The 85,911-nt window shown below is 56.8% G+C and carries 80 protein-coding genes, 6 tRNA genes and 1 pseudogene; 63 read left to right on the forward strand and 24 right to left on the reverse strand.

Annotation, left to right across the window (positions count from 1 at the left end; translation table 11 throughout):
• Window positions 1–42 precede the first annotated feature (42 nt).
• Window positions 43–119, forward strand: a tRNA-Asp gene (locus CWM58_RS25945).
• Window positions 120–171: 52 nt separating this feature from the next.
• Window positions 172–247: transfer RNA gene (locus tag CWM58_RS25950), tRNA-Trp, on the forward strand.
• A gap of 102 nt (window positions 248–349) precedes the next feature.
• Here CWM58_RS25950 and hdfR read toward each other — a convergent pair.
• Entirely contained in the window at window positions 350–1,171 is an 822-nt protein-coding gene (gene hdfR / locus CWM58_RS25955) for an HTH-type transcriptional regulator HdfR (protein WP_061156219.1), read from the reverse strand.
• Between the two features lie 118 nt (window positions 1,172–1,289).
• Here hdfR and CWM58_RS25960 point away from each other — a divergent pair, with 118 nt between their 5' ends.
• Window positions 1,290–1,628: a DUF413 domain-containing protein gene (locus CWM58_RS25960; protein ID WP_004886877.1), complete on the forward strand. Its 339-nt coding sequence runs from the start codon at window positions 1,290–1,292 to the stop codon at window positions 1,626–1,628.
• Window positions 1,629–1,650: 22 nt separating this feature from the next.
• Here the strand turns inward: CWM58_RS25960 and CWM58_RS25965 are convergent, their stop codons facing one another.
• Window positions 1,651–3,171 (reverse strand): YifB family Mg chelatase-like AAA ATPase, encoded by a 1,521-nt coding sequence (locus CWM58_RS25965; RefSeq protein WP_100682123.1) that lies wholly within the window; start codon window positions 3,169–3,171, stop codon window positions 1,651–1,653.
• A gap of 354 nt (window positions 3,172–3,525) precedes the next feature.
• On the opposite strand from CWM58_RS25965, the gene ilvL reads away from it, so the two are divergent.
• The 7 genes from ilvL (at window position 3,526) to ilvA (ending at window position 10,072) form a co-directional block, all read left to right on the forward strand.
• Complete coding sequence (gene ilvL / locus CWM58_RS25970; protein ID WP_001311244.1) at window positions 3,526–3,624, forward strand: ilv operon leader peptide; 99 nt, start codon at window positions 3,526–3,528, stop codon at window positions 3,622–3,624.
• An 87-nt stretch (window positions 3,625–3,711) separates the two neighbouring features.
• The gene (gene ilvX / locus CWM58_RS29595) at window positions 3,712–3,762 is read left to right on the forward strand and encodes a peptide IlvX (RefSeq protein ID WP_175426296.1); all 51 of its coding nucleotides are present in this window, start codon (window positions 3,712–3,714) and stop codon (window positions 3,760–3,762) included.
• A gap of 2 nt (window positions 3,763–3,764) precedes the next feature.
• Complete coding sequence (gene ilvG / locus CWM58_RS25975; RefSeq protein ID WP_100682124.1) at window positions 3,765–5,411, forward strand: acetolactate synthase 2 catalytic subunit; 1,647 nt, start codon at window positions 3,765–3,767, stop codon at window positions 5,409–5,411.
• Window positions 5,408–5,665 (forward strand): acetolactate synthase 2 small subunit, encoded by a 258-nt coding sequence (gene ilvM, locus CWM58_RS25980; RefSeq protein WP_032736936.1) that lies wholly within the window; start codon window positions 5,408–5,410, stop codon window positions 5,663–5,665. Before ilvG ends, ilvM begins: the two co-directional genes overlap by 4 nt.
• 19 nt (window positions 5,666–5,684) lie before the next feature.
• Window positions 5,685–6,614 (forward strand): branched-chain amino acid transaminase, encoded by a 930-nt coding sequence (locus CWM58_RS25985; protein WP_008807980.1) that lies wholly within the window; start codon window positions 5,685–5,687, stop codon window positions 6,612–6,614.
• A gap of 60 nt (window positions 6,615–6,674) precedes the next feature.
• Window positions 6,675–8,525 carry a dihydroxy-acid dehydratase gene (ilvD, locus tag CWM58_RS25990; RefSeq protein WP_100682125.1) on the forward strand — a complete coding sequence of 617 codons (1,851 nt, stop codon included), beginning with the start codon at window positions 6,675–6,677 and terminating at the stop codon, window positions 8,523–8,525.
• Window positions 8,526–8,527: 2 nt separating this feature from the next.
• On the forward strand, window positions 8,528–10,072 hold the full coding sequence (gene ilvA / locus CWM58_RS25995) for a threonine ammonia-lyase, biosynthetic (RefSeq protein ID WP_061156215.1): 1,545 nt from the start codon (window positions 8,528–8,530) through the stop codon (window positions 10,070–10,072).
• Here the strand turns inward: ilvA and ilvY are convergent.
• Window positions 10,069–10,959 (reverse strand): HTH-type transcriptional activator IlvY, encoded by an 891-nt coding sequence (ilvY, locus tag CWM58_RS26000; RefSeq protein WP_012543253.1) that lies wholly within the window; start codon window positions 10,957–10,959, stop codon window positions 10,069–10,071. The two genes, ilvA and ilvY, sit on opposite strands and share 4 nt — an antisense overlap.
• Before the next feature lie 154 nt (window positions 10,960–11,113).
• On the opposite strand from ilvY, the gene ilvC reads away from it, so the two are divergent.
• A complete protein-coding gene (gene ilvC, locus CWM58_RS26005; RefSeq protein WP_061156214.1) occupies window positions 11,114–12,589 on the forward strand; it encodes a ketol-acid reductoisomerase in 1,476 nt (491 codons plus the stop codon).
• 202 nt (window positions 12,590–12,791) lie between these two features.
• Here the strand turns inward: ilvC and ppiC (CWM58_RS26010) are convergent, their stop codons facing one another.
• The gene (ppiC, locus tag CWM58_RS26010; RefSeq protein WP_002883180.1) at window positions 12,792–13,073 is read right to left on the reverse strand and encodes a peptidylprolyl isomerase PpiC; all 282 of its coding nucleotides are present in this window, start codon (window positions 13,071–13,073) and stop codon (window positions 12,792–12,794) included.
• Window positions 13,074–13,124: 51 nt separating this feature from the next.
• A complete protein-coding gene (ppiC, locus tag CWM58_RS26015) occupies window positions 13,125–13,406 on the reverse strand; it encodes a peptidylprolyl isomerase PpiC (protein WP_061156213.1) in 282 nt (93 codons plus the stop codon).
• 112 nt (window positions 13,407–13,518) lie between these two features.
• Here ppiC (CWM58_RS26015) and rep point away from each other — a divergent pair, with 112 nt between their 5' ends.
• A complete protein-coding gene (gene rep, locus CWM58_RS26020; protein ID WP_012543251.1) occupies window positions 13,519–15,540 on the forward strand; it encodes a DNA helicase Rep in 2,022 nt (673 codons plus the stop codon).
• 4 nt (window positions 15,541–15,544) lie between these two features.
• On the opposite strand, the gene CWM58_RS26025 is transcribed toward rep, so the two are convergent.
• The 5 genes from CWM58_RS26025 to rhlB form a co-directional block, all read right to left on the reverse strand.
• Window positions 15,545–16,267 carry a DUF554 domain-containing protein gene (locus tag CWM58_RS26025; RefSeq protein ID WP_100682149.1) on the reverse strand — a complete coding sequence of 241 codons (723 nt, stop codon included), beginning with the start codon at window positions 16,265–16,267 and terminating at the stop codon, window positions 15,545–15,547.
• Between the two features lie 61 nt (window positions 16,268–16,328).
• Window positions 16,329–17,327 (reverse strand): amidohydrolase family protein, encoded by a 999-nt coding sequence (locus tag CWM58_RS26030; RefSeq protein ID WP_100682126.1) that lies wholly within the window; start codon window positions 17,325–17,327, stop codon window positions 16,329–16,331.
• Window positions 17,328–17,457: 130 nt separating this feature from the next.
• A complete protein-coding gene (locus CWM58_RS26035; RefSeq protein ID WP_100682127.1) occupies window positions 17,458–18,384 on the reverse strand; it encodes a LysR family transcriptional regulator in 927 nt (308 codons plus the stop codon).
• Between the two features lie 19 nt (window positions 18,385–18,403).
• Entirely contained in the window at window positions 18,404–19,912 is a 1,509-nt protein-coding gene (gene gppA, locus CWM58_RS26040) for a guanosine-5'-triphosphate,3'-diphosphate diphosphatase (protein ID WP_162678192.1), read from the reverse strand.
• Between the two features lie 118 nt (window positions 19,913–20,030).
• Window positions 20,031–21,296: an ATP-dependent RNA helicase RhlB gene (rhlB, locus tag CWM58_RS26050; protein WP_074387418.1), complete on the reverse strand. Its 1,266-nt coding sequence runs from the start codon at window positions 21,294–21,296 to the stop codon at window positions 20,031–20,033.
• Between the two features lie 341 nt (window positions 21,297–21,637).
• Here rhlB and trxA point away from each other — a divergent pair, with 341 nt between their 5' ends.
• The 20 genes from trxA to CWM58_RS26150 all read left to right on the forward strand — a co-directional run bounded on the left by trxA (window position 21,638) and on the right by CWM58_RS26150 (window position 38,710).
• Entirely contained in the window at window positions 21,638–21,967 is a 330-nt protein-coding gene (trxA, locus tag CWM58_RS26055; protein ID WP_002883224.1) for a thioredoxin TrxA, read from the forward strand.
• Between the two features lie 144 nt (window positions 21,968–22,111).
• Window positions 22,112–22,213 carry a rho operon leader peptide gene (locus CWM58_RS29600; protein WP_049245627.1) on the forward strand — a complete coding sequence of 34 codons (102 nt, stop codon included), beginning with the start codon at window positions 22,112–22,114 and terminating at the stop codon, window positions 22,211–22,213.
• 86 nt (window positions 22,214–22,299) lie between these two features.
• Window positions 22,300–23,559 carry a transcription termination factor Rho gene (gene rho / locus CWM58_RS26065; RefSeq protein ID WP_002883293.1) on the forward strand — a complete coding sequence of 420 codons (1,260 nt, stop codon included), beginning with the start codon at window positions 22,300–22,302 and terminating at the stop codon, window positions 23,557–23,559.
• A 240-nt stretch (window positions 23,560–23,799) separates the two neighbouring features.
• Window positions 23,800–24,903 (forward strand): UDP-N-acetylglucosamine--undecaprenyl-phosphate N-acetylglucosaminephosphotransferase, encoded by a 1,104-nt coding sequence (gene wecA / locus CWM58_RS26070; RefSeq protein ID WP_061156207.1) that lies wholly within the window; start codon window positions 23,800–23,802, stop codon window positions 24,901–24,903.
• 13 nt (window positions 24,904–24,916) lie between these two features.
• On the forward strand, window positions 24,917–25,963 hold the full coding sequence (wzzE, locus tag CWM58_RS26075; RefSeq protein WP_061156206.1) for an ECA polysaccharide chain length modulation protein: 1,047 nt from the start codon (window positions 24,917–24,919) through the stop codon (window positions 25,961–25,963).
• 56 nt (window positions 25,964–26,019) lie between these two features.
• Complete coding sequence (gene wecB, locus CWM58_RS26080) at window positions 26,020–27,150, forward strand: non-hydrolyzing UDP-N-acetylglucosamine 2-epimerase (protein WP_008807966.1); 1,131 nt, start codon at window positions 26,020–26,022, stop codon at window positions 27,148–27,150.
• Window positions 27,147–28,409, forward strand: coding sequence for a UDP-N-acetyl-D-mannosamine dehydrogenase (wecC, locus tag CWM58_RS26085; protein WP_074387417.1), 1,263 nt, complete (start codon window positions 27,147–27,149; stop codon window positions 28,407–28,409). Before wecB ends, wecC begins: the two co-directional genes overlap by 4 nt.
• Window positions 28,406–29,473: a dTDP-glucose 4,6-dehydratase gene (gene rffG / locus CWM58_RS26090; protein WP_100682128.1), complete on the forward strand. Its 1,068-nt coding sequence runs from the start codon at window positions 28,406–28,408 to the stop codon at window positions 29,471–29,473. The genes wecC and rffG overlap by 4 nt, the downstream gene beginning before the upstream one ends.
• An 18-nt stretch (window positions 29,474–29,491) precedes the next feature.
• The gene (gene rfbA, locus CWM58_RS26095; RefSeq protein WP_100682129.1) at window positions 29,492–30,373 is read left to right on the forward strand and encodes a glucose-1-phosphate thymidylyltransferase RfbA; all 882 of its coding nucleotides are present in this window, start codon (window positions 29,492–29,494) and stop codon (window positions 30,371–30,373) included.
• Complete coding sequence (rffC, locus tag CWM58_RS26100; RefSeq protein ID WP_100682130.1) at window positions 30,351–31,025, forward strand: dTDP-4-amino-4,6-dideoxy-D-galactose acyltransferase; 675 nt, start codon at window positions 30,351–30,353, stop codon at window positions 31,023–31,025. The genes rfbA and rffC overlap by 23 nt, the downstream gene beginning before the upstream one ends.
• Window positions 31,026–31,029: 4 nt before the next feature.
• Window positions 31,030–32,160 (forward strand): dTDP-4-amino-4,6-dideoxygalactose transaminase, encoded by a 1,131-nt coding sequence (gene rffA / locus CWM58_RS26105; protein WP_100682131.1) that lies wholly within the window; start codon window positions 31,030–31,032, stop codon window positions 32,158–32,160.
• 1 nt (window position 32,161) lies between these two features.
• Window positions 32,162–33,412 (forward strand): lipid III flippase WzxE, encoded by a 1,251-nt coding sequence (gene wzxE, locus CWM58_RS26110; protein WP_100682132.1) that lies wholly within the window; start codon window positions 32,162–32,164, stop codon window positions 33,410–33,412.
• The gene (locus CWM58_RS26115; protein ID WP_100682133.1) at window positions 33,409–34,485 is read left to right on the forward strand and encodes a TDP-N-acetylfucosamine:lipid II N-acetylfucosaminyltransferase; all 1,077 of its coding nucleotides are present in this window, start codon (window positions 33,409–33,411) and stop codon (window positions 34,483–34,485) included. Before wzxE ends, CWM58_RS26115 begins: the two co-directional genes overlap by 4 nt.
• Window positions 34,482–35,828 carry an ECA oligosaccharide polymerase gene (wzyE, locus tag CWM58_RS26120; RefSeq protein WP_061156199.1) on the forward strand — a complete coding sequence of 449 codons (1,347 nt, stop codon included), beginning with the start codon at window positions 34,482–34,484 and terminating at the stop codon, window positions 35,826–35,828. The genes CWM58_RS26115 and wzyE overlap by 4 nt, the downstream gene beginning before the upstream one ends.
• Window positions 35,829–35,839: 11 nt before the next feature.
• The gene (gene wecG, locus CWM58_RS26125; RefSeq protein WP_061156198.1) at window positions 35,840–36,580 is read left to right on the forward strand and encodes a lipopolysaccharide N-acetylmannosaminouronosyltransferase; all 741 of its coding nucleotides are present in this window, start codon (window positions 35,840–35,842) and stop codon (window positions 36,578–36,580) included.
• 205 nt (window positions 36,581–36,785) lie between these two features.
• Window positions 36,786–38,171: a bifunctional threonine/serine APC transporter ThrP gene (gene thrP, locus CWM58_RS26130; protein WP_061156197.1), complete on the forward strand. Its 1,386-nt coding sequence runs from the start codon at window positions 36,786–36,788 to the stop codon at window positions 38,169–38,171.
• Window positions 38,172–38,273: 102 nt separating this feature from the next.
• Window positions 38,274–38,350, forward strand: a tRNA-Arg gene (locus CWM58_RS26135).
• A 55-nt stretch (window positions 38,351–38,405) separates the two neighbouring features.
• Window positions 38,406–38,481 (forward strand) — tRNA-His (locus CWM58_RS26140).
• A 23-nt stretch (window positions 38,482–38,504) separates the two neighbouring features.
• Window positions 38,505–38,591 (forward strand) — tRNA-Leu (locus tag CWM58_RS26145).
• Window positions 38,592–38,633: 42 nt separating this feature from the next.
• Window positions 38,634–38,710, forward strand: a tRNA-Pro gene (locus tag CWM58_RS26150).
• A gap of 462 nt (window positions 38,711–39,172) precedes the next feature.
• Here the strand turns inward: CWM58_RS26150 and hemY are convergent.
• The 4 genes from hemY to hemC are packed head-to-tail and all read right to left on the reverse strand — an operon-like array spanning window position 39,173 to window position 43,254.
• Window positions 39,173–40,369, reverse strand: a complete 1,197-nt coding sequence (hemY, locus tag CWM58_RS26155; protein WP_061156196.1) for a protoheme IX biogenesis protein HemY — start codon at window positions 40,367–40,369, stop codon at window positions 39,173–39,175.
• A gap of 3 nt (window positions 40,370–40,372) precedes the next feature.
• Window positions 40,373–41,554: a uroporphyrinogen-III C-methyltransferase gene (hemX, locus tag CWM58_RS26160; RefSeq protein ID WP_100682134.1), complete on the reverse strand. Its 1,182-nt coding sequence runs from the start codon at window positions 41,552–41,554 to the stop codon at window positions 40,373–40,375.
• Window positions 41,555–41,575: 21 nt separating this feature from the next.
• Window positions 41,576–42,316, reverse strand: a complete 741-nt coding sequence (gene hemD / locus CWM58_RS26165) for a uroporphyrinogen-III synthase (protein WP_100682135.1) — start codon at window positions 42,314–42,316, stop codon at window positions 41,576–41,578.
• Window positions 42,313–43,254 (reverse strand): hydroxymethylbilane synthase, encoded by a 942-nt coding sequence (hemC, locus tag CWM58_RS26170; protein WP_061156193.1) that lies wholly within the window; start codon window positions 43,252–43,254, stop codon window positions 42,313–42,315. The genes hemD and hemC overlap by 4 nt, the downstream gene beginning before the upstream one ends.
• A 357-nt stretch (window positions 43,255–43,611) precedes the next feature.
• Between hemC and cyaA the strand changes: the two genes are divergently transcribed.
• Window positions 43,612–46,164 (forward strand): class I adenylate cyclase, encoded by a 2,553-nt coding sequence (cyaA, locus tag CWM58_RS26175; RefSeq protein ID WP_002883383.1) that lies wholly within the window; start codon window positions 43,612–43,614, stop codon window positions 46,162–46,164.
• A 133-nt stretch (window positions 46,165–46,297) separates the two neighbouring features.
• Here cyaA and cyaY read toward each other — a convergent pair whose 3' ends face one another.
• Window positions 46,298–46,618 (reverse strand): iron donor protein CyaY, encoded by a 321-nt coding sequence (cyaY, locus tag CWM58_RS26180; protein WP_061156192.1) that lies wholly within the window; start codon window positions 46,616–46,618, stop codon window positions 46,298–46,300.
• A gap of 262 nt (window positions 46,619–46,880) precedes the next feature.
• Between cyaY and lptM the strand changes: the two genes are divergently transcribed.
• The 8 genes from lptM to corA all read left to right on the forward strand — a co-directional run bounded on the left by lptM (window position 46,881) and on the right by corA (window position 53,795).
• Window positions 46,881–47,084, forward strand: a complete 204-nt coding sequence (gene lptM / locus CWM58_RS26185) for an LPS translocon maturation chaperone LptM (protein WP_002883392.1) — start codon at window positions 46,881–46,883, stop codon at window positions 47,082–47,084.
• Between the two features lie 35 nt (window positions 47,085–47,119).
• On the forward strand, window positions 47,120–47,944 hold the full coding sequence (dapF, locus tag CWM58_RS26190; RefSeq protein WP_002883394.1) for a diaminopimelate epimerase: 825 nt from the start codon (window positions 47,120–47,122) through the stop codon (window positions 47,942–47,944).
• Window positions 47,941–48,648: a DUF484 domain-containing protein gene (locus tag CWM58_RS26195; protein ID WP_061156191.1), complete on the forward strand. Its 708-nt coding sequence runs from the start codon at window positions 47,941–47,943 to the stop codon at window positions 48,646–48,648. The genes dapF and CWM58_RS26195 overlap by 4 nt, the downstream gene beginning before the upstream one ends.
• Entirely contained in the window at window positions 48,645–49,547 is a 903-nt protein-coding gene (gene xerC / locus CWM58_RS26200; RefSeq protein ID WP_012543237.1) for a tyrosine recombinase XerC, read from the forward strand. Before CWM58_RS26195 ends, xerC begins: the two co-directional genes overlap by 4 nt.
• Window positions 49,547–50,263 (forward strand): 5-amino-6-(5-phospho-D-ribitylamino)uracil phosphatase YigB, encoded by a 717-nt coding sequence (gene yigB / locus CWM58_RS26205; protein ID WP_100682136.1) that lies wholly within the window; start codon window positions 49,547–49,549, stop codon window positions 50,261–50,263. Before xerC ends, yigB begins: the two co-directional genes overlap by 1 nt.
• Before the next feature lie 63 nt (window positions 50,264–50,326).
• Window positions 50,327–52,489, forward strand: coding sequence for a DNA helicase II (gene uvrD, locus CWM58_RS26210; protein WP_087805325.1), 2,163 nt, complete (start codon window positions 50,327–50,329; stop codon window positions 52,487–52,489).
• 148 nt (window positions 52,490–52,637) lie between these two features.
• The gene (ysgD, locus tag CWM58_RS29605; protein ID WP_349815745.1) at window positions 52,638–52,694 is read left to right on the forward strand and encodes a YsgD/CorL family protein; all 57 of its coding nucleotides are present in this window, start codon (window positions 52,638–52,640) and stop codon (window positions 52,692–52,694) included.
• A 150-nt stretch (window positions 52,695–52,844) separates the two neighbouring features.
• A complete protein-coding gene (corA, locus tag CWM58_RS26215) occupies window positions 52,845–53,795 on the forward strand; it encodes a magnesium/cobalt transporter CorA (RefSeq protein WP_012543234.1) in 951 nt (316 codons plus the stop codon).
• Between the two features lie 43 nt (window positions 53,796–53,838).
• Here corA and rarD read toward each other — a convergent pair whose 3' ends face one another.
• Window positions 53,839–54,732, reverse strand: a complete 894-nt coding sequence (rarD, locus tag CWM58_RS26220) for an EamA family transporter RarD (RefSeq protein WP_100682137.1) — start codon at window positions 54,730–54,732, stop codon at window positions 53,839–53,841.
• Between the two features lie 48 nt (window positions 54,733–54,780).
• The gene (gene yigI, locus CWM58_RS26225; RefSeq protein ID WP_061156187.1) at window positions 54,781–55,245 is read right to left on the reverse strand and encodes an acyl-CoA thioesterase YigI; all 465 of its coding nucleotides are present in this window, start codon (window positions 55,243–55,245) and stop codon (window positions 54,781–54,783) included.
• A gap of 152 nt (window positions 55,246–55,397) precedes the next feature.
• On the opposite strand from yigI, the gene pldA reads away from it, so the two are divergent.
• The 3 genes from pldA (at window position 55,398) to rhtC (ending at window position 58,834) form a co-directional block, all read left to right on the forward strand.
• Window positions 55,398–56,258, forward strand: coding sequence for a phospholipase A (pldA, locus tag CWM58_RS26230; protein WP_061156186.1), 861 nt, complete (start codon window positions 55,398–55,400; stop codon window positions 56,256–56,258).
• A 67-nt stretch (window positions 56,259–56,325) separates the two neighbouring features.
• Complete coding sequence (gene recQ, locus CWM58_RS26235; RefSeq protein WP_100682138.1) at window positions 56,326–58,152, forward strand: ATP-dependent DNA helicase RecQ; 1,827 nt, start codon at window positions 56,326–56,328, stop codon at window positions 58,150–58,152.
• 61 nt (window positions 58,153–58,213) lie between these two features.
• A complete protein-coding gene (gene rhtC / locus CWM58_RS26240) occupies window positions 58,214–58,834 on the forward strand; it encodes a threonine export protein RhtC (protein WP_008807945.1) in 621 nt (206 codons plus the stop codon).
• Between the two features lie 45 nt (window positions 58,835–58,879).
• Here the strand turns inward: rhtC and CWM58_RS29610 are convergent.
• A pseudogene (locus tag CWM58_RS29610) lies at window positions 58,880–58,954 on the reverse strand (hypothetical protein); the annotation flags it as partial.
• Between the two features lie 33 nt (window positions 58,955–58,987).
• On the reverse strand, window positions 58,988–59,608 hold the full coding sequence (gene rhtB, locus CWM58_RS26245) for a homoserine/homoserine lactone efflux protein (protein ID WP_100682139.1): 621 nt from the start codon (window positions 59,606–59,608) through the stop codon (window positions 58,988–58,990).
• Between the two features lie 109 nt (window positions 59,609–59,717).
• Here rhtB and pldB point away from each other — a divergent pair, with 109 nt between their 5' ends.
• The 3 genes from pldB (at window position 59,718) to CWM58_RS26260 (ending at window position 62,543) form a co-directional block, all read left to right on the forward strand.
• The gene (pldB, locus tag CWM58_RS26250) at window positions 59,718–60,710 is read left to right on the forward strand and encodes a lysophospholipase L2 (protein ID WP_100682140.1); all 993 of its coding nucleotides are present in this window, start codon (window positions 59,718–59,720) and stop codon (window positions 60,708–60,710) included.
• 44 nt (window positions 60,711–60,754) lie between these two features.
• Window positions 60,755–61,555: a sugar/pyridoxal phosphate phosphatase YigL gene (yigL, locus tag CWM58_RS26255; protein WP_017899394.1), complete on the forward strand. Its 801-nt coding sequence runs from the start codon at window positions 60,755–60,757 to the stop codon at window positions 61,553–61,555.
• A gap of 88 nt (window positions 61,556–61,643) precedes the next feature.
• A complete protein-coding gene (locus tag CWM58_RS26260) occupies window positions 61,644–62,543 on the forward strand; it encodes a carboxylate/amino acid/amine transporter (RefSeq protein WP_100682141.1) in 900 nt (299 codons plus the stop codon).
• On the opposite strand, the gene metR is transcribed toward CWM58_RS26260, so the two are convergent.
• Window positions 62,431–63,384 (reverse strand): HTH-type transcriptional regulator MetR, encoded by a 954-nt coding sequence (gene metR, locus CWM58_RS26265; protein ID WP_071839141.1) that lies wholly within the window; start codon window positions 63,382–63,384, stop codon window positions 62,431–62,433. The genes CWM58_RS26260 and metR overlap by 113 nt on opposite strands.
• Before the next feature lie 236 nt (window positions 63,385–63,620).
• On the opposite strand from metR, the gene metE reads away from it, so the two are divergent.
• Window positions 63,621–65,885 carry a 5-methyltetrahydropteroyltriglutamate--homocysteine S-methyltransferase gene (gene metE / locus CWM58_RS26270; protein WP_100682142.1) on the forward strand — a complete coding sequence of 755 codons (2,265 nt, stop codon included), beginning with the start codon at window positions 63,621–63,623 and terminating at the stop codon, window positions 65,883–65,885.
• Between the two features lie 52 nt (window positions 65,886–65,937).
• Here the strand turns inward: metE and CWM58_RS26275 are convergent, their stop codons facing one another.
• Window positions 65,938–66,753: a dienelactone hydrolase family protein gene (locus CWM58_RS26275; RefSeq protein ID WP_100682143.1), complete on the reverse strand. Its 816-nt coding sequence runs from the start codon at window positions 66,751–66,753 to the stop codon at window positions 65,938–65,940.
• Between the two features lie 272 nt (window positions 66,754–67,025).
• Between CWM58_RS26275 and udp the strand changes: the two genes are divergently transcribed.
• The 9 genes from udp to tatD all read left to right on the forward strand — a co-directional run bounded on the left by udp (window position 67,026) and on the right by tatD (window position 74,992).
• Window positions 67,026–67,787, forward strand: coding sequence for a uridine phosphorylase (gene udp / locus CWM58_RS26280; protein WP_002883419.1), 762 nt, complete (start codon window positions 67,026–67,028; stop codon window positions 67,785–67,787).
• 135 nt (window positions 67,788–67,922) lie between these two features.
• Window positions 67,923–69,371: a DNA recombination protein RmuC gene (gene rmuC / locus CWM58_RS26285; RefSeq protein WP_061156176.1), complete on the forward strand. Its 1,449-nt coding sequence runs from the start codon at window positions 67,923–67,925 to the stop codon at window positions 69,369–69,371.
• A gap of 70 nt (window positions 69,372–69,441) precedes the next feature.
• A complete protein-coding gene (ubiE, locus tag CWM58_RS26290; protein ID WP_008807935.1) occupies window positions 69,442–70,197 on the forward strand; it encodes a bifunctional demethylmenaquinone methyltransferase/2-methoxy-6-polyprenyl-1,4-benzoquinol methylase UbiE in 756 nt (251 codons plus the stop codon).
• Between the two features lie 13 nt (window positions 70,198–70,210).
• The gene (gene ubiJ / locus CWM58_RS26295) at window positions 70,211–70,816 is read left to right on the forward strand and encodes a ubiquinone biosynthesis protein UbiJ (protein WP_061156175.1); all 606 of its coding nucleotides are present in this window, start codon (window positions 70,211–70,213) and stop codon (window positions 70,814–70,816) included.
• Window positions 70,813–72,453, forward strand: a complete 1,641-nt coding sequence (ubiB, locus tag CWM58_RS26300) for a ubiquinone biosynthesis regulatory protein kinase UbiB (protein ID WP_061156174.1) — start codon at window positions 70,813–70,815, stop codon at window positions 72,451–72,453. Before ubiJ ends, ubiB begins: the two co-directional genes overlap by 4 nt.
• A 129-nt stretch (window positions 72,454–72,582) precedes the next feature.
• Window positions 72,583–72,834 carry a Sec-independent protein translocase subunit TatA gene (gene tatA, locus CWM58_RS26305; RefSeq protein ID WP_002883425.1) on the forward strand — a complete coding sequence of 84 codons (252 nt, stop codon included), beginning with the start codon at window positions 72,583–72,585 and terminating at the stop codon, window positions 72,832–72,834.
• A gap of 3 nt (window positions 72,835–72,837) precedes the next feature.
• Window positions 72,838–73,374 carry a Sec-independent protein translocase protein TatB gene (gene tatB, locus CWM58_RS26310; protein WP_100682144.1) on the forward strand — a complete coding sequence of 179 codons (537 nt, stop codon included), beginning with the start codon at window positions 72,838–72,840 and terminating at the stop codon, window positions 73,372–73,374.
• A 2-nt stretch (window positions 73,375–73,376) separates the two neighbouring features.
• Window positions 73,377–74,156 (forward strand): Sec-independent protein translocase subunit TatC, encoded by a 780-nt coding sequence (tatC, locus tag CWM58_RS26315; RefSeq protein WP_100682145.1) that lies wholly within the window; start codon window positions 73,377–73,379, stop codon window positions 74,154–74,156.
• Window positions 74,157–74,188: 32 nt separating this feature from the next.
• Entirely contained in the window at window positions 74,189–74,992 is an 804-nt protein-coding gene (gene tatD, locus CWM58_RS26320; protein WP_165785853.1) for a 3'-5' ssDNA/RNA exonuclease TatD, read from the forward strand.
• On the opposite strand, the gene rfaH is transcribed toward tatD, so the two are convergent.
• Window positions 74,989–75,477, reverse strand: coding sequence for a transcription/translation regulatory transformer protein RfaH (gene rfaH / locus CWM58_RS26325; protein ID WP_008807930.1), 489 nt, complete (start codon window positions 75,475–75,477; stop codon window positions 74,989–74,991). The two genes, tatD and rfaH, sit on opposite strands and share 4 nt — an antisense overlap.
• A 178-nt stretch (window positions 75,478–75,655) precedes the next feature.
• On the opposite strand from rfaH, the gene ubiD reads away from it, so the two are divergent.
• Together ubiD and fre are read left to right on the forward strand one after the other, a co-directional pair.
• Window positions 75,656–77,125: a 4-hydroxy-3-polyprenylbenzoate decarboxylase gene (ubiD, locus tag CWM58_RS26330; protein ID WP_074387399.1), complete on the forward strand. Its 1,470-nt coding sequence runs from the start codon at window positions 75,656–75,658 to the stop codon at window positions 77,123–77,125.
• 55 nt (window positions 77,126–77,180) lie between these two features.
• Window positions 77,181–77,882, forward strand: coding sequence for an NAD(P)H-flavin reductase (fre, locus tag CWM58_RS26335; RefSeq protein ID WP_061156168.1), 702 nt, complete (start codon window positions 77,181–77,183; stop codon window positions 77,880–77,882).
• A 106-nt stretch (window positions 77,883–77,988) separates the two neighbouring features.
• On the opposite strand, the gene fadA is transcribed toward fre, so the two are convergent.
• Window positions 77,989–79,152 carry an acetyl-CoA C-acyltransferase FadA gene (gene fadA / locus CWM58_RS26340; RefSeq protein ID WP_100682147.1) on the reverse strand — a complete coding sequence of 388 codons (1,164 nt, stop codon included), beginning with the start codon at window positions 79,150–79,152 and terminating at the stop codon, window positions 77,989–77,991.
• A gap of 9 nt (window positions 79,153–79,161) precedes the next feature.
• A complete protein-coding gene (gene fadB / locus CWM58_RS26345) occupies window positions 79,162–81,351 on the reverse strand; it encodes a fatty acid oxidation complex subunit alpha FadB (protein WP_100682148.1) in 2,190 nt (729 codons plus the stop codon).
• A gap of 191 nt (window positions 81,352–81,542) precedes the next feature.
• On the opposite strand from fadB, the gene pepQ reads away from it, so the two are divergent.
• Genes pepQ through hemG form a run of 4 tightly spaced genes read left to right on the forward strand, consistent with a single transcriptional unit; the run spans window position 81,543 to window position 85,524 of the window.
• The gene (gene pepQ / locus CWM58_RS26355; RefSeq protein ID WP_016160083.1) at window positions 81,543–82,874 is read left to right on the forward strand and encodes a Xaa-Pro dipeptidase; all 1,332 of its coding nucleotides are present in this window, start codon (window positions 81,543–81,545) and stop codon (window positions 82,872–82,874) included.
• Window positions 82,874–83,488, forward strand: a complete 615-nt coding sequence (locus CWM58_RS26360) for an IMPACT family protein (protein ID WP_061156165.1) — start codon at window positions 82,874–82,876, stop codon at window positions 83,486–83,488. The genes pepQ and CWM58_RS26360 overlap by 1 nt, the downstream gene beginning before the upstream one ends.
• Window positions 83,489–83,527: 39 nt before the next feature.
• Complete coding sequence (gene trkH, locus CWM58_RS26365) at window positions 83,528–84,979, forward strand: Trk system potassium transporter TrkH (RefSeq protein WP_061156164.1); 1,452 nt, start codon at window positions 83,528–83,530, stop codon at window positions 84,977–84,979.
• A gap of 11 nt (window positions 84,980–84,990) precedes the next feature.
• The gene (hemG, locus tag CWM58_RS26370; protein WP_061156163.1) at window positions 84,991–85,524 is read left to right on the forward strand and encodes a menaquinone-dependent protoporphyrinogen IX dehydrogenase; all 534 of its coding nucleotides are present in this window, start codon (window positions 84,991–84,993) and stop codon (window positions 85,522–85,524) included.
• Window positions 85,525–85,911: the final 387 nt, after the last annotated feature.

The raw sequence follows: 85,911 nt of genomic DNA on the forward strand, positions 1-85,911 counted from the left end.
GCCGGGGTGACAACCGGTGGTAATAAAGCGAAGAAATTCGGTGGAGCGGTAGTTCAGTCGGTTAGAATACCTGCCTGTCACGCAGGGGGTCGCGGGTTCGAGTCCCGTCCGTTCCGCCACTTATTAAAATTAAGCCTGCTATATTAGCGGGCTTAATAGCGAGAAAGATTTAGGGGCGTAGCTCAGTTGGTAGAGCACCGGTCTCCAAAACCGGGTGTCGCGAGTTCGAGTCTCTCCGCCCCTGCCATATATAATCCTTTGCTTCGGCAAAGGATTTTTTTTGTTTGTCATTTCGTCCATTCCTCTGCCTTCACCCCGTTTTGGTCACTCCATCCATGGAGTCAGATCTTTATTCCAGTATGCTGCTTTTCAGGATCTCGCGAATATGCGCTTGTTTATCGCTATTTTGTAGCCAAATGGCATACAGAGGACGTGAGAGTGTCGCGCTATCGGTCACCGTATGTAGACCGCTTTTCTGCTGCGCCCAACTGACGGGTAACCAGGTACAGCCATTCAAGGTACTGAGTTGCTGATAGGCCAGTTCCGCGGAGCTCGTTGTCAACAGTGGCACATCATCGCTACCAATCAGCCCCACTTCGTTTTGCTGAAAATCCGGCCCCCATTCCAGACGCAGGTAGTTCAAATCATTCTTATTTTTCCCTGGGGCGGCACAATAGAGCGCCAGGGTGAAATTACCCAGCAACTGACAGCTTAATTCATCCATCTTCGGTGATTCAGTTGTGATCAGGAGATCGAGCTGGCGTTCATGCAACTGTTTAACTAATGACTGACGTTGGGCGATCCGCGCCTCGAATTGCAGGTTATAGGGATCTTTGTAGAGAGTCCCCAGCCAGCCGTTCAGCAGACATTCCCAAAGCGACGCGCTGGCACCGATGGAGAATTCGTTATGTCGCGAAGAGTGAGCGACCTCCTTGCGCGCGGCCTGCCAGGTGTTCATCAACGTTTCGGCGTAGGGCAGGAGCTTTTCTCCGGCGGTCGTCAGACGAATGTTATTACGATGGCGGGTGAACAGGTTCACGCCAAGTTGATTCTCCAGCTGACGAATACGAAAGCTGACCGCTGACTGCGTCAGGTAAAGTGCCTCTGCTGCCCGCCCAAAGTGACGAGTTCTGCTCACTTCCAGGAAAGTCTTGAGCAATTCCGTATCCACACCGTTCTCCACAAAATTATTTGTCGTCATGATTTAAATGTTTTGTTTGACGCTCTGTCAAGCGTAACTAATACTCCGCGCCATAAATAGCTCGGCCAAAGAATCAGGAGCGTGTAGGATGGCGGAAAGCTTTACGACGACTAATCGTTTTTTCGACAATAAAAATTATCCACGCGGGTTCTCCCGTCATGGTGATTTCACCATCAAAGAGGCGCAACTGCTGGAACGTCATGGTTATGCCTTTAACGAACTGGAACTGGGTAAACGCGAACCTGTTACCGATGATGAAAAACAATTTGTCTCGGTGTGCCGTGGTGAACGTGAACCGGTAACGGAAGCAGAACGCGTATGGATTAAGTATATGGCACGCATTAAGCGGCCGAAGCGTTTCCATACTCTTTCCGGCGGCAAACCGCAGATGGAAGGCGCTGACGATTACACCGAAAGCGATGACTAAGAAAAGGGCGTAAGCCCTTTTTTTACGCCATCATTTTTTGCAGATGGCTAAGCATCCGATCTATTGCCCGATAGCTAAGCGCCTCCTGCAAATGGTGGCGTTCAATCTCTTCAGCCTCTGCCAGATCGGCAATGGTTCTTGCCACTTTTAACAGACGCTGCCAGGCCCGTATAGAAAGCCCCAGGTGAGTTAGCGTCTGTTCCAGCCAGACAGCATCATCCTGCCGCAAGTGGCAGCAGCTCTTCATTTCACGATTCTCAAGATGCGCATTCAGCTTATTTTGCCTGAGCATTTGACGTTCACGCGCCGCCAGCACACGCTGACGGACTGTCGTACTCGATTCTTCACCTCGTATGCCCTGGCTCAGTATCCCCGGCGGTGGCAGCGGGATCTCTAAGGAGAGATCGAAGCGGTCGAGAAAAGGGCCAGACAGGCGCCCAAGGTAGCGCAATGTCTGCTCAGGCGACGCGCGATTATGTTTGCCCTGATAATGCCCGGTCGGGCTTGGGTTCATTGCTGCAATAAGCTGAAAGCGCGCCGGATAGTCAATTTTGGCGCGCGATCGTGATATGTGGATCTTGCCTGACTCAATGGGCTCACGTAGCGCATCCAGCACCCGCCGCTCAAACTCCGGTAGCTCATCAAGAAATAGCACGCCATTATGGGCCAGTGAAATCTCGCCTGGGGCAGGTATTGAGCCCCCGCCCACCATCGCCGCCAGCGAGGCGCTATGGTGAGGGGCGCGGAACGGCCTCTGACGCCACCGGGTCTTTGCGGTGTGGAGGTTGACCAGACTTTGAATGGCCGTGCTCTCCAGCGCTTCCTGATTGCTTAATGGCGGCAAAAGGCCGGGGAGCCGGCTGGCAAGCATGGTTTTGCCGGTGCCTGGTGGGCCAATCAGGAGCAGGTTGTGGCCACCGGCCGCCACAATCTCCAGCGCCCGTTTGCCCTGTTGCTGGCCGATAACATCTCGCAGATCTTCGCAGCGTTCATCAACGGCGGGCACTTCGGCGAGAGGCGGTGAAAGCGATGCTTGCCCCGCGAGAAACGCGCACACCTGCTGCAGATGGTCGGCGACCAGGCAATCGCTGCCGCCGATCAGACCCACCTCAGCCGCATTGTCAGAGGAGACGACAATGCGCCGGCCGGCTTTAATGGCTTCCATTGCGCTGGGGATCGCCCCAGGAACGCCGCGTAAGCCGCCTGTAAGGGCGAGTTCGCCCACAAACTCATATTGATTCAATCGGGTAGTGTTGAGCTGCTCTGAGGCGACGAGAAGTGCGAGAGCGATGGGAAGGTCGTATCGTCCACCTTCTTTAGGCAGATCCGCGGGTGCCAGGTTAATGGTTATTTTCTTCGCAGGGAAAGCGTAGCCGCTGTTGATCAAGGCGCTGCGTACCCGGTCGCGGGCCTCTTTCACGGTGGTCTCCGGTAGTCCGACCATGGTCAAGCCAGGCAGACCGCTGCTGAGATGAACCTCGATAGTAATCAATGGCGCTTCGATACCGAGCGCCGCGCGTGTGTAAACGATGGCGAGCGACATAAAACCTCCTGGACAGAGACGGATTATGACGAGCCTGCCGTGAAACAGCAGCGGCAATAACACGAAGTTAGAAGCAGAAATCCATTATTTTCACGCCATCTCGTTACATTTAGCCGAAAATGGAAACGTGATCGAAAAACGTGGTGCGTCCGAAACAGAGATTGGCGCTGAGCGTACAGCGTGAAAGAAAACTGAATTTTTTTCATTTCTGATTTTCTTCATATAAAACAATTATTTTTCCTGAAACTGTTAGGCTGCTCAGAAACGAAAATATAAAAAAATCTTGTGTTTTATGTGATGTCTGTGGTACCTCTTTAGGTATTCCTTCGAACAAGAAGCCAGAAAGTACAGAAAATGACAGCCCTTCTACGAGTGATTAGCCTGGTCGTGATTAGCGTGGTGGTGATTATTATCCCACCGTGCGGGGCTGCACTTGGACGAGGAAAGGCTTAAGAATCAAGCCTTAACGAACTAAGACCCCCGCACCGAAAGGTCCGGGGGTTTTTTTATAACTGAAATAACCTAAGCGAGGAGCAGATGATGACTTTTAGCATAAAATTCTGTTTCTCCCGATTTATGACGGGGAACTAACTATGAATGGCGCGCAGTGGGTGGTACATGCTTTGCGGACACAGGGAGTCGACACAGTTTTTGGCTATCCGGGTGGCGCAATTATGCCGGTTTACGATGCACTGTATGACGGCGGCGTGGAGCACCTGCTGTGTCGGCATGAGCAAGGGGCAGCCATGGCGGCCATTGGCTATGCGCGAGCGACCGGGAAAACCGGGGTGTGCATAGCGACGTCCGGCCCGGGCGCGACCAACCTGATCACTGGCCTGGCGGACGCCCTGCTTGATTCCATCCCCATTGTCGCTATCACCGGCCAGGTGGCCGCTCCCTTCATCGGCACGGATGCGTTCCAGGAAGTAGACGTTCTCGGTTTGTCACTGGCCTGTACTAAGCACAGTTTCCTCGTGCAGTCTCTGGATGAGCTGCCGCGGGTTATCGCTGAAGCTTTCCAGGTGGCAAACTCAGGCCGTCCGGGCCCGGTGCTGGTTGATATCCCTAAAGATATTCAGATGGCGCAGGGCGAGCTTGATCCTCATTTCTCTACCGTCGACGATGAGATGGCGTTCCCGCAGGCGGAGGTTGCTCAGGCTCTGCAGATGCTGGCTCAGGCACAGAAACCGATGCTGTATGTTGGCGGTGGGGTGGGTATGGCGCAGGCGGTACCGGCTTTGCGTGAATTCCTGGCGGTGACCCGAATGCCGGCAACCTGCACGCTGAAAGGGTTGGGCGTGGTGGCCGCAGATTATCCGTATTATCTCGGTATGCTGGGCATGCACGGCACTAAGGCGGCCAACATGGCGGTACAGGAGTGCGATCTGCTGATCGCTGTCGGCGCGCGCTTTGACGACCGTGTGACCGGTAAGCTCAATACCTTCGCTCCGCATGCCAAAGTGATCCACATGGACATCGATCCGGCTGAACTGAACAAGCTGCGTCAGGCGCACATCGGTCTGACCGGCGATCTGAACCGCTTGCTGCCGGCGCTGCAGCAGCCGTTAGCTATCGATGCCTGGCGCGAGCATAATGCCGCACTGCGTACCGAGCACGCCTGGCGTTACGATCATCCCGGCGAGGCGATCTACGCGCCGCTGCTGCTGAAGCAGCTTTCCGACCGTAAGCCGGCGGACAGCGTTGTGACAACCGACGTTGGCCAGCACCAGATGTGGTCGGCTCAACATATGACCTATACCCGCCCGGAAAACTTTATCACCTCCAGCGGCTTAGGCACGATGGGCTTTGGCCTGCCGGCCGCTGTTGGCGCCCAGGTGGCGCGCCCGGATGATACGGTGATCTGTATCTCCGGTGACGGTTCCTTCATGATGAACGTGCAGGAGCTGGGCACCGTCAAACGCAAGCAGTTACCGTTGAAGATCGTGTTACTCGACAACCAGCGGTTAGGGATGGTTCGACAATGGCAGCAGCTGTTTTTCCAGGAACGTTATAGCGAAACCACTCTGACTGATAACCCTGATTTCCTCACGCTGGCCAGCGCCTTCGGTATTCCTGGCCAACACATCACCCGTAAAGACCAGGTTGAAGCGGCACTCGACACCATGCTTTCGAGCCAGGGGCCATACCTGCTTCATGTCTCAATCGACGAACTTGAGAATGTCTGGCCGTTGGTGCCGCCCGGCGCCAGTAATGCAGAAATGCTGGAGAAATTATCATGAAGCAACATCAGGTCGCTTTGCAGGCGCGTTTCAATCCGGAAACCTTAGAGCGCGTGCTGCGCGTGGTCCGCCACCGTGGTTTTCAAATCTGCTCAATGAACATGGAAACCGCGCCAGATGCGCAAAATATAAATATCGAATTGACCGTTGCCAGCCCGCGGCCCGTCGAATTACTGTTTAGCCAATTAAGTAAACTGGTCGACGTTGCCTGCGTCGAGATCCAGCAACCCACATCACAACAAATCCGCGCCTGAGCGCAGAGGAATAAAAAAAATGACGACGAAGAAAGCTGATTACATTTGGTTCAATGGCGAGATGACCCCATGGGGCGAGGCGAAAGTGCACGTCATGTCCCATGCGTTGCACTACGGTACTTCGGTATTCGAAGGCATCCGCTGCTACGACTCGCACAAAGGCCCGGTGGTGTTCCGTCATCGCGAACATATGCAGCGTCTGCATGACTCAGCCAAAATTTATCGTTTCCCGGTCTCGCAGAGTGTTGATGAGCTGATGGAAGCCTGCCGCGAAGTTATCCGTACCAATAAACTGACCAGCGCTTATATTCGTCCGCTGGTGTTTGTTGGCGATGTTGGCATGGGCGTTAACCCGCCGGACGGTTACAAAACCGACGTTATCATCGCGGCGTTCCCGTGGGGAGCCTACCTCGGCGCAGAAGCGCTGGAGCAGGGGATCGATGCGATGGTTTCTTCCTGGAACCGCGCGGCGCCGAACACCATCCCAACCGCGGCGAAAGCGGGCGGCAACTATCTCTCCTCTCTGCTGGTCGGCAGTGAAGCGCGTCGTCACGGTTATCAGGAAGGTATCGCGCTGGATGTTAACGGCTATATCTCTGAAGGTGCAGGCGAAAACCTGTTTGAGGTAAAAGATGGCGTGCTGTTTACTCCGCCGTTTACCTCTTCCGCGCTACCGGGCATTACCCGCGACGCGATCATCAAGCTGGCGAAAGATCTTGGCATCGAAGTGCGCGAGCAGGTGCTGTCCCGTGAATCGCTGTACCTCGCGGATGAAGTGTTCATGTCCGGCACCGCGGCAGAAATCACCCCGGTACGCAGCGTTGACGGCATCCAGGTCGGCGCAGGTCGCCGCGGGCCGGTGACCAAACGCATTCAGGAAGCCTTCTTTGGCCTCTTCACCGGTGAAACAGAAGATAAATGGGGCTGGTTGGATCCGGTAAGTAAGTAATTAAAAATGGGACGGCACGCACCGTCCCATTTAATAAACAGAGATGGGAGTAAAAAGAGCATGCCTAAGTACCGTTCCGCCACCACCACACATGGCCGCAACATGGCGGGCGCCCGCGCGTTGTGGCGCGCAACCGGAATGACCGATGCCGATTTCGGCAAACCGATTATCGCCGTCGTCAACTCCTTTACCCAGTTTGTCCCCGGGCACGTGCACCTGCGCGATCTCGGCAAACTGGTTGCCGAGCAGATTGAAGCGGCAGGCGGTGTCGCCAAAGAATTTAACACCATCGCGGTGGATGATGGCATCGCCATGGGCCACGGGGGTATGCTCTATTCACTGCCATCCCGTGAGCTTATCGCCGACTCGGTCGAGTACATGGTTAATGCCCACTGCGCCGATGCCATGGTCTGTATCTCCAACTGCGACAAAATCACCCCGGGGATGCTGATGGCCTCTCTGCGCCTGAACATTCCGGTGATCTTTGTTTCCGGCGGTCCAATGGAAGCCGGGAAGACCAAGCTGTCAGATAAAATCATCAAGCTCGACCTGGTGGATGCGATGATCCAGGGGGCGGATCCGAAAGTGTCCGACGAACAGAGTAACCAGGTGGAACGTTCTGCTTGTCCGACCTGCGGCTCCTGTTCCGGGATGTTCACAGCGAACTCCATGAACTGCCTGACCGAAGCGCTGGGCCTGTCACAGCCGGGTAACGGCTCGCTGCTGGCGACCCACGCCGATCGTAAGGAGCTGTTCCTGAACGCCGGTAAACGTATCGTAGGGCTGACCAAACGCTACTACGAGCAGGATGATGCTTCCGCCTTGCCGCGCAATATCGCCAGCAAGGCGGCATTTGAAAACGCCATGACCCTCGATATCGCGATGGGCGGTTCAACCAACACCGTTCTGCACCTGCTGGCGGCGGCGCAGGAAGCCGAAATCGACTTCACCATGAGCGATATCGACAAACTGTCCCGCAAGGTCCCGCAGCTGTGTAAAGTGGCGCCGAGTACGCAGAAATACCATATGGAAGACGTGCACCGCGCCGGTGGCGTGCTGGGCATTCTGGGCGAACTGGACCGCGCCGGTTTACTCAACCGCGATGTCAAAAACGTCCTTGGCCTGACGCTGCCGCAGACCCTGGAACAGTACGATGTGATGCTGACCCAGGACGACGCGGTGAAAAAAATGTTCCGCGCCGGCCCGGCGGGGATCCGTACCACCCAGGCGTTCTCGCAGGATTGCCGCTGGGATACCCTGGATGACGATCGCGCCGAGGGATGTATCCGTTCTCTGGAACATGCCTACAGTAAAGACGGTGGCCTGGCGGTCCTGTACGGTAACTTTGCCGAAAACGGCTGTATTGTCAAAACCGCCGGTGTGGACGATAGCATCCTGAAATTTACCGGCCCGGCGAAAGTTTATGAAAGCCAGGACGAAGCGGTTGATGCCATCCTCGGCGGCAAAGTGGTGGCAGGCGACGTCGTGGTTATCCGCTATGAAGGGCCGAAAGGCGGGCCGGGGATGCAGGAGATGCTCTATCCGACCACCTTCCTGAAGTCTATGGGGCTTGGTAAAGCGTGCGCGCTGATCACCGATGGTCGTTTCTCCGGCGGCACCTCCGGGCTTTCCATCGGCCACGTATCGCCGGAAGCGGCGAGCGGCGGCAACATTGCGATTATCGAAGATGGCGACATGATTGCTATCGATATCCCGAACCGCGGTATCCAGCTGCAGCTGAGCGATGCAGAAATCGCCGCCCGTCGCGAAGCACAGGAAGCGCGTGGCGATAAGGCGTGGACGCCGAAAGACCGCGAGCGCCAGGTCTCCTTTGCGCTGCGCGCTTATGCCAGCCTCGCGACCAGCGCCGACAAAGGCGCGGTACGCGATAAATCAAAACTGGGTGGCTAATTATGGCGGACTCACAACCCCTGTCCGGTGCCCCTGAGGGCGCCGAATACCTGAGAGCAGTGCTGCGCGCGCCGGTTTATGAAGCGGTGCAGAAAACGCCGCTGCAAAAAATGGACAAGCTCTCTTCGCGGCTGGATAACGTTATTCTGGTCAAACGCGAAGATCGCCAGCCGGTACACAGCTTTAAGCTGCGCGGCGCCTACGCGATGATGTCCAGCCTGACGGCGGAACAGAAATCGAATGGGGTGATCACGGCATCGGCAGGCAACCATGCGCAGGGAGTGGCTTTCTCAGCCTCCCGGCTTGGGGTTAAGGCGCTGATCGTGATGCCGGTGGCGACCGCGGATATCAAAGTCGATGCCGTTCGCGGCTTTGGCGGCGAAGTGCTGCTGCATGGCGCCAACTTTGACGAAGCGAAGGCGAGAGCGATTGAGCTGGCGCAGCAGCAGGGCTTTACCTGGGTGCCGCCGTTCGATCACCCGATGGTGATCGCCGGTCAGGGAACCTTGGCGCTGGAGCTGCTGCAGCAGGATGCCCACATCGATCGTGTGTTCGTTCCGGTGGGCGGCGGCGGTCTGGCGGCGGGCGTGGCGGTGCTGATCAAGCAGCTGATGCCGCAGATTAAAGTGATAGCGGTAGAAGCGGAAGACTCGGCATGTCTGAAAGCGGCGCTGGATGCCGGTCATCCGGTGGATCTGCCGCGCGTCGGTTTGTTTGCTGAAGGCGTGGCGGTCAAACGCATCGGCGATGAAACCTTCCGTTTGTGCCAGGAGTATCTGGACGACATCATCACCGTCGACAGCGACGCTATTTGCGCGGCGATGAAAGATCTGTTCGAAGATGTGCGGGCGGTGGCGGAGCCTTCCGGCGCGCTGGCGTTGGCGGGGATGAAGAAATATGTCGCCCAGCACAATATTCGCGGCGAGCGACTGGCTCATATCCTGTCCGGGGCCAACGTTAACTTCCACGGCCTGCGCTACGTGTCTGAGCGCTGCGAGCTCGGGGAACAACGCGAAGCGCTGCTGGCGGTGACGATCCCGGAAGAGAAGGGCAGCTTTCTGAAGTTTTGCCAGCTGCTGGGCGGGCGCTCGGTGACGGAGTTCAACTACCGCTTTGCCGATGCCAAAGACGCCTGCATTTTTGTCGGGGTGCGCCTGAGTCGCGGGCTGGAGGAGCGGAAAGAGATCCTCCAGTTACTGAACGACGGCGGCTACAGTGTCGTTGACCTTTCCGATGACGAAATGGCCAAGCTGCATGTGCGCTATATGGTCGGCGGCCGGCCGTCAAAAGCGCTGCAGGAACGTCTGTTCAGCTTCGAGTTCCCTGAATCGCCGGGGGCGCTGCTGAAGTTCCTGCACACCCTTGGCACCCACTGGAATATTTCGCTGTTCCACTACCGTAGCCACGGCACCGACTATGGTCGGGTGTTAGCGGCCTTCGAGCTGGGCGAGCACGAGCCGGACTTTGAAACCCGTCTTAACGAGCTGGGCTATGAGTGCCACGACGAAACCCATAACCCGGCATTCCGCTTTTTTCTCGCGGGCTAGTGGTTAGGCAGTATTTTCCAGAAAGCATCAATAAGCGGCTCATGCAGCCGCTTTTTTTGTGCGCAAACGCCCAGCTCAAACGGGGTTTGCTCATCGCTGCGCTCCAGAATCATCACCCGGTTGCGTACTGGTTCCGGGCTGTTTTCCAGTACTACCTCCGGTAGCAGCGCCACGCCGCAGCCGAGGGCGACCATCGACACCATCGCTTCGTGGCCCCCGACGGTGGCGTAGATCGACGGGTTGCTGATTTTATGCCGTCGAAACCACAGCTCGATACGCCGACGTACCGGCCCCTGGTCAGCCATGATAAACGGCACTGTCGACCAGTCCGGACGCTCAACGGTCACCTGGTTACGCACCGGGCAGGGAAGGGCCGGGGCAATTAACACCACGGCGAGGTTCTCCAGCATCGAAAACGCCACCGATCCCGGCAGGGTCTCTGGTTTACCGGCAATCGCCAGGTCGGCTTCGCCGGTGACGACCTTCTCCATGGCGTCAGCGGCGTCGCCGGTCGATAATTTTATCTCAACCGAAGGATGCGCGGCGCGAAAGCGGTCGAGGATCGGCGGCAGATGGCTATAAGCGGCGGTGACAGAGCAGAAGATATGCAGCTCACCGGAGAGCGAAGGTCCCTGCTGATCGATGGCGTGGCGAAGCTGCTGATACTGCAGTAAGGTCTGCTGGGCAAAGGTGCGTAGCTCTTCCCCGGCTTCGGTGAGCGTCACCGTGCGATTATCACGCACGAACAGCGGCTGGCCGAGGTCCTCTTCCAGGCGTTGAATTTGGCGCGAAAGTGTCGAAGGGCTGACGTGCATGGCCCGCGCGCTGCGGCCAAAATGGCGGCTTTCCGCCAGATGCAAAAAGGTTTTCAGATCGCGTAAATCCACGGCGCGTACTCCCCGATTTTGTATTTCATAAATTGCAACGTGACGTTGTGAATATATCAATTTCCGCAATAAAATTCCTGTCATATAGTAAGTTCATTCTCGCAAAAGCGAACCGAACAATAAGCACGACAACACAACATCACGAGGTATCACCATGGCTAACTACTTCAACACACTGAATCTGCGCCAGCAGCTGGCACAGCTGGGCAAATGCCGCTTTATGGGGCGCGATGAATTTGCCGATGGCGCAAGCTATCTTCAGGGTAAAAAAGTAGTCATCGTCGGCTGTGGCGCGCAGGGCCTGAACCAGGGTCTGAACATGCGTGATTCCGGCCTGGATATCTCCTATGCGTTGCGTAAAGAAGCGATTGCCGAGAAGCGCGCTTCCTGGCGTAAAGCGACCGAAAACGGCTTCAAAGTCGGTACCTATGAAGAGCTGATCCCGCAGGCCGACCTGGTAGTTAACCTGACGCCGGACAAACAGCACTCTGACGTTGTGCGTTCCGTACAGCCGCTGATGAAAGACGGCGCGGCGCTGGGTTACTCCCACGGCTTCAACATCGTTGAAGTGGGTGAGCAGATCCGCAAAGACATCACCGTGGTGATGGTGGCGCCGAAGTGCCCGGGTACCGAAGTTCGTGAAGAGTACAAACGCGGTTTCGGCGTGCCGACGCTTATCGCCGTCCACCCGGAAAACGATCCGAAAGGCGAAGGCATGGCCATTGCCAAAGCCTGGGCAGCGGCGACCGGCGGCCATCGTGCGGGTGTTCTGGAATCCTCCTTCGTGGCGGAAGTGAAATCTGACCTGATGGGTGAGCAGACCATCCTCTGCGGCATGCTGCAGGCGGGTTCGCTGCTGTGCTTCGATAAGCTGGTGGCGGAAGGTACCGATCCGGCTTATGCGGAAAAACTGATTCAGTTCGGTTGGGAAACCATCACCGAAGCGCTGAAACAAGGCGGCATCACGCTGATGATGGATCGCCTGTCTAATCCGGCGAAACTGCGCGCTTATGCGCTGTCCGAACAGCTGAAAGAGATCATGGCGCCGCTGTTCCAGAAACACATGGATGACATTATCTCCGGCGAATTCTCCTCCGGTATGATGGCGGACTGGGCGAACGATGATAAGAAACTGCTGACCTGGCGTGAAGAGACCGGCAAAACCGCCTTCGAAACCGCCCCGCAGTATGAAGGCAAAATCGGCGAGCAGGAGTACTTCGATAAAGGCGTTCTGATGATCGCGATGGTGAAAGCGGGCGTTGAGCTGGCGTTCGAAACCATGGTTGATTCCGGCATTATCGAAGAGTCCGCTTACTATGAATCACTGCACGAGCTGCCGCTGATCGCGAACACTATCGCCCGTAAGCGTCTGTATGAAATGAACGTGGTTATCTCTGATACCGCTGAGTACGGTAACTACCTGTTCTCTTACGCTTGCGTACCGCTGCTGAAAGAGTTCATGACTACCCTGCAGACCGGCGACCTGGGCAAAGCGATTGCTGAAGGCGCGGTAGATAACGCTCAGCTGCGTGACGTGAACGAAGCGATTCGTAACCACGCTATCGAAGCGGTAGGTAAGAAACTGCGCGGTTATATGACCGATATGAAACGTATCGCGGTAGCCGGCTAATTCCTCGTCGTCTTTCGACTTGCCGATGTGTTGGCTACGGTACGTACACCCCAGTCACATAGGAATCTATGTTCCTGGGGATGTACTTCCTTGCCGCCTTCCGGCAAGCCGAAATCCATAGAGGAATGGATTTGTTTAGTCGGCCTGATAAGCGAAGCGCCATCAGGCAAAAACCCGGAGATTAAGGTCCCCGGGTTTTTTATTATTTCCGGTACAGCACTTTGATGATGTGGTAACCGAACTGAGTATGCAGCGGGCCGGTCGGCTCCAGCTCAGGGCAGGAGAAGACCACTTTATCGAATGCCGGCACCATCTGGCCCTGACGGAACTCACCCAGATCGCCGCCGCGTTTGCCTGACGGACAAATGGAGTGTTTCTTTGCCAGCTTGCCGAAATCGGCACCGTTTTTAAGCTGCTCGAGCAGATCGAGTGCCAGTTTCTCTTCTTTTACCAGGATGTGCAGTGCTGCCGCGGTTTTAGCCATGATTGCGCCTTGATTGAGTTGGGATAAATCAGGGCGCCATAGTAGCACGCGTTACCGGCGATACAGCACCTTGATGATATGGTAGCCAAATTTGGTTTTCACCGGGCCATAGGGTTTGAGCAGCGGACAGCTGAAGACAGCTTGATCAAACGGGCCGACCATCGCGCCTTGCTGAAACTCGCCTAAGTCGCCGCCGTTGCGCCCCGACGGACATTTAGAATAGCGCTTTGCCAGATGATCGAAGCTAATGCCCCGTTCCAGTTTGGCGAGGATCTCGTGCGCCAGTTTCTCTTCTTTAACCAGAATATGCAGGGCCGCTGCGCTTTTTGCCATTACCAGATCCTCAGGATGAATTGCGTGGCTGACACTTTACCATCAGCCGGTAAATCTCGGCCTCGCTTTCTGCTACAATCCACACCCCGTTCGAAGATTGAGCAATATTCCCATGCGTTTAAACCCTGGCCAACAACAAGCCGTCGAATTCGTTACCGGACCGTGCCTGGTGCTGGCGGGCGCCGGTTCCGGTAAGACCCGCGTTATTACGAATAAAATCGCCCACCTGATCCGCGGCTGCGGTTATCAGGCGCGCCATATCGCGGCCGTCACCTTCACCAACAAGGCCGCGCGCGAAATGAAAGAGCGCGTCGGGCAAACGCTAGGGCGCAAAGAGGCGCGCGGGCTGATGATCTCCACCTTCCACACCCTGGGCCTGGATATCATCAAACGTGAATACGCCGCGCTGGGAATGAAATCTAACTTTTCCTTGTTCGATGATACTGACCAGGTCGCGCTGCTAAAAGAGCTCACCGAAGGGTTGATCGAAGATGACAAAGTGGTGTTGCAGCAGCTGATCTCGACGATCTCCAACTGGAAAAACGATCTGAAAACCCCGGCTCAGGCGGCGGCTGGCGCGAAAGGCGAAAGGGACCGCATCTTCGCGCACTGCTATGGGCTGTACGATGCCCATATGAAGGCCTGCAACGTCCTCGATTTTGACGATCTGATCCTGTTGCCGACGCTGCTGCTGCAGCGTAATGAAGAGGTGCGCGAACGCTGGCAGAACAAGATCCGTTACCTGCTGGTGGATGAGTATCAGGATACCAACACCAGCCAGTATGAACTGGTGAAGCTGCTGGTGGGACAGCGCGCGCGTTTTACCGTGGTGGGTGACGATGACCAGTCGATCTACTCGTGGCGCGGCGCGCGACCGCAGAACCTGGTGCTGCTCAGCCAGGATTTCCCGGCGCTGCAGGTGATCAAGCTAGAACAGAACTACCGCTCCTCCGGGCGTATTCTGAAAGCCGCTAACATTTTGATCGCCAATAACCCACACGTCTTTGAAAAGCGGCTGTTCTCTGAACTTGGCTACGGTACCGAGCTGAAAGTACTCTCCGCCAACAATGAAGATCATGAAGCGGAGCGCGTGGCCGGGGAACTGATCGCCCACCACTTTATTAATAAAACCAACTACAAAGACTACGCGATCCTTTACCGCGGCAACCACCAGTCGCGGGTCTTTGAAAAGATGCTGATGCAGAACCGCATCCCATACAAAATCTCCGGCGGCACCTCGTTCTTCTCGCGTCCGGAAATTAAAGACCTGCTGGCCTATCTGCGCGTACTGACCAATCCGGATGACGACAGCGCCTTCCTGCGCATCGTTAATACGCCGAAGCGCGAGATTGGTCCGGCGACATTGCAAAAGCTGGGTGAGTGGGCGATGAGCCGCAATAAAGGCTTATTCACCGCCAGCTTTGACATGGGGTTAAGCCAGACGCTGACCGGGCGCGGGTACGAATCCCTCACGCGCTTTACCCACTGGCTGCGGGAAATTCAGCAACTGACCGAACGCGAGCCCGTTGCCGCCGTTCGTGATTTGATTCGTGGGATTGATTATGAATCCTGGCTGTATGAAACCTCGCCCAGCCCGAAAGCCGCGGAAATGCGGATGAAAAACGTCAACCAGCTGTTTACCTGGATGACCGAGATGCTGGAAGGTAGCGAAATCGATGAGCCGATGACCCTGACGCAGGTGGTCACCCGCTTTACCCTGCGCGATATGATGGAACGTGGCGAATCGGATGAAGAGCTCGATCAGGTGCAGCTAATGACCCTCCATGCCTCAAAAGGGCTGGAGTTCCCGTATGTTTACCTGGTGGGAATGGAAGAGGGATTGCTGCCGCACCAGAGCAGCATCGATGAAGATAACGTCGATGAAGAACGGCGACTGGCTTACGTCGGCATCACGCGCGCGCAAAAAGAGCTGACCTTTACGTTGTGCAAGGAACGCCGGCAGTATGGTGAGCTGGTGCGCCCGGAGCCAAGCCGTTTCCTGCTCGAGCTCCCGCAGGACGATCTGATATGGGAGCAGGAGCGAAAAGTCATCTCTGCGGAAGAACGTATGCATAAAGGCCAGGCCAACGTCGCGAATATTAAAGCGATGCTGGCGAAGGCGAAAAAAGGCTAACGCCTCAGGCAACAAACTGCTGCCAGGCGGCGGAGAAGGGCATTACCAGCAGCAGTGAGGGCAGCATGTTGGCGGTGGGGAAATGGCGAATACCACAAAGCCGAAAACCGGTCGCCAGCATAATGATGCCGCCGCAGGCAGTGAAATCAGCGATCATCGATGGGTTTATCAACGTCATAATAAACGTGGCGGCGAAGAACAGAATCACGAAGATGATCAGCTGAGGAATAAAAATCGTAGTGATGATGTAGCCTAGCGTGGAAGCAAAAATGGCGGCGGTGAAAAAGTCGAGTATCGACTTGGTCAGCAGAATGGTCGGGTCGCCGGTCATCCCTTCGGTTAAAGCACCGAAGATCCCGGTGCCGCTGGCGCAGAACAGGATCAGCACGGCGATAAACTGATTCATAAAATCTTCCGCACTCACGCTGGTGCTAGCCTGCGCCGGGAAAATGCGTTCAATGGGAGTGCGTAGCGTTGTCCCGGCCCGCTCAATCCATTTTTCAATATTCAGCAGGCCGCCAATAATCGTGCCGACAATAATGGCCAGGGCAATGGGTGGCAGATTGTGCAATTTATTGACAAAGAAGATACCCATGCTGATGGAGATCAGACCGGCAATTAGCGGCAAGGTTTTCTTGAAGTGTTCCGGAATAAAGCGATTCAGCGAGGCGCCAGCCAGCGCACCGACGAGAAGCGAGCCGCTACAGACAAATATACCTATTGCCATCATTTATTCTCCCTAATAAAATCAGGGCCTGAATATTCAGGCCCTGATTGTGTCACCGACATTATTTAATGTTAAAGACGCGGCTGGCATTGCCCCAGGCAATTTTATCTTTCAGCCCCAACTCCATTTCTAACGGATCAAACCAGTCACAGGCCTGATGAATATCTTCATATGGATAATCGACGGAGAACATCACACGATCTGCGCCCATCACTTCAATGGCATTATTCAGCGAGTGAGTATTAAAATGACCGCTGGTGGTGACGATGAAATTATTCTGCAGGTAGTGCATTAACGGTTTTTCCGCTTTACCCAGACCGCAGCCGAAACGCTGACGATAGAGGCGGTGCTGAGTACGCGGCAGCATATGAACCAGCCCTTCGCCGAGGTGACCCAGCACCAGATTGAGGTTAGGATAACGATCGAACAAACCACTCATCATCAGACGGATAGCATGCACTGCCGTTTCCTGCGCAAAGCCCCACGCAGAGCCGATCAGGCTTTCGTAACCGGTGTAGATACCGCGCGCCGGCCCTTCCAGCGGTTCGCGAGGATGCAGGTATACCGGCACGTTCAGCTCGTTGACCTTATCCCAGAACACCAGCATCGATTCGTCATCAAGATACAGGCCATGCTCGCTATCTTTAACGTTGGTATAGCCGTTGATCAGCGCGCCTTTCATGCCTAATTTCTTCACGGCGCGCTCCAGCTCTTCCGCCGCGGCTTCCGGGTTTTGCAAGGCCAGGGTGGCAAACGCGCTAAATTTATCCGGATTTGGCTTCACATAATTCTCAACGATAAAATCGTTAGTATCACGAGCAAAAGAAACGGCTTTGCCTTTGTCTAAAATAGATTGAGCACCAGGTGAGGTCAGGGAAAGAATGACATGGTCAATATTACGCTGCGCCATTTCTTCCAGCTGAATGCTGCGATCCAGCAGGCGGCGCTCAACGTCTTTCATATATTCGCTACCGTTACGGTTAGCTTCGCCGGTTGAATCCCACAGACGGTTATTCTCAGGTGTGGAGACGTGTTCTTCTAAAGCGATTTTTCCGCGCATGATGTGTTCCTTACTATATTAGTCGGTTTGACTTGATGCGAGGAGGATAAAAGCTTTCACGTATTGACAGCAATAAACCAAACGTAATACAGGTTATCAATAAAACCAATACAGCGGGATATTTTGCAGCTTAAATCTTAATAGAGTCATTCTGCTGAGCGGGATCGGCAAGCGTGGCGATCAGCGTGCGTAGCCAGATATGCCCGGGATCGCGGTGCAGCCGCTGATGCCAGACCTGACGGATGGCGATCCCCGCAAGGGGAAAAGGCAGCGGCCAGCTGCGGCAGGGATAGCGTCGGGTGATATGCCGCGCCACCTGTTCCGGGACGACGGCAATCATGTCGCTTTCGGCCACCAGCTCGCCGGTACCTAAAAAGCTCGGTAGCGTGAGCGCGATCCGCCGGGGCATACTGTGCTCATCAAGCAGCTTATCCATATCGCCGTGGGCAGTACCCACTACGCGGATCGCCAGATGTTTTTCCTGCCGCCAGTCTTCGACACGGAGCTGGGTTCGAATGCGCGGGTGATTTTCCGCCGCCAGACAGACATACGATTGATCGAAGAGATGCTGCTGGTAGACGCTATCCGGAAGCTGCGTCAGATAGCCTATCGCTAAATCACACTTCCCGGATTCGAGAGCGCTGAGCGTCTGCTCATCCAGATTCTGCACTGTAAAAGTGATCCCATCCGCTGACTGCTGCTGGAGCGCAATTTGCAGCAAAGGCAACAGCGTCATTTGACTGATATCGGTCATACCGATCGTAAAGTTTCGCTGGCTCTGCTGGGGAAGAAACTCAGGTTTGATGGACAAATCGTTATCGGCAAGCTGGAGAAGGGTAAATATAGTCGGGGCGATCGCGTCCGCTCGCGGCGTCGGTATCATCCGCTGTCCTACCCGGACAAACAGCGGGTCAGCAAAATGGTCACGCAGTTTTTTTAGCAGCAGACTACCCGTGGGCTGGCTGATATTCAGCGCGTCTGCCGCCGGCGAAACATTGCCTAACCGGTAGAGTGCGGAGAAAAAGCGTAGCGATTTGAAATCCAGTTCTTCCCGCATCCGCCCTCCTGGCTGGATATTATCTTGGCGTATCGCCGCTGGTGACCCGTAGCGTCCAGTGGACGTAGCTTTGCCACTGACACTCCTGATCGACCATTTCCCGGCCCAGCGGATGTTCAGCCAGCCAGTTTTCCGGCAGCGTCAGCGTCAACTGGTCGTCGTGAGCGGCCAACTGAATCGCCGGCAACAAATCGTCGCGCCGTCGGCTGGCAAACAGGATCGCCAGTCGCAGCAGGCGACACAAATGTTCGGCCACTCGCGGCGGGACCGCGTTTTGCTGATGAAGTGAAGACAGGTCGATGGCGTTGGTCTGATTCAGCAGCAGCGTGGCAATCAACTTCTTCTGCGCGGGGGTAAAGCCGGGCAGGTCGAGGTTATTGACCAGATAGGCTGCGTGCTGCGGCGCGCGCTTGAAATCCACACTCAGCCCAATTTCATGCAGCGAGCAGGCGCTGAGGAGTAAATCGCGGCTCAGCGGATCCAGCTCCCAGCTGCCACCCAGCTGACTGAGCAGATGGCTGGCCAGACTGGCGACACGCTGGGCCTGCTCGGTGTCGATCATAAAACGGCGCTGAATATTGCGCAGGGTGCGGCTGCGAATGTCCTGTTCGACAGAGAGATGTAGCATGCCGTACACCAGACCTTCACGTAACGCGCCGCCCGCCAGGGTCATACACTGAATATTCAGTTCGCTGAAGATGGCGATAAGGATCGCGAGTCCGCTCGGAAACACCAACGCCCGCTCAAGGGTTAAGCCTTCGATCTCCAGCTCTTCCAGACGTCCGCACTGGATAGCGCGCTGTTTAAGCTGCTGGAGTTTGGCGAGAGTGATTCGTTCATCCATCCCCTGCGCCATCATAATTTCCTGTAGAGCCTGCACGGTACCGGAGGCGCCGACGCACACTTTCCATCCGTGATAACGCAGCACATCGGCGACCGGCAATAACACCTCACGCGCGGCCGCTTCGGCGAGATCGAAATTCTCTTTCGTCAGGCTACGGTCGGCGAAATAGCGTTCAAGCCAGGTCACACAGCCCATCGAGAGGCTGAACAGCGAGGTCGTTTGCGCGCCGGTGCCAGTCACCAGCTCGGTGCTGGCGCCGCCGATATCGACTACCAGACGCTGATCGGCGCCGCCGGTGGTGTGGGCGACACCCTGGTAAATCAGACGCGCTTCTTCTTCGCCACTGATCACCTGCACTGGCGTGCCGAGGATCTCCTGTGCTTTCGCCAGAAACTCCCCCGCATTGACGGCAAGACGCAGCGTGGCGGTGGCCACGACGCGGATTTGCGTCGGCGGAATATCCTGCAGGCGTTCGGCAAACAGGCGTAAGCACTGCCAGCCGCGCTCCATCGCTTCTGCGGAGAGCGTGTTATCACTATTCAGGCCGGCGGCCAGACGAACCTTACGCTTAATACGGCTCAGCGTCTGGATGCTGCCCGCCACCTCGCGCACCACCAACATATGGAAACTGTTGGAGCCCAAATCAATGGCGGCATATAGCGAGGTGGAGCTCATACTCTTCATCGTTCAGAATGCTCCCTGGTCGGCGGGGCACTTGTGCCCGATCCACATCACTGAGCAGGTTGCCAGGGGAAGGTTGCCCTGGCCGATTCTGAATGATTGAGCGTATGACATAGATTTCTTAACCTGAACGACGACGATTGCGCGGTGGGCCGTTGCGGCGTGGGCCGTTGCCTGGCCGCGCACGGGTCAGGCGCAGCGGCTTAGGCAGGTCGGTCATCAGCGCGTCCGGGTTGTACTTACTGACCGGAATCGAGTGACCAATATAGGTTTCGATAGCCGGCAGATTCAGCGCATACTCTTCACAGGCGAGGCTGATGGAGTTGCCGCTGGCGCCAGCGCGCCCGGTACGACCGATGCGGTGAACGTAATCTTCGCAGTCATCCGGTAGATCGTAGTTAAAGACGTGGGTCACGGCCGGAATATGTAAGCCGCGAGCAGCGACGTCAGTTGCGACCAGAATATCGAGATCGCCACGAGTAAATTCGTCGAGAATACGCAGGCGTTTTTTCTGCGCTACGTCGCCGGTCAGCAGACCTACGCGATGACCGTCAGCGGCGAGATGACCCCAGATATCTTCACAACGGTGCTTGGTGTTGGCGAAGATGATGGCGCGATCGGGCCACTCTTCTTCCAGAAGCGTCTGCAGCAGGCGCATTTTTTCTTCGTTGGAAGGGTAGAACAACTCTTCTTTAATACGGTGGCCCGTTTTCTGTTCCGGCTCCACTTCGACATATTCGGCGTTGTTCATCTGCTCGAACGCCAGTTCGCGAACGCGATAAGAAAGGGTCGCGGAGAACAGCATGTTCAGGCGCTGCGTCGCCGGTGGCATACGACGGAACAGCCAGCGGATATCTTTAATAAAGCCGAGATCGTACATGCGATCGGCTTCGTCCAGCACGACGACCTGAATGGCGCTGAGGTTAATGTAGTTCTGTTTCGCGTAATCGATCAGACGACCGGTGGTACCGATCAGAATATCGACACCGCTTTCCAGCACTTTCAGCTGTTTATCGTAGCCGTCGCCGCCGTAAGCCAGACCCAGCTTCAGACCCGTGGCCTGCGCCAGCGGTTCAGCATCCGCGTGGATCTGTACCGCCAGTTCACGCGTCGGCGCCATAATCAGCGCGCGCGGTTGGTTAACCTGGCGATCGGCGATAGCCGGGTGAGAGAGAAGATAATGAAACGTTGACGTCAGGAACGCCATCGTTTTACCGGTACCGGTTTGCGCCTGCCCGGCGACATCGCGGCCTTCCAGCGTCAGCGGAAGGGCGAGGGCCTGAATGGGTGTGCAATTATGAAACCCTTTCTTTTCAAGGGCTTCAATGACTGCCGGGTGCAGGGCGAAGTCGGAAAACTTCTGTTCTGTTAAATGTGTTTTGCTCATAGTGTGGTAGAATATCAGCTAACTATTGCATTAAGAAAGCGTATCCGGTGAAATAACGTCAACCTTTCGTTGGCGGTGTACGAAATTATTCAAGGTACGTCTACGGTAACTGAACGAATCCAGGATAGCTTAGACTACTAAGCGAGTCGGGAGCGATAAATCTGCAGCATGCAGTTCGCGTTCGGGCACCCTGGCGTCAACAGGCGAGTCCATGATGGATTGCGCCAGTTGGCAGGCCAGAGAATTGAGGTATCCTGAAGAATAGCGTGCATAACGTAGCCGCAGCACGTCGTTGATGGCTACGACACCAACACACCAGGCTTATTCCTGTGGAGTTAAATATGAGCGATAAAATTATTCACCTGACTGACGACAGTTTTGACACGGACGTACTCAAGGCTGACGGGCTGACCCTCGTCGATTTCTGGGCAGAGTGGTGTGGTCCGTGCAAAATGATCGCCCCGATTCTGGATGAGATCGCTGAAGAGTATCAGGGCAAACTGACCGTAGCTAAGCTGAACATCGACCAGAACCCGGGCACCGCGCCGAAATACGGCATTCGCGGTATCCCAACCCTGCTGCTGTTCAAAAACGGCGAAGTGGCGGCCACTAAAGTTGGCGCACTGTCCAAGGGTCAGCTGAAAGAGTTCCTCGACGCCAACCTGGCGTAAGCGAATTGCTGGTCCGGCGTCCAGATTCCTATTTTTTGCGGAACTCTGGACGCCCGGCAGGAGTCGTGCTAAGTTAATCCACAGACTTCGTTTTAAACATACCTATTGTTTGAATCTTGTTTTACCCAAAGCGTCCCGCAGACGATGCGCGTGAGGCTAATAATTCCGGGCTTATCACTCATTCCGTCTTGTCGTTTCAGTTCTGCGTTCTTTCCTGTGACCAGGCAACGTACAGACACGAGATGAAGCCGCTAACAGGCATGGATGTTCCTGCCATACCATTCACAACATTAAGTTCGAGATTTACCCCGAGTTTAAGAACCCACACCACTATGAATCTTACCGAATTAAAGAATACGCCGGTTTCTGAGCTGATTACTCTCGGCGAAAATATGGGGCTGGAAAACCTGGCTCGTATGCGTAAGCAGGATATTATTTTTGCCATCCTCAAGCAGCATTCGAAGAGTGGCGAAGATATCTTTGGCGACGGCGTACTGGAGATACTGCAGGATGGATTTGGATTCCTCCGCTCCGCAGACAGCTCCTACCTCGCCGGCCCTGACGACATCTACGTATCCCCCAGCCAAATCCGCCGTTTCAACCTTCGCACTGGTGACACCATTTCCGGTAAGATTCGTCCTCCGAAAGAGGGTGAGCGTTACTTTGCACTGTTGAAAGTTAACGAAGTTAACTACGACAAGCCGGAAAACGCGCGTAACAAGATCCTGTTCGAGAACTTAACGCCGCTGCACGCGAATTCTCGCTTGCGTATGGAACGTGGTAACGGTTCTACCGAAGACTTAACCGCTCGCGTACTGGATCTGGCCTCCCCGATTGGCCGCGGCCAGCGTGGTCTGATCGTCGCGCCGCCGAAAGCCGGTAAAACCATGCTGCTGCAGAACATCGCGCAGAGCATCGCTTACAACCACCCGGACTGCGTGCTGATGGTGCTGCTGATCGACGAACGTCCGGAAGAAGTGACCGAGATGCAGCGTCTGGTGAAAGGTGAAGTGGTTGCTTCCACCTTTGACGAGCCGGCATCCCGCCACGTCCAGGTCGCAGAGATGGTGATCGAGAAAGCGAAACGTCTGGTTGAACACAAGAAAGACGTTATCATCCTGCTCGACTCCATTACCCGTCTGGCGCGTGCCTACAACACCGTGGTACCGGCTTCCGGTAAAGTCCTGACTGGTGGTGTGGACGCCAACGCCCTGCATCGTCCGAAGCGTTTCTTCGGTGCGGCACGTAACGTCGAAGAGGGCGGTAGCCTGACCATCATCGCTACGGCGCTGATCGACACCGGTTCCAAAATGGACGAAGTTATCTACGAAGAGTTTAAAGGCACCGGTAACATGGAGCTGCACCTCTCTCGTAAGATTGCCGAAAAACGCGTCTTCCCGGCTATCGATTACAACCGTTCCGGTACTCGTAAAGAAGAGCTGCTCACCACTCAGGAAGAGCTGCAGAAAATGTGGATCCTGCGCAAAATTATTCATCCGATGGGTGAGATCGACGCGATGGAATTCCTCATTAACAAGCTGGCGATGACCAAGACGAATGATGACTTCTTCGATATGATGAAGCGCTCGTAAGGTAAAAAAAGCCAAAAACGCCACGCCTTTGCGTGGCGTTTTCATTTTTGGGTTTGTATGATCCAGAGACAGAGAAAGCAGGACGAAAGTTGTCGTATAATGGCGCCGGATAGCAGGCGGAGACAGCTTTAACAGACTAAAATCTATACAATAAATTTGTAATGTTCTGCTTTTCCCCTTCTGGAGTTGGGGCATCATCGCTATACTTCCCGGATTAACTATGCTGAGAGCACATGCGTTGTGAATTTACTCACTGCTATTACTGAATTAATCAGTATTTTCTTATTCACGACCCTCTTTATTTTTGTCGCGCGGAAAGTGGCAAAAAGGATCGGGTTAGTGGATAAACCAAACTATCGCAAACGGCATCAGGGGTTGATTCCGTTGGTCGGTGGTATCTCAGTTTATGCAGGCATCTGTTTTACCTTCGCCATCGCCGATTATTATATTCCTCACGCCTCGCTGTATCTGGCCTGCGCGGGGGTATTGGTGCTGGTTGGCGCGCTTGACGATCGATTCGATATCAGCGTGAAAATTCGCGCAGTCATTCAGGCCGCGATCGCCGTGATTATGATGATGGCAGGGAACCTGCATCTGAGTAGTCTGGGTTTTATTTTTGGCTCGTGGGAGCTGGTGCTGGGGCCCTTTGGCTTCTTCCTGACCCTGTTTGCCGTGTGGGCCGCCATCAATGCGTTTAACATGGTCGACGGAATCGACGGTCTGCTCGGCGGTCTGTCATCGGTCTCCTTTGCGGCGACCGGGATCATTCTCTGGTTTGATGGTCAGTACAGCCTGGCGATGTGGTGTTTCGCGATGATCGCCGCCATTCTGCCCTATATTCTTCTCAACCTTGGCGCCCTCGGCCGCCGCTATAAAGTCTTTATGGGTGATGCTGGCAGCACAATGATTGGCTTCACCATTATCTGGATCCTGCTGGAAACCACGCAAGGTAAAACACATCCCATTAGCCCGGTTACCGCGCTGTGGATTATCGCTATTCCGTTGATGGATATGGTGGCGATTATGTATCGCCGCCTGCGCAAAGGCATGAGCCCTTTCTCTCCGGACCGTCAGCATATTCATCATTTGATCATGCGCGCCGGGTTTACTTCCCGCCAGGCGTTCGTCCTGATTACCCTGGCCGCCGCTCTGTTGGCGCTGGTTGGCGTCGCGGCGGAATATACCCGCATTGTGCCGGAATGGGTGATGTTAATTCTCTTTTTGGTAGCCTTCTTCCTTTATGGCTACTGTATTAAGCGCGCGTGGAAAGTGGCGCGCCTGGTTAAGCGCATCAGACGCAGAATTCGGCGACACAGCGGCAATAATCCGAAACTAACCAAGTAAAGCTGGGGATGTGATGACTCAACCATTACCGGGAGCACAAGCAGTGAACGTTGAGAACGAGCTGGATATTCGCGGGCTGTTTCGCGCTTTATGGGCAGGAAAAGGCTGGATAGTCGGCGGCGCCGTACTCTTCGCCGCCATCGTGCTGGTATATACCTTTTTTGCTCGCCAGGAGTGGAGCGCCACGGCGATCACCGATCGGCCGACTGTCAACATGTTGGGAGGGTACTATTCCCAGCAGCAGTTCTTACGCAATCTGGACATTAAAGCCGACCTCGCCTCGGTCGATCAGCCTTCCGCCATGGATGAAGCGTATAAAGAGTTCATCATGCAGCTGGCCTCCTGGGATACCCGGCGTGACTTCTGGCTGCAAACGGACTACTACAAGCAGCGCCAGTCGGGTAATGCTCGTGCTGATGCGGCGATGCTGGATGACCTGATTAACAATATCCAGTTTATGCCAGGTGATGCGGCTAAAAGTATTAACGACAGCGTCAAACTGACCGCCGAGACCGGGCAGGATGCTAATAATCTGCTGCGTCAGTATGTGGCTTTCGCCAGCCAGCGGTCAGCGGGCCATCTCAACGACGAACTCAAAGGCGCCTGGGCGGCGCGGACGGTGCAAATGAAGGCGCAGGTGAAGCGCCAGGAAGAGGTGGCCGAGGCTATCTTCAATCGCCGGACGCACAGCGTGGAGCAAGCGCTGAAGGTGGCTCAGCAGCACAATATTTCTCGTAGCGAAACGGATGTTCCTGCCGATCAGTTGCCGGATTCAGAGCTATTTTTATTGGGCAGGCCGATGCTGCAGGCCAGGCTGGAAAACCTGCAGGCCGTCGGGCCGGAATATGACCTCGATTACGACCAGAACCGCGCCATGCTGAGCACGTTGAACGTTGGTCCAACGTTAGATCCGCGTTTTCAGACTTACCGGTATTTGCGTACGCCGGAAGAACCTGTAAAACGCGATAGCCCGCGCCGAGTATTTCTGATGGTGATGTGGGGGATTGTGGGTGCGCTCATCGGCGCAGGCGTGGCGTTATCGCGTCGTCGTGTCCTGTGATTGCGGCCTGTGGTGAAGGGCAGATGACCTTCATCGCCTAATCGAAGAGAATCGATGTGAAAGTACTAACTGTATTTGGCACGAGGCCGGAAGCCATCAAGATGGCTCCTCTGGTCCATGCGCTGGCAAAGGATCCTCATTTTGAGGCGAAAGTATGCGTGACCGCGCAGCATCGGGAGATGCTCGATCAGGTGTTGAAACTTTTCTCTATTGTCCCGGACTACGATCTCAACATCATGAAGCCGGGGCAGGGGCTGACCGAGATCACCTGCCGCATTCTTGAGGGGCTGAAGCCGGTCCTGGAGTCGTTTAAACCCGACGTGGTGCTGGTGCATGGCGATACTACGACCACTATGGCGGCGAGCCTGGCGGCGTTTTACCAGCGGATACCGGTGGGTCACGTAGAGGCCGGCCTGCGCACCGGCGATTTAAGTTCGCCGTGGCCGGAAGAAGGCAACCGTACGTTGACCGGGCATCTGGCGACGTACCATTTCGCCCCCACGGAAACCTCGCGGCAGAATCTGCTGCGGGAAAATATCGCCGACAGTCGCATTACGGTTACCGGGAATACGGTCATTGACGCCCTGTTCTGGGTGCGGGACCGGGTTCTGGGTGATGAAGCGCTACGGGAGACCCTGCTACAGCGCTATCCTTTCATCAGTCACGGTAAAAAGATGATTCTGGTTACCGGCCACCGGCGGGAAAGCTTCGGGCTCGGCTTTGAACAGATCTGCCAGGCGCTGGCGGAGATAGCCCATACCCACCCTGAGGTGCAGATTGTCTATCCGGTTCACCTGAATCCTAACGTCAGCGAACCGGTGAACCGTATTCTTGGCCACATCGACAATGTGATGTTGATTGAACCGCAAGATTACCTGCCATTTGTCTGGCTGATGGATCGCGCCTGGCTGATCCTGACCGATTCTGGCGGCATTCAGGAAGAGGCCCCTTCTCTTGGGAAACCGGTGCTGGTTATGCGCGATATGACCGAACGTCCGGAAGCGGTGGCCGCCGGCACCGTGTGCCTGGTGGGTACCGACAGCCAGCGCATCGTGGCGGAAGTCACGCGACTGCTGCAGGATGATGCCGCATACCAGGCGATGAGCCGCGCGCATAATCCTTATGGCGATGGCGAAGCATGTCGTCGAATTTTGTCTGCACTTAAAAATAATCAGGTAACGTTATGAGTTTTTCTACCATTTCAGTGATTGGCCTTGGCTATATCGGGCTGCCAACCGCTGCCGCGTTCGCCTCCCGGCAGAAGCGGGTGGTCGGCGTTGATGTTAATCAACATGCCGTGGAGACCATTAACCGTGGAGAGATTCATATCGTGGAGCCGGATCTGGCGAGCGTGGTGAAGACCGCGGTCGAACAGGGTTATTTAAGCGCCACCACCACCCCGGTGGAGGCGGATGCCTACCTGATTGCCGTGCCGACGCCGTTTAAAGATCGTCACGAGCCGGATATGGTGTTTGTCGAATCGGCGGCCAAATCCATTGCGCCGACGTTAAAGAAAGGGTCGCTGGTTATCCTCGAGTCCACCTCGCCGGTGGGTTCGACTGAACAGATGGCCGGCTGGCTGGCGGAGATGCGCCCGGACCTCAGCTTCCCTCAGCAGGCGGGCGACGCCGCTGACGTCAATATCGCCTACTGCCCGGAGCGAGTATTGCCCGGCCAGGTGATGGTCGAGCTGATTAAAAACGATCGCGTTATCGGCGGCATGTCGCCGGTCTGCTCCGCTCGCGCCAGCGAGCTGTATAAAATCTTCCTCGAAGGCGAATGCGTGGTGACCAACTCGCGCACCGCCGAGATGTGCAAGCTAACGGAAAACAGCTTCCGCGACGTCAACATCGCCTTTGCCAACGAACTGTCGCTGATTTGCGCCGACCAGGGCATTAACGTCTGGGAACTGATCCGCCTGGCAAACCGCCATCCGCGCGTCAATATCCTGCAGCCGGGTCCGGGCGTCGGCGGCCACTGCATCGCCGTCGACCCGTGGTTTATCGTGGCGCAAAACCCGCAGCAGGCGCGTCTGATCCGCACCGCTCGCGAGGTCAACGACCATAAGCCGGAATGGGTTATCGAACAGGTGAAAGCGCAGGTGGCGGACTGCCTGAATGCCACCAACAAACGGGCCAGCGAACTGACGATCGCCTGTTTTGGCCTCGCTTTTAAGCCGAATATTGACGACCTGCGCGAAAGCCCGGCGATGGAAATTGCCGCGCAGATTGCCCGCTGGCACAGCGGCACGACGCAGGTGGTTGAGCCCAATATTCACACGCTGCCGAAGAAACTCGACGGCCTGTGTACGCTGGCGACCCTCGATGCGGCGCTGGCCAGCGCCGATGTGCTGGTGATGCTGGTCGATCATAACGAATTCAAAGCCGTTAGCGGCGATAGCGTCACCCAGGCGTATATCATCGACACCAAAGGAGTGTGGCGGTGAGAACCATTCTGGTCACCGGCGGCGCGGGCTTCATTGGTTCGGCGGTGGTGCGGGAGATTATCCAGCACACCGCCGATCGCGTGGTGGTGGTGGATAAACTGACTTATGCCGGCAATGTAATGTCGCTGGCGCCAGTGGCGCAGGATGCGCGTTTCGCCTTTGAACAGGTGGATATCTGCGACCGCGGCGAGCTGGAGCGTATTTTCCGTCAGCATCAACCGGATACGGTGATGCACCTGGCGGCGGAAAGCCACGTCGATCGTTCGATTGACGGCCCGGCGGCGTTTATCGAAACCAATATCGTAGGCACCTATACGCTACTGGAGGCGGCCCGCAGCTGGTGGAATACGCTGGCCACGGAGAAAAAATCGGCGTTCCGTTTTCACCATATCTCGACCGACGAAGTGTATGGCGATCTGCACGGCAGCGAGGATTTCTTTACCGAGACCACGCCCTATGCGCCAAGCAGCCCCTATTCGGCCTCGAAAGCCAGCAGCGACCACCTGGTGCGCGCCTGGCTGCGGACCTATGGCCTGCCGACGCTTATCACCAACTGCTCAAATAACTACGGCCCGTATCACTTCCCCGAGAAGTTGATCCCGCTGACGATCCTCAACGCGCTGGCGGGCAAGCCGCTGCCGGTGTATGGCAATGGGCAGCAGATCCGCGACTGGCTATACGTAGAAGATCATGCCAGAGCGCTGTATCTGGTGGCGACTCGCGGCGAACCGGGCGAAACTTACAATATTGGCGGTCATAACGAGCGTAAAAATATTGAGGTGGTGGAAACCATTTGTCAGCTGCTGGAAGAGCTGGCGCCGCATAAACCGCAGGGCGTGGCGCACTATCGCGATCTGATCACCTTCGTTGCCGATCGTCCGGGCCACGATCTGCGCTATGCCATTGATGCCTCGAAGATTGCCCGCGAGCTGGGCTGGACGCCAGCAGAGACCTTTACCTCCGGTATGCGTAAGACCGTAGCGTGGTATCTGGCGAACGAGACCTGGTGGCGTCAGGTTCAGGACGGAAGCTATCAGGGCGAGCGTCTTGGGCTGCAAGGCTAATCATCTCTGGGGGGAATGATGAAAGGTATTATTCTGGCGGGCGGTTCCGGAACGCGACTGCATCCCATCACCCGCGGCGTATCGAAGCAGCTGTTGCCGATCTACGACAAGCCGATGATCTACTATCCGCTATCGGTATTAATGCTGGCCGGGATACGTGAGATCCTGATCATCACCACGCCGGACGATCTGCGCGATTTCCAGCGTCTGCTCGGCGATGGCTCAGAGTTTGGCATTGCGCTGCACTATGCCGTACAGCCGACGCCGGATGGTTTAGCCCAGGCGTTTATCATCGGTGAAACCTTTCTTAACGGCGAACCGGCGTGCCTGGTGCTAGGCGACAATATCTTCTTCGGCCAGAGCTTTAGCCCGAAGCTGCGCAGCGTAGCTGCCCGCACGGAAGGGGCGACGATTTTTGGCTATCAGGTGATGGATCCTGAGCGCTTTGGCGTGGTGGAGTTTGATGACAACTTCCGCGCGCTGTCGCTGGAAGAGAAGCCGAAGCAGCCGAAGTCGAACTGGGCTGTCACCGGACTCTATTTCTATGATGGCAAGGTGACGGAGTATGCCAAACGGGTCAAGCCGTCCGAGCGCGGCGAGCTGGAAATCACCTCCATCAACCAGATGTACCTTGAGGATGGCGCATTGACCGTCGAACTTCTCGGGCGCGGTTTTGCGTGGCTGGACACCGGCACGCACGATAGCCTGATCGAGGCCAGCATGTTCGTGCAGACCGTCGAGAAGCGTCAGGGCTTTAAAATCGCCTGTCTGGAAGAGATCGGCTGGCGTAACGGCTGGCTGGACGATGACGGCGTCAAACGCGCCGCGAAGCGACTGGAAAAAACCGGCTACGGCCAATACCTGCTGGATCTGCTCCGTGCCCGTCCGCGCCAGTATTGATCTCCTGGAGTGGGAGAACCGCTTCTTTGCCGTTAACAGCGCCATCGTGCGCTTTGACGAGCACGCGCCGCGGCTGACGTCTGAGGCGCTGGCGGGGTGGTCGCGGGTGCAGGCGAAGGTGGCCGCCAGTGACACTGTCCGGTTGGACGCGCTACAGCAGCTGGGTTTTCAGCTGGTGGAAGGCGAGGTCGATCTGGCGCTACCGGTGGGCAACCCTGCTGATGCGGGTGCCGACGTCGCCGTGGAAGCGGATATTGCGCCACTACGCGAGCTGGCGGCGCAGGCCTTTGCCATGAGCCGTTTTCGCGCGCCCTGGTACGCCGACGACGCCAGCCGCCGCTTCTATGCCCAGTGGATTGAAAATGCGGTGCGCGGCACCTTCGATCATCAGTGCCTGATTTACCGCCATCCTGAGGGCGATATTCGCGCCTTTGTCTCCCTGCGCCAGCTCAACGCGACCGAGGCGCGTATTGGCCTGCTGGCCGGGCGCGGCGCCGGGGCGCAACTGATGCAGGCGGCGCAGTACTGGGCCGCCTCGCGCGGGCTTTCTACATTGCGGGTGGCGACCCAGATGGGCAACACCGCCGCGCTTAAACGTTATATTCTCAGCGGTGCTAACGTGGAAAGCACCGCCTACTGGCTATACAGGTGACCCCATGATCCCATTTAACGCGCCGCCGGTGGTTGGAACCGAGCTTGATTACATGCAGTCTGCGATGAGCAGCGGCAAGCTGTGCGGCGACGGCGGTTTTACGCGCCGCTGCCAGCAATGGATGGAGCAGCGATTTGGCACGGCAAAAGCCCTGCTGACGCCCTCCTGCACGGCTTCGCTGGAGATGGCCGCGCTGCTGCTGGATATCCAGCCGGGCGACGAAGTGATTATGCCCAGCTATACCTTTGTCTCTACCGCCAACGCCTTTGTACTGCGCGGGGCGAAAATCGTCTTCGTCGATATCCGCCGCGATACGATGAATATCGACGAAACGCTCATCGAAGCCGCCATCACCGATAAAACCCGGGCGATTGTCCCGGTGCACTATGCCGGCGTAGCCTGCGAGATGGACACCATCATGGCCATCGCCGACAAGCACAACCTGTTTGTGGTGGAAGATGCCGCGCAGGGGGTAATGTCTACCTACAAGGGACGCGCTCTGGGCACCATCGGCCATATCGGCTGCTTTAGCTTCCATGAAACCAAAAACTACACCGCTGGCGGTGAGGGTGGGGCGACGTTGATCAACGATCGCACGCTGGTGGAGCGCGCGGAGATCATTCGTGAAAAAGGCACCAACCGCAGCCAGTTCTTTCGCGGTCTGGTGGATAAATATACCTGGCGCGATATTGGCTCCAGCTATCTGATGTCCGACCTGCAGGCCGCCTATCTGTGGGCGCAGCTGGAAGCGGCGGAGCGGATCAACCAGCAGCGCCTGGCGCTGTGGCAGAACTATCACGATGCGCTGCTGCCGCTGGCGCGCGCCGGGCGTATCGAACTGCCGACGATTCCGGCAGACTGTGGGCAAAACGCGCACATGTTCTACATTAAGCTGCGCGATATCGAGGATCGCAGCAGGCTGATCGCCTGGCTGAAAGAGGCGGAGATCCTCGCGGTATTCCATTATATTCCGTTGCACAGCTGCCCGGCCGGAGAACACTTCGGCGAGTTCCACGGTGAAGACCGCTACACCACCCAGGAGAGCGAGCGCCTGGTGCGCCTGCCGCTGTTTTACAATCTCTCTCTGGTGAACCAGCGGACGGTGATTAACTCGCTGCTGAGCTATTTCTCCTGATATGTCGTTAGCAAAAGCATCACTGTGGACGGCGGCATCGACGCTGGTCAAAATCGGCGCCGGTCTGCTGGTCGTCAAGCTGCTGGCCGTCTCGTTTGGGCCGGCGGGCGTTGGCCAGGCCGGTAACTTCCGACAACTGGTCACCGTGCTCGGCGTGCTGGCGGGTGCCGGGATATTTAACGGCGTTACGAAGCTGGTGGCTCAGCATCACGACGACCCCCTGCGCCTGAAGCGGGTGGTGGGCACTTCGTCGGCCATGGTGCTTGGCTTTTCCACGCTGCTGGCTCTGGTGTTTTTACTGGCGGCGGCGCCGATAAGTCAGGGGCTGTTCGGCCATACGCAGTATCAGGGGCTGGTACGCCTGGTGGCGCTGGTGCAGATGGGGATCGCCTGGGCGAACTTCCTGCTGGCGCTGATGAAAGGCTTTCGCGATGCGGCGGGTAACGCCTTCTCGCTGATTGCCGGGAGCCTGATTGGCGTCGCGGCCTATTATGCCTGTTACTACTTCGGGGGTTACCAGGGGGCGCTATTGGGGCTGGCGTTAGTGCCGGCGCTGGTGGTGGTCCCGGCGGGCATCATGCTCTGGCGGCGGGGTAATATTCCGCTGAGTGCCCTGCGTCCGTGCTGGGATAACGGTCTGGCGGGTCAGCTATCGAAATTTACCCTGATGGCGCTAATAACCTCGGTGACGCTGCCGGTGGCCTATGTGATGATGCGTAATCTGCTGGCGGCGCATTACGGCTGGGAAGCGGTCGGGATCTGGCAGGGGGTGAGCAGCATTTCCGATGCCTACCTGCAGTTTATTACCGCTTCCTTTAGCGTCTATCTGCTGCCGACGCTGTCGCGACTGAGCGCCAAAACGGATATCACCCGTGAGATTGTCAAGTCGCTGAAATTCGTTCTGCCGGCGGTGGCGGCTGCGAGCCTGACGGTCTGGCTGCTGCGCGATTTTGCCATCTGGCTGCTGTTTTCCGATCGCTTTACCGCGATGCGTGACCTGTTCGCCTGGCAACTGGTGGGCGACGTCTTAAAAGTGGGCGCCTACGTTTACGGCTATCTGGTGATCGCCAAAGCGTCACTGCGTTTTTATATTCTGACGGAAATCAGCCAGTTCACACTGCTGACCGCATTCTCACACTGGCTTATTCCGGCGCACGGCGCAATTGGCGCGGCGCAGGCGTATATGGCCACTTATATTGTTTATTTCGCCCTTTGTAGTGGCGTGTTTTTACTCTGGCGTAAACGGGCATGACAGCACTGATACATGTACTGGGATCGGATATCCCGCACCACAACCAGACCGTACTGCGGTTCTTTAACGACGAACTGGCCGCCGACCCGCAGGCGCGGAGATTTTTGGTCGTCGGTGATGAGGCCAGCGTGCGTGATGGATATCCGGCACTGGACATCACCTGCTATCCAGGAAAGAAAGCGCTGGCGCAGGCAGTGATTGCCACCGCGAAAGCCAACCGCCAGCAGCGCTTTTTCTTCCACGGCCAGTTTAATACCGGGCTGTGGCTGGCGCTGTTGAGTGGCGGTATCCGCCCGTCGCAGTTTAACTGGCATATCTGGGGGGCAGATCTGTATGAAAACTCTGCCAGCCTGAAGTTTCGCCTGTTCTATCCGCTACGCCGCATGGCGCAGGGGCGAGTAGGGCGCGTTTTCGCCACCCGCGGCGATCTTAGCTGGTTCGCTAACCGCCATCCGCGGGTTCCCGGCGAACTGCTCTACTTCCCGACCCGTATGGATCCGGCGCTAAATACCCTGGCCGAGAACGCCCCGCGCGGTGATACCCTGACCATTCTGGTCGGCAACTCCGGGGATCGCAGCAATGAACATATTGCCGCGCTGAAGGCTATCCATCAGCAGTTTGGCGATACGGTGAATGTCATCGTGCCGATGGGTTATCCGGCGAATAATGACGCCTATATCAACGAGGTTCGCGAAGCGGGGACGGCGCTGTTTAGCGGTGAGCATCTGCAGATCCTCAGCGAGAAGCTTGAATTTAATGATTATCTGGCGCTGCTGCGCCGCTGCGATCTGGGCTATTTTCTGTTTGCGCGCCAGCAAGGGATCGGCACCCTGTGCCTGCTGATTCAGGCGGGCATTCCCTGCGTGCTCAACCGGGAAAACCCGTTCTGGCAGGATATGACCGAGCAGCATGTGCCGGTGCTGTTCACCAGCGATGCGCTGGACGTCAGCGTGGTGCGCGAAGCGCAGCGCCAGCTGGCGAGCGTGGATAAATCCGCTATCGCCTTCTTCCGGCCGAACTATCTAACAGGCTGGCAGCGGGCGCTACGGTTAGCGGCGGAGGGGCAGGCATGACGTTAATGCAATTTAGCGGGCTGCTGGTGGTCTGGCTGCTGTCGACGCTGTTTATCGCCACCGCGACCTGGTTTGAATTTCGCCGGGTACGCTTCAACTTCAACGTCTTTTTCTCGTTGCTGTTTCTGCTGACCTTTTTCTTCGGCTTCCCGCTGACCAGTATTCTGGTGTTCCGCTTTGACGTCAGCGTTGCGCCGCCGGAGATTTTGCTGCAGACGCTGCTGATCGCGGTGTGCTTCTACGCAGTCTACTACGTAACCTACAAAACGCGCCTGCGCCCAGCCTCGCGAGAGGTTGCGCATCGCCCGCTGTTTACCATGAACCGGGTGGAAACCCATCTGGCGTGGGGAATGTTGATGGGGCTGGCGCTGCTGTGCGTCGGCATCTTCTTCGCCCACAACGGCTTTCTGCTGTTTAAGCTCAATTCCTACAGCCAGATCTTCTCTGCCGAAGTCTCCGGTGTGGCGTTGAAGCGCTTCTTCTACTTCTTTATTCCGGCGATGCTGGTGGTCTATTTCCTGCGCCAGGACTATAAGGCGTGGATCTTCTTCCTCGTCAGCACCGTCGCCTTTGGTCTGTTGACTTACGCCATCGTCGGCGGTACCCGGGCCAATATCATCATCGCTTTCGCTATTTTCCTGTTTATCGGCATTATTCGCGGCTGGATCAGCCTGTGGATGCTGGCGGCGGCGGGCGTGTTGGGCATTGTCGGCATGTTCTGGCTGGCGCTGAAGCGCTACGGGATGAACGTCAGCGGCGACGAAGCGTTTTATACTTTCCTCTATCTCACGCGCGATACTTTCTCGCCGTGGGAAAACCTGGCGCTGCTGCTGCAGAACTACGACAAGATCGATTTCCAGGGGCTGGCGCCGATGATCCGCGACTTCTACGTCTTTATCCCCAGCTGGATGTGGCACGGTCGTCCGACAATGGTGCTGAATACCGCCAACTACTTCACCTGGGAAGTGTTAAACAACCATTCGGGGCTGGCGATTTCGCCAACGCTGATTGGCTCTCTGGTGGTGATGGGCGGCGTCTGGTTTGTGCCGCTGGGCGCTGTGGCGGTAGGGTTGATTATTAAATGGTTCGACTGGCTGTATGAGCTGGGCAACCGGGAGAGCAATCGTTACAAAGCGGCTATCCTGCACAGTTTCTGTTTCGGCGCTATCTTCAACATGATAGTGCTGGCGCGCGAGGGTCTGGATTCGTTCGGCTCCCGCGTGGTGTTTTTCCTCGTGATCTTTGGTATCTGCTTGCTGGCGGCGAAATTGCTGTACTGGTTCCTGGATAGCGTGGGACTGATTCATAAGCGCGTAAAACCGCTTTCGCAACCGCAAGTCTGAGAAGGATGGACATGACTGGGACCATTTCCGCGCCGTTGTACCTGTTAAGAGGGCTGCAGCTCATAGGCTGGCGCGATATGCAGCACGCTCTGGATTATTTGTATGCCGACGGCGCGCTCCGGGAGGGAACGCTGGTGGCCATTAATGCCGAGAAAATGCTGGCCGTAGAAGATAACCCGGAGGTTCGGGCGCTGATTGAGGCGGCGGAGTTTAAGTATGCGGATGGCATCAGCGTGGTGCGTTCGCTGCGCAAAAAATACCCGCAGGCCCAGGTGTCCCGCGTCGCCGGGGCCGATCTCTGGGAAGCGTTAATGCAGCGCGCCGGCGCTGAAGGGACACCGGTGTTTCTGGTTGGCGGTAAACCTGAGGTCCTGGCGCAGACAGAATCCAGGCTGCGTCAGCACTGGCAGGTGAATATCGTTGGCAGCCAGGACGGCTATTTTGCCCCTGAGCAGCGCCAGGCATTGTTCGAACGCATTCGCGACAGCGGGGCGAAAATCGTCACCGTCGCGATGGGGTCGCCGCGCCAGGAGATCTTCATGCGCGACTGCCGGCGTCTGTACCCGCACGCGCTGTATATGGGCGTCGGCGGCACTTATGATGTCTTCACCGGACACGTCCATCGGGCGCCGAAGTTCTGGCAGGATCTGGGGCTGGAGTGGTTCTATCGCCTGCTTTTGCAGCCGAGCCGCATCAAAAGACAGTTCCGTTTACTGCGCTATTTACGTTGGCATTATACCGGCAAGCTCTGATATTCCACTGCAACCAGGCGAGTTTGCATACATATTCTGTGTAATCTCTTCACTCGCCTGATACTTTATTTGCCATTTCCTCAAAATTAATTAACCATTCGCAGGCTTCATACGCGCAGGGGAGACCTGCGCGTCGGCAAGGCTATGGTTTCAGTTAATAACAATAACCGGGAGTACCCGGAATACGGCAAACACAAGAGGATATATGACTGAGAAAAAAGCGGAACTCCAGCGTGGACTGGAGGCCCGGCATATTGAACTGATCGCCCTTGGCGGGACGATTGGCGTGGGGTTGTTTATGGGGGCGGCCAGTACGTTGAAATGGGCTGGGCCTTCCGTGCTGCTGGCGTACATTATCGCTGGCCTGTTCGTCTTTTTCATTATGCGCTCAATGGGCGAAATGCTGTTCCTTGAGCCTGTCACTGGCTCCTTCGCGGTGTATGCGCATCGCTATATGAGCCCCTTCTTCGGCTACCTGACCGCGTGGTCCTACTGGTTTATGTGGATGGCGGTGGGGATCTCGGAGATTACCGCCATCGGGGTCTATGTGCAGTTCTGGTTCCCGGAGATGGCGCAGTGGATCCCGGCGTTGATTGCCGTGGGGCTGGTGGCGCTGGCTAACCTGGCGGCAGTCCGGTTGTATGGTGAAATCGAGTTCTGGTTCGCCATGATTAAAGTCACCACTATTATCGTGATGATCGTCGTCGGGCTGGGCGTCATTTTCTTCGGCTTTGGCAACGGCGGGCACTCCATTGGTTTTGGTAATCTCACCGAACATGGTGGCTTCTTTGCCGGCGGCTGGAAGGGCTTCCTGACGGCGCTGTGCATCGTGGTCGCGTCCTATCAGGGGGTAGAGCTCATCGGCATTACCGCAGGTGAAGCGAAAAATCCGCAGGTGACCCTGCGCAGCGCGGTGGGCAAAGTGCTGTGGCGGATCCTGATTTTCTATGTGGGCGCGATTTTCGTTATCGTCACTATCTTCCCGTGGGATCAAATTGGCTCCAACGGCAGCCCGTTCGTACTGACGTTTGCCAAAATCGGTATTACCGCGGCGGCGGGAATTATCAACTTCGTGGTGCTGACGGCGGCGCTTTCCGGCTGCAACAGTGGGATGTACAGCTGTGGGCGTATGCTGTACGCCCTGGCGAAGAACCGCCAACTGCCGGCGGCGATCGGTAAGGTATCGCGCAACGGCGTTCCGGCCGTCGGCGTGGCGCTGTCGATTCTGATCCTGCTGGTGGGCTCCTGCCTGAATTACATCATTCCTAATCCGCAGCGGGTGTTTGTCTATGTCTACAGCGCCAGCGTGTTGCCAGGGATGGTGCCATGGTTTGTGATCCTGATTAGCCAGCTGCGTTTCCGTCGCGTACATCAGGCAGCAATCGTCAGCCATCCGTTCCGTTCGCTGCTGTTTCCGTGGGCCAACTATCTCACCATGGCCTTCCTGATCTGTGTGCTGGTAGGGATGGGGCTGAATGATGAAACCCGGATGTCGCTGTTTGTCGGCATTATTTTCCTGGTTGCCGTCACCCTGATTTATAAGGTGTTTGGCCTCGGAAGACAGGGGCAAGTCAATAATACGGCTGAATAACCGTCAAAACGAACAAAGCATGAGCAAACGATAATTTTCTTTTAAAAGGCACTAGACAGCGGGGTAGGAAGTCCGTATTATCCGACCCCGCAACGGCGCTAAGCGCCCGTAGCTCAGCTGGATAGAGCGCTGCCCTCCGGAGGCAGAGGTCTCAGGTTCGAATCCTGTCGGGCGCACCATTAACCCGGTGCTGGAGCTGCGGTGGTTTTAATACCGCGTAAAAGGTTTGCAGTGGTGGCTATAGCTCAGTTGGTAGAGCCCTGGATTGTGATTCCAGTTGTCGTGGGTTCGAATCCCATTAGCCACCCCATTATTTGATAGAGTTGTGAATTTGCGAAGGTGGCGGAATTGGTAGACGCGCTAGCTTCAGGTGTTAGTGTTCTTACGGACGTGGGGGTTCAAGTCCCCCCCCTCGCACCACGACTTTAACGAATTGAACTAAAAATTCAAAAAGCAGTATTTCGGCGAGTAGCGCAGCTTGGTAGCGCAACTGGTTTGGGACCAGTGGGTCGGAGGTTCGAATCCTCTCTCGCCGACCAATTTTGAACCCCGCTTCGGCGGGGTTTTTTGTTTTCAATCACTTCCTGCCATCACTTATTTCCCTGATTTTGCTGATAAAAAAACTTCTCTTTGCTTAAGAATACGCGTCAGGAAAAATCTCAATTCATCACTGTGGTAGATGCAATTTCCCTGGATCCTGTGCGATAATAATCGGGTAGATGCTCATTCCATCTCTTATGTTCGCCTTTGTGCCTCATAAACTCCGGAATGATGCAGAGCCGTTCTTACGGTGCTTATCGTCCACTGACAGATGTCGCATTTATGCCTCATCAAACACCATGGACATTACGTTGAGTGAAGCACCCAATTTGTTGTCAAACAGACCTGTTTTAACGCCTGCCCTGATTTCAGCGCAGGCGTTTTTTTCTTTCAGGGATCCGTCAATACGAAGGCGGGGAAGAAGGGGCTATCGCCCCGCAAGAGGCGATAGCAACGGCAGGTTACGGCTGAGGGTTATTCTGCAGCGTCAGCAGCAGACCATCGCGGCGCATAGTGGCCGCTTCCTCCGGCTGATGCAGGCGATCCAGGGCATCCGCCAGCCAGGCGTAATCAAAGGCATCCGGACGCTGCTTAAGCGCGGCGCGGAAGGCGATGCTGGCCTCCTGCCATTCGCCATGACGCATCAGCGACTGGCCCAGGGTACTCCACAGCAGCGGACGGTCGCCAACGGCTTTGATCTGCTGGCGCAGCACTTTCTCCAGCTGTTCCGGGTTATTGGTCTTCAGACGCGGGATCGGCATCACCAGACGGTCATCATACTGTTTCTTCAGACCATCAATGATAATTTGCTGCGCGGTATCGTGATCGTCGCTCTCGATGAGGCGCTCGGCCATCGCCACCTGCAGCGGCACCAGCGCCCGCGTTTTGCGGCTCTGGTTGCGCCACCATTCGCGCAGCCCTTCGCTGCCGCCGTCGGCCAGCGCTTTATCCATCAGGCCAATCCAGGCCAGCTGTTCCAGCGCGGCGCGGTGCTCTTCATCGCCGACGTTAGCTTTCGCCATCGACGGAATGATGTCCAGCAGCGACTGCCAGGCGCCGGTGCGGGTGTATGCCTGTTCGGCGAGGCGCAGCACTTCCGGATGACGCGGGGTAATTTCCAGCAGCTTATCGATGCCATGGCGTGCGGCGTGATTTTCATTACGTGCCAGCTGCAGGCGAACGCGGGTGATTTCCACCGGGATCAGGTCATCGCCCGCCAGCTCGGTGGCGCGCTCCAGATGCTGGTTGGCCCGCGCTTCATCGCCGCGCTGCTGGGCCGCTTCCGCCGCCAGCAGATAGTTCACCACCGGTTGTTCGGCGTGATCGGCATTTTTCGCCATCAGTTTTTCAACCTGCTGGTAATCACCTTCCGCCAGCTTGAGTAGCGCCTGCTCGGTTTGCTTACGCGCGCGACGGCGTTTACGGCCGACAAACCAGCCGCGCGTATGCGCCCCGGTGCGGAAAATGCGGCGCAGCAGCCATTCAATGGCGAACAGCACCACCATGGCGAGGATCAGGATGATCACCAGCCCGGTCACGCTGGTCTCGATATTGTAATTATCGGTCTGGATCAGGACGTAGCCCTGATGCCCGGCGATCATCGGGCCAAGGACGATCCCGGCGATCAACAGTGCGAAGAGTAAAAGAATTTTCAGCATGCGTTACTCTCCTTGCGGCGCAGCAGGGGCGGCCGGTGCAGCAGGCGCGGGTGAGGGCGCACTGCTCGCGGTGACGGCGGGCTGCGCCATCAGGTTGCGCACCCGGGTCTGCATCAGTTTTTCCAGCAGCGCCTGGCTCTGCAGCGTTTCCGGTACCGTCATGGTAATGCTTTGCTGACTGAGCTTGTCCAACTCGTCGAGGAAGGCTTTGGTGGTCGCGTCTTCGGTATCGTAGTAGGCGCGTACCCAGGTCGAGACGTTATCCAGCGACTGTTTCCAGGTCTCTTCCTGATGGCGCGGCACCGCCTGCGCGGCGACCAGCAGGCGGGAGCGAATATTTTCCCGCAGGTAGATATCCTGATTCGGCGCCAGCAGCGGGACTGCCGTTTCATCACGGCGGCGCACGGTAATAAAGCTGTCCATAAAGTTCTGCCAGCTTTTCTGCAGATTGACGCGCCATTCGCTGATAGAGCTGGAGAGCTCATCGCTATCAGAATCCATCGGCGAATCGTCATCGTTATTATCGGCCAGCCGCAGGTTGTCGATTTGGTTTGCCAGCTGATTAACCTTGAGAATAATGCCGTCGTAATCCACCTGACTCACCGCGGAGAGGGTGGCGATGTCATCGGTGATGGCCCGGCGGGCGCCGATCAGGCTGGGGTCGTTCATGTCGGCGAGGCTGGCGTCGGCGCTTTTCAGCAGCGCGGCGGCGGTGGTGACATCCTGATCGCTCCACAGCTTACGTCCCGCCAGCTTGACGAGGAAGTCGGCCTGGGCCAGCAGCCAGGTTTTGGCATCGCTGCCGGAGATCACGGCGACTTTCTGCTGCAACTCATCAAGCTGTTTCGTCAGGGTTTCCTGCTCGTGTTTGGCCTGGCTCAGCTGGTCGGCCTGCTGTTTGATAATGCCTTCCAGTTCGCTCTTTTGGCTATCCTGCGCTTTTTGCAGTGCCGCAAGCTGGCTTGATAACTCAGACGTGGTTGCGTTTTGCCGCGTGACCTGCTGTTTGTTCAGGCCATACAGGCCGATGCCGGCGGCTATCGCAATGGCGATAGCGATCGCACTGAGCGCCAGGCTGGTTTTGTTACCCGCCTTCTTCTTATCGTTATTCTCTGGCTGTGGTGTGGTTTCCACGGCCTCCCTGGTCTCTTCAACCACGGCGGATTGATTTTGTTGTTCCGTCATTATGGCTTCCAATGTTGAGAGTTATTGTAATGCGCGTAGCAGCGCATCGTTGTCAGCGTTATCGGCAATCTGAATCTCCTGCCAGCCCAGTTCCCGGGCCTGAAGGGCCAGACGTTCGCTGACAACGACAAGGCGGCAGTGCAGGAGCCACTGTTCGCGATACCATTGCGGTATCAGCGACCACAGCTGCTGCAGCATCTCGCCGCTGGTGACCACCAGCGTGGCGACCCCGCGAGACTGCCAGCGCATCGCTTCTTCTGCGCCATCGTAATGTTTTGCACTACGTTGATAACATTCACAAAATGTGACCCTGGCGCCGCGTTCAGCCAGCGTGGCGCCTAAGAGTTCCCGCCCACCATTGCCGCGTAGGATCAGCGCATTTTTCCCGGCAATGTTTTGTAATTCAGGTAATTGTAGCAAGACTTCGCTAATTTCCCGATCTAACGGATAACGGATGTGCTGCCCGCTGACCGTATGCAAGGCCAGCGCCGTCGTTCGGCCAATGGCAAAATAGTGTGGAGAAGTGGGCCAGGACAGGCCCTGCTGCTGCAGACGGGCATGGGCGAATTCCACCGCATGCTGGGATAGCGCAAACAGCAGGTCGTCGGACCCTAGATGGGCAAGATGGTCGCCCAGCGCGGGAAGCTCCCGGCCAGGCGTAAATTCTATCAGCGGAAAGCTCCAGGCCACGCGTCCCATGGCCCGCAGACGGCTGACCAGCGCTTCTCCTTGCGGAAGTGGACGAGTGACCAGGATGCTCATCGTGGGGCTTCTCCATCATAAACTGCCGCGAGAATGTCGCGGGCGCCGTTATCCAGGAGCTCTTCCGCCAGCGAGATGCCGAGCGCTTCGGCCTGCTCTGCTGGCCCGCGCCGTTCGCCGCGTACCATCTGCGAACCATCCGGGGCGCCAACCAGCGCCCGCAGCCACAGTTCGCCGTTGACGAGTTCCGCATAGCTGCCAATTGGCACCTGACAACCGCCTTCGAGGCGGGTGTTCATCGCCCGTTCGGCGCGCACGCGTACCGCGGTTTCCGCATGGTTGAGGGGCGCTAACAGCGCCTGGGTCCATGCATCGTCAAGACGGCATTCGATACCCACCGCGCCCTGGCCGACGGCCGGCAGGGATTGCTCAGGCGACAGCGGTTGGCGAATTCGCGCCTCCAGTTGCAGACGCTTCAGCCCGGCGGCGGCAAGGATAATGGCGTCATACTCGCCGTTATCGAGTTTGCCCAATCGGGTGCCAACGTTGCCGCGCAGGGAGCGGATCACCAGATCGGGGCGTTCGGCGGCGAGTTGGCACTGGCGACGTAAACTTGACGTGCCAACGATGCTGCCAGCCGGCAGTTCGTCAATTGAGGCATAGTGATTGGAAACAAACGCGTCGCGCGGATCGTCGCGCTCGCAGATGGTGACCAACCCCAGCCCCTCCGGGAATTCCACCGGGACATCTTTCATCGAATGGACGGCGATATCGGCCCGCCCTTCGAGCATGGCGAGCTCTAACTCTTTCACAAATAAGCCCTTGCCGCCCACTTTTGCCAGGGGCGTATCAAGGATGACATCACCGCGCGTGACCATCGGCACCAGCTCGACGTTCAGTCCAGGATGCGCTTGTTCCAGGCGTGCTTTAACATACTGCGCCTGCCATAGCGCAAGCGGGCTTTGCCGTGTGGCAATTTTCAAAACTTTGTCTAACATGCTTGTTACCGTCATTGTCGACCACTATCCATCCTAACATTGTTGTCTTACGGATGTTAGTTTTCACGGTTTATGTGGGAGATGGCTCCGGCCGACTCTTTTTTAACCTTTCATGCGCGTGGCGGTTGCCGGAGGCGTAGTGAGGAATTTACAGCTAATAAACGGTGCTACACTTGTATGTAGCGCATCTTTCTTTACGGTCAATGAGCAAGGTGTTAAATTGATCACGTTTTAAACCATTTGTCCGTCCGCTGCTCATCACAACCACACCGACGACGAATGGTGACGGTTTTTGTTGAAATACTGAAATCCTCCGTACTATTGTACTTCGGGTTTTTGAACATCAGGCGATATGTCTTGTACCTCTATATTGAGACACTGAAACAGAGACTGGATGCCATCAACCAATTGCGCGTGGATCGCGCGCTTGCTGCCATGGGACCCGCTTTCCAGCAGGTTTACAGTCTACTGCCAACGTTACTACATTATCATCACCCGCTGATGCCGGGTTACCTTGACGGTAACGTTCCCCGTGGCATTTGCCTCTACACGCCTGATGAAACCCAACGCCACTATCTTGAAGAACTGGAACTGCATCGCGGCATGCAGACCCAGGAGCCGCCGAAAGGCGAGTTGCCGATCACCGGCGTCTACTCGATGGGCAGTACTTCCTCCGTTGGTCAGAGCTGTTCTTCCGATCTTGATATCTGGGTATGTCACCAGGCCTGGCTGGATAGCGAAGAGCGCCAGCTGCTGCAGCGAAAATGCAGCCTGCTTGAGAGCTGGGCGGCATCGCTCGGCGTGGAAGTCAGCTTCTTCCTGATCGACGAAAACCGCTTCCGTCATAATGAAAGTGGCAGCCTCGGCGGCGAAGACTGCGGTTCGACTCAGCATATCCTGTTGCTCGATGAGTTCTATCGCACCGCGGTGCGTCTCGCCGGCAAGCGTATTCTGTGGAATATGGTGCCGTGCGATGAAGAAGAGCATTACGATGATTACGTCATGGGGCTGTATGCTCAGGGCGTGCTGACGCCTAACGAATGGCTCGATCTCGGCGGCCTCAGTTCACTGTCGGCGGAAGAGTACTTCGGCGCCAGCCTGTGGCAGCTGTATAAGAGTATCGACTCCCCCTATAAAGCGGTGCTGAAAACGCTGCTGCTGGAAGCCTACTCCTGGGAATATCCTAATAACCGGCTGTTGGCGAAAGATATCAAACAGCGTCTGCACGACGGCGAGATTGTCTCCTTCGGCCTCGACCCGTACTGCATGATGCTGGAGCGCGTGACTACCTATCTGCAGGCCATCGAAGATGAAACCCGCCTCGACCTGGTGCGCCGCTGCTTCTATCTGAAAGTCTGTGAAAAACTCAGCCGCGAACGCGCCTGCGTCGGCTGGCGTCGCGAAGTCGTCAGCCAGCTGGTGAATGCCTGGGGCTGGGACGAAAAGCGTCTGATGATGCTCGACAACCGCGCCAACTGGAAAATTGATGAAGTGCGCAAGGCGCACAACGAACTGCTCGACGCCATGATGCAGAGCTATCGTAATCTGATCCGCTTCGCGCGGCGCAATAATCTCAGCGTCTCCGCCAGCCCTCAGGATATTGGCGTGCTGACGCGTAAGCTGTATGCAGCCTTTGAAGCGCTGCCGGGGAAAGTGACGCTGGTGAACCCGCAAATTTCGCCGGATCTGTCGGAACCGAACCTGACCTTTATCCACGTGCCGCCGGGTCGCGCCAACCGTACCGGTTGGTATCTGTATAACCGCGCGCCGGATATGGAATCGATCATCAGCCATCAGCCGCTGGAATATAACCGTTATCTTAATAAGCTGGTGGCCTGGGCCTGGTTTAACGGCCTGCTGACCTCACGCACCCGCCTGTTTATTAAGGGCAACGGCATCGTCGATCTGGCGAAGCTGCAGGAGATGGTGGCCGACGTGTCGCACCACTTCCCGCTGCGCCTGCCGGCGCCGACGCCAAAAGCGCTGTACAGCCCGTGCGAAATCCGCCATCTGGCGATTATCGTCAACCTCGAATATGACCCGACCGCGGCTTTCCGCAACCAGGTGGTGCACTTCGATTTCCGTAAGCTGGATGTTTTCAGCTTTGGCGAAGAGCAAAAATGCCTGATCGGCAGCGTCGACCTGCTGTATCGCAACTCGTGGAACGAAGTGCGTACGCTGCACTTTAACGGCGAGCAGGCGATGATCGAAGCGCTGAAGACGATTCTCGGCAAAATGCATCAGGACGCCGCGCCGCCGGACAGCGTGGAGGTGTTCTGCTATAGCCAGCACCTGCGCGGCCTGATCCGTACCCGCGTGCAGCAGATGATCTCCGAATGCATCGAACTGCGTCTCTCCAGTACCCGCCAGGATACCGGGCGCTTCAAAGCGCTGCGCGTCTCCGGCCAGACCTGGGGGCTGTTCTTCGAGCGTCTTAACGTTTCGGTGCAGAAGCTGGAAAACGCCATTGAGTTCTACGGCGCTATCTCGCACAACAAGCTTCATGGCCTGTCGGTACAGGTGGAAACCAATCACGTTAAGCTGCCGGCGGTAGTGGACGGCTTCGCCAGCGAAGGGATTATTCAGTTCTTCTTTGAAGACGCGGATAACAACGACAGCGGCTTTAACATCTATATTCTTGATGAGAGCAACCGCGCGGAGGTGTATCACCACTGCGAGGGCAGCAAAGAGGAGCTGGTGCGCGACGTCAGCCGCTTCTATTCGTCATCGCACGATCGTTTCACCTACGGCTCCAGCTTTATCAACTTCAACCTGCCGCAGTTCTATCAGATTGTCGAGGTAGACGGGCGCACCCAGGTGATCCCATTCCGCACCCAGGCGATTGCCGCTGCGATACCCACCAGCCAGGACGTTACCGCCTCGCCGGTACTGCAGCAGCGCTACTCGTAGATTTGGCCCGGATAAGGCGTGAGCCGCTATCCGGAGATATTCCCTGCTGGCGCTGTGCTTAGCAGGGCTACGGTTCTATGTCGTCGGGTAGCCCGGATAAGGCGCGATGCGCCGCCATCCGGGAAACACGTCATTAACGGAAGCTCACCGTCTCACCGGCCTGATTGCTCGCCGCCTGCTCCAGCAAATCCCAGAAGGTCTCGCCGCTACGATCGCAGATCCACTCGTCGCCTTTGAGATCGAAGTGGTAGCCGCCCTGTTTGGTGGCCAGCCACACCTGGTGCAGCGGCTCCTGACGGTTAATAATGATTTTGCTGCCGTTTTCAAAGCTGATGGTCAGTACGCCGCCGTTGATTTCGCAGTCGATGTCGCTGTCGCCGTCCCAGTCGTCCAGACGTTCTTCGATGGTCATCCACAGGCTATCGGCCAGGCGATGGAATTCACTGTCGTTCATGGTTATATACCCTAAATAATTCGAGTTGCAGGAAGGCGGCGACGCAGGGAGTCCCAGGAGCTTACTCCAGTAAGTGACTGGGGCGAGCGAGGAAAGCCAACGTACATGCAGCTTGAATTATAACGGGTATAGCCTGCTTTTTTGAAGATGGCGGCAGCATAGCGCGAAACAAAAGCGCGCGCAGTCGGATGCTAAACGCTTGCTTTTACGTCTTCTCCTGCGATGATAGAAAGCAGAAAGAATGAATCACGGGCAACTATCAATGAAAAACGTTTTTCCTACGCTTGCCGTTTTGTTTGCGATCTTCAGCCTGACCGGCTGCGGTCTGAAAGGGCCTCTTTATTTCCCGCCGGCGGACAAAACCGCGCCGCCGCCGACCAAACCGGTTAACCCAGGCATTCAGAGCGCAACGCCGGATCGTAACGATCGTGGCGATACCGGTGGTCCGAGCCAGGTCAATTACTAACGATAACGTTCTGTTCCGCGCAACTGGAGTAGATGATGCAGTTCTCTAAAATGCATGGCCTTGGCAACGATTTTATGGTCGTTGACGCGGTAACGCAGAATGTTTTTTTCTCGCCGGAGCTGATTCGCCGCCTGGCGGATCGCCACCTTGGCGTCGGGTTCGATCAGCTGTTGGTCGTCGAGCCGCCCTACGATCCCGATCTGGATTTCCATTACCGGATCTTTAACGCCGACGGCAGCGAAGTGTCGCAGTGCGGCAACGGCGCGCGCTGTTTTGCCCGCTTTGTCCGGCTGAAAGGCCTGACCAATAAACGTGATATCCGCGTGAGTACGGCCAACGGGCGTATGGTATTAAGCGTAACGGAAGACGATCTGGTGCGGGTGAATATGGGCGAGCCCAACTTTGAGCCGTCCCAGGTGCCGTTCCGCGCCAACAAAGCGGAAAAGACCTATATCATGCGTGCCGCCGAGCAGACAGTATTGTGCGGCGTGGTTTCCATGGGGAACCCGCACTGCGTCATCCAGGTGGATGACGTGGATACGGCGGCCGTGGAAACGCTGGGCCCGGTGATGGAAAGCCACGAGCGTTTTCCGGAGCGCGCCAATATCGGCTTTATGCAGGTGGTCGGCCGGTCCCATATCCGTCTGCGCGTCTACGAGCGCGGGGCGGGGGAAACCCAGGCCTGCGGCAGCGGCGCCTGCGCCGCGGTGGCGGTGGGGATCCAGCAGGGGCTGCTGGCTGAAACAGTACGTGTGGAATTACCCGGCGGTCGTCTTGATATCGCCTGGAAAGGCCCGGGCCAGCCGCTGTTTATGACCGGCCCGGCGGCCCATGTCTATGATGGATTTATTCATTTATGAAACCAATCGGGGAAGAACAGCAGGAGGTTGCCAGCGCGTTGAACGATCGTGCGGTGGTGGACTATCTGTTGCAACATCCTGAATTTTTTATTCGTAATGCCGCCCAGGTCGAACATATCCGCGTCCCGCATCCGGTCCGCGGTTCGATTTCGCTGGTGGAGTGGCACATGATGCGGGCGCGTAACCATATTCATGTGCTGGAAGAGAATATGTCGCTGCTGATGGAGCAGGCGGTCACCAATGAAAGTCTGTTCCAGCGCCTGCTGCAGCTACAAACGCGGCTGGCGGCTGCGGAGAGCCTCGACGATATGCTCAACCGCCTTCATCGCTGGGCTCGCGAGCTGGGGCTGGCTGGCGCTACGGTGCGCCTGTTCCCTGACAGCTGGCGCCTCGGCGCGCCCTCGAAGTTTACCCATCTGGCGTTAAACCGGCAGGCGTTTGAGCCGATCCGTATTCAACGTCTGGGCCAGGCGCGCCACTATCTTGGGCCGCTGAACGGTCCGGAGCTGCTGGTGGTGCTACCGGAAGCGAAGGCCATTGGATCCGTGGCGATGTCGATGCTGGGCGGCGATAATGCTCCGGGCGTGATGCTCTTTAGCAGCCGCGATGCGCAGCATTATCAGTCAGGGCAGGGGACGCAGTTGCTGCAGGAAATTGCGCAGATGCTCCCTGGCCTGCTGGAGCGCTGGATTGAGCGCGCATGACCGACTCTCCGCTGTTCGCCTGCGTCGACCGCTTCCTGCGCTATCTCGGCGTTGAGCGTCAGCTTAGCCCGATTACGCTGACTAACTACCAGCGTCAGCTGGACGCGTTGATCGCCCTGGCGGATGAGGCTGGGCTGAAAAGCTGGCAGCAGTGCGATGCCGCTCAGGTGCGTAGCTTTGCGGTTCGCAGCCGCCGTGCGGGTTTAGGCCCGGCTAGCCTGGCGCTGCGGCTTTCCGCCCTGCGCAGTTTCTTTGACTGGATGGTCAGTCAGGGCGAGCTGGCCGCGAACCCGGCGAAGGGGATTGCGGCGCCGAAAATTCCCCGCCACTTGCCGAAAAATATTGACGTCGATGACGTCAATCGGCTGCTGGATATCGACCTCAACGACCCACTCGCGGTGCGCGACCGGGCGATGCTGGAAGTGATGTACGGCGCAGGTCTGCGTCTGTCCGAGCTGGTCAACCTTGATATTAAGCACCTCGACCTTGAAAGTGGAGAGGTTTGGGTGATGGGCAAAGGCAGCAAAGAACGTCGTTTGCCGATCGGTCGCAACGCGGTGGCGTGGATTGAGCACTGGCTGGATTTGCGCGGCCTGTTCGGCACTGACGACGACGCGCTGTTTTTGTCGAAGCTGGGTAAACGCATTTCGGCTCGCAACGTGCAGAAGCGGTTTGCCGAGTGGGGGATTAAACAGGGGCTGAACAGCCATGTGCACCCGCACAAGCTGCGCCACTCCTTTGCCACCCATATGCTGGAGTCCAGCGGCGATCTGCGCGGCGTGCAGGAGCTGCTGGGCCATGCTAACCTCTCCACCACTCAAATCTATACCCATCTTGACTTTCAACACCTTGCCTCGGTGTACGATGCCGCGCATCCGCGCGCTAAACGGGGGAAATAATGCGTTTTTACCGACCTCTGGGCCCGATCTCCGCGCTGACGTTTGACCTGGACGACACCCTTTATGATAACCGCCCGGTGATTGACCGGACGATGCACGAATCGCTGGCCTTTGTGCGCAATTACCATCCGTCGCTCAGCCAGTTTGACGCCCATGAGCTTAACCAGCTGCGCCAGACGCTGCTGGCTTCCGAGCCTGAGATCTACCACGACGTCACTCTCTGGCGCCACCGCGCGCTGGAGTTAGGGATGCGTAACGCCGGACTCTCTGCCGAAGCGGCGAAAGCGGGCGCTGAGGCGGCGATGGAAAACTTCGCGCACTGGCGCAGTCGGGTCGAGGTTCCACAGGAGACCCACGATACGCTGGCGAAGCTGGCACAGAAGTGGCCGCTGGTGGCCATCACCAATGGTAACGCCCGCCCGGAGCTGTTCGGCCTGAGCGACTATTTCCGCTTCGTGTTGCGTGCCGGTCCGGATGGTCGTTCCAAGCCATTTGCCGATATGTACCACCTGGCGGCGGAGCGTCTGGATTTACCGCTCGGGCACATTCTGCACGTCGGCGATGACCTGACGACCGACGTTGCCGGTTCGCTGCGCTGCGGGATGCAGGCCTGCTGGATCAAACCGCAAGGCGCGGACCTGATGCACACCGCGGACAGCCGCCTGCTGCCGCATATTGAAATTTCACGGTTGGCATCTCTGACCTCGCTGATATAATCACCAGTAACTCTGTATATATTAACAGGGGTTCGTGGAACCCCTTCTCTTCCGGCGGTGCCAATGGACGTTTCTTACCTGCTCGACAGCCTTAATGACAAACAGCGTGAAGCCGTAGCCGCTTCGCGCACCAATATGCTGGTTCTGGCAGGGGCGGGCAGTGGCAAGACGCGCGTTCTGGTGCACCGTATTGCCTGGCTGCTGAGCGTGGAGAACTGCTCGCCGTACTCAATTATGGCGGTGACCTTTACCAACAAAGCGGCGGCGGAAATGCGCCACCGTATCGGCCAACTGATGGGCACTACCCAGGGCGGCATGTGGGTGGGCACCTTCCATGGGCTGGCGCACCGCCTGCTGCGTGCGCACCATCTGGACGCCAATCTACCGCAGGATTTTCAAATCCTCGATAGCGAAGACCAGCTGCGTCTGCTGAAGCGTCTGATTAAGGCGATGAACCTGGACGAGAAACAATGGCCGCCGCGTCAGGCGATGTGGTACATCAACAGCCAGAAAGATGAAGGGCTGCGCCCGCATCACATTCAGAGCTACGGCAACCCGGTGGAGCAGACCTGGCAGAAGGTCTATCAGGCCTACCAGGAAGCCTGCGACCGCGCCGGGTTGGTGGATTTCGCTGAGCTGCTGCTGCGTGCGCACGAGCTATGGCTGAACAAGCCGCATATCCTGCAGCACTACCGTGAGCGTTTCACCAATATCCTCGTCGATGAATTCCAGGACACCAACAACATCCAGTACGCCTGGATCCGCCTGCTGGCGGGCGATACCGGCAAGGTGATGATCGTTGGCGATGATGACCAGTCGATTTACGGCTGGCGCGGTGCGCAGGTTGAGAACATTCAGCGCTTCCTCAACGACTTCCCCGGCGCGGAAACTATTCGCCTGGAGCAGAACTATCGTTCAACCAGCAATATTCTTAGCGCTGCCAACGCCCTGATTGAAAACAACAACGGGCGCCTGGGCAAGAAGCTGTGGACCGACGGCGCCGACGGCGAGCCGATTTCGCTGTACTGCGCCTTCAACGATCTCGACGAAGCGCGTTTCGTGGTGAACCGAATTAAAACCTGGCAGGAGAACGGCGGCGCGCTGGAGCAATGCGCCATTCTCTATCGCAGTAACGCCCAGTCGCGCGTGCTGGAAGAAGCGCTGCTGCAGGCCAGCATGCCGTACCGTATCTACGGCGGTATGCGCTTCTTCGAACGTCAGGAAATCAAAGATGCACTCTCTTATCTGCGCCTGATTGCCAACCGTAACGACGATGCAGCGTTTGAGCGGGTGGTCAATACGCCGACTCGCGGCATCGGCGATCGTACGCTGGACGTGGTGCGCCAGACGTCGCGCGATCGTCAGCTGACGCTATGGCAGGCCTGCCGCGAGCTGCTGAAAGAGAAAGTGCTGGCTGGCCGTGCCGCCAGCGCTCTGCAACGCTTTATGGAGTTGATTGACGCCCTGGCGCAGGAGACCGCCGATATGCCGCTACATGTCCAGACCGATCGGGTGATTAAAGACTCCGGGCTGCGCGCGATGTATGAGCAGGAGAAAGGCGAGAAGGGCCAGACCCGTATTGAAAACTTAGAGGAACTGGTGACGGCGACGCGCCAGTTCAGCTACAACGAAGAAGATGAAGACCTGATGCCGCTGCAGGCGTTCCTCTCCCACGCCGCGCTGGAAGCGGGCGAAGGGCAGGCGGATACCTGGCAGGACGCGGTTCAACTGATGACCCTGCACTCGGCGAAAGGGCTGGAGTTCCCGCAGGTGTTTATCGTCGGCGTCGAAGAAGGGATGTTCCCGAGCCAGATGGCGCTTGATGAAGGTGGCCGTCTGGAAGAAGAGCGTCGTCTGGCCTACGTTGGCGTAACGCGCGCCATGCAGAAGCTGACACTGACTTACGCCGAAACCCGCCGTCTGTACGGCAAAGAGGTTTATCACCGCCCGTCGCGCTTTATCGGGGAGTTGCCGCAGGAGTGCGTAGAAGAAGTGCGTCTGCGGGCTACGGTGAGCCGCCCGGTAAACCATCAGCGGCTGGGCGCGCCGATTGCCGAGAGCGATACCGGCTACAAGTTAGGTCAGCGGGTGCGTCATCCGAAGTTTGGCGAAGGCACTATTGTCAACCTCGAAGGCAGCGGCGAGCACAGCCGGCTGCAGGTGGCTTTTCAGGGCCAGGGAATCAAATGGCTGGTGGCGGCTTACGCACGGCTTGAGGAAGTGTAACATTAAGAAAAATATCATTATTTTGTAATAATCTGCTACCTTTATACGTTAAGGCGCCTGATTTGCGCTTTCGCGTTCCGTTGCGTGTTGACGCCGATTTTGCGCTGGCGTAACATGCGCGCACGATTACGCTAAGAGGACATTCGCCTTGGACACACCCAGTAGATGCTGGCTCAACTTCCTGTCATTCAGGAACAACTCCTAAGGCTATCCTCTTATGCTGATAGCCTTAGCGGTTGTCAGCGACCTGCCCTATTCCCGTCGCGCTGAGTCAGGCTTAATGGTCTGAAACCCAATTTGTTTCTGTGTGCCCACCGAACTGTCCGATAATTTTTTTTCATTGGGAGTCCCGGTCATGCTGAGCGCATTTCAACTGGAAAACAATCGTTTAACGCGCCTGGAAGCCGATGAGATCAAGCACCTCGCCAGCTCGGTGTGGGTCGATCTGGTCGAGCCTGACGACGATGAGCGAAGCCGCGTGCAGACGGAACTGGGTCAGAACCTGGCGACGCGCCCGGAACTGGAAGATATCGAAGCCTCCGCGCGTTTCTTTGAAGATGAAGACGGGTTACACATCCACTCGTTCTTCTTTTTTGAAGATGCGGAAGATCACGCCGGCAACTCTACCGTGGCGTTTACCATCCGCGAAGGCCGCCTGTTCACACTGCGCGAGCGCGAACTGCCCGCTTTCCGCCTGTACCGTATGCGCGTGCGTAACCAGACGCTGGTCGACGGTAACGCCTACGAACTGCTGCTCGACCTGTTCGAAACCAAAATCGAGCAGCTGGCGGATGAAATTGAAAATATCTACAGCGACCTGGAAAAGTTGAGCCGCGTGATTATGGAAGGCCATCAGGGCGACGAGTACGATGAAGCGCTGTCGACGCTGGCGGAACTGGAAGATATCGGCTGGAAGGTGCGCCTCTGTCTGATGGATACCCAGCGCGCGCTGAACTTCCTGGTGCGTAAGGCGCGCCTGCCGGCGGGCCAGCTGGAACAGGCGCGGGAGATCCTGCGCGATATCGAATCCCTGCTGCCGCACAACGAATCGCTGTTCCAGAAGGTGAACTTCCTGATGCAGGCGGCGATGGGCTTCATCAACATCGAGCAGAACCGCATCATCAAGATCTTCTCCGTGGTGTCGGTGGTGTTCCTGCCGCCAACCCTGGTGGCGTCCAGCTACGGGATGAACTTTGAATTTATGCCGGAGCTGCACTGGAGCTTCGGCTACCCGGGGGCGATCGTCTTTATGATGCTGGCCGGCCTGGCGCCGTATCTCTACTTCAAGCGTAAAAACTGGCTGTAAAAAAAGGGAGCGTCGGCTCCCTTTTTTACTGGCTGAGGGAGGCTTAGCCTCTGCGCAGCCGGCGCTGGGTATACAGCGCATCGACGATAAACACCGCCAGCGCGACCCAGATAAAGCCAAAGGTCACCATTTTATCCTTGCCCGGCACTTCGCCGTAGAACGTCACCGCCAGCAGGAACATCAGTGTCGGACCGATGTACTGGAAGAAACCCAGCGTCGACAGGCGCAGGCGGGTTGCCGCCCCGGTGAAGCACAGCAGGGGAATGGTGGTTACCACGCCCGCGGCCATCAGCAGCATATTGAGCGACCAGGGGTTTTCCCCCATATGGCTGGTCGGGCTATCAGTGATGCCGAACAGCCAGATTGCCGCCACCGGCAGAAGCCACAGTGTTTCCACCAACATACCGGTCTGCGCGTCGACAGCAATTTTCTTCCGCACCAGGCCGTAAAAGGCAAAGCTGAAGGCCAGTCCAAGGCCGATTACCGGCAGCGAACCAAAGGTCCACAGCTGCACCAGCACGCCGCAAAAGGCGAGGATCACCGCCAGCCACTGCAGGCGACGGAAGCGTTCACCGAGGAAAATCATGCCTAACAGAATGTTCACCAGCGGGTTAATAAAGTAGCCGAGGCTGGCTTCCAGCATATGGTGGTTATTCACCGCCCAGATGAAGAGCAGCCAGTTGCCGCCGACCAGCACCGCAGAGAGCGCCAGCAGGAAGATCTTGCGCGGCGTCTTCAGCAGCTTTTTCACCTGCGGCCACTGGCGGCTGACGCTGATGAGCGCCACCATGAAGAAGAAGGACCAGATCACGCGATGGGTCAGAATTTCATCGGCGGGAACATAGTAGATAAGTTTGAAGTACGCTGGCGCGATACCCCATATAAAGTAGGCGGCGAGGGCCAGAATGATCCCTAACCGCGTCTGTTTCGCATCCATCGGTAAAATCCATTGCCAAAGAGAGTGATGTTACTCGATTTTGGCCAATCAACCCACCATATAGGTGGCCGTTGCGCTGGCAATATAGACCTGAGCTTCGTTATGCAGTTCCACGCGGGCTACCGCCACTTTATTGCCGGCGCGCAGCAGGCTGCTGGTGGCGGTAAACCGTTCGCCGCGGCCCGGACGCAGGTAGTCCACGCGCAGGTCGATGGTTCCCATGCGGGAGAGGCGCTGGCGCAGCTCTTCTTCGTTGATGGTGTCATGGCGGGTGAGGGTGCTACCGACGCAGACCAGGCCAGCGGCGACGTCCAGCGCGGAGGCGATCACTCCGCCATGCAAAATACTCTGCGCCCAGTTGCCGACCATCATCGGCTGGTTATTAAAGCTGAGCTGGGCAAACGCTTTTTCATAGCGATCCAGTTCGAGGCCGAGGGCGCGGTTAAACGGCATGTGATAGACGAAAATCTCCCCCACCAGTTTCAGCGCTGCTTCGGCAGTAAGTTCAGACATAACACCGGTTCCATTCGTTAACAAAATGTTGATTTTATGCTTCTAAAATATTGATTTCCACTTTCGGAGCGGATTAAGGGGCAGGTGATTAATAAACAGGTAGAATGGCTTCGGGTTAAACAAAAATAAAAACTATTTATCAGGAGACCAGCATGCGTATCTCTTTGGCCAGCCTGGTGGCGCTGTGCGCGCTACCGGCCGGTGTTATGGCGCAGGATGCGTCGGTTCACGACAAACCTGCCGTGCGCGGCAGCATTATCGCCAACCTGCTCCAGGACCATGATAATCCTTTCCTGCTCTATCCTTATGAGAGCAACTATCTGCTCTACACATGGACCAGCGACCTCAATAAAGAGGCGATCCGCAGCTATGACTGGGCCGAAAACGCCCGTAAAGATGAAGTGAAATTTCAGCTGAGTCTGGCGTTCCCGCTGTGGCGTGGCATCCTGGGCGATAATTCGCTGCTCGGCGCATCGTACACCCAGAAATCCTGGTGGCAACTTTCCAACAGCAAAGAGTCGGCGCCGTTTCGCGAGACTAATTACGAACCACAGCTGTTTTTGGGCTTTGCGACTGACTATCAGTTTGCTGGCTGGACGCTGCGCGACATCGAGATGGGGTATAACCACGACTCGAATGGTCGTTCCGACCCTACCTCGCGCAGCTGGAACCGGCTTTATGCCCGCCTGATGGCGCAAAACGGCAACTGGCTGGTGGAAGTGAAGCCCTGGTACGTGGTGGGCAACACCGATGATAACCCGGATATCACCAAATATATGGGCTATTACCGGCTGAAGGTGGGCTACCAGCTGGGAGAGGCGATCCTCAGCGCGCAGGGGCAATATAACTGGAACACCGGCTATGGCGGGGCGGAGCTCGGCGTGAGCTATCCCATTACCAAACATGTTCGCGCCTATACGCAGATCTACAGCGGTTACGGCGAATCGCTTATCGACTACAACTTTAATCAAACGCGCGTCGGCGTCGGGCTAATGCTCAACGATCTGTTTTAATCGTTGCACTCTGGCTCACAGGCGCTGAAAATAGCGCCTGTTTTCTTTTCAGGCAAATGGGGTCAACGTGGCACAGGCGGAAGTATTAAATCAGGAATCGCTGGCGAAGCAGGTTTTACAAGAGACCTTCGGCTACCAGCAGTTCCGTCCTGGCCAGGAAACGATTATCGAGACGGTGCTCGAGGGCCGTGACTGCCTGGTGGTCATGCCGACCGGTGGCGGTAAATCGCTGTGCTATCAAGTGCCGGCGCTGGTCATGGGCGGTTTGACGGTGGTGGTCTCGCCGCTGATCTCGCTGATGAAGGACCAGGTCGATCAACTGCTGGCCAACGGCGTGGCGGCGGCTTGTCTGAACTCGACGCAAAGCCGCGATCAGCAGCAGGAAGTGATGGCCGGCTGTCGCAGCGGACAGGTTCGTCTGCTGTATATCGCGCCGGAACGGTTGATGCTGGATAACTTTCTTGAGCATCTGGCGAACTGGAACCTGGCGATGCTGGCGGTAGACGAAGCGCACTGTATCTCCCAGTGGGGCCATGATTTCCGCCCGGAATATGCCGCGCTGGGCCAGCTGCGCCAGCGGATGCCGCAGATCCCGTTTATGGCATTGACCGCCACCGCCGATGACACTACCCGCCGTGATATCGTCCGTCTGCTTGGCCTTAACGATCCGCTGATTCAGGTCAGCAGCTTCGATCGGCCGAACATCCGCTATATGCTGATGGAGAAATTCAAACCGCTCGATCAACTGATGCGCTACGTTCAGGATCAGCGCGGCAAATCGGGCATCATCTACTGCAACAGCCGCTCGAAAGTGGAAGATACCGCAGCGCGTTTGCAGAGCCGCGGCATCAGCGCAGCGGCTTACCATGCTGGTCTGGAAAACGCCGTCCGCGCCGACGTGCAGGAGAAATTCCAGCGCGACGATCTGCAGATCGTGGTGGCGACGGTGGCCTTCGGGATGGGCATCAACAAGCCGAACGTCCGTTTTGTGGTGCACTTCGATATCCCGCGCAATATTGAATCCTACTACCAGGAAACCGGCCGTGCCGGGCGTGATGGCCTGCCGGCGGAAGCGATGCTGTTTTATGATCCGGCGGATATGGCGTGGCTGCGCCGCTGTCTGGAAGAAAAGCCCGCCGGGCCGCTGCAGGATATCGAGCGGCATAAGCTGAATGCGATGGGGGCGTTTGCCGAAGCGCAAACCTGTCGTCGTCTGGTGCTGCTGAACTACTTTGGCGAAGGGCGTCAGGAGCCGTGCGGCAACTGCGATATCTGTCTTGATCCGCCAAAGCAGTACGATGGCTTAATGGATGCGCGCAAGGCGCTTTCAACGATTTACCGGGTGAATCAACGTTTCGGGATGGGTTACGTGGTGGAGGTCCTGCGCGGGGCCAACAACCAGCGCATCCGTGACATGGGCCACGATAAGCTGCCGGTTTACGGCATCGGCCGGGAGCAGAGTCACGAGCACTGGGTGAGCGTGATCCGCCAACTGATTCACCTTGGGCTGGTGACGCAGAATATCGCCCAGCACTCCGCACTGCAGCTGACCGAAGCCGCACGACCGGTGCTGCGCGGCGAGGTGCCGCTGCAGCTTGCCGTGCCGCGTATCGTGGCGCTGAAGCCGAAGGCGATGCAGAAATCCTTTGGCGGCAATTACGACCGCAAGCTGTTTGCCAAGCTGCGCAAATTGCGTAAAGCGATCGCCGACGAAGAGAATATCCCGCCATACGTGGTCTTCAACGACGCGACGCTGATCGAGATGGCGGAACAGTCGCCACTCACCGCCGGCGAGATGCTCAGCGTCAACGGCGTGGGAACGCGCAAACTTGAGCGCTTCGGTAAAGAATTCATGGCATTGATACGTGCTCATGTCGATGGTGATGATGAGTAGTCAGCCGCGGGAAAAGGTGCCAGAATAGTTTCCCTCTTCACTATTTTCCTGCGAGTTAACTATGCTGATGCTTTTCCTCACCGTGGCGCTGGTGCATATCATTGCGCTGATGAGCCCGGGGCCGGACTTTTTCTTTGTCTCACAAACGGCCATCAGCCGCTCGCGCAGAGAGGCGATGATGGGTGTGCTGGGGATCACCTGCGGCGTAATGATCTGGGCGGGGGTTGCCCTGCTCGGCCTGAACCTGATCCTCGCGCAGATGGCGTGGCTGCATAACATCATTATGGTTGGTGGCGGCCTGTATCTGTGCTGGATGGGCTACCAGATGCTGCGCGGCGCGCTGAAAAAAGAGGCAGTGGCCTCGGCGGAGCCGCAGGTGGAGCTGGCCCGTAGCGGACGCAGCTTCGTGAAGGGATTGCTGACCAATCTGGCGAATCCGAAAGCGATTATCTATTTCGGCTCGGTGTTCTCGCTGTTCGTGGGTGACAGCGTCGGCGCTGGTGCGCGCTGGGGTATTTTCCTGCTGATTATCGTTGAGACGCTGGCCTGGTTTATGGTGGTTGCCAGCCTGTTCGCCCTGCCGGGGATGCGCCGCGGCTATCAGCGGATGGCGAAGTGGATCGATGGTATCGCCGGTACGCTGTTTGCGGGCTTCGGCATCCACCTGATTATTTCGCGTTAATCTGTATGCGGTCCTCCACCCGGACAAACCCGGGTGGGGAAAGTGTCAGTGGCGAAGCCGCTGCAGCTCATCCTCAGCCAGACCGGTCATTTCCATAATGGCTGCGTCATCAGTAATCCTCCATGCTGCGGCACGCGCTGTGCCAGCTTATATTCAGGCGTGACGGGCGGAGGCGAGCAGCGCCCCGACCAGCATAAACAGTGAACCAAAGACTTTGTTCAGCGCTTTCATCTGCTTTGGCCCTTTAATCCATGCTGAAATACGCTGTGCGAGGGTTGCATAGCCAATCATCACGATGATATCGACGACGATGGTGGTGACACCCAGAACGAGATACTGCATCAGCTGCGGCTGGTGCGGCAGGATAAACTGTGGAAACAGAGCGGCCAGAAAAACAATGCTTTTGGGATTGGTGAGATTCACGAAAACTGCGCGCTGGAACAGTTTGCCGCGCGTCTGCGCCTTCGCCAGCGTATTCAGGTCGATGGACCCAGCTGCCCGCCATTGCTGGATACCCAGCCAGATCAGGTAGGCTGCACCGGCCCATTTCAGCACTTCAAAGGCCTGCACCGAGCGGGAGAACAGGGTGCCGAGACCGACGCCAACCAGCACGATATGAATAATCAGACCAGTCTGCAAACCGGCAATCGACGCCGCCGCGCCGCGGTAACCGTGGTTAATGGAGGTGGTCATGGTATTAATCGCGCCGGAACCCGGCGACAGGCTGAGAATGATTGATGTCAGCAGGTAGGCGAACCACCACTCAATGGTCATGAGAAACTCCCTGATTGTCTGTTTTTATGCCACAATACGCTATTGTGTCAGCATTGTGTGATACACGGCAAAAAAACGATTTTCAGCGGTTAACAGGGGTGTAAACCCGATGTTTGGGCAGAAAAAGGACTGGGAAACACGAGAAAACGCGTTTGCGGCCTTTAGCATGGGGCCGCTGACGGATTTCTGGCGACAGCGCGAAGAGGCTGAATTTAAAGGCGTCGATGATGTACCGGTACGCTTTGTTCGCTTTTGCGCGCAAAATAACGATCGTCTGGTGCTGATTTGCCCCGGGCGCATTGAAAGCTACGTGAAGTATGCCGAAGTCGCCTACGATCTCTTTCACAGCGGCTTTGACGTGATGATTATTGACCATCGCGGCCAGGGCCGCTCGGGCCGCCTGCTCTCTGATACCCACCGCGGACACGTCGTTAACTTCAGCGACTATGTCGATGACCTGGCGGCGCTCTGGCAGCAGCAGGTGGTCCCCGGACACTGGCGAAAACGGTTTATCCTCGCTCACTCTATGGGCGGGGCAATTGCCACGCTTTTTCTGCAACGTTACCAGGCGCATTGCGATGCGATTGCGCTCTGCGCGCCGATGTTCGGGATTATCATTCGGCTTCCGGACTGGATGGTGCGCCATATTCTCGACTGGGCTGAGGGCCATCAGCGCATTCGTGAAGAGTATGCCATCGGCACCGGGCGCTGGCGGGCGCTGCCTTTTGCCGTTAACGTGCTGACGCACAGTCGACAACGCTATCGTCGCAACTTGCGCTTCTATGCCGATGAACCGCGACTGCAGGTCGGCGGCCCTACCTGGCACTGGGTGCGTGAGGGCATGCTTGCCGGCGAGGAAGTACTGGCGAATGTCGAGAAAGATACGGCTCCGACGCTGCTTTTGCAGGCAGAGGAGGAGCGGGTGGTCGATAATCTGATGCACGACCGCTATTGTGAATTACGGGCCACTGTTGGCCATCCCTGTGAGGGCGGTAAGCCGCTCGTCATCAAAGGGGCATACCATGAGATCCTTTTTGAAAAGGACGATATGCGCTCAGTCGCGCTAAATGCCATCGTCGAGTTTTTCAATCGACATACTTAATCCGACGATAACGCTCGTCGCCCTGCTTAGAGGTTAACTTTTTTATGTACCAGGTTGTTGCGTCTGATTTAGACGGCACGCTGCTTTCCCCCGATCATTTCCTGACCCCGTATGCCAAAGAGACGCTGAAGCTGCTGACCGCTCGTGGGATCAATTTCGTCTTCGCCACTGGCCGTCACTACATCGACGTCGGGCAGATCCGCGATAATCTCGGCATCCGGTCGTACATGATCACCTCTAACGGCGCCCGCGTTCACGATAGCGATGGCCAGCAAATCTTCGCCCATAACCTCGACCGCGATATTGCCGCCGACCTGTTTGAGATCGTGCGTAACGACCCGAAAATCGTCACTAACGTCTATCGGGAAGACGAGTGGTATATGAACCGCCATCGTCCGGAAGAGATGCGCTTCTTCAAGGAGGCGGTGTTTAACTACAAGCTTTATGAGCCGGGCGAACTGGATCCGCAGGGGATCAGCAAAGTGTTCTTTACCTGCGAGGATCACGAGCATCTTCTGCCGCTTGAACAGGCGATGAACGCCCGCTGGGGAGATCGCGTGAACGTCAGCTTCTCCACCTTAACCTGCCTGGAAGTCATGGCGGGTGGGGTATCGAAGGGACATGCGCTGGAGGCGGTGGCGAAAATGCTTGGCTACAGTCTTTCCGATTGCATCGCCTTCGGCGACGGTATGAACGACGCTGAGATGCTGTCGATGGCCGGCAAGGGTTGCATCATGGCCAACGCCCATCAACGGCTGAAGGATCTGCATCCGGAACTGGAAGTGATCGGCAGCAACGCCGACGATGCGGTCCCGCACTACCTACGTAAGCTATACCTCGACTGAAAAAGATTGACGACTGACTAATTAGTGTCCAGTCGTCAACCTAACTCTTCGCTACAATGCCTGTTCTTTATCCAACGAGACGATCATTGTGGCGCTGTTAATTATCACCACTATCCTGTGGGCCTTTTCTTTTAGCCTGATTGGCGAATACCTGGCCGGTAGCGTCGATAGCTATTTTTCGGTGCTGATGCGTGTGGGCCTGGCGGCGCTGGTGTTTCTGCCTTTCCTGCGCACACGCGGTCAGTCTCCGCGCACGATCGTGCTCTATATGCTGGTGGGCGCGATGCAGCTTGGCATCATGTATCTGCTGGCTTTCCGCGCCTATCTCTATCTGACGGTCTCGGAATTTCTGCTGTTTACCGTATTTACCCCGCTGTATATCACGCTGATCTACGACCTGCTCAGCGGACGTAAGCTGCGCTGGGGCTATCTGCTGAGCGCCGCGCTGGCGGTGTTGGGGGCGGCGATTATCCGCTATGACAAAGTCAGCGATCACTTCTGGACCGGGCTGTTACTGGTACAGCTGTCAAATCTTTGCTTCGCCATCGGTATGGTGGGGTATAAGCGTCTGATGGAGGTGCGTCCGATGCCGCAGCACAATGCCTTTGCCTGGTTCTATGTCGGGGCCTTTATCGTGGCGGTGGCGGCGTGGTTTATGCTGGGCAACGCCCAGAAGCTGCCGACCACCACGCTGCAGTGGAGCGTGCTGGTGTGGCTCGGCGTGGTGGCTTCAGGGCTGGGCTACTTTATGTGGAACTATGGCGCCACGCAGGTGGATGCCGGCACGTTGGGGATCATGAATAACGTCCATGTCCCCGCCGGGCTACTGGTCAACCTTGCCATCTGGCAGGAGCAGCCGCACTGGCCGAGCTTTATTAGCGGAGCGTTGGTGATCCTGGCCTCGCTGTGGGTACATCGCCGCTGGGTCGCTCCGCACTCCGGACAAACGGCAGATGATCGCAGGCGTGATTCCGCGCAGAGCGAATAAACGCTTCAGTGACCGGTTGACGCTGTTCGCCATCGCGGACGGCCGCGTACAACCGGCTCCATAATCCCTCACCCAGGGTTTTGGTGACCACCAGACCCTGGCGTTCAAAGCTTTCCACCACCCAGTGCGGCAGCGCAGCGATGCCCATCCTGGCGGCCACCATCTGGATCAATAACAGCGTGTTATCGACGCTTTTCAGCTGGGGACTGATGCCGGCCGGCTGCAGGAAATGGCGCCAGATATCGAGGCGCCCGCGCTGCACGGGATAAATCAGCAGCGTTTCCGCGGCCAGGTCCTCTGGCGTAATCAGGGTCTTCATGGCTAATGGGTGCTCGGGCGCCAGCACCAGACGCACCTCATAATCAAACATCGGCGAGTAGTGCAGACCGCTGCGCGGCAGGATATCGGAGGTCATCACCAGATCCAGTTCGCCCTGCTGCAGCGCAGGCTGCGGGTCAAAGGTCACTCCGGAATGGAAGTCGACCTCCACGTGCGGCCAGCGGGCGCGGAAATTCTCCAGCGCCGGCGTCAGCCACTGAATACAGCTGTGACATTCGATAGCCAGGCGCAGCCGGGTCTGCTGCGGTTCGTTACAGTCCTGCAGGGCGCGAGCGATCTGCGGCAGCACCTGATTGGCCAACTGCAGCAGAATTTCCCCTTGCGGCGTGAAGCGTAGTGGCTGGCTTTTACGCACAAACAAACGGAAGCCAAGGCGCTGTTCCAGATCGCTGAACTGGTGAGACAAGGCGGACTGGGTTTGGTGCAGGGCCGCTGCCGCGCCCGCCAGTGAACCGCTGTTCCGCAACGCTTGCAGCGTTTTCAGGTGTTTAATTTCGATCATGAAAGTCCTTCACTTCGCCATGAGCAATTTGCGCTTGAGGAATATACAGTAACTGCCAATTATGGATGTGTAAACATCTGGATGGCTAAAATCCTTCGTCTTTTGAATTTATGGTGCGTTGGCTGCGTTCGCTCACCCCAGTCACTTACTTCAGTAAGCTCCTGGGGATGAGCAAACTTGCCGCCTTCCCTAAATACAAAATCCTTTGGATTAATAATTAATTAGAGGAAGAACACATGACAATTATTAACCACACCCTCGGTTTTCCTCGCGTTGGCCTGCGTCGCGAGCTGAAGAAAGCGCAAGAGAGCTACTGGGCGGGCAATAGCTCACGTGAAGAACTTCTGGCGGTGGGGCGCGAGCTGCGCGCCCGGCACTGGGAGCAGCAGAAACAGGCGGGGGTTGACCTGCTGCCGGTGGGGGATTTCGCCTGGTACGACCATGTTCTGACTACCAGCCTGCTGCTGGGCAACGTGCCGGCTCGTCATCAGAACAAAGACGGATCCATCGATATCGATACCCTGTTCCGCATTGGCCGCGGCCGTGCGCCGACTGGCGAACCGGCCGCCGCTGCGGAAATGACCAAATGGTTTAACACCAACTATCACTACATGGTGCCGGAGTTCGTGAAGGGCCAGCAGTTCAAACTGACCTGGACCCAACTGCTGGATGAAGTAGACGAAGCGCTGGCGCTGGGCCACAAGATCAAGCCCGTGCTGCTGGGGCCGGTAACGTACCTGTGGCTGGGCAAAGTGAAAGGTGAACCGTTTGACCGTCTGAGCCTGCTGATTGACATCCTGCCGGTTTACCAGCAGGTGCTGGCCGAACTGGCGAAGCGTGGCATCGAGTGGGTGCAGATTGATGAACCGGCGCTGGTGCTGGAGCTGCCGCCAACGTGGCGGGAGGCCTTTAAACCGGCTTATGACGCCCTGCAGGGCCAGGTGAAACTGCTGCTGACCACCTATTTTGAAGGCATTAGCGACAATCTCGCGACCATTGCTGCGCTACCGGTCCAGGGGCTGCACGTCGATCTGGTGCACGGCAAAGATGATGTTGCTGAACTGCATAACCGCCTGCCGGCCGACTGGCTGCTGTCCGCGGGTCTGATCAATGGGCGCAACGTCTGGCGCGCCGATCTCACCGAAAAGTATGCGCAAATTAAAGACCTCGTCGGTAAACGCGACCTCTGGGTCGCGTCATCCTGCTCTCTGCTGCATAGCCCGATCGATCTGAGCGTGGAGACGCGCCTTGATGCGGAAGTGAAGAGCTGGTTTGCTTTCGCGCTGCAGAAATGCGGCGAGCTGGCGCTGCTGCGCGATGCGCTGAACAGCGGCGATACGGCGGCGATTACCGAGTGGAGCGCGCCAATCCAGGCCCGTCGCCATTCGACCCGTGTACACAACGCGGAAGTAGAAAAACGGCTGGCGGCGATCACCGCTCAGGACAGCCAGCGCGCCAGCCCTTATGAAGTTCGCGCTCAGGCACAGCGTCAACGCTTTAACCTGCCGGCATGGCCGACCACCACCATCGGGTCATTCCCGCAGACGACCGAGATCCGCGGCCTGCGCCTGGACTTCAAAAAGGGCAACCTGGATGCCAGTCATTATCGTACCGGGATTGCGGAACATATTAAGCAGGCGATCGTCGAGCAGGAGCGGTTAGGTTTAGACGTACTGGTGCACGGGGAAGCCGAGCGTAACGATATGGTGGAGTATTTCGGCGAACACCTGGACGGTTTCATCTTCACGCAAAACGGCTGGGTACAGAGCTATGGTTCCCGTTGCGTGAAGCCGCCGGTGGTGATCGGCGACGTCAGCCGTCCGCAGGCGATCACCGTCGACTGGGCGAAGTACGCGCAGTCGCTGACCGACAAGCCAGTGAAAGGGATGCTCACTGGACCGGTGACCATTCTGTGCTGGTCCTTCCCACGGGAAGATGTCAGCCGTGAAACCATCGCGAAACAGATTGCGCTGGCCCTGCGTGATGAAGTGGCGGATCTGGAGGCGGCGGGGATCGGCATCATCCAGATTGATGAGCCGGCGTTGCGCGAAGGGTTACCGCTGAAGCGCAGCGACTGGGATGCCTATCTGCAGTGGGGTGTGGAAGCCTTCCGCCTTAATGCTGCGGTCGCCAAAGACGACACTCAGATCCACACCCACATGTGCTATTGCGAGTTCAACGACATCATGGACTCCATTGCCGCGCTGGATGCCGACGTGATCACTATTGAAACTTCGCGTTCCGATATGGAACTGCTGGAGTCGTTCGAAGCGTTTGAGTACCCCAATGAAATCGGGCCGGGGGTATATGATATTCACTCGCCGAACGTGCCGAGCGTGGAGTGGATTGAAGCGTTGCTGGCAAAAGCCGCGCAGCGTATCCCGGCGGAGCGGCTGTGGGTTAACCCGGACTGCGGTCTGAAAACCCGTGGCTGGCCGGAAACCCGCGCCGCGCTGGCGAATATGGTGCAAGCGGCGCAGAATCTGCGCGAATCCGCCTGATAGTCAGGCGAAAAATAATAAGGAGGCATTTGCCTCCTTTTTTTGCATCGGGTTATTGCCCTTTTTTACCGCCATACTGAGCAAACCACGCGAGCATCCGCTGCCAGCCGTCTTTGGCTGACTCTTCGTGATAGCTGGCGCGATAGTCGGCGTTAAAGGCATGATCGGCTTCGGGATAGACCACGATTTCCGCTGTGGCATTCGCCGCCCGCAGCGCCTGACGCATGGTCTCGATGGTGTCCTGCGGAATACTGGCGTCTTTAGCGCCATACAGACCAAGCACCGGGGCGTTGAGATCAACGGCGATATCCACCGGATGCTTCGGTGAATTCAGCGATTTTTCTCCCACCAGCTTGCCGTACCAGGCCACGCCTGCCTTCAGCTGCGGGTTATGCGCGGCATACAGCCAGGTAATGCGTCCGCCCCAGCAGAAGCCGGTGATTAGCAGACGATGGGCATCGCCGCCGTGGCGCGCCGCCCAGCTGGCGACATGGTCGAGATCCGCCAGCACCTGCGCGTCCGGCACCTTGGTAACCAGCTCTTTGAACAGGGTCGGGATATCGTGGTACTCATTCGGATCGCCCTGACGGAAGTACAATTCAGGCGCAATAGCCAGATAGCCTTCCTGCGCCAGGCGGCGACAAAGATCGCGAATATGTTCATGCACGCCGAAAATTTCCTGTACCACGATAACGATCGGCAGCGGACCGTCGGCATTTTTCGGGCGGGCGTGGTAGGCCGGCATGTTTTCACCCTGGGAGGGAATAGACGTCTCTCCGGCGATAATATGCTCTTCCGGCGTATGAACGGCGGTGGCGGCGTGTGGTGAAGCAGCAGGTGCGAATCCAGGTTGTTTGGTGGTGGTCATGGTATTCTCCGTACCCTTATTTATTAGCGCATCAGTAACTATAGACCCTTTGCCTTTAGTGCGGGCGGTAATAAAGCACAGTGCCTGAAAGCGGCTATCTTTTGTTCTGTGACGATGAATATAACTTGTTAATGTGATGTGTATCACTATTTACTGAAAAACAACTGCAATCATTATTGGTCTTGGTGACTATCATCACAAAAAGATGCCAGGGGCTTCGGTACAGTACCGTTTTGCTTCTGCTGATAATTCGACCCACAGAGGAGTTTTTTATGTCCAAGTCTGATGTTTTTCATCTCGGCCTCACCAAGAACGATTTACAAGGGGCTACGCTGGCTATCGTCCCTGGCGATCCGGAGCGTGTGGAAAAGATCGCCGCGCTGATGGATAAGCCGGTTAAGCTGGCATCCCACCGCGAATTTACCTCCTGGCGCGCGGAGCTGGACGGCAAACCGGTGATCGTCTGCTCTACCGGCATCGGCGGCCCGTCGACTTCTATCGCCGTGGAAGAGCTGGCGCAGCTGGGCGTGCGTACCTTCCTGCGCATCGGCACCACCGGCGCGATTCAACCGCACATTAACGTTGGCGATGTGCTGGTCACGACCGCTTCCGTTCGCCTGGACGGCGCCAGCCTGCACTTTGCGCCGATGGAATTCCCGGCCGTCGCAGACTTCGCCTGCACCACCGCGCTGGTGGAAGCGGCGAAATCTATTGGTGCCACCACCCATATCGGCGTGACCGCCTCTTCGGATACCTTCTACCCGGGTCAGGAGCGTTACGACACCTTCTCCGGCCGCGTGGTGAGCCGCTTCAAGGGCTCAATGGAAGAGTGGCAGGCAATGGGCGTGATGAACTATGAAATGGAATCCGCCACGCTGCTGACCATGTGCGCCAGCCAGGGCCTGCGTGCCGGGATGGTTGCTGGGGTTATCGTTAACCGTACCCAGCAAGAGATCCCTAACGCCGAAACCATGAAGCAAACCGAAAGCCACGCGGTCAAAATCGTCGTGGAAGCGGCGCGCCGTCTGCTGTAATTCAACCCCTTCTCTGTCAGGCCGGGTCCTCCGGCCTTTCTTTTTTGCGTTGCTCCTCGCAGGAAATCCCTTTTAAACTGGACGTTTGTACAGCACAATTCTATTTTGTGCCATTAGGTTATCGCAGGGGGCGTCGTGGATCTCTCAATCATTATCAGCGCGATTATCGCACTGGCTGCCGGGTTAATTGTCGGCTGGCTGGCAACCAAAGCGCGCGCGGACCAAATCCGGGCCGATCTCATTGAGGAGCGGCGAGAGCTGGATATTGAGCTGAGCGCCGCCCGCCAGCAGCTGGTGCAGGAGTCCCACTGGCGGGAGGAGTGCGAGCTGCTGAACAATGAGCTGCGCAGCCTGCGGGATATCAATACCTCGCTGGAGGCCGATCTGCGTGAAGTCACCACCCGGCTCGAATCCACCCAACTGCATGCGGAAGATAAGATCCGTCAGATGGTTAACAGCGAGCAGCGCCTGAGCGAGCAGTTTGAAAACCTCGCCAACCGCATTTTCGAACACAGCAACCGGCGCGTCGATGAGCAAAATCGCCAGAGCCTGCATGGCCTGCTGACCCCGCTGCGCGAACAGCTCGACGGGTTCCGTCGCCAGGTGCAGGAGAGCTTTGGCCAGGAGGCGCGGGAAAGGCACACCCTGGCGCATGAGATCCGCAATCTGCAGCAGCTGAACGCGCAGATGGCGCAGGAGGCGCTGAACCTGACCAAAGCGCTGAAGGGTGATAACAAAACCCAGGGCAACTGGGGGGAAGTAGTTTTAACCCGCGTGCTGGAGGCCTCCGGCCTGCGCGAAGGTTATGAGTACCAGACTCAGGTTAGCATCGAGACCGACAACCGCTCGCGGATGCAGCCGGACGTTATCGTGCGCCTGCCGCAGGGCAAAGACGTCGTTATCGATGCCAAAATGACCCTGGTCGCCTATGAGCGCTATTTTAACGCCGAAGACGACTACACCCGCGAAGCCGCGCTGCAGGAACACCTTGCCTCGGTGCGAAACCATATTCGCCTGCTGGGGCGCAAGGATTATCAACAGCTGCCGGGCCTGCGATCTCTTGACTACGTGCTGATGTTTATTCCCGTCGAGCCGGCGTTCCTGGTGGCCATCGACCGTCAGCCCGAGCTCATCAGCGAGGCGTTGCAAAATAATATCATGCTGGTCAGCCCGACGACGCTGCTGGTAGCCCTGCGCACTATCGCCAATCTGTGGCGCTATGAGCATCAGAGCCGCAACGCGCAGAAGATCGCCGAGCGGGCGGGGCGCCTTTACGACAAAATGCGCCTGTTTGTGGATGATATGTCCGCCATTGGCCAGAGTCTGGATAAGGCGCAAGAGAACTATCGCCAGGCGATGAAAAAGCTCGCTTCCGGGCGCGGGAATCTGCTGGCCCAGGCGGAGGCCTTTCGCGGCCTGGGGGTGGAGGTGAAGCGCGGGATAAATCCTGATTTAGTCGAACAAGCCACTGCCCAGGACGATGAATATCGTCTCGAAGAGGAGGATAACCTCCCGGAAAATGACGCGTTTTCACCCGACTCTGCCGAGGCGTTGCATAATCGGGAGGCGGCTCCGCCACGCTGAAACGTATGGGAAATGCGCTGAATCTGATACACTCAGTGAACATTTTCTTGAAAAGCAAGCAGGCATAGAGATGGTTGAGGATTCACAAGAAACGACGCACTTTGGCTTTCAGACGGTCGCTAAAGAGCAGAAACAGGACATGGTGGCGCATGTATTCCATTCTGTCGCGGCAAAGTATGATGTGATGAACGACTTGATGTCGTTCGGTATCCATCGTTTGTGGAAGCGTTTCACCATCGACTGCAGCGGCGTACGTCGCGGGCAGACCGTGCTGGATCTGGCGGGGGGGACCGGCGATTTGACGGCCAAGTTCTCCCGTCTGGTAGGGGAAACCGGTCGCGTCATGCTTGCTGATATCAATGATTCCATGCTCAAAATGGGCCGCGAAAAGCTGCGCAATATCGGCATCGTGGGTAACGTTGAGTATGTTCAGGCCAACGCGGAAGCCCTGCCGTTTGCTGATAATACCTTTGACTGCATCACCATCTCTTTCGGTCTGCGTAACGTGACCGATAAAGAAAAAGCGCTGCGTTCGATGTACCGCGTGCTGAAGCCGGGCGGACGTCTGCTGGTGCTGGAGTTTTCTAAACCGATTATCGAACCGCTCAGCAAAGCCTACGACGCTTACTCCTTCCATATCCTGCCGAAGGTGGGGGAACTGGTGGCAAAAGACGGCGACAGCTATCGCTATCTGGCAGAATCTATCCGTATGCACCCGGATCAGGAAACCCTGAAAGGGATGATGCAGGATGCCGGTTTTGAAAGTGTCGACTATCACAACCTGACGGCGGGTATCGTTGCCTTGCATCGCGGTTACAAGTTCTGACAGGAGGGACGCTATGCCTTTCACACCTCTGGTGACCGCTGGCATTGAAACGGCGCTGAATACTTTTCTCTGGCGCGACAAGGCGCTAAAACCCGCCCGTCAGCGCCTGCTGGGTAAGGTATTGCGAGTTCAACTGCAGGACTTTTCCACCCCGATCGTACTGGCGTTCAGCGAACGCCAGATAGATGTCCTGAGTGCCTGGGAGGGTGAGGCCGACTGCACTGTGATTACCCGGCTCAGCGTGCTGCCCAAACTGCGTAATCGTCAGCAGCTCACGGCGCTTATTCGTAGCGGCGATCTGGAAGTGCAGGGCGATCTGCAGGTGGTGCAGAACATGGTCTCCCTGTGCGATCTGGCGGAGTTCGATCCCGCTGAACTGCTGGCGCCTTATACCGGCGATATCGTGGCCGAAGGTGTCGGCAAAGCCCTCCGCGGCGGCGCTCAGTTTCTACTGAAGGGTGCGCAGCGCCAGCAGCGCTATGTCGCGGAAGCGATCACTGAAGAGTGGCGACTGGCGCCTGGGCCGCTGGAGCTGGCATGGTTTGCGGAAGAAACGACGGCTATTGAACGCGCGCTGGCCGCACTGGAAAAACGGCTGGAAACGCTGGAGGGCAAATGACGCCAGGAGAATTACGGCGCCTGTATTTCATCATCCACACCTTTTTGAGCTACGGGCTCGATGAGCTCATCCCCAAAATTCGTCTCACGCTGCCGCTGCGTATCTGGCGGCGGATGCTGTTCTGGATGCCAAATCGTCATCAAGACCAACCTCTTGGCACCCGTCTCCGCCTGGCGCTTCAGGAGCTGGGGCCGGTGTGGATCAAATTTGGCCAGATGCTTTCCACGCGGCGGGATCTCTTCCCGCCGCAAATCGCCGATCAGCTGGCGCTGTTGCAGGACCGCGTGGCGCCCTTTGAAGGAAAGCTCGCGCAGCAGCAGATAGAGAAAGCGATGGGTGGCCTGCCGGTGGAAGCCTGGTTTGATGATTTCTCCGTAGAGCCGTTAGCCTCGGCGTCCATCGCCCAGGTGCATACCGCGCGTCTGAAAGAGAATGGCAAAGAGGTGGTTATCAAGGTTATCCGCCCGGATATTTTGCCGATCATTAAAGCGGACATGAAGCTCATCTACCGCCTGGCGCGCTGGGTGCCTCGTCTGCTGCCTGACGGCCGTCGTCTGCGCCCGCAGGAGGTGGTCCGCGAGTATGAAAAAACGCTGCTGGACGAGCTGAACCTGTTGCGGGAATCCGCCAACGCCATTCAGCTACGGCGTAATTTCGAAGACAGCCCGATGCTGTATGTGCCGGAGGTTTACCCCGACTACTGCAGCGAAAGCATGATGGTGATGGAGCGCATCTACGGTATCCCGGTGTCCGACGTGGAGGCGCTGGAGGCCCAGGGGACCAATATGCAGCTGCTGGCGGAGCGGGGCGTGCAGGTCTTCTTTACCCAGGTGTTCCGCGACAGCTTTTTCCATGCCGATATGCACCCTGGCAATATTTTCGTTAGCTACGAGCACCCGGAAGATCCGCAGTATATCGGCATCGACTGCGGTATTGTCGGCTCGCTGAACAAAGAAGATAAGCGCTATCTGGCGGAAAACTTTATCGCCTTCTTTAACCGCGATTATCGTAAGGTGGCTGAGCTGCACGTCGATTCCGGTTGGGTACCGCCCGACACGAATGTCGAAGAGTTTGAGTTCGCGATCCGCACGGTCTGCGAGCCGATCTTTGAGAAGCCGCTGGCGGAGATCTCGTTCGGCCACGTGCTGCTTAACCTGTTCAACACTGCGCGGCGCTTCAATATGGAAGTCCAGCCGCAGCTCGTTTTGCTGCAGAAGACATTACTTTACGTAGAAGGGGTAGGCCGGCAGCTCTATCCTCAGTTAGACTTGTGGAAAACGGCGAAGCCTTTCCTCGAGTCGTGGATCAAAGATCAGGTCGGCATTCCGGCGCTGGTGCGCGCGTTTAAAGACAAAGCGCCGTTCTGGATCGAAAGAATGCCCGAAATACCTGAGCTGGTGTATCAGAGCCTGCAGCAGAGCAAACAGCTGCAGACCAGCGTCGATACCATCGTGCGGGATATGCATGTGCGTCATGTCCGCCAGGGGCAGTCCCGTTATCTGTTTGGTATAGGCGCGGTTTTATTGCTCAGTGGTACGCTGCTCTTTATCCATCGCCCTGAGTGGGGAATGATGCCCGGCTGGCTGATGGCCGGCGGTATCGTCACCTGGCTGATTGGCTGGCGGAAAACCCACTGATCGGTTCGCCTCTTCATGACGCAGGCTAATTTGCGCAAAATCATGCCAGTCGCCTGACGAAGAGGCGGCTTGCAGGATGGCGTGTATAATGCGTCCACACAAATCATCATCTGTCATAGGGGAACGTGTATGGGTGGTATCAGTATTTGGCAGTTATTAATTGTTGTCGTCATCGTAGTTCTGCTTTTTGGGACGAAGAAGCTGAGCTCACTGGGGTCAGACTTAGGGGCATCGATCAAAGGCTTTAAAAAAGCCATGAGTGATGATGATAAACCCGAAAAGTCGGCGCCAGACGCAGATTTCACGGCGAAAACCATCGCCGATAAACAGGATGATGCAAAAAAAGACGAGACAAAACGCCACGACAAAGAGCAGGTGTAACTCGTGTTCGATATTGGTTTTAGTGAACTACTGCTGGTGTTTGTGATTGGCCTCATTGTTCTGGGGCCACAGCGGCTCCCCGTAGCGGTTAAAACGGTAGTTGGCTGGATCCGTACGCTACGGTCGCTGGCGACCACGGTACAAAATGAGCTGGCCCAGGAGCTAAAACTGCAGGAGTTCCAGGAGAGCCTCAAAAAGGTGGAAAAGGCCAGCCTGAACAACCTGACGCCGGAGCTGAAAGCCTCCATGGATGAACTGCGCGAGGCCGCAGAGTCGATGAAGCGTTCCTATAGCGCCCACGATCCTGAAAAGGCCAGCGACGAAGCCAATACCATCCATAATCCGGTGGTGAAAGGCAGCGAAGCGCAACGGCAGGACGTCACGCCGGCGACGGCAGAGCATCAGGCCAGCGCTCCGGCTCATGCGCCGGAGGCGGTTGTCGATGAGCAACCCGCTTCACCGGCTGACATTCCGGCAGAGAAAACCCCCGCGACTGCGGCAGCTCCGCATTCTTCCCCCGCATCGAGTGATAAACCGTAAACATGGGCGTAGACGATACTCAACCGTTAATTTCGCATCTGATTGAGCTGCGCAAGCGTCTGCTCAACAGCATCATTGCTATCCTGGTGATCTTCCTGGCGCTGGTCTATTTCGCCAATGATATCTATCAGCTGGTCTCGGCCCCGCTTATCAGCAAGATGCCGGTGGGCGCGACGATGATCGCCACTGATGTCGCTTCACCTTTCTTTACGCCGATAAAGCTGACCTTCATGGTATCGGTGATCCTGTCAGTGCCGATTATTCTTTACCAAGTATGGGCCTTCGTCGCGCCGGCGCTGTATAAGCACGAGCGCCGGCTGGTGGTGCCCTTACTGGTATCCAGTACGCTGCTGTTCTATATCGGCATGGCTTTCGCTTATTTTGTCGTGTTTCCGCTGGCGTTCGGCTTCCTGACCCATGCTGCCCCGGAGGGGGTGCTGGTCTCGACCGATATCCGCAGCTATCTCGACTTCGTGATGGCGCTGTTTATGGCGTTCGGGGTCTCTTTTGAGGTACCGGTCGCCATTGTGCTGCTCTGCTGGATGGGCGTTACCACGCCGGAAGAACTGCGCAAAAAACGGCCGTATGTGCTGGTGGGCGCCTTCGTGGTGGGCATGTTGCTGACGCCGCCGGACGTATTCTCGCAGACGCTGCTGGCCATTCCGATGTACTGTCTGTTTGAAGTCGGGGTGTTCTTCGCCCGCTTCTACACCGGGAAGCGCCAGACGCGTGATGACGACGCCGCGGCCGAAGCTGAAGCCGCACAGCACAGAGAAGAGTAATACCGCCAACCGCCCGTCAGGGCGGTTGTCATATGGGAGCGATCATGTTTGATATCGGCGTTAATCTGACCAGTTCGCAGTTTTCCCGCGACCGTGATGAGGTGGTGGCGCGCGCGCGATCAGCGGGGGTTCACGGCATGCTGCTGACCGGCACAAATTTGCCTGAGAGCCAGCAGGCGCAGAAACTGGCGAGCCATTATTCCGGCTGCTGGTCCACGGCGGGGGTTCATCCCCATGACGGCAGCAGCTGGACGCCAGCGGTCGCCGAGGCGATTTATACCCTCGCCCGCGAGCCGCAGGTGGTGGCGATAGGTGAGTGCGGTCTGGATTTCAACCGTAATTTCTCCACGCCGCAGGAGCAGGAGGCAGCGTTCAGCGCTCAGCTGGCGCTGGCCGCTGAGCTGTCGATGCCGGTATTTTTACACTGCCGCGACGCCCACGACCGGTTTCTGGCGCTGCTTAAACCCTGGCTTGAGAAGATCCCGGGCGCGGTGCTGCACTGCTTTACCGGCAGCCGCAGCGAGGTGCAGGAATGTCTGGATCTGGGCCTGTTTATCGGTATTACCGGTTGGGTATGCGATGAGCGGCGGGGACTGGAGCTGCGCGAGCTGCTGCCGGCGATCCCGGAAGATCGTCTGCTGCTTGAGACCGATGCGCCTTATCTGTTGCCGCGCGACCTCAAGCCGAAACCGGCCTCGCGGCGTAACGAGCCCGCGTATTTGCCGCATATCCTGGCAAGCGTCGCGACCTGGCGGGGCGAAGAGGCGCAATGGCTGGAGGCGCAAACGGACGCAAACGTCAGGACGCTGTTTGGCATCGACGTTAACGACGTTTAGATTTTCTGGAAGTCGGTATTTTTAACGCTCTGCAGGACTTGCTTATTCAGCAGGTTTAACAGCAACATAGAACGTGCTTCACCGTCCGGCTCGGTAAAGATAGCCTGTAAGCCTTCGAACGCGCCGTCGGTGATCAGCACGCTATCGCCCTCATGCGGCGTCTCCGGGTCGGTGATGCCTTCTGGTTTGTAGATAGAGAGCTGATGAATCACCGCCGAGGGAACGACAGCGGGCAGGGCGCCAAAGCGCACGAAGTTGTTAACCCCGCGGGTGGCGCTGATGGTGGTGGTATGAATCACCTCTGGATCGAACTCAATAAACAGGTAGTTCGGGAACAGCGGTTCGCTGACCATGGTGCGTTTACCGCGAATGATTTTTTCCAGCGCAATCGTCGGCATCAGGCAGTTAACTGACTGACGTTCAAGATGTTCCTGGGCTCGTTGTAGCTGCCCACGTTTGCAATACAGTAAGTACCAGGCTTGCATAATGACTCATTCCACTTCTAATAACGGCAAGCATAACAAATGGCTGGTGTAATCGCGAAAGCCATTATAATTGAAATCCAAATTTCAGCGTTCTTTCACGCTAATTTAACAAAATTACAGCATCGCGCCGCCGAACACCGTATAATTAGCCGCCTGTAGAGAGGTCTATAACACTTTCATGAAATACCACGATCTTCGCGACTTTCTGACACTCCTGGAACAACAGGGCGAACTAAAACGTATCACTCTGCCGGTCGATCCTCACCTGGAAATCACCGAAATTGCCGACCGGACCCTTCGCGCCGGTGGCCCGGCGCTGCTGTTTGAAAATCCGAAAGGCTATACCATGCCGGTGCTGTGCAACCTGTTCGGTACGCCGCGTCGCGTGGCCTTGGGGATGGGGCAGGAAGAGGTCAGTTCGCTGCGCGAGGTGGGTAAGCTGTTAGCTTTTCTGAAAGAGCCGGAACCGCCAAAAGGCTTCCGCGATCTGTTTGATAAGCTGCCGCAGTTCAAGCAAGTGCTGAATATGCCGACCAAACGCCTGCGCGGCGCGCCCTGCCAGCAAAAAATCATCCAGGGCGATGACGTCGACCTGAATAAAATCCCGATTATGACCTGCTGGCCGGAAGATGCCGCGCCGCTGATTACCTGGGGGCTGACGGTGACCCGCGGCCCGCACAAGGAGCGGCAAAATCTGGGTATTTATCGCCAGCAGCTGATCGGCAAAAATAAACTCATCATGCGTTGGTTGTCCCACCGCGGCGGCGCGCTGGATTTCCAGGAGTGGTGCGCGGCGCATCCCGGCGAGCGCTTCCCGGTTTCCGTAGCGCTTGGCGCCGATCCGGCGACCATTCTTGGCGCGGTGACGCCGGTGCCCGATACGCTGTCGGAATATGCTTTCGCAGGCTTGCTGCGCGGCACCAAGACCGAAGTGGTGAAGTGCGTTTCCAATGACCTTGAAGTGCCAGCCAGCGCGGAAATTGTGCTCGAAGGTTACATTGAGGCCGGTGAGATGGCGCCGGAAGGCCCGTATGGCGATCATACTGGCTACTACAATGAAGTGGATAGCTTCCCGGTGTTTACGGTAACCCACATTACCCAGCGCGAAGACGCGATTTATCATTCGACCTATACCGGTCGTCCGCCGGATGAACCTGCGGTGCTGGGCGTGGCGCTGAACGAAGTCTTTGTGCCCATTCTGCAAAAGCAGTTCCCGGAAATCGTCGACTTCTATCTGCCGCCGGAAGGGTGTTCCTACCGCCTGGCGGTGGTGACGATGAAAAAACAGTATGCGGGTCATGCCAAGCGCGTGATGATGGGCGTCTGGTCGTTCCTGCGCCAGTTCATGTATACCAAATTCGTGATCGTTTGCGATGACGATGTCAACGCACGCGACTGGAACGATGTGATTTGGGCGATCACTACCCGTATGGACCCGGCTCGTGATACGGTACTGGTAGAAAATACGCCAATAGATTATCTGGATTTTGCCTCGCCGGTTTCCGGCCTGGGTTCAAAAATGGGGCTGGATGCCACGAATAAATGGCCTGGCGAAACCCAGCGTGAATGGGGTCGTCCAATCAAAAAAGATCCTCAGGTGACGGCGCGCATCGACGCCATCTGGGATGAACTGGCCATCTTTAAATAACAGTAAGCGGGGCTAACGCCGCTGTTTTGCTCTATAGACCCGACAGAGGGGACGCATGACAACCTTAAGCTGTAAAGTGACCTCAGTGGAGGCGATTACCGATACCGTGTATCGCGTTCGATTAGTACCGGAAGCGGCATTCTCTTTCCGCGCTGGCCAGTATCTGATGGTGGTAATGGACGAGCGCGACAAGCGTCCGTTCTCTATGGCTTCCACGCCGTCGGAACACGCGTTTATCGAGCTGCATATTGGTGCTTCTGAACTCAATCTGTATGCGATGGCGGTCATGGATCGCATTCTGAAAGAGCGTGAAATTGAGGTTGATATTCCGCATGGCGAAGCGTGGCTGCGCGATGACGAAGATCGTCCGCTGATTCTGATCGCCGGCGGCACCGGTTTCTCTTATGTGCGTTCTATTCTGTTAACCGCGCTGGCGCGTAACCCGGATCGCGATATCGCCATTTATTGGGGCGGCCGCGAGGCTAAGCATCTGTACGATCTGGCCGAGCTGGAAGCGTTGAGCATCAAGCATCCGAATCTGCGCATCGAGCCGGTGGTCGAGCAACCGGAAGAAGGGTGGCGTGGTCGCTCCGGTACGGTACTCACCGCCGTGCTGCAGGATTACGGTACGCTGGCCGAGCATGATATTTACATTGCCGGTCGTTTTGAGATGGCCAAGATTGCCCGCGACCTGTTCTGCAACGAACGCGGCGCGCGCGAAGATCGCCTGTTTGGCGATGCGTTTGCCTTTATCTGAAAAGAAAAAACCCGCCCCTGACAGGCGGGAAGAACGGCAACTAAACCTGCTCTCTTCGCCATTGCTGCCTGCTTCTGGTCGCAATGGCGTTGAGATAACCCTTCGATTAAATCCGCTCAAACACAGTGGCAATACCCTGACCTAAACCGATACACATGGTCGCCAGACCGAACTGAGCGTCTTTGCGTTCCATCTGATTGATCAACGTGGTGCTAATGCGCGCCCCGGAGCAGCCCAGCGGATGTCCGAGCGCGATCGCGCCGCCGTTGAGGTTGATCTTCTCGTCAATCTGCTCCATTAACCCCAGATCTTTAATACACGGTAGGATCTGCGCGGCAAACGCTTCATTCATTTCAAAGACGTCAATATCGCTGGTGGATAAGCCCGCTTTTTTCAGCGCCAGCTTTGAGGCCGGAACCGGGCCATAACCCATAATGGACGGGTCGCAGCCGACCACCGCCATCGAACGGACGCGGGCGCGTGGCTTCAGCCCCAGCTCGCGGGCGCGGCTTTCGCTCATCAGCAGCATCGCCGCCGCGCCGTCGGAAAGGGCGGAAGAGGTGCCTGCCGTTACCGTGCCGGTCACCGGATCAAATGCCGGTCTCAGCGCCGCCAGCGCTTCGACGGTGGTTTCCGGGCGGATCACTTCGTCATAATTAAAAGACTTCAGTACGCCATCGGCATCGTGGCCGCCGGTGGGAATAATCTCCGCTTTGAAGGCGCCTGATTGCGTCGCCGCCCAGGCGCGAGCGTGAGAGCGTGCGGCGAACTGATCCTGCATTTCGCGGCTAATGCCGTGCAGACGCGCCAGCATTTCCGCGGTCAGCCCCATCATGCCGGCGGCTTTCGCCACATTACGGCTGAGGCCCGGATGGAAATAGACACCGTGGCTCATTGGCACATGGCCCATGTGTTCAACGCCGCCAATCAGGCAGACGCTGGCATCGCCGGTCATGATCATACGGGCCGCATCGTGCAGCGCCTGCATGGAGGAACCGCAAAGACGGTTAACCGTCGTCGCCGGTACCGAGTGCGGGATTTCTGCCAGCAGCGCGGCGTTACGCGCAATGTTGAAACCCTGCTCCAGCGTTTGTTGCACGCAGCCCCAGTAAATATCGTCAATCGCGCTCGCCTCAAGCGACGGGTTACGCGAAAGCAGGCTACGCATCAGGTGCGCGGAGAGATCTTCCGCACGCACGTTGCGAAAGGCGCCGCCCTTTGAACGGCCCATCGGGGTGCGAATTGCATCGACAATGACAACCTGTTCCATTGTGACTCCTTAAGCCGTTTTCAGAGCGCCAACCGGACGGGCTGGCTCTACCTGGGGATAATACGCTTCGTTATGGCGCGCTTTGTCACGCAGACCGGCCGGCACTTCATACAGCGGGCCAAGGTGCTGGTATTGCTGTGCCATATCGAGATACTTCGCGCTGCCAATGGTGTCCAGCCAGCGGAATGCGCCGCCGTGGAACGGAGGGAAGCCCAGGCCGTATACCAGCGCCATATCCGCTTCCGCCGGGCTGGCGATAATGCCTTCTTCCAGGCAGCGGACGACTTCGTTAACCATCGGGATCATCATGCGAGCGATAATCTCTTCATCGCTGAAATCGCGCTTCGGCTGGCTGACGTCGGCCAGCAGGCTGTCGACTGCGGCATCTTCTTCTTTCTTCGGCTTGCCTTTACTGTCTTCTTTATAACGCCAGAAGCCGAGGCCGTTCTTCTGGCCGAAACGGCTGGCGTCAAACAGGGCGTCGATAGCATCGCGATAATCTTTCTGCATCCGCTGCGGGAAGCCCGCCGCCATGACGGCCTGGGCATGGTGGGCGGTATCGATGCCGACCACGTCCAGCAGATAAGCCGGGCCCATCGGCCAGCCAAACTGTTTTTCCATCACTTTGTCGACTTTGCGGAAATCCGCCCCGTCACGCAGCAGCTGGCTAAAGCCGGCGAAGTAGGGGAACAGCACGCGGTTGACGAAGAAGCCGGGACAATCATTCACCACGATTGGCGTCTTGCCCATTTTGCTGGCCCAGGCCACAACTGTGGCGATGGTCTTATCCGAGGTTTTTTCGCCGCGGATCACTTCAACCAGCGGCATGCGATGCACTGGGTTAAAGAAGTGCATACCGCAGAAGTTTTCCGGGCGCTGCAGCACGCTGGCCAGCTCGCTGATAGGAATCGTTGAGGTGTTAGACGCCAGCACGGTATCCGGGCGCACTTTTGCCTCGGTTTCGGCCAGCACCGCTTTCTTCACTTTCGGGTTTTCCACCACCGCTTCAACAACCACGTCCACGCGATCAAAACCGCTGTATTCCAGGGTTGGCTGAATGGTGCTGATCACTCCGGCCAGCTTCAGACCGTCGATTTTTCCGCGTTCCAGTTGCTTGTTCAGCAGCTTCGCCGCTTCGGTCATGCCAAGGGTCAGCGATTTGTCGCTAATGTCTTTCATCACCACCGGCACGCCTTTCCAGGCCGACTGATATGCGATACCGCCGCCCATAATGCCAGCGCCCAGGACAGCAGCATGCTTCGGCGTCTCGACATCTTTGGTCAACTTTTTCGCTTTCGCTTTGACGTACTGGTCGTTCAGGAAGATACCAACCAGCGCGCGGGCCTCATTGGTATGGGCCAGCGGGACAAAGCTTTTATTTTCCAGCACCAGGGCTTCTTCACGACCAAGACGCGCGGCGGCTTCAATGGTTTTCACCGCGGTGATCGGCGCCGGGTAATGTTTCCCGGCAGTTTGCGCGACCATGCCTTTGGCAATCGTGAAGCTCATGGTAGCTTCAATTTTGCTGAGCTTCAGCGGCTCCAGTTTTGGCTGACGTTTAGCTTTCCAGTCCAGGTCGCCATTAATGGCCTGACGCAGGATCGCCAGTGCGCCATCGCGCAGTTTTTCCGCTGCGACCACGCCATCCACCAGGCCGATTTTCAGCGCTTGATCGGCGCCGACGTCTTTTCCGGCGGCAATAATTTCCAGCGCGCTATCGGCGCCGAGCAGGCGCGGCAGACGCACGGAACCGCCGAAGCCCGGCATAATGCCGAGCTTGGTTTCCGGCAGACCAATACGTAGATCCGGCGTCGCCAGGCGGTAATCGGTCGCCAGGACGCATTCACAACCGCCGCCCAGCGCGTAACCATTGACGGCCGAGATAGTCGGGACGGGAAGATCTTCCAGACGATTGAAAACGCTGTTAGCAAAATGCAGCCACTGGCTTAACTGCTCCTCAGGGACCAGGAACAGCGAGAGAAATTCGGTGATATCCGCGCCGACGATGAACGCAGCTTTTTCAGAGCGCAGCATCAGGCCTTTGAGATCGTTTTGTTTTTCCAGTACGTCCAGCGCGTGACCGAGGCTGGCTACGGTTGCGGTATCAAGCTTGTTGACCGAACCTGGGGCATCGAACACCAGTTCGGCGATGCCATCTTCCAGCCAGTCGAGGTACAGGGTGTCGCCTTTGTAGAGCATGTCAGTCTCCTGAATCCAGCAATATGATCTGGTCATACCAGATGAAACGGAGTGTGGAATTTATGTTAAAGAATTGCAAATTACTCTTTAAATAATTGCTGGTCGGATCACATCCGGCGGAAATCACCCGCACGCAGGGTGATGTGCTAAGATGCGGAGTATCACGATCCCATAAAAGCAAAGGATGAAAGATGGAATCCCTGTCCGCGCTCTATAAAAATCATATTGTTACCCTACAAGAACGTACCCGTGACGTGCTGACCCGTTTTCAAATGGATGCGTTGCTGATTCACTCCGGTGAATTGGTTAACGTCTTCCTTGACGACCATCCGTATCCGTTCAAGGTCAACCCTCAGTTCAAAGCCTGGGTGCCAGTGACCCAGGTGCCTAACTGCTGGCTGCTGGTGGATGGCGTCAACAAACCGAAGCTGTGGTTCTATCTGCCGGTCGATTACTGGCACAACGTCGAGCCGCTGCCGACCTCATTCTGGACCGAAGAGGTTGACGTTATTGCTCTGCCGAAGGCCGATGGCATCGGCAGCCAGCTGCCTGCCGCTCGCGGTAATATCGGCTATATTGGGCCGGTACCGGAGCGCGCGCTGGGGCTGGGTATCGCTGCGGATAAGATCAACCCGAAAGGGGTTATCGATTACCTGCACTACTATCGGGCTTACAAAACGGATTACGAACTGGCCTGCATGCGTGAAGCGCAGAAATCGGCGGTCAATGGCCATCGTGCGGCCTATGAAGCGTTCCAGTCCGGAATGAGCGAATTCGATATCAACCAGGCCTATCTCACCGCCACCGGCCATCGTGATACCGACGTGCCTTACAGCAACATCGTGGCGCTGAATGAGCATGCTTCCGTCCTGCACTACACCAAACTGGATCATCGCGCCCCGGCGGAGATGCGCAGCTTCCTGCTCGACGCCGGTGCAGAATATAACGGCTATGCCGCAGATCTGACGCGAACCTGGGCGGCACACGGCGACAACGACTTTGCCCATCTGATAAAAGACGTTAATGACGAGCAGCTGGCGCTGATTAGCACCATGAAGGCCGGGACCCGTTATGTTGATTACCATATCCAGTTCCATCAGCGCATCGCAAAGCTGCTGCGTAAACATCAGTTAGTCTCCGATATGAGCGAAGAGGCGATGGTGGAGAATGACCTGACCGGGCCGTTTATGCCGCACGGGATTGGCCATCCGCTGGGTCTGCAGGTACATGATGTTGCTGGCTTTATGCAGGATGACACCGGTACGCATCTGGCGGCGCCGTCGAAATATCCGTATCTGCGCTGCACCCGTATTATCGAGCCGCGCATGGTGCTGACCATTGAACCCGGCATCTACTTCATCGAGTCGTTACTGGCGCCGTGGCGTGAAGGCCCGTTCAGCAAGCACTTCAACTGGCAGAAAATAGACGCCATGAAACCGTTTGGCGGGATCCGTATCGAAGATAACGTGGTGGTCCACGAAAACAGCATTGAAAATATGACGCGCGATCTGAAGCTGGCGTAATGGAAAGTTGGTTAATCCCGGCGGCGCCGGTTACCGTCGTTGAGGAGATTAAAAAAAGCCGTTTTATCACGTTGTTGGCGCATACCGACGGCGTGGCGGCGGCTAAAGCCTTTGTCGAGTCCGTCAGAGCGGATCACCCTGATGCCCGTCACCACTGCGTGGCGTGGGTCGCCGGGCCGCCTGATGATTCGCAACAGCTGGGATTTTCTGACGATGGCGAACCGGCGGGGACGGCGGGCAAACCGATGCTGGCACAGTTGATGGGGTGCGGTGTGGGTGAGATAACCGCTGTCGTCGTGCGTTACTACGGTGGTATCCTGCTGGGCACCGGCGGCCTGGTCAAAGCCTATGGCGGCGGTGTTCATCAGGCGCTGGCGCAGTTGACAACGCAGCGCAAGACGCCGCTAACGGCATATACTTTGCAATGTGAGTATGGGCAACTGGCTGGCGTCGAATCGCTGCTTGCCCAATTCTCCGGGAGCGTAGTCGAAAGCGAATATCTGGCGTCGGTTCGGCTTCGCGTGGCACTTCCCCGGGCCGAAGTGGCGGCTTTTTCAGCAAAACTGGCTGATTTTAGTCGCGGTTCATTGCAATTACTGAAGATTGACGAATAATCCCCTCTGTTTTTTTGCCTATCAAAGGAAGCGCCAGAGATGCATTTTCGCGCCATAACCCGAATCGTTGGACTGTTGGTCATCTTATTTTCGGGGACGATGATCGTTCCGGGATTAGTGGCCCTGATATATCGCGATGGCGCGGGGCGGGCCTTCACTCAAACCTTTTTTGTTGCGCTGGCGATTGGCTCCATGCTGTGGTGGCCGAATCGTAAGCAAAAAGGCGAACTGAAATCCCGCGAAGGGTTTCTGATCGTGGTGCTGTTCTGGACCGTGCTGGGGAGCGTGGGGGCCTTGCCCTTTATTTTCGCCGAGCAGCCGAACCTGACGGTGACGGATGCCTTCTTCGAGTCATTTTCCGGCCTGACGACGACCGGGGCGACCACGCTGGTGGGGCTGGACTCGTTACCTCATGCAATTCTCTTTTACCGGCAGATGCTGCAATGGTTCGGTGGTATGGGGATCATTGTGCTGGCGGTGGCGATTCTGCCTATCCTCGGCGTTGGGGGGATGCAGCTTTACCGTGCGGAAATGCCCGGCCCCTTGAAAGACAACAAGATGCGCCCGCGTATCGCCGAGACGGCGAAGACGCTGTGGCTTATCTATGTGTTATTGACGATAGCCTGCGCATTGGCGCTCTGGTTTGCCGGTATGCCGGCCTTCGATGCGATTGGTCATAGCTTTTCCACCATCGCTATCGGTGGTTTCTCGACTCATGATGCCAGCGTCGGCTATTTCAATAGCCCGATGATTAACTCCATCATCGCGATCTTTTTGCTGATCTCCGGCTGTAACTACGGTCTGCATTTTTCATTATTGAGCGGACGCAGCCTGAAGGTGTACTGGCGCGACCCAGAATTTCGGATGTTCATTGGCGTCCAGTTGACGCTGGTCATCATCTGTACGCTGGTGCTATGGCTTCATAACGTGTACGGATCGGTGCTGACGACGCTGAATCAGGCATTTTTCCAGGTGGTGTCGATGGCGACCACCGCGGGGTTCACCACCGATAGCATTGCGCGCTGGCCGCTGTTCCTGCCGGTGCTACTGCTCTGCTCCGCATTTATCGGCGGCTGCGCCGGGTCCACGGGCGGTGGCTTAAAGGTGATCCGTATCCTGTTGCTGTTCAAGCAGGGCAACCGTGAGCTTAAGCGTCTGGTACACCCGAATGCGGTGTATAGCATCAAGTTAGGTAACCGCGCGCTGCCGGAACGTATTCTTGAAGCCGTGTGGGGATTCTTCTCCGCCTATGCGCTGGTCTTTATCATTAGTATGCTGGCGATTATTGCCACCGGGGTGGATGACTTCTCTGCCTTCGCCTCCGTAGTGGCGACGTTGAACAACCTCGGGCCTGGGCTTGGCGTTGTCGCGGACAACTTTGCCACCATGAACCCGGTCGCGAAATGGATCCTGATTGCTAATATGCTGTTTGGTCGTCTGGAAGTGTTCACCTTACTGGTGCTCTTTACTCCCACTTTCTGGCGCGAATAACAGGAGTGCTCGTGAAAACTTTAATACTCTTCTCCACCCGCGACGGGCAGACCCGTGAAATCGCTTCGTTTCTGGCCTCCGAGCTAAAAGAGCTGGGCATCGATGCGGATACCTTGAACCTGAATCGTACCGATGTCGTCGAATGGCATCACTACGATCGGGTGGTCATTGGCGCGTCGATTCGCTACGGGCACTTTCATCCGGCGGTGGACCGCTTTGTGAAAAAGCATCTGGCATCATTGCAGGCGCTGCCGGGAGCATTCTTCTCGGTCAACCTGGTAGCCCGTAAACCCGAGAAGCGTACGCCGCAGACCAACAGCTATACGCGTAAGTTTCTGTTGAACTCGCCGTGGCAGCCGCAGAGCTGCGCGGTGTTTGCCGGCGCGCTGCGCTACCCGCGCTACCGCTGGTACGATCGGTTTATGATCCGCCTGATTATGAAAATGACTGGAGGCGAAACGGATATCCGGAAAGAGGTGGTTTATACCGACTGGCAACAGGTATCCCGGTTTGCTCGGGAAATCGCTCAAATGGCGAGCAAATAGCGCGTAAAACTCGCGTTGTGGTGGAAAATCGAGCGAACGAAAAGTTTTTTTGAATTTCCCCTTGTCACCTCAGAATTACTCCCTATAATGCGCCTCCACTGACACGGAACAACGGCAAGCAAGCCGCCGGGTCAGCGGGGTTTCGGCGGTGAAGTTCAACGCTGAAAACCGACAGAGAAAAGCAAAATAAGCGCTTGACTCTGCATGAGGAAAACGTATTATACGGGACCTCGCAACGGTGAGCTGAAAGCCGCGTTGCAACTGCTCTTTAACAATTTATCAGACAATCTGTGTGGGCACTCAAAGTGACATGGATTCTTAACGTCCTCGGACGAAAAATGAATACCAAGTCTCTGAGTGAACATACGTAATTCATTACGAAGTTTA

The organism is Klebsiella sp. H-Nf2 (assembly GCF_002806645.1).
Taxonomy (GTDB): Bacteria; Pseudomonadota; Gammaproteobacteria; order Enterobacterales; family Enterobacteriaceae; genus Klebsiella; species Klebsiella variicola.

What these genes read in the sequence shown, in the direction of transcription:
- CWM58_RS25960 (WP_004886877.1), top strand. Translation starts at nt 1,290, where the DNA reads ATGGCGGAAAGCTTTACGACGACTAATCGTTTTTTCGACAATAAAAAT.
- CWM58_RS25965 (WP_100682123.1), bottom strand. Translation starts at nt 3,171, where the DNA reads ATGTCGCTCGCCATCGTTTACACACGCGCGGCGCTCGGTATCGAAGCG.
- ilvL (WP_001311244.1), top strand. Translation starts at nt 3,526, where the DNA reads ATGACAGCCCTTCTACGAGTGATTAGCCTGGTCGTGATTAGCGTGGTG.
- ilvG (WP_100682124.1), top strand. Translation starts at nt 3,765, where the DNA reads ATGAATGGCGCGCAGTGGGTGGTACATGCTTTGCGGACACAGGGAGTC.
- ilvM (WP_032736936.1), top strand. Translation starts at nt 5,408, where the DNA reads ATGAAGCAACATCAGGTCGCTTTGCAGGCGCGTTTCAATCCGGAAACC.
- CWM58_RS25985 (WP_008807980.1), top strand. Translation starts at nt 5,685, where the DNA reads ATGACGACGAAGAAAGCTGATTACATTTGGTTCAATGGCGAGATGACC.
- ilvD (WP_100682125.1), top strand. Translation starts at nt 6,675, where the DNA reads ATGCCTAAGTACCGTTCCGCCACCACCACACATGGCCGCAACATGGCG.
- ilvA (WP_061156215.1), top strand. Translation starts at nt 8,528, where the DNA reads ATGGCGGACTCACAACCCCTGTCCGGTGCCCCTGAGGGCGCCGAATAC.
- ilvC (WP_061156214.1), top strand. Translation starts at nt 11,114, where the DNA reads ATGGCTAACTACTTCAACACACTGAATCTGCGCCAGCAGCTGGCACAG.
- ppiC (WP_002883180.1), bottom strand. Translation starts at nt 13,073, where the DNA reads ATGGCTAAAACCGCGGCAGCACTGCACATCCTGGTAAAAGAAGAGAAA.
- ppiC (WP_061156213.1), bottom strand. Translation starts at nt 13,406, where the DNA reads ATGGCAAAAAGCGCAGCGGCCCTGCATATTCTGGTTAAAGAAGAGAAA.
- rep (WP_012543251.1), top strand. Translation starts at nt 13,519, where the DNA reads ATGCGTTTAAACCCTGGCCAACAACAAGCCGTCGAATTCGTTACCGGA.
- CWM58_RS26025 (WP_100682149.1), bottom strand. Translation starts at nt 16,267, where the DNA reads ATGGCAATAGGTATATTTGTCTGTAGCGGCTCGCTTCTCGTCGGTGCG.
- CWM58_RS26030 (WP_100682126.1), bottom strand. Translation starts at nt 17,327, where the DNA reads ATGCGCGGAAAAATCGCTTTAGAAGAACACGTCTCCACACCTGAGAAT.
- CWM58_RS26035 (WP_100682127.1), bottom strand. Translation starts at nt 18,384, where the DNA reads ATGCGGGAAGAACTGGATTTCAAATCGCTACGCTTTTTCTCCGCACTC.
- gppA (WP_162678192.1), bottom strand. Translation starts at nt 19,912, where the DNA reads ATGAAGAGTATGAGCTCCACCTCGCTATATGCCGCCATTGATTTGGGC.
- rhlB (WP_074387418.1), bottom strand. Translation starts at nt 21,296, where the DNA reads ATGAGCAAAACACATTTAACAGAACAGAAGTTTTCCGACTTCGCCCTG.
- trxA (WP_002883224.1), top strand. Translation starts at nt 21,638, where the DNA reads ATGAGCGATAAAATTATTCACCTGACTGACGACAGTTTTGACACGGAC.
- CWM58_RS29600 (WP_049245627.1), top strand. Translation starts at nt 22,112, where the DNA reads ATGCGCGTGAGGCTAATAATTCCGGGCTTATCACTCATTCCGTCTTGT.
- rho (WP_002883293.1), top strand. Translation starts at nt 22,300, where the DNA reads ATGAATCTTACCGAATTAAAGAATACGCCGGTTTCTGAGCTGATTACT.
- wzzE (WP_061156206.1), top strand. Translation starts at nt 24,917, where the DNA reads ATGACTCAACCATTACCGGGAGCACAAGCAGTGAACGTTGAGAACGAG.
- wecC (WP_074387417.1), top strand. Translation starts at nt 27,147, where the DNA reads ATGAGTTTTTCTACCATTTCAGTGATTGGCCTTGGCTATATCGGGCTG.
- rfbA (WP_100682129.1), top strand. Translation starts at nt 29,492, where the DNA reads ATGAAAGGTATTATTCTGGCGGGCGGTTCCGGAACGCGACTGCATCCC.
- rffA (WP_100682131.1), top strand. Translation starts at nt 31,030, where the DNA reads ATGATCCCATTTAACGCGCCGCCGGTGGTTGGAACCGAGCTTGATTAC.
- wzxE (WP_100682132.1), top strand. Translation starts at nt 32,162, where the DNA reads ATGTCGTTAGCAAAAGCATCACTGTGGACGGCGGCATCGACGCTGGTC.
- CWM58_RS26115 (WP_100682133.1), top strand. Translation starts at nt 33,409, where the DNA reads ATGACAGCACTGATACATGTACTGGGATCGGATATCCCGCACCACAAC.
- wzyE (WP_061156199.1), top strand. Translation starts at nt 34,482, where the DNA reads ATGACGTTAATGCAATTTAGCGGGCTGCTGGTGGTCTGGCTGCTGTCG.
- wecG (WP_061156198.1), top strand. Translation starts at nt 35,840, where the DNA reads ATGACTGGGACCATTTCCGCGCCGTTGTACCTGTTAAGAGGGCTGCAG.
- thrP (WP_061156197.1), top strand. Translation starts at nt 36,786, where the DNA reads ATGACTGAGAAAAAAGCGGAACTCCAGCGTGGACTGGAGGCCCGGCAT.
- hemY (WP_061156196.1), bottom strand. Translation starts at nt 40,369, where the DNA reads ATGCTGAAAATTCTTTTACTCTTCGCACTGTTGATCGCCGGGATCGTC.
- hemX (WP_100682134.1), bottom strand. Translation starts at nt 41,554, where the DNA reads ATGACGGAACAACAAAATCAATCCGCCGTGGTTGAAGAGACCAGGGAG.
- hemD (WP_100682135.1), bottom strand. Translation starts at nt 42,316, where the DNA reads ATGAGCATCCTGGTCACTCGTCCACTTCCGCAAGGAGAAGCGCTGGTC.
- hemC (WP_061156193.1), bottom strand. Translation starts at nt 43,254, where the DNA reads ATGTTAGACAAAGTTTTGAAAATTGCCACACGGCAAAGCCCGCTTGCG.
- cyaY (WP_061156192.1), bottom strand. Translation starts at nt 46,618, where the DNA reads ATGAACGACAGTGAATTCCATCGCCTGGCCGATAGCCTGTGGATGACC.
- lptM (WP_002883392.1), top strand. Translation starts at nt 46,881, where the DNA reads ATGAAAAACGTTTTTCCTACGCTTGCCGTTTTGTTTGCGATCTTCAGC.
- dapF (WP_002883394.1), top strand. Translation starts at nt 47,120, where the DNA reads ATGCAGTTCTCTAAAATGCATGGCCTTGGCAACGATTTTATGGTCGTT.
- CWM58_RS26195 (WP_061156191.1), top strand. Translation starts at nt 47,941, where the DNA reads ATGAAACCAATCGGGGAAGAACAGCAGGAGGTTGCCAGCGCGTTGAAC.
- xerC (WP_012543237.1), top strand. Translation starts at nt 48,645, where the DNA reads ATGACCGACTCTCCGCTGTTCGCCTGCGTCGACCGCTTCCTGCGCTAT.
- yigB (WP_100682136.1), top strand. Translation starts at nt 49,547, where the DNA reads ATGCGTTTTTACCGACCTCTGGGCCCGATCTCCGCGCTGACGTTTGAC.
- uvrD (WP_087805325.1), top strand. Translation starts at nt 50,327, where the DNA reads ATGGACGTTTCTTACCTGCTCGACAGCCTTAATGACAAACAGCGTGAA.
- corA (WP_012543234.1), top strand. Translation starts at nt 52,845, where the DNA reads ATGCTGAGCGCATTTCAACTGGAAAACAATCGTTTAACGCGCCTGGAA.
- rarD (WP_100682137.1), bottom strand. Translation starts at nt 54,732, where the DNA reads ATGGATGCGAAACAGACGCGGTTAGGGATCATTCTGGCCCTCGCCGCC.
- yigI (WP_061156187.1), bottom strand. Translation starts at nt 55,245, where the DNA reads ATGTCTGAACTTACTGCCGAAGCAGCGCTGAAACTGGTGGGGGAGATT.
- pldA (WP_061156186.1), top strand. Translation starts at nt 55,398, where the DNA reads ATGCGTATCTCTTTGGCCAGCCTGGTGGCGCTGTGCGCGCTACCGGCC.
- rhtC (WP_008807945.1), top strand. Translation starts at nt 58,214, where the DNA reads ATGCTGATGCTTTTCCTCACCGTGGCGCTGGTGCATATCATTGCGCTG.
- rhtB (WP_100682139.1), bottom strand. Translation starts at nt 59,608, where the DNA reads ATGACCATTGAGTGGTGGTTCGCCTACCTGCTGACATCAATCATTCTC.
- pldB (WP_100682140.1), top strand. Translation starts at nt 59,718, where the DNA reads ATGTTTGGGCAGAAAAAGGACTGGGAAACACGAGAAAACGCGTTTGCG.
- yigL (WP_017899394.1), top strand. Translation starts at nt 60,755, where the DNA reads ATGTACCAGGTTGTTGCGTCTGATTTAGACGGCACGCTGCTTTCCCCC.
- metR (WP_071839141.1), bottom strand. Translation starts at nt 63,384, where the DNA reads ATGATCGAAATTAAACACCTGAAAACGCTGCAAGCGTTGCGGAACAGC.
- metE (WP_100682142.1), top strand. Translation starts at nt 63,621, where the DNA reads ATGACAATTATTAACCACACCCTCGGTTTTCCTCGCGTTGGCCTGCGT.
- CWM58_RS26275 (WP_100682143.1), bottom strand. Translation starts at nt 66,753, where the DNA reads ATGACCACCACCAAACAACCTGGATTCGCACCTGCTGCTTCACCACAC.
- udp (WP_002883419.1), top strand. Translation starts at nt 67,026, where the DNA reads ATGTCCAAGTCTGATGTTTTTCATCTCGGCCTCACCAAGAACGATTTA.
- ubiE (WP_008807935.1), top strand. Translation starts at nt 69,442, where the DNA reads ATGGTTGAGGATTCACAAGAAACGACGCACTTTGGCTTTCAGACGGTC.
- ubiJ (WP_061156175.1), top strand. Translation starts at nt 70,211, where the DNA reads ATGCCTTTCACACCTCTGGTGACCGCTGGCATTGAAACGGCGCTGAAT.
- ubiB (WP_061156174.1), top strand. Translation starts at nt 70,813, where the DNA reads ATGACGCCAGGAGAATTACGGCGCCTGTATTTCATCATCCACACCTTT.
- tatA (WP_002883425.1), top strand. Translation starts at nt 72,583, where the DNA reads ATGGGTGGTATCAGTATTTGGCAGTTATTAATTGTTGTCGTCATCGTA.
- tatC (WP_100682145.1), top strand. Translation starts at nt 73,377, where the DNA reads ATGGGCGTAGACGATACTCAACCGTTAATTTCGCATCTGATTGAGCTG.
- tatD (WP_165785853.1), top strand. Translation starts at nt 74,189, where the DNA reads ATGGGAGCGATCATGTTTGATATCGGCGTTAATCTGACCAGTTCGCAG.
- rfaH (WP_008807930.1), bottom strand. Translation starts at nt 75,477, where the DNA reads ATGCAAGCCTGGTACTTACTGTATTGCAAACGTGGGCAGCTACAACGA.
- ubiD (WP_074387399.1), top strand. Translation starts at nt 75,656, where the DNA reads ATGAAATACCACGATCTTCGCGACTTTCTGACACTCCTGGAACAACAG.
- fre (WP_061156168.1), top strand. Translation starts at nt 77,181, where the DNA reads ATGACAACCTTAAGCTGTAAAGTGACCTCAGTGGAGGCGATTACCGAT.
- fadA (WP_100682147.1), bottom strand. Translation starts at nt 79,152, where the DNA reads ATGGAACAGGTTGTCATTGTCGATGCAATTCGCACCCCGATGGGCCGT.
- fadB (WP_100682148.1), bottom strand. Translation starts at nt 81,351, where the DNA reads ATGCTCTACAAAGGCGACACCCTGTACCTCGACTGGCTGGAAGATGGC.
- pepQ (WP_016160083.1), top strand. Translation starts at nt 81,543, where the DNA reads ATGGAATCCCTGTCCGCGCTCTATAAAAATCATATTGTTACCCTACAA.
- CWM58_RS26360 (WP_061156165.1), top strand. Translation starts at nt 82,874, where the DNA reads ATGGAAAGTTGGTTAATCCCGGCGGCGCCGGTTACCGTCGTTGAGGAG.
- trkH (WP_061156164.1), top strand. Translation starts at nt 83,528, where the DNA reads ATGCATTTTCGCGCCATAACCCGAATCGTTGGACTGTTGGTCATCTTA.